The 114429-nt window shown below is 71.3% G+C and carries 100 protein-coding genes, 5 tRNA genes and 1 pseudogene (2 of these 106 only partly in view); 76 read left to right on the top strand and 30 right to left on the bottom strand.

Features of this window, described 5'->3' with window-relative positions:
• Positions 1-57 carry the 5' portion of a GNAT family N-acetyltransferase gene (locus tag ACFYYB_RS13260; protein WP_389436184.1) on the bottom strand. Its footprint begins 759 nt before the window's first position, so 57 of the gene's 816 nt are visible here — the first part of the coding sequence; it begins with the start codon at positions 55-57; the stop codon falls past the left edge of the window.
• An 80-nt stretch (positions 58-137) separates the two neighbouring features.
• Between ACFYYB_RS13260 and ACFYYB_RS13255 the strand changes: the two genes are divergently transcribed.
• From ACFYYB_RS13255 to ACFYYB_RS13230, 6 genes are all read left to right on the top strand, one after another.
• On the top strand, positions 138-623 hold the full coding sequence (locus ACFYYB_RS13255; RefSeq protein WP_389436183.1) for a signal peptidase I: 486 nt from the start codon (positions 138-140) through the stop codon (positions 621-623).
• 200 nt (positions 624-823) lie between these two features.
• A complete protein-coding gene (locus ACFYYB_RS13250) occupies positions 824-3073 on the top strand; it encodes an MMPL family transporter (RefSeq protein WP_389435256.1) in 2250 nt (749 codons plus the stop codon).
• A 39-nt stretch (positions 3074-3112) separates the two neighbouring features.
• On the top strand, positions 3113-3667 hold the full coding sequence (locus ACFYYB_RS13245) for a GNAT family N-acetyltransferase (RefSeq protein ID WP_389435254.1): 555 nt from the start codon (positions 3113-3115) through the stop codon (positions 3665-3667).
• 169 nt (positions 3668-3836) lie between these two features.
• Entirely contained in the window at positions 3837-4436 is a 600-nt protein-coding gene (locus ACFYYB_RS13240) for a hypothetical protein (RefSeq protein ID WP_389435253.1), read from the top strand.
• A 220-nt stretch (positions 4437-4656) separates the two neighbouring features.
• Entirely contained in the window at positions 4657-4821 is a 165-nt protein-coding gene (locus ACFYYB_RS13235; protein WP_389435252.1) for a hypothetical protein, read from the top strand.
• An 81-nt stretch (positions 4822-4902) separates the two neighbouring features.
• On the top strand, positions 4903-7953 hold the full coding sequence (locus ACFYYB_RS13230; RefSeq protein WP_389436182.1) for a helix-turn-helix transcriptional regulator: 3051 nt from the start codon (positions 4903-4905) through the stop codon (positions 7951-7953).
• Positions 7954-7986: 33 nt separating this feature from the next.
• Here the strand turns inward: ACFYYB_RS13230 and ACFYYB_RS13225 are convergent, their stop codons facing one another.
• From ACFYYB_RS13225 to ACFYYB_RS13215, 3 genes are read right to left on the bottom strand one after another with little or no spacing between them, the layout of a single operon-like run.
• The gene (locus ACFYYB_RS13225; RefSeq protein ID WP_389435251.1) at positions 7987-8160 is read right to left on the bottom strand and encodes a DUF6191 domain-containing protein; all 174 of its coding nucleotides are present in this window, start codon (positions 8158-8160) and stop codon (positions 7987-7989) included.
• 54 nt (positions 8161-8214) lie between these two features.
• The gene (locus ACFYYB_RS13220; RefSeq protein WP_389435250.1) at positions 8215-9615 is read right to left on the bottom strand and encodes a PQQ-dependent sugar dehydrogenase; all 1401 of its coding nucleotides are present in this window, start codon (positions 9613-9615) and stop codon (positions 8215-8217) included.
• A 38-nt stretch (positions 9616-9653) separates the two neighbouring features.
• Positions 9654-10655 carry an aldo/keto reductase gene (locus tag ACFYYB_RS13215; protein ID WP_389435249.1) on the bottom strand — a complete coding sequence of 334 codons (1002 nt, stop codon included), beginning with the start codon at positions 10653-10655 and terminating at the stop codon, positions 9654-9656.
• 101 nt (positions 10656-10756) lie between these two features.
• Between ACFYYB_RS13215 and ACFYYB_RS13210 the strand changes: the two genes are divergently transcribed.
• From ACFYYB_RS13210 to serA, 6 genes are all read left to right on the top strand, one after another.
• Positions 10757-11713, top strand: coding sequence for a 2-hydroxyacid dehydrogenase (locus ACFYYB_RS13210; protein WP_389435247.1), 957 nt, complete (start codon positions 10757-10759; stop codon positions 11711-11713).
• A gap of 361 nt (positions 11714-12074) precedes the next feature.
• On the top strand, positions 12075-14930 hold the full coding sequence (locus ACFYYB_RS13205) for a putative bifunctional diguanylate cyclase/phosphodiesterase (RefSeq protein WP_389436181.1): 2856 nt from the start codon (positions 12075-12077) through the stop codon (positions 14928-14930).
• 215 nt (positions 14931-15145) lie between these two features.
• Complete coding sequence (locus tag ACFYYB_RS13200) at positions 15146-17035, top strand: acetolactate synthase large subunit (RefSeq protein ID WP_389435246.1); 1890 nt, start codon at positions 15146-15148, stop codon at positions 17033-17035.
• A 32-nt stretch (positions 17036-17067) separates the two neighbouring features.
• Positions 17068-17592 (top strand): acetolactate synthase small subunit, encoded by a 525-nt coding sequence (ilvN, locus tag ACFYYB_RS13195; protein WP_243337813.1) that lies wholly within the window; start codon positions 17068-17070, stop codon positions 17590-17592.
• A gap of 141 nt (positions 17593-17733) precedes the next feature.
• Positions 17734-18735: a ketol-acid reductoisomerase gene (ilvC, locus tag ACFYYB_RS13190; RefSeq protein WP_389435244.1), complete on the top strand. Its 1002-nt coding sequence runs from the start codon at positions 17734-17736 to the stop codon at positions 18733-18735.
• A 277-nt stretch (positions 18736-19012) separates the two neighbouring features.
• The gene (gene serA / locus ACFYYB_RS13185) at positions 19013-20602 is read left to right on the top strand and encodes a phosphoglycerate dehydrogenase (RefSeq protein ID WP_327304386.1); all 1590 of its coding nucleotides are present in this window, start codon (positions 19013-19015) and stop codon (positions 20600-20602) included.
• Positions 20603-20669: 67 nt separating this feature from the next.
• On the opposite strand, the gene ACFYYB_RS13180 is transcribed toward serA, so the two are convergent.
• Positions 20670-22223, bottom strand: a complete 1554-nt coding sequence (locus ACFYYB_RS13180) for an MFS transporter (RefSeq protein WP_389435243.1) — start codon at positions 22221-22223, stop codon at positions 20670-20672.
• Positions 22224-22313: 90 nt separating this feature from the next.
• On the opposite strand from ACFYYB_RS13180, the gene ACFYYB_RS13175 reads away from it, so the two are divergent.
• Positions 22314-22907, top strand: coding sequence for a TetR/AcrR family transcriptional regulator (locus ACFYYB_RS13175; protein WP_389435241.1), 594 nt, complete (start codon positions 22314-22316; stop codon positions 22905-22907).
• Positions 22908-22917: 10 nt separating this feature from the next.
• On the opposite strand, the gene ACFYYB_RS13170 is transcribed toward ACFYYB_RS13175, so the two are convergent.
• On the bottom strand, positions 22918-24237 hold the full coding sequence (locus tag ACFYYB_RS13170) for a PucR family transcriptional regulator (RefSeq protein ID WP_389435240.1): 1320 nt from the start codon (positions 24235-24237) through the stop codon (positions 22918-22920).
• Between the two features lie 201 nt (positions 24238-24438).
• Here ACFYYB_RS13170 and ACFYYB_RS13165 point away from each other — a divergent pair, with 201 nt between their 5' ends.
• The 4 genes from ACFYYB_RS13165 (at position 24439) to ACFYYB_RS13150 (ending at position 28367) form a co-directional block, all read left to right on the top strand.
• Complete coding sequence (locus tag ACFYYB_RS13165; RefSeq protein ID WP_389435239.1) at positions 24439-25365, top strand: proline dehydrogenase family protein; 927 nt, start codon at positions 24439-24441, stop codon at positions 25363-25365.
• A gap of 33 nt (positions 25366-25398) precedes the next feature.
• A complete protein-coding gene (gene pruA / locus ACFYYB_RS13160) occupies positions 25399-27039 on the top strand; it encodes an L-glutamate gamma-semialdehyde dehydrogenase (protein WP_389435237.1) in 1641 nt (546 codons plus the stop codon).
• Positions 27040-27291: 252 nt separating this feature from the next.
• A complete protein-coding gene (locus ACFYYB_RS13155; RefSeq protein WP_389435236.1) occupies positions 27292-28170 on the top strand; it encodes a hypothetical protein in 879 nt (292 codons plus the stop codon).
• A complete protein-coding gene (locus ACFYYB_RS13150; RefSeq protein ID WP_389435235.1) occupies positions 28170-28367 on the top strand; it encodes a hypothetical protein in 198 nt (65 codons plus the stop codon). The genes ACFYYB_RS13155 and ACFYYB_RS13150 overlap by 1 nt, the downstream gene beginning before the upstream one ends.
• Here ACFYYB_RS13150 and ACFYYB_RS13145 read toward each other — a convergent pair.
• Positions 28364-29065: a nitroreductase family protein gene (locus ACFYYB_RS13145; RefSeq protein WP_327304380.1), complete on the bottom strand. Its 702-nt coding sequence runs from the start codon at positions 29063-29065 to the stop codon at positions 28364-28366. The two genes, ACFYYB_RS13150 and ACFYYB_RS13145, sit on opposite strands and share 4 nt — an antisense overlap.
• A 130-nt stretch (positions 29066-29195) precedes the next feature.
• Here ACFYYB_RS13145 and ACFYYB_RS13140 point away from each other — a divergent pair, with 130 nt between their 5' ends.
• Together ACFYYB_RS13140 and ACFYYB_RS13135 are read left to right on the top strand one after the other, a co-directional pair.
• Entirely contained in the window at positions 29196-29759 is a 564-nt protein-coding gene (locus tag ACFYYB_RS13140; protein WP_389435232.1) for an SMI1/KNR4 family protein, read from the top strand.
• Entirely contained in the window at positions 29738-30301 is a 564-nt protein-coding gene (locus ACFYYB_RS13135) for a GNAT family N-acetyltransferase (protein WP_389435230.1), read from the top strand. The genes ACFYYB_RS13140 and ACFYYB_RS13135 overlap by 22 nt, the downstream gene beginning before the upstream one ends.
• Here ACFYYB_RS13135 and ACFYYB_RS13130 read toward each other — a convergent pair.
• Both ACFYYB_RS13130 and ACFYYB_RS13125 read right to left on the bottom strand, forming a co-directional pair.
• Positions 30298-32328: a phosphocholine-specific phospholipase C gene (locus tag ACFYYB_RS13130; protein ID WP_389435228.1), complete on the bottom strand. Its 2031-nt coding sequence runs from the start codon at positions 32326-32328 to the stop codon at positions 30298-30300. The genes ACFYYB_RS13135 and ACFYYB_RS13130 overlap by 4 nt on opposite strands.
• A 119-nt stretch (positions 32329-32447) precedes the next feature.
• Entirely contained in the window at positions 32448-33470 is a 1023-nt protein-coding gene (locus ACFYYB_RS13125; protein WP_389435226.1) for an NADP-dependent oxidoreductase, read from the bottom strand.
• Positions 33471-33571: 101 nt separating this feature from the next.
• Here ACFYYB_RS13125 and ACFYYB_RS13120 point away from each other — a divergent pair, with 101 nt between their 5' ends.
• The 4 genes from ACFYYB_RS13120 to ACFYYB_RS13105 all read left to right on the top strand — a co-directional run bounded on the left by ACFYYB_RS13120 (position 33572) and on the right by ACFYYB_RS13105 (position 37301).
• Positions 33572-34453 (top strand): LysR family transcriptional regulator, encoded by an 882-nt coding sequence (locus tag ACFYYB_RS13120; protein WP_389435224.1) that lies wholly within the window; start codon positions 33572-33574, stop codon positions 34451-34453.
• Positions 34454-34713: 260 nt separating this feature from the next.
• Complete coding sequence (locus tag ACFYYB_RS13115; protein ID WP_389435222.1) at positions 34714-34848, top strand: hypothetical protein; 135 nt, start codon at positions 34714-34716, stop codon at positions 34846-34848.
• 92 nt (positions 34849-34940) lie between these two features.
• Positions 34941-35981 (top strand): 3-isopropylmalate dehydrogenase, encoded by a 1041-nt coding sequence (locus ACFYYB_RS13110; RefSeq protein ID WP_327304373.1) that lies wholly within the window; start codon positions 34941-34943, stop codon positions 35979-35981.
• A 231-nt stretch (positions 35982-36212) separates the two neighbouring features.
• Positions 36213-37301 carry a branched-chain amino acid aminotransferase gene (locus ACFYYB_RS13105; RefSeq protein ID WP_389435219.1) on the top strand — a complete coding sequence of 363 codons (1089 nt, stop codon included), beginning with the start codon at positions 36213-36215 and terminating at the stop codon, positions 37299-37301.
• Between the two features lie 143 nt (positions 37302-37444).
• On the opposite strand, the gene ACFYYB_RS13100 is transcribed toward ACFYYB_RS13105, so the two are convergent.
• Positions 37445-38875, bottom strand: coding sequence for a cytosine permease (locus tag ACFYYB_RS13100; RefSeq protein ID WP_389435217.1), 1431 nt, complete (start codon positions 38873-38875; stop codon positions 37445-37447).
• 164 nt (positions 38876-39039) lie between these two features.
• Here ACFYYB_RS13100 and ureA point away from each other — a divergent pair, with 164 nt between their 5' ends.
• The 6 genes from ureA (at position 39040) to ACFYYB_RS13070 (ending at position 46747) form a co-directional block, all read left to right on the top strand.
• On the top strand, positions 39040-39765 hold the full coding sequence (ureA, locus tag ACFYYB_RS13095; protein ID WP_389435215.1) for an urease subunit gamma: 726 nt from the start codon (positions 39040-39042) through the stop codon (positions 39763-39765).
• On the top strand, positions 39762-41504 hold the full coding sequence (locus ACFYYB_RS13090) for an urease subunit alpha (RefSeq protein ID WP_389435213.1): 1743 nt from the start codon (positions 39762-39764) through the stop codon (positions 41502-41504). Before ureA ends, ACFYYB_RS13090 begins: the two co-directional genes overlap by 4 nt.
• Positions 41505-41567: 63 nt before the next feature.
• On the top strand, positions 41568-42608 hold the full coding sequence (locus ACFYYB_RS13085; RefSeq protein WP_389435211.1) for an agmatine/peptidylarginine deiminase: 1041 nt from the start codon (positions 41568-41570) through the stop codon (positions 42606-42608).
• A gap of 32 nt (positions 42609-42640) precedes the next feature.
• Positions 42641-43261, top strand: coding sequence for a TetR/AcrR family transcriptional regulator (locus ACFYYB_RS13080; protein WP_389435209.1), 621 nt, complete (start codon positions 42641-42643; stop codon positions 43259-43261).
• Positions 43262-43611: 350 nt separating this feature from the next.
• Positions 43612-45249, top strand: coding sequence for a citramalate synthase (gene cimA / locus ACFYYB_RS13075; protein WP_389435207.1), 1638 nt, complete (start codon positions 43612-43614; stop codon positions 45247-45249).
• A gap of 106 nt (positions 45250-45355) precedes the next feature.
• The gene (locus ACFYYB_RS13070) at positions 45356-46747 is read left to right on the top strand and encodes a hypothetical protein (protein ID WP_389435205.1); all 1392 of its coding nucleotides are present in this window, start codon (positions 45356-45358) and stop codon (positions 46745-46747) included.
• A gap of 38 nt (positions 46748-46785) precedes the next feature.
• Here ACFYYB_RS13070 and ACFYYB_RS13065 read toward each other — a convergent pair whose 3' ends face one another.
• Positions 46786-47397, bottom strand: coding sequence for a YceI family protein (locus ACFYYB_RS13065; protein ID WP_389435203.1), 612 nt, complete (start codon positions 47395-47397; stop codon positions 46786-46788).
• A 329-nt stretch (positions 47398-47726) separates the two neighbouring features.
• Between ACFYYB_RS13065 and ACFYYB_RS13060 the strand changes: the two genes are divergently transcribed.
• Together ACFYYB_RS13060 and ACFYYB_RS13055 are read left to right on the top strand one after the other, a co-directional pair.
• Entirely contained in the window at positions 47727-49310 is a 1584-nt protein-coding gene (locus ACFYYB_RS13060) for an acyl-CoA carboxylase subunit beta (protein WP_385380693.1), read from the top strand.
• Between the two features lie 25 nt (positions 49311-49335).
• Positions 49336-49539, top strand: a complete 204-nt coding sequence (locus ACFYYB_RS13055; RefSeq protein ID WP_389435201.1) for an acyl-CoA carboxylase subunit epsilon — start codon at positions 49336-49338, stop codon at positions 49537-49539.
• Positions 49540-49653: 114 nt separating this feature from the next.
• Here ACFYYB_RS13055 and ACFYYB_RS13050 read toward each other — a convergent pair whose 3' ends face one another.
• From ACFYYB_RS13050 to ACFYYB_RS13015, 8 genes are all read right to left on the bottom strand, one after another.
• Positions 49654-50241 carry an ATP/GTP-binding protein gene (locus tag ACFYYB_RS13050; protein ID WP_073911148.1) on the bottom strand — a complete coding sequence of 196 codons (588 nt, stop codon included), beginning with the start codon at positions 50239-50241 and terminating at the stop codon, positions 49654-49656.
• Complete coding sequence (locus tag ACFYYB_RS13045) at positions 50222-50821, bottom strand: DUF742 domain-containing protein (RefSeq protein ID WP_327304360.1); 600 nt, start codon at positions 50819-50821, stop codon at positions 50222-50224. The genes ACFYYB_RS13050 and ACFYYB_RS13045 overlap by 20 nt, the downstream gene beginning before the upstream one ends.
• 93 nt (positions 50822-50914) lie before the next feature.
• A complete protein-coding gene (locus ACFYYB_RS13040) occupies positions 50915-51328 on the bottom strand; it encodes a roadblock/LC7 domain-containing protein (RefSeq protein ID WP_243337850.1) in 414 nt (137 codons plus the stop codon).
• A gap of 10 nt (positions 51329-51338) precedes the next feature.
• Positions 51339-54551, bottom strand: a complete 3213-nt coding sequence (locus ACFYYB_RS13035) for a nitrate- and nitrite sensing domain-containing protein (protein ID WP_389435199.1) — start codon at positions 54549-54551, stop codon at positions 51339-51341.
• Positions 54552-54870: 319 nt separating this feature from the next.
• A complete protein-coding gene (locus ACFYYB_RS13030; RefSeq protein WP_243337754.1) occupies positions 54871-55455 on the bottom strand; it encodes an ATP/GTP-binding protein in 585 nt (194 codons plus the stop codon).
• Positions 55436-55828: a DUF742 domain-containing protein gene (locus tag ACFYYB_RS13025; protein WP_243337752.1), complete on the bottom strand. Its 393-nt coding sequence runs from the start codon at positions 55826-55828 to the stop codon at positions 55436-55438. Before ACFYYB_RS13025 ends, ACFYYB_RS13030 begins: the two co-directional genes overlap by 20 nt.
• 151 nt (positions 55829-55979) lie before the next feature.
• Positions 55980-56393 carry a roadblock/LC7 domain-containing protein gene (locus ACFYYB_RS13020; RefSeq protein WP_008739864.1) on the bottom strand — a complete coding sequence of 138 codons (414 nt, stop codon included), beginning with the start codon at positions 56391-56393 and terminating at the stop codon, positions 55980-55982.
• 9 nt (positions 56394-56402) lie between these two features.
• A complete protein-coding gene (locus ACFYYB_RS13015; protein WP_389435198.1) occupies positions 56403-60182 on the bottom strand; it encodes a nitrate- and nitrite sensing domain-containing protein in 3780 nt (1259 codons plus the stop codon).
• Between the two features lie 602 nt (positions 60183-60784).
• On the opposite strand from ACFYYB_RS13015, the gene ACFYYB_RS13010 reads away from it, so the two are divergent.
• From ACFYYB_RS13010 to ACFYYB_RS12965, 10 genes are all read left to right on the top strand, one after another.
• On the top strand, positions 60785-60967 hold the full coding sequence (locus ACFYYB_RS13010) for a hypothetical protein (protein WP_389435196.1): 183 nt from the start codon (positions 60785-60787) through the stop codon (positions 60965-60967).
• A 101-nt stretch (positions 60968-61068) separates the two neighbouring features.
• Positions 61069-61860: a fumarylacetoacetate hydrolase family protein gene (locus ACFYYB_RS13005; protein WP_389435195.1), complete on the top strand. Its 792-nt coding sequence runs from the start codon at positions 61069-61071 to the stop codon at positions 61858-61860.
• Positions 61853-63328 (top strand): glutamate--tRNA ligase, encoded by a 1476-nt coding sequence (gltX, locus tag ACFYYB_RS13000; protein WP_389435194.1) that lies wholly within the window; start codon positions 61853-61855, stop codon positions 63326-63328. Before ACFYYB_RS13005 ends, gltX begins: the two co-directional genes overlap by 8 nt.
• Positions 63329-63443: 115 nt before the next feature.
• A complete protein-coding gene (locus ACFYYB_RS12995) occupies positions 63444-64115 on the top strand; it encodes a DUF4241 domain-containing protein (RefSeq protein ID WP_389435193.1) in 672 nt (223 codons plus the stop codon).
• Positions 64116-64125: 10 nt separating this feature from the next.
• The gene (locus ACFYYB_RS12990) at positions 64126-64854 is read left to right on the top strand and encodes an HAD family hydrolase (protein WP_389435192.1); all 729 of its coding nucleotides are present in this window, start codon (positions 64126-64128) and stop codon (positions 64852-64854) included.
• A gap of 86 nt (positions 64855-64940) precedes the next feature.
• Positions 64941-65012: transfer RNA gene (locus tag ACFYYB_RS12985), tRNA-Gln, on the top strand.
• Positions 65013-65039: 27 nt separating this feature from the next.
• A tRNA-Glu gene (locus tag ACFYYB_RS12980) sits at positions 65040-65112 on the top strand.
• Between the two features lie 61 nt (positions 65113-65173).
• Positions 65174-65246 (top strand) — tRNA-Glu (locus ACFYYB_RS12975).
• 24 nt (positions 65247-65270) lie between these two features.
• A tRNA-Gln gene (locus ACFYYB_RS12970) sits at positions 65271-65342 on the top strand.
• 21 nt (positions 65343-65363) lie between these two features.
• Positions 65364-65436: transfer RNA gene (locus tag ACFYYB_RS12965), tRNA-Glu, on the top strand.
• A gap of 177 nt (positions 65437-65613) precedes the next feature.
• Here the strand turns inward: ACFYYB_RS12965 and ndgR are convergent.
• Positions 65614-66330 (bottom strand): IclR family transcriptional regulator NdgR, encoded by a 717-nt coding sequence (ndgR, locus tag ACFYYB_RS12960; protein WP_112450208.1) that lies wholly within the window; start codon positions 66328-66330, stop codon positions 65614-65616.
• Between the two features lie 184 nt (positions 66331-66514).
• Here ndgR and leuC point away from each other — a divergent pair, with 184 nt between their 5' ends.
• From leuC to ACFYYB_RS12940, 4 genes are all read left to right on the top strand, one after another.
• Entirely contained in the window at positions 66515-67948 is a 1434-nt protein-coding gene (leuC, locus tag ACFYYB_RS12955) for a 3-isopropylmalate dehydratase large subunit (RefSeq protein WP_389435191.1), read from the top strand.
• A 5-nt stretch (positions 67949-67953) separates the two neighbouring features.
• Positions 67954-68547 carry a 3-isopropylmalate dehydratase small subunit gene (gene leuD / locus ACFYYB_RS12950; RefSeq protein WP_388506639.1) on the top strand — a complete coding sequence of 198 codons (594 nt, stop codon included), beginning with the start codon at positions 67954-67956 and terminating at the stop codon, positions 68545-68547.
• Positions 68548-68684: 137 nt separating this feature from the next.
• Positions 68685-68912: a hypothetical protein gene (locus tag ACFYYB_RS12945; RefSeq protein WP_243337737.1), complete on the top strand. Its 228-nt coding sequence runs from the start codon at positions 68685-68687 to the stop codon at positions 68910-68912.
• Between the two features lie 145 nt (positions 68913-69057).
• A complete protein-coding gene (locus ACFYYB_RS12940; RefSeq protein WP_266881319.1) occupies positions 69058-69738 on the top strand; it encodes an HU family DNA-binding protein in 681 nt (226 codons plus the stop codon).
• Between the two features lie 285 nt (positions 69739-70023).
• On the opposite strand, the pseudogene cofC reads toward ACFYYB_RS12940, so the two are convergent.
• Positions 70024-70623: pseudogene (gene cofC / locus ACFYYB_RS12935) on the bottom strand (2-phospho-L-lactate guanylyltransferase); the annotation flags it as partial.
• Between the two features lie 240 nt (positions 70624-70863).
• Here cofC and ACFYYB_RS12930 point away from each other — a divergent pair.
• The 3 genes from ACFYYB_RS12930 to ACFYYB_RS12920 are packed head-to-tail and all read left to right on the top strand — an operon-like array spanning position 70864 to position 73820.
• A complete protein-coding gene (locus tag ACFYYB_RS12930; protein ID WP_327304352.1) occupies positions 70864-71616 on the top strand; it encodes a lysophospholipid acyltransferase family protein in 753 nt (250 codons plus the stop codon).
• Complete coding sequence (locus ACFYYB_RS12925) at positions 71613-72623, top strand: NAD(P)H-dependent glycerol-3-phosphate dehydrogenase (RefSeq protein ID WP_389435190.1); 1011 nt, start codon at positions 71613-71615, stop codon at positions 72621-72623. Before ACFYYB_RS12930 ends, ACFYYB_RS12925 begins: the two co-directional genes overlap by 4 nt.
• A 39-nt stretch (positions 72624-72662) precedes the next feature.
• Positions 72663-73820 (top strand): D-alanine--D-alanine ligase family protein, encoded by a 1158-nt coding sequence (locus tag ACFYYB_RS12920; RefSeq protein WP_389435188.1) that lies wholly within the window; start codon positions 72663-72665, stop codon positions 73818-73820.
• A gap of 112 nt (positions 73821-73932) precedes the next feature.
• Here ACFYYB_RS12920 and ACFYYB_RS12915 read toward each other — a convergent pair whose 3' ends face one another.
• Positions 73933-74427, bottom strand: coding sequence for a DUF3515 domain-containing protein (locus ACFYYB_RS12915; protein WP_327309238.1), 495 nt, complete (start codon positions 74425-74427; stop codon positions 73933-73935).
• Positions 74428-74450: 23 nt separating this feature from the next.
• On the bottom strand, positions 74451-74684 hold the full coding sequence (locus ACFYYB_RS12910; RefSeq protein ID WP_112450218.1) for an Lrp/AsnC ligand binding domain-containing protein: 234 nt from the start codon (positions 74682-74684) through the stop codon (positions 74451-74453).
• A 245-nt stretch (positions 74685-74929) separates the two neighbouring features.
• Here ACFYYB_RS12910 and ACFYYB_RS12905 point away from each other — a divergent pair, with 245 nt between their 5' ends.
• On the top strand, positions 74930-75913 hold the full coding sequence (locus ACFYYB_RS12905) for a thiamine-phosphate kinase (protein WP_266904108.1): 984 nt from the start codon (positions 74930-74932) through the stop codon (positions 75911-75913).
• Entirely contained in the window at positions 75910-76764 is an 855-nt protein-coding gene (gene thiD / locus ACFYYB_RS12900; protein ID WP_389435186.1) for a bifunctional hydroxymethylpyrimidine kinase/phosphomethylpyrimidine kinase, read from the top strand. The genes ACFYYB_RS12905 and thiD overlap by 4 nt, the downstream gene beginning before the upstream one ends.
• A 167-nt stretch (positions 76765-76931) precedes the next feature.
• On the opposite strand, the gene rpmB is transcribed toward thiD, so the two are convergent.
• Entirely contained in the window at positions 76932-77117 is a 186-nt protein-coding gene (gene rpmB, locus ACFYYB_RS12895; protein ID WP_073911113.1) for a 50S ribosomal protein L28, read from the bottom strand.
• Between the two features lie 243 nt (positions 77118-77360).
• Between rpmB and ACFYYB_RS12890 the strand changes: the two genes are divergently transcribed.
• The 9 genes from ACFYYB_RS12890 to mutM all read left to right on the top strand — a co-directional run bounded on the left by ACFYYB_RS12890 (position 77361) and on the right by mutM (position 86411).
• The gene (locus ACFYYB_RS12890; RefSeq protein WP_389435184.1) at positions 77361-79004 is read left to right on the top strand and encodes a DAK2 domain-containing protein; all 1644 of its coding nucleotides are present in this window, start codon (positions 77361-77363) and stop codon (positions 79002-79004) included.
• A 26-nt stretch (positions 79005-79030) separates the two neighbouring features.
• A complete protein-coding gene (recG, locus tag ACFYYB_RS12885; RefSeq protein ID WP_389435183.1) occupies positions 79031-81268 on the top strand; it encodes an ATP-dependent DNA helicase RecG in 2238 nt (745 codons plus the stop codon).
• Positions 81265-81921: a 16S rRNA (guanine(966)-N(2))-methyltransferase RsmD gene (gene rsmD / locus ACFYYB_RS12880; protein WP_389435181.1), complete on the top strand. Its 657-nt coding sequence runs from the start codon at positions 81265-81267 to the stop codon at positions 81919-81921. The genes recG and rsmD overlap by 4 nt, the downstream gene beginning before the upstream one ends.
• Positions 81922-81950: 29 nt before the next feature.
• Positions 81951-82430 (top strand): pantetheine-phosphate adenylyltransferase, encoded by a 480-nt coding sequence (gene coaD / locus ACFYYB_RS12875; RefSeq protein ID WP_243337845.1) that lies wholly within the window; start codon positions 81951-81953, stop codon positions 82428-82430.
• 117 nt (positions 82431-82547) lie between these two features.
• Positions 82548-83579 (top strand): cell division initiation protein, encoded by a 1032-nt coding sequence (locus ACFYYB_RS12870; protein ID WP_389435179.1) that lies wholly within the window; start codon positions 82548-82550, stop codon positions 83577-83579.
• A gap of 151 nt (positions 83580-83730) precedes the next feature.
• A complete protein-coding gene (locus ACFYYB_RS12865) occupies positions 83731-84378 on the top strand; it encodes a DUF177 domain-containing protein (RefSeq protein ID WP_266882269.1) in 648 nt (215 codons plus the stop codon).
• Between the two features lie 2 nt (positions 84379-84380).
• Positions 84381-84554, top strand: a complete 174-nt coding sequence (gene rpmF, locus ACFYYB_RS12860; RefSeq protein ID WP_003965982.1) for a 50S ribosomal protein L32 — start codon at positions 84381-84383, stop codon at positions 84552-84554.
• Between the two features lie 19 nt (positions 84555-84573).
• The gene (rnc, locus tag ACFYYB_RS12855; RefSeq protein WP_389435177.1) at positions 84574-85389 is read left to right on the top strand and encodes a ribonuclease III; all 816 of its coding nucleotides are present in this window, start codon (positions 84574-84576) and stop codon (positions 85387-85389) included.
• Positions 85390-85541: 152 nt separating this feature from the next.
• On the top strand, positions 85542-86411 hold the full coding sequence (gene mutM, locus ACFYYB_RS12850; protein WP_389435175.1) for a bifunctional DNA-formamidopyrimidine glycosylase/DNA-(apurinic or apyrimidinic site) lyase: 870 nt from the start codon (positions 85542-85544) through the stop codon (positions 86409-86411).
• On the opposite strand, the gene ACFYYB_RS12845 is transcribed toward mutM, so the two are convergent.
• Positions 86366-86806 carry a winged helix-turn-helix transcriptional regulator gene (locus ACFYYB_RS12845; protein WP_389435173.1) on the bottom strand — a complete coding sequence of 147 codons (441 nt, stop codon included), beginning with the start codon at positions 86804-86806 and terminating at the stop codon, positions 86366-86368. The two genes, mutM and ACFYYB_RS12845, sit on opposite strands and share 46 nt — an antisense overlap.
• 131 nt (positions 86807-86937) lie before the next feature.
• On the opposite strand from ACFYYB_RS12845, the gene ACFYYB_RS12840 reads away from it, so the two are divergent.
• A complete protein-coding gene (locus tag ACFYYB_RS12840; protein ID WP_389435171.1) occupies positions 86938-87549 on the top strand; it encodes a flavodoxin family protein in 612 nt (203 codons plus the stop codon).
• Between the two features lie 135 nt (positions 87550-87684).
• Here ACFYYB_RS12840 and ACFYYB_RS12835 read toward each other — a convergent pair whose 3' ends face one another.
• On the bottom strand, positions 87685-88545 hold the full coding sequence (locus tag ACFYYB_RS12835; RefSeq protein WP_389435169.1) for a CAP domain-containing protein: 861 nt from the start codon (positions 88543-88545) through the stop codon (positions 87685-87687).
• 146 nt (positions 88546-88691) lie between these two features.
• Between ACFYYB_RS12835 and ACFYYB_RS12830 the strand changes: the two genes are divergently transcribed.
• The 4 genes from ACFYYB_RS12830 to ACFYYB_RS12815 all read left to right on the top strand — a co-directional run bounded on the left by ACFYYB_RS12830 (position 88692) and on the right by ACFYYB_RS12815 (position 95213).
• Entirely contained in the window at positions 88692-88973 is a 282-nt protein-coding gene (locus ACFYYB_RS12830) for an acylphosphatase (protein WP_327304338.1), read from the top strand.
• 366 nt (positions 88974-89339) lie between these two features.
• The gene (locus ACFYYB_RS12825) at positions 89340-89555 is read left to right on the top strand and encodes a hypothetical protein (protein ID WP_030227372.1); all 216 of its coding nucleotides are present in this window, start codon (positions 89340-89342) and stop codon (positions 89553-89555) included.
• Between the two features lie 227 nt (positions 89556-89782).
• Positions 89783-93526 carry an AAA family ATPase gene (locus tag ACFYYB_RS12820; RefSeq protein WP_389435167.1) on the top strand — a complete coding sequence of 1248 codons (3744 nt, stop codon included), beginning with the start codon at positions 89783-89785 and terminating at the stop codon, positions 93524-93526.
• Between the two features lie 253 nt (positions 93527-93779).
• Positions 93780-95213, top strand: a complete 1434-nt coding sequence (locus ACFYYB_RS12815; protein ID WP_389435165.1) for a sugar porter family MFS transporter — start codon at positions 93780-93782, stop codon at positions 95211-95213.
• A 49-nt stretch (positions 95214-95262) separates the two neighbouring features.
• Here ACFYYB_RS12815 and ACFYYB_RS12810 read toward each other — a convergent pair whose 3' ends face one another.
• Together ACFYYB_RS12810 and ACFYYB_RS12805 are read right to left on the bottom strand one after the other, a co-directional pair.
• Positions 95263-96249 carry an LLM class flavin-dependent oxidoreductase gene (locus ACFYYB_RS12810; RefSeq protein ID WP_389435163.1) on the bottom strand — a complete coding sequence of 329 codons (987 nt, stop codon included), beginning with the start codon at positions 96247-96249 and terminating at the stop codon, positions 95263-95265.
• A 63-nt stretch (positions 96250-96312) separates the two neighbouring features.
• Complete coding sequence (locus ACFYYB_RS12805) at positions 96313-97779, bottom strand: cytosine permease (protein ID WP_389435161.1); 1467 nt, start codon at positions 97777-97779, stop codon at positions 96313-96315.
• 147 nt (positions 97780-97926) lie between these two features.
• On the opposite strand from ACFYYB_RS12805, the gene ftsY reads away from it, so the two are divergent.
• Positions 97927-99150, top strand: a complete 1224-nt coding sequence (gene ftsY / locus ACFYYB_RS12800; RefSeq protein WP_389435159.1) for a signal recognition particle-docking protein FtsY — start codon at positions 97927-97929, stop codon at positions 99148-99150.
• An 84-nt stretch (positions 99151-99234) separates the two neighbouring features.
• On the opposite strand, the gene ACFYYB_RS12795 is transcribed toward ftsY, so the two are convergent.
• A complete protein-coding gene (locus ACFYYB_RS12795) occupies positions 99235-99906 on the bottom strand; it encodes a bifunctional DNA primase/polymerase (RefSeq protein ID WP_389435157.1) in 672 nt (223 codons plus the stop codon).
• A gap of 380 nt (positions 99907-100286) precedes the next feature.
• On the opposite strand from ACFYYB_RS12795, the gene ACFYYB_RS12790 reads away from it, so the two are divergent.
• The 6 genes from ACFYYB_RS12790 (at position 100287) to ftsH (ending at position 110097) form a co-directional block, all read left to right on the top strand.
• The gene (locus ACFYYB_RS12790; RefSeq protein ID WP_389436180.1) at positions 100287-101807 is read left to right on the top strand and encodes a hypothetical protein; all 1521 of its coding nucleotides are present in this window, start codon (positions 100287-100289) and stop codon (positions 101805-101807) included.
• A gap of 335 nt (positions 101808-102142) precedes the next feature.
• On the top strand, positions 102143-103489 hold the full coding sequence (locus tag ACFYYB_RS12785) for an ammonium transporter (protein ID WP_274549750.1): 1347 nt from the start codon (positions 102143-102145) through the stop codon (positions 103487-103489).
• A complete protein-coding gene (locus tag ACFYYB_RS12780; protein ID WP_112451060.1) occupies positions 103486-103824 on the top strand; it encodes a P-II family nitrogen regulator in 339 nt (112 codons plus the stop codon). Before ACFYYB_RS12785 ends, ACFYYB_RS12780 begins: the two co-directional genes overlap by 4 nt.
• Before the next feature lie 17 nt (positions 103825-103841).
• Positions 103842-106271 (top strand): [protein-PII] uridylyltransferase, encoded by a 2430-nt coding sequence (locus tag ACFYYB_RS12775; RefSeq protein ID WP_389435154.1) that lies wholly within the window; start codon positions 103842-103844, stop codon positions 106269-106271.
• Positions 106272-106425: 154 nt separating this feature from the next.
• A complete protein-coding gene (gene ffh, locus ACFYYB_RS12770) occupies positions 106426-108000 on the top strand; it encodes a signal recognition particle protein (protein WP_389435152.1) in 1575 nt (524 codons plus the stop codon).
• Positions 108001-108102: 102 nt separating this feature from the next.
• Entirely contained in the window at positions 108103-110097 is a 1995-nt protein-coding gene (gene ftsH / locus ACFYYB_RS12765) for an ATP-dependent zinc metalloprotease FtsH (RefSeq protein WP_389435150.1), read from the top strand.
• A gap of 57 nt (positions 110098-110154) precedes the next feature.
• On the opposite strand, the gene ACFYYB_RS12760 is transcribed toward ftsH, so the two are convergent.
• Positions 110155-110832, bottom strand: coding sequence for a methyltransferase type 11 (locus tag ACFYYB_RS12760; RefSeq protein WP_327304327.1), 678 nt, complete (start codon positions 110830-110832; stop codon positions 110155-110157).
• A 153-nt stretch (positions 110833-110985) separates the two neighbouring features.
• On the opposite strand from ACFYYB_RS12760, the gene proS reads away from it, so the two are divergent.
• The 5 genes from proS to rimM all read left to right on the top strand — a co-directional run.
• Positions 110986-112398, top strand: coding sequence for a proline--tRNA ligase (gene proS / locus ACFYYB_RS12755; RefSeq protein ID WP_389435148.1), 1413 nt, complete (start codon positions 110986-110988; stop codon positions 112396-112398).
• A gap of 213 nt (positions 112399-112611) precedes the next feature.
• Positions 112612-113208 (top strand): hypothetical protein, encoded by a 597-nt coding sequence (locus tag ACFYYB_RS12750; RefSeq protein WP_243337678.1) that lies wholly within the window; start codon positions 112612-112614, stop codon positions 113206-113208.
• A gap of 203 nt (positions 113209-113411) precedes the next feature.
• Positions 113412-113855 (top strand): 30S ribosomal protein S16, encoded by a 444-nt coding sequence (rpsP, locus tag ACFYYB_RS12745; protein WP_243337676.1) that lies wholly within the window; start codon positions 113412-113414, stop codon positions 113853-113855.
• 2 nt (positions 113856-113857) lie between these two features.
• Complete coding sequence (locus ACFYYB_RS12740; protein WP_030011889.1) at positions 113858-114097, top strand: RNA-binding protein; 240 nt, start codon at positions 113858-113860, stop codon at positions 114095-114097.
• Positions 114098-114176: 79 nt separating this feature from the next.
• Positions 114177-114429, top strand: partial view of a ribosome maturation factor RimM gene (gene rimM / locus ACFYYB_RS12735; protein WP_389435145.1) — the start only. Its footprint extends 344 nt past the window's final position; 253 of the gene's 597 nt are visible here — the first part of the coding sequence; it begins with the start codon at positions 114177-114179; its stop codon lies off the right edge, out of view.

Genomic DNA, 114429 nt, shown 5'->3' with positions numbered 1-114429 from the left:
CCGGCGCATCACGGAGTCGAACTCGGCGCGCACCTTCAGCAGGTCATTCGGATCCATAGTCATCCGGCCAGCTCACCAGCCGCCGACGGGTCCGACAACTGCATTAACCTCACCCCGTGAGCGACCCCACCCACCCCCTGCATCCCACGCACCCCACCGCCCCCGCCCACCCCTCCGTCTACACCGGCAAGGCCACCCCCGACGCCGCCGTCGACCGGGGCTGGCTGCTGGGGCACTTCAAGGAGCCCGGCGATCCCCGCCACAGCGAGGACGTGGAGATCAAGTGGGGCGTGCACCCCAAGGGCGAGGAGCGGGCGAGCTGGGTCCGCGGGGAGTCCCGTACGGCGTTGCAGGTACTGATCAGCGGCCGGTTCCGGCTGGAGTTCCCCGGCCGGAACGTCGTACTGGCCGAGCAGGGGGACTACGTCGTCTGGGGACGCGGAGTCGACCACTCCTGGTACGCGGAGGAGGACTCGGTGGTGCTCACCGTGCGGTGGCCTTCGCTGCCGGGCTACCGGGCCGACGAAGGGGCCGACGAAGAGGCTCACGAAGAGGCCCATGAAGAGTCCGACGACCAGTCCGACGACCAGTCCGGCCGGACCTCCGCTCCGAAGCCGGTGTGACCATGGTCCCGCACCTGCCCGCAGGCCTGTGACGCTGCCCACGATGGCCGCCAACGATCACGCGACGCTGCGATCGTTGAGGTGTAGACCAGCCACACCACCAAAACTCCAGACGCCCAGCGTTCAGTGTTCAGTGTTCACGCGTTCTTCCCGACGGGCCGTTCCCCGGTAAGGATCCGAACCACCAGGGAGCCCGTCCGTTGTCAGCCCTCGCACGCTGGTGCATGCGGCACCGACTCGTCACCGTTCTGATCTGGCTCCTCGCCTTCGGCGGAACCGCCGCTGCCGCGGTCGGGGCCGGGACGGCGTTCTCCAACGACTACGAGGTCCCCGGCACCGAGTCCGCCAAGGCGCACGCCCTGCTGCGGGAGGGCTTCCCCGGCCAGGGCGGCGACGCCGACACCATCGTGTGGCGGACCCCGGACGGGCAGAGCGTGCGCACGCCGGCCGTCCGGGAGCGCATGACGCGGGCCCTGGACTCCATAGCCGGGCTGCCCGGGGTCGGATCGGTCGCCGGTCCCTATGGTCCCGGCGGCGACAGCGGGGCCCGGATCAGCCCCGACGGGCGGACCGCCTACGCCGTGGTCACCTTCGACCGGCAGGCCGACTCGGTGCCCAAGGGCGAGGCGAAGGCCGTCGTCGATGCCGCTCGGAACCCGACGACGCAGGCCGACGGGCTCCGGGTCGAACTCGGCGGGCGCGCCATCGGCCTCACCGAAGCGCCCTCCGCGCACCTCGCCGAGGTCATCGGCGTGGCCATCGCCGCGGTGGTGCTGTTCCTGGCCTTCGGATCGCTCGCCGCCAGCCTGCTGCCCATCGCCACCGCGCTGGTCAGCGTGGGCACCGCCTATTTCGGCATCACCCTGCTCGGCCACGCGATGCCGGTCGCCGACTTCGCCCCGATGCTCGGCACCCTCGTGGGGCTCGGGGTGGGCATCGACTACGCGCTGTTCATCGTCACCCGCCACCGCAAGGGCCTCACACGCGGGCTCCCGGTCGCGGAAGCCGCCGAGAGCGCCGTCGCCACCACCGGCCGGGCCGTGGTCTTCGCCGGAGCCACCGTCTGCATCGCGCTGCTCGGCATGCTGGTGCTCCGGCTGAACTTCCTCAACGGCGTCGCCATCGCCGCCTCCCTCACCGTGGTGCTGACCGTCGCCGCCTCGGTGACTCTGCTGCCCGCGCTCCTCTCGTACATCGGCATGCGCGCGCTGTCCCGCCGCGAGCGGCGCAAGCTCGCCGCCGAGGGCCCGCGGCCCGACACGGTCACCGGCTTCGCCGCCCGCTGGTCGGCCTTCGTCGAGCGGCACCCGAAGCTGCTCGGCCTGGTGGCCGCGGCGGTCATGGTGGTGCTGGCGCTGCCCACGCTCTCCCTCCACCTCGGCACCTCCGACCAGGGCAACAACCCGGCCACCTCCACTACCCGCAAGGCCTACGACCTGCTCGCGGAGGGCTTCGGCCCGGGGATGAACGGCCCGCTGACCGTGGTCGCCCGCCTCGGCGGGGCCGGTGACCGGGTCGCCGTGGAGGCGCTGACCGACTCGCTCCGTACGACCAGGGGCGTGGCCGCCGCCGGACCGGCCGTCTTCAACCGCGGCGGCGACACCGCCGTCGTCACCGTCGTACCGGACTCCTCCCCGCAGTCCCGGGCCACGAGCGAGCTGGTCGACAGGCTGCGCGAGGACGTCATCCCGCGCGAGGGCCAGGACGGCTCCCTCCAGGTCCACGTCGGCGGCGTGACCGCCGGGTACGACGACTTCGCCGAGGTCATCATCGGCAAACTGCCGCTCTTCGTCGGGGTGGTCATCGCACTCGGCTGCGTGCTCCTGCTGCTGGCCTTCCGCTCCATCGGCATCCCGGTCAAGGCGGCCGCCATGAACGTCGCCGCCGTCGCCTCCTCCTTCGGAGTCGTCGTCGCGATCTTCCAGTGGGGCTGGGGCAGCGAACCGCTCGGGCTGGGCAGCGCCGGGCCGGTCGAGCCCTTCCTCCCGGTGATCATGGTCTCGGTGCTCTTCGGGCTGTCGATGGACTACCAGGTCTTCCTCGTCAGCCGGATGTACGAGGAGTGGCTGGAGACGGGGGACAACAGGCGGGCGGTGCGCGTCGGCCTCGCCGAGACCAGCCGGGTGATCAACTCGGCGGCCGTCATCATGATCTCCGTCTTCCTGGCCTTCGTGCTCAGCGGGGACCGGCTCATCGCCATGTTCGGCATCGCGCTCGCCGCGGCCGTCGCCCTCGACGCCTTCGTCCTGCGGACCCTCCTCGTACCGGCCCTGATGCACCTGCTCGGCGGAGCCAACTGGTGGCTGCCGGCCTGGCTGGACCGCCGGCTCCCGAAGATCAGCATCGAGCCCCCCGAGCGCCGTCCGCATGCGAAACTTCCCCTGCAACGGCCCGGCGCGGCCCCCGTCACGAGCGAGGAAGCGGCCGAGCCCGCGACCAGCTCCCGGTGATCCGGCCATCCGCCGCTCGATACCCAAGGAAGAACGCGCATGTTCTCGATAGACCTCGCCGACGACGCCCAGCTGTTCCCGCTGGAAGCCCGGCACGCGGAGGAGTTCTTCGCCCACATCGAACGCGGACGCGAGTTCATCGGCCAGTACGTCGGCTTCCCCGACCGGTCCTCGGACCTGGAGTCCGCCCGGGCCCTGCTGGCCAAGTACGCGCTCACGGCCGGGGAGGACGGCGCGCGGTTCTTCGGGATCCGCGTCGAAGGCACCCTCGTGGGCGGGGTGCTCTTCCCGGCGTTCGACGCGGGCACGGGCAACTGTGAGATCGGCTGCTGGCTGGAGCCCGCCGCCGCCGGCCGCGGCCTGGTGACCAAGGCCTGCCGGGTCCTGATCGACTACGCCTTCGGCGAGCGCGGCATGCACCGCGTCGAATGGCACGCCGCCACCGGCAACAAGAAGAGCCTCGCCGTGGCCGAGCGCCTCGGCATGACCCGTGAAGGCGTCCTGCGCCAGAACCACCTGCACCGGGGCGTCCGCCAGGACACCGAGGTCTGGGCGCTCCTCGCCCACGAGTGGTCCGCGGCCCGCTCCGCGTAGGCAGCCCCCGCGCAGGCAGCCCCGTTGCGGGCAGCCCCCGCGCAGGCACCCCCGGCGCCCGTGCGCCGCCGCCCCGCCCCGAGTCCGTCGCGGGGCCGGGGCGCGGCGCCGCACGCCGCCCGGCCGGATTCTCAGGAACCTCTCAGAAAAGCCGCCTACGGTGCCCCGCATGGACACCACCAAGACCCCCGCCCCGACCGCTCCCGAGGCGGACTCCCCGGCCGACCTGAAGAAGGCCGCCACCGACGAGACGACCGCCCCGGCCGCCGCGGACATCACCACCACCGACGAGGCCCAGGTCGAGGACCCCGCCTCCGACCTCGACGCCGAGGACGGGGAGTTCGACGAGCTCGACGCCGCGGCCGAGGAGCAGCAGAGCAGTGGTGTCGCCTCCGGTGCCTCCGCGATCGTCGCCGCCGGTCTCGGCCTGATCGCCCTCAGCGGCAGCTGGACCTCCCGCGTCATAGCCGAGCGCGAGACCCTCAAGGGCCAGATCAGCTCCGCCAACGCCACCACCACCGAGGCCAAGATCGAGGCGCTGTACGGCAACGCCTGGCACATGACCGCCCTGACCAACGGCGTCCTGTCGACGATCGCGCTGCTCATCGCCGTCTTCGTGCTGGCCCGTCCGGCCTTCGGCGCCCCCGGCCGCACCCTCCCCGCCTGGGTCCGCTCCGTCTCCTGGGCCGCCGTCGTCGTCGCCGCGATCGGCATCGTCGCCTTCGCGTTCATGTATCTCCTCGCCCTCCCGACGGCCCCCGCCGTCTAAGCCGTTCACCGCCTCCGGGCCGTCCGCCTAGGCCGTTCGCGGCTGCCCGGCGGCCCGTCTAGGCACTGCCTTAGGCCACCTCAGGGACCCCCGGTCCCGGCCTAAGGCCCCCCGGCCCGTACAGATGCGGCATGCTCCCGATGTGCCGGCACCCCCTGGGGCGCGAATCTTGGATCACACCGAACGAGGTGTCCGAGAAACGCGAACCAGGGAGCACGAGATGTTCGAGTACGAGATCGCCACCGCCCGCCGCGCCGACCTCATCCGCGAGGCCGACGCCTACCGTCTGGTCCGGGAGGCGAAGAAGGCCCGCCGCTTCTCCCGGAGCCAGGAACCGGAGGGGTCGGTGAGAGGGCAGCGCGGCCGGTTCACCCGCGCCGCGTAACCCGCGGCGCGAGACCGTTGGCACCGGCACGTGATGAGAAGCGCACCGATATCCAGTGCCGATGAGCAGGGCCCCTGTGCGATGCTCGGCGGCGTGGAGACCAGATCTGTCAGCCCGGTGTTCGTCGGCCGAGCCGACGAACTGGCCGTACTCACCGACGCCCTGACGCGCGCGGCCGGCCAAGAGCCGCAGGCGCTGCTCATAGGCGGCGAGGCCGGGGTCGGCAAGACCCGCCTCACCGAGGAGTTCCTCTCCGAGGCCGACCGCCGCGGCGCGGTCGTGGCCGTCGGAGGCTGTGTGGAGATCGGGGCGGAGGGGCTTCCCTTCGCCCCGTTTTCGACCGCGCTGCGCACCCTGCACCGCCTGCTCCCCGACGAACTGGCCGCTGCCGCCGTCGGCCAGGAGAACGAGCTCGCGCGCATCCTCCCCGAACTGGGCGAGACCCCGCGCGGCCCGCACGACGAGGAGAGCACCGCCCGGCTCTTCGAGCTGACGGCCCGGATGCTGGAACGGCTCGCCGCCGACCGCACCGTCGTCCTCGTCCTGGAAGACCTCCACTGGGCGGACACCTCCACCCGGCACCTGCTCTCCTACCTCTTCCGCGCGCTCGGCAGCGGCCGGCTCGTCGTGGTCGCCACCTACCGCGCCGACGACGTCCACCGCCGCCACCCGCTGCGCCCGCTCCTCGCGGAGCTCGACCGGCTGCGCACCGTCCAGCGCATCGAGCTGTCCCGCTTCAACCGGGCCGAAGTCCGCCGCCAGCTCGCCGGGATCCTCGCCTCGCAGCCCGACGAGGAGTTCGTCGAGTCGGTCTTCGACCGCTCCGACGGCAACGCCTTCTTCGTCGAGGAACTCGTCGCCTCCCGCGCCAGCGGCTGCCTCACCGGCCTCACCGAATCCCTGCGCGACCTGCTCCTGGTCCGCGTCGAAGTCCTCCCGGACGCCGCGCAGCGCGTCGTGCGCATCGTGGCCGAGGGCGGCTCCACGGTGGAGTACGCCCTGCTGCGCGCCGTCACCCGGCTCACCGAGGACGAACTGATCGAAGCCCTGCGCTCGGCGGTCGGCGCCAACATCCTCCTCGCCACCTCCGACGGCGACGGCTACCGCTTCCGCCACTCCCTGGTCCGCGAGGCAGTCTCCGACGACCTGCTGCCCGGCGAGCGGGCCCGCGTCAACCGCCGCTACGCCGAGGAGCTCGAACAGGACGACTCGCTGATCCGCGCGGAGGAACGGGTCATCCGCCTCGCCACCTACTGGTACTACGCCAACGACGCGGTCAAGGCCCTGCCCGCCGTGCTCGCCGCCTCGGTGGCCGCCCGGCGCCGGCACGCCTACTCCGAGCAACTTCGCCTGCTGGAGCGGGCCATGGAACTGTGGGAGGCCGTACCGGAGGAGGTGCGCGCCGAACTGCGCCCGGCGGACTACACCGAGGTCTACCCGCCCTGCGGCTGCGACCCGGCGACCACCCCGCTGCAACGCCTCGACCTCCTGGCCGAAGCCACCGTCGCGGCCCGCTTCGGCGGCGAGCGCGAACGCGCCCTGAAGCTGACCAAGACGGCCCTGCGGCTGCTGGAGGACGGGCACGACCCGCTGCGCGCCGCCTGGTTCTGGACCGAACGCTCCCGGATGATCGCCAGTCTCGCCCGCGGCGACGGCTGGGAGGAGCTGGCCAGGGCGCAGGAGCTCGTCCGCGGGCTGCCCCCGTCCCAGGTGCACGCCGACGTCCTGGTCCGGGCCGCGAGCTGGGGCATGCTCCACAAGCCGGGGCCCGACAACCTGGTCGCCGCCGAACGCGCCGTGGAGTACGCGCGGATGGTCGGCGCCGAGGACACCGAACTCAACGCCCGGATCACCGTCGGCAGCCTGCTCGTCGACGCCGGGGACCCCGAGCGCGGACTCGCCGAGATGTACGCGGTCAAGAACCGGGCCGCCGGCCTCGGACTCCCCATGCTGGTGGCACGCGCGCACGTGAACCTCACCTCTCATCTGGAAAGCCTGGGCCGGTCCCGCGAAGCCGTGGAACTGGCCGAAGAAGGCGCCGAGCTGGTCAAGAACTCCCATCTGATGGACTCCGAGGCCTACATCCGGGGCAACCTGGCGGAGAGCCTGTACAGCCTGGGCCGGTGGGAGGAGGCCGCGACGCAGGCCCGGCGCACCCTGACCCTCGTCAGCAGCGCCGCCCCGCGCGCCGCCGCCGTCGTACGGCTGTCCTACCTGGCCCTGGCCCGCGGCGAACTCGCCGAGGCCGCCGGCCAGCTCACCGCCGCCCGCACCCACTTCGGATCCCACGACGGCCAGCCCCAGCACCGGATCCCGCTGTTCCGCCTCGCGATCGGAGTGGCCGCGGCGGAGGGCCGGATAGCCGACGTCCGCAGGGAGGTGGCCGCCGTCATCGAGCACGGCTTCCCGCTCGGTATCCACCGCTACGCCTGGCCGCTGCTGCTCGCCGCCGCCTCGGCCGAAGCCGAGGCCCGCGGCCTGCCGGCCGCCGAGGCGGGCCGGGAGGAGGCGCTGACGGTGCTGCGCACCGCGGCCCGGCGCCTGGCCACACCGGTCCCGGTGTGGAACGCCCACTCCGAGTACCTCAGGGCCGAGCTGCTGCGCGCCGAGGGCCGGGACACCGTCGCGGACTGGACGGGCGTGGAAGCGGCCGTACGCCCCCTGGAGCGCCCCTACCTGCTCGCCAGGGCCCAGTACCGGCTCGTGGAGGCCCTGCTGGCTGCCGGCGGGGACCGCGAGACCGCCGCCGCACTGCTCCAGGAGGCCTACGCCACCGCCGAGCAGCTCGGCGCCCGCAGGATCCGCGAGGACCTGGCCCTGCTCGCCCAGCGCGCCCGGCTCCCGCTCACCCCCGTGGACGCCGCCGCCCGGGCCCTGCTCGCTCCGGGCGCGGACCCGGTCGAGGCACTGGGCCTGACCAGCCGCGAACGGGACGTGCTGCGCCTGGTCGCGGCAGGCCACACCAACCGCCAGATCGCCGAGGAGCTCTTCATCTCGCCGAAGACGGCCAGCGTGCACGTCTCGAACATCCTGGCGAAGCTCGGCGTGGCGAGCCGCGGCGAAGCCGCGGCGCTGGCCCACCGGCTACGGCTCTTCGGCCCCGTGACCCAGCAGCCGGCCGGGACCCGCTGAAGGACACGCGCCCGGCTTCGCGGGGCAGGATGCCTAAGCCGCCGGGTCCTCCTTGGCCCGTATGAGCACCTTGCCGGAGTCCAGGTCTATCGGACCCTTTCCCGGATCGCCGTCATTCACGTCGATCCGGGAGAGCTCCAGCCGCTTCTTCTCCTCGTCCGTGTGCTTGCGGCCCGGACTGAACAGCTCCTCGATCATGTTGAACATCGCGTCCACCGTGCCTTTCGTTCCCCCGTCGGGGCCCGGCCCGTCGACCGCCGGTCATCCCACGGTCAGTGTCAGGATCCTGTCGTCACCGGTTTCCGGCGACCCGCGCCCGTCCGTCTCGCTCGTCACCAGCAGCAATGTGTCGCCCCCGAGGGCCACCACGGTGCGCAGCCGGCCGTACTCGCCCGTCAGGAAGGCCTCCGGCGCCGCCACCGGCTCCGTACCGGCCAGCGGAATCCGCCAGAGCCGCTGCCCCTTCAGCCCGGCCATCCAGACGGAGCCCTGCGCCCAGGCGATCCCGCTCGGCGAGGCCTCGTCGGTCTTCCACACCGCCACCGGATCGCGCATCCCCGGTCTGCCGGCCTTGCCCTCGGCCTCCGGCCAGCCGTAGTTCGCGCCGGGCTCGATCAGATTCAGCTCGTCCCAGGTGCTCTGGCCGAACTCGGCCGCCCACAGCCGCTTGTCCTTGTCCCAGGCGAGCCCCTGCACATTGCGGTGCCCGTAGGAGTAGACGACGGAGTCGGCCTCCGGATTGCCGTGCACCGGCTCCCCGTCCGGGGTCATCCGCAGGATCTTCCCGCCCAGCGACTTCTTGTCCTGGGCCAGCCCGGTGTCCCCGGTCTCGCCCGTCCCGGCGTAGAGCATCTTGTCCGGGCCGAAGGCGATCCGCCCGCCGTTGTGGATGAGCCCCTTGGGGATCCCCCGGAACACGGTGTCGGGCGCGCCCAGCTGGTCGCCCGCCGGTCTCCGCTCGTCATAGCGCAGCCGCGCGATGCGGTTGTCGGACTCGGTGGTGAAGTAGGCGTACACCATGAGGTCCGAGGCGAAGGAAGGGGACACGGCCAGGCCCAGCAGCCCGCCCTCACCGCCCGGAGCCACTCCGGGCACCTTCCCGACGGGGGTCACGGCCCCCGTGCCCACATCGACCCGGCTGATCGTGCCCTTGTCCCGCGAGGCGACCAGCAGGTTCCCGTCGGGCAGCGGAGCCACCCCCCAGGGGGCCTCCAGGCCCTGCGCGACCACGCCGGTCACCGTCACCCGGCCCTTCGCGGGCGGCGCCGGCGGCCCGGAGGCCGACGCGGACGGGGAGCTTGAGGCCCCCGGTGGCGCGGAACCCGCCGCCGAGCTCGCCGGCGCATCGCCCGGCCGGACTCCGGTGCCCGCCGGCGGCGAGCAACCCGCCGCGAGCAGCGCCCCGCACCCTGCCAGGGCGAATGCCGCCAGTACCCCACGGGGCCGCGGGTGTGGTCCGGCGTACGCCCGCACCGGCCCGCCCGCCCGGGCCCGCTCCCGGTCCTGCTCCCGGACCGGCCCCGGCGGCAGCCCCGGCCCCCCGCCCGGTCCCCGACCCGGCTCTCGTCCCTGCACTCGTCCCCGGCCCTGTCCGTTTCGCATGTCCTCGCTCCCCTCCGGTCCTCCGATCGTGCCCTCACACGACTCAACAGCGCCGACCATGCCCCAAGTTCCGTCACTCGTACACTCGATCGAGTGGTTCAGGCCCCGACCGGCACCGGCAGTTCCGAGAGCTCCACCAGGTCCTCGGCGGTCAGCCGCACCTCGGCCGCCCGCGCGTTCTCCTCCGCCCAGCGCGCCTGCCCGGCCCCGGGCACGGGAACCACCTGCGGCCCCTGGGCCAGCACCCACGCCAGCGCCACCTGCGCCGCCGTGACCCGCTCCCCGTGCCGCCGGGCGACCCGCCGCAGCCCCGCCACGAGCACCTGGTTCGCCGCCATCGCGTACGCCGTGAACCGCGGATGCCGGGCCCGTACGTCCCCGGACTCGAACCCCTCGCCCGGAACCAGCGTCCCGGTCAGGAACCCGCTCCCCAGCGGCATCGCCGCCAGGAACCCCACCCCCCGCGCCGCGCACCACGGCAGCAGCAGCCACGCCGCCTGCGGGGACCAGACCGACAGCTCCGCCTGCACCGCGCTCACCGGGAACACCTGCTGGGCCCGCTCCAGGTGCCGGACCGTCGCCTCGTACGCCCGGTCCCCGCCCGTTCCCGCACCCGGCCCGGTGCCCGCCCCCAGCGCGCAGAACCCCAGCGCCCGCACCTTCCCCGCGCCCACCAGCTCCGCCAGCGCGCCCCAGGACTCCTCGACCGGCACGTCCGGATCCACCCGGTGCAGCTGGTACAGGTCTATGACGTCGGTGCGCAGCCGCCGCAGCGAGGCGTCGCAGGCCCGCCGCAGGTATCCCGGGCGCCCGTCGGCCACCACGTGCACCCCGTCGGCCCGCAGCCCCGCCTTCGCGGACACGAAGGCGTCCGGCCGGCGCTCGCGCAGCACCCGGCCGAGGAGCAGCTCATTGGTGTAGGGGCCGTAGAGATCGGCGGTGTCGAGCAGGTTCGCCCCCAGGTCGAGGGCCGTGTGCACGGTGTGCAGCGAGTCCTCGCGCCGTCTGCGCGAAGGCGCGTACGCCCCGCTCATCGGCATGCAGCCGAGGCCTATGGCACCCACCGTCAGCGCCCCCGCCCCGATCGACCTGCGCTCCACCGCGTGTTCCCCCCTGGTCCTGCCCGGGCCTCGGTGGGCCTCCCGTTCCCGGCACACAAACTAACGGCTCGATCCGGATCCCCTGGCATAGCCTCCTGATCATGACCGCAGAGACTCCCGAGACCCCCGACGTATGGCTCCCCTTCCCCGCCGGGGAGATCGAGGGCCTGCCCGATTCCTTCCGCTACCGCCACTGGGACGGCGAGGACGCCTTCCCGGCCGATCCGGCCGCCTGCGTCTTCTACGTCACCCCGTACATGAAGTCCCCGGCCGTCACCCTGCGCCCGCTGCCCGCGATGCCCCGCCTGCGGGTCGTCCAGACCCTGACCGCCGGGGTCGATCACGTCCTGGGCGGCCTCGGCGACCTGGCCCCCGGCGTACGGCTGTGCAACGCCAAGGGCGTCCACGACGCGAGCACCGCCGAGCTCGCGCTCACCCTGGTCCTGGCCTCCCTGCGCGGGATCCCCGGCATGGTGCGCGGCCAGGACCGCGAGGAATGGCGCTTCGGGTTCTACGAGGCGCTCGCGGACAAGTCCGTACTGATCATCGGCTACGGAGCGGTCGGCGCGGCCATCGAGGACCGGCTGGCGCCCTTCGAGTGCGAGCGGATCGTCCGGGTGGCGCGGACGGCGCGCACCACGGCGCGCGGGCCGGTGCACGCCCTCGCCGAGCTGCCCCAACTCCTGCCCGCGGCCGACGTGGTGATCCTTTCCACACCGCTCACCGAGGAGACGAGGGGGCTCGCGGGGGCCGCGTTCCTCGGCCGCATGAAGGATGGCGCGCTGCTCGTGAACGTGGCCCGCGGACCCGTCGTCGACACCAAGTCCCTTCTGGCCGAAGTGGAGTCGGGCCGGCTGCGCGCCGCGCTGGACGTGACGGATCCGGAACCGCTGCCTGCAGGTCACCCGCTCTGGCATGCTCCGGGTGTCCTGATCACGCCCCATGTGGGCGGCAGCAGCTCCGCGTTCGAGCCGCGGGCCAAGCGTCTGGTGGCCCGTCAGCTCCGCGCCTTCGCCGCCGGAGAGCCCGTGGAGAACACGGTGTTGATCACGAATTGACGAGCGGCGCGCACGCTCCGCGTTCGTCCGGATGCGCTCGGTGGGCACAACTCCCTTGTTGGTGACGGAGCGTAGAGAAACTATGTCCCTGAGTGACGAAAGTGGTGTATCGTCCGGAACAAGGGGCTGCGCCACGAACGTCTGGCGCTGGGGAGTGATTCGGACACTTTGGGGGGCGACGGGCGATGCACTGCCAATGGACGAAGGATCCGATGCGGCGAAGCCGCCGGAGGCGACGGTGCCGGGACTGGACCGCGCCGGAACCAGCCGGCGAGGGGGACCGGTGAGCACGCCGGGGGCGGCGCTGCTGACCCGCCGGCCCCTCGCCGGAGACGGTGGCGGCGGCTCGAAGGCCTTGGCGATGCAGATCCTCCTCGCGGTGGTCAGCAGCGGATACGGCGTGGGCGCCGCCCTCGGCTGGGGCTCCGAGGAACTCGCCGAGATCATGGGCGACTTCGGACTCAGCGCCGCCGGCCTGCTCGCCGCCGTCTCCTGTTTCACCTACGCCCGGGCCATCGACAGCCGGGAGCGCCCGGCCTGGCTGCTGTTCGCGTTCTCCTCGCTCATGGGCTGCTGCGGCAACGCCGTCTGGGGCTGGTACGAGGTGATCCTCGGTGAGGCCGTGCCGAAGCCCTCGCTCGCCGACTTCGCCTTCCTCTGCTTCGCGCCCCCCGCCATCGTGGGCCTGCTCGTCCTCGCGAAGCGCCCGGTCACCCGGGCCGGCTGGGTCTGCCTGGGCCTCGACTCCTGGCTCATCGGCGGATCGCTGCTCACCCTCTCCTGGAGCCTGGCCCTCGCGCACGCCGCGCGCACCGCCCAGTCCGGCGCCCCCGGCAGCGTCCCGCGCGCGGCCCTCTCGCTGGCCTACCCGCTCCTGGACATCGCGCTCGTCTCGATGGTGCTGGTGCTGCACTTCCGCCGCTCCGAGACCAACCGCTCCGCCGTGAACACCGCCATCGCGGCCCTCGCCCTGACCGTGCTGAGCGACGCGCTGTTCACCTCGCCGCTGCTCAGCGCCGAATACCAGTCCGGCCAGCTCCTGGACGCCGGCTGGTTCGCCGGCTCGCTCCTCCTCGCGTACGCCCCCTGGGGCGCCCGCCGCCTGCACCCCGGCCCCGATCCCGCCGCCCACGGGCACGCGCGCGCCGAGCGGCCGCACAGCCGCCCCATCACCGGCTCCCTGCCCGCCCTCACCCCGTACCTCGCGGCGGCCGTCTGCACCCTCGGGATCCTCTACAACGTGGTGGACGGCCGGAAGGTCGACCGGGTCGTCGTCTTCACGGGCTGCACGGTCGTGCTCGCCCTGGTCATCCGCCAGGGCATCATGCTGCTCGACAACATCGCCCTGACCCAGGAACTGGCCCAGAAGGAGAACCACTTCCGCTCCCTGGTCCAGGGCTCCAGCGACGTCATCATGATCGCCGCGCCCACCGGCACCCTGCGCTACGTCAGCCCCGCCGCCGCCGGGGTCTACGGCCGCGAGGCGGAGGAGCTGGTCGGCACCGAGCTGGCCACCCTGATCCACCCGGAGGACCTGGGCCGCGTCGTCCACGAGGTGCGACGCTTCCTGGCCGCGCCGCCCGCCGAGGAGCCGACCACCCGCATCGAGTGCCGGTTCAGATCGGGTGACGGCGAGTGGCTCAATGTGGAGTCCACCGTCAACCGCCACCAGGGCGGTCTCATCCTCAACAGCCGCGACGTCACCGAGCGGGTGCGGCTCCAGGCGCAGCTCCAGCACAGTGCCGAGCACGACCCGCTCACCGACCTCCCCAACCGGGCCCTGTTCACCCGCCGGGTCCGCCAGGCCCTCACCGGACGCCGGGCCGGGGACCACAGCACCGCCGTGCTCTTCATCGACCTCGACGGGTTCAAGGCGGTCAACGACACCATCGGCCACCAGGCGGGCGACGAACTGCTCATCGAGGCCGCCCGCCGGCTCCAGGACTCGGTCCGGGCCGGGGACACCGCGGCCCGCCTCGGCGGCGACGAGTTCGCCGCGCTGATCCTGGGCGACGGCAGCCGCGACCGCACCGCCCGCGAGTACCAGGTCCACGAGATCGCCGACCGGCTGCGCACCACCCTCGCCCAGCCCTACCGGATCGCCGGGAGCGAGGTCCGGGTCGCCGCCAGCATCGGCGTGGCCTTCGCGGATCCCGGCATCACCCCTTCGGACCTGATGCGCAACGCGGATCTCGCGATGTACCGGGCGAAGGCGGGCGGCAAGGACCGGGTCGAGATGTACGCGCCCCAGATGCAGGCCGAGGTCGTGCGCAAGGCGGAGCTGGCGGGCCGGCTGCGCACCGCGCTGCACGACGGAGAGTTCGCCCTGCTGCACCAGCCCGTGGTCTCCCTGGCCACGGGGGAGATCTCGGCGGTGGTGGCGCAGGCCCGGTGGCGTTCCGCCCAGGGGATCCTGTTCACCCCCGCCGAGTTCCTGCGGGTCGCCGAGCACAGCGGGGGAGGGGCCGGCGGGACCGGCGCAGGAGGGGCCGGCGAGAGCGGGCACTCCACCGTCCCGGACGCCTCGCGCACCGCCGAGCTGGGGCGCTGGCTGCTGGAGGAGGCCGTCGGGCAGGCCGCCGAGCGGCACCGGGCCGGGCACGACGTCCCCGTGGCCGTACGGATGACCGCGCAGCGGCTGCTGGACCGGTCGATGCCGCTGGGCTCCGTGGAGTCCCTGCTGACCCGCAACGGGCTGCCGTCGGGCGGGCTCGTCCTGGAGCTCGCCGTGTCCGACCCCAGGGTGCCCTTCGACGACCTGGAGCGCCGCCTGGCGGCCCTGCACCGGCTCGGGGTCCTGATCGCCCTCGACGGCTTCGGCAGCGGCTACGCGGCCATCAGCGCCCTGCGCAGGCTCCCCGTGGACATGCTCAAGCTCGACCGGGGCCTGGTCGAGGGGGTCGTGGAGTCCCCCCGGCTGCACAAGATCACCGCAGGTCTGTTGCGGATCGCAAACGACCTCGGCATGCAGTCGGTGGCGGAAGGAGTGGACCTGCCCGAGCAGGTCATGGCGCTGCGCGCGATGGGCTGTACCCACGGGCAGGGAATGGCCTTCTCCGGCCCTCTGGACGAGTACAGGCTGCGCCGAGCGCTCGTGCGCGGTACGTTCCCAGTACCGGGCGGCGCGGCCCAACCCGCGTTGGCCGGTGGTTCACAAGGGGGCTCGATGGCCATCCGTAGAGGCTCACATAATGAGACGCCCGTCCCACCCGCTTGACATCACCCTCCCGCCGGAGGGAGGGTCAATGCCATGCGCACCCGAATTCTCGTACTTGGAAAGCGCGTCGGCTGAAGCTGGGACCAGCATGTCCCCGCTCAACGCACCCGACGCGCTCCCCTCGCTTGCCTCCCGGCACGAGGGGTTTTTTGTTGCACTGGCAACGTCGAATCTCGTAAAACCCTCCTCGTAAAACCCTCAGCTTCGAGAAGAGAATGCCGATGACCGAGCAGGCCACCGGGGCCCACCATCCGCAGCCGCGGGCCCGTTCCGGCGGACACCAGTCCGCCGCAGTTGAGCACGTCACGGGTGCGCAGTCCCTCATCCGCTCTCTCGAAGAGGTGGGGTGCGACACCGTCTTCGGCATTCCGGGCGGCTGCATCCTCCCCGCGTACGACCCGCTGATGGACTCCAAGAAGGTCCGTCACATCCTGGTCCGCCACGAGCAGGGGGCCGGCCACGCCGCCACCGGCTACGCGCAGGCCACGGGCAAGGTCGGCGTCTGCATGGCCACCTCCGGCCCGGGCGCCACCAACCTGGTGACCCCGATCGCCGACGCGCACATGGACTCCGTGCCGCTCGTCGCGATCACCGGCCAGGTCTCCTCCAAGGCGATCGGCACCGACGCCTTCCAGGAAGCGGACATCGTCGGCATCACCATGCCGATCACCAAGCACAACTTCCTGGTGACCAAGGCCGAGGACATCGCCCGGACCATCGCCGAGGCCTTCCACATCGCCTCCACCGGCCGCCCCGGCCCGGTCCTGGTCGACATCGCCAAGGACGCCCTGCAGGCGAAGACCACCTTCTCGTGGCCGCCCAGCCAGGACCTCCCCGGCTACCGGCCGGTCACCAAGCCGCACGCCAAGCAGATCCGCGAGGCGGCCAAGATGATCGCCGCCGCCAAGCGGCCGGTCCTCTACGTCGGCGGCGGCGTCATGAAGGCCGGCGCGACCGCCGAGCTGAAGGTCCTCGCCGAACTCACCGGCGTCCCGGTCGTCACCACGCTGATGGCCCTGGGCTCGATCCCGGACAGCCACCCGCAGAACGTCGGCATGCCGGGCATGCACGGGGCCGTCACCGCCGTGACCGCGCTCCAGAAGTCGGACCTGCTGATCGCGCTCGGCACCCGCTTCGACGACCGCGTCACCGGCAAGCTGGACAGCTTCGCCCCCTTCGCCAAGGTCATCCACGCGGACATCGACCCGGCCGAGATCGGCAAGAACCGCGCCGTGGACGTCCCGATCGTCGGTGACGCCCGCGAGGTCATCGCCGACCTGATCCAGGCCGTCCAGGCCGAGGTCACCGACGGCAACGCCGGCGACTACACCGCCTGGTGGAAGGACCTCAACCGCTGGCGCGACACCTACCCGCTGGGCTACGACCTGCCCGAGGACGGCACGCTCTCCCCCCAGCAGGTCATCGAGCGGATCGGCCAGCTGGCGCCGAAGGGCACCATCTACGCGGCCGGCGTCGGCCAGCACCAGATGTGGGCCTCGCACTTCGTCAACTACGAGGAGCCCCGCACCTGGCTGAACTCCGGCGGCGCCGGAACCATGGGCTACGCGGTCCCCGCCGCGATGGGCGCCAAGGTCGGCATGCCGCAGCGCACGGTCTGGGCGATCGACGGCGACGGCTGTTTCCAGATGACCAATCAGGAACTGGCCACCTGCGCGCTGAACAACATCCCGATCAAGGTCGCGATCATCAACAACGGTGCGCTGGGCATGGTCCGCCAGTGGCAGACCCTGTTCTACAACCAGCGGTACTCGAACACCGTGCTGCACGGCGACGAGACGGGCACCGACACGGCCGTCGGCTCCCAGCTCGGCGAGTCCGCCGCCCCCCGCATGGGCACCCGCGTTCCGGACTTCGTCAAGCTGTCCGAGGCCATGGGCTGCGTGGCGCTGCGCTGCGAGGACCCGGCCGACCTGGACAAGGTCATCGCCGAGGCCAACGCGATCAACGACCGCCCGGTCGTCGTCGACTTCATCGTCCACGAGGACGCCATGGTGTGGCCGATGGTCGCCGCCGGCACCTCGAACGACGAGGTCATGGCCGCCCGGGGCGTCCGCCCCGACTTCGGCGACAACGAAGACGACTGAGCCGAGAGAGCCTGAGAGAGAGAACGACTCACATGTCCAAGCACACGCTCTCCGTCCTGGTCGAGAACACGCCCGGCATCCTCGCCCGGATCGCCGCGCTGTTCTCCCGCCGCGGGTTCAACATCGACTCCCTCGCGGTCGGTGTCACCGAGCACCCCGACATCTCGCGGATCACCATCGTCGTGAACGTCGAGGACCTCCCGCTGGAGCAGGTGACCAAGCAGCTCAACAAGCTGGTCAACGTGCTCAAGATCGTCGAGCTGGAGCACACCAACGCCATCGAGCGCGAACTCGTTCTGGTGAAGGTCCGCGCCGACAACGAGACGCGCTCGCAGATCGTCGAGATCGTCCAGCTGTTCCGCGCCAAGACCGTCGACGTCTCCCCGGAGGCCGTCACCATCGAGGCCACCGGCGGCACCGACAAGCTCGGCGCGATGCTCAAGATGCTGGAGCCCTTCGGCATCAAGGAGCTCGTCCAGTCCGGCACGATCGCCATAGGGCGCGGCGGCCGGTCCATCACGGACCGCAGCCTGCGCGCGCTCGACCGCAGCGCCTGAGCCCGGCCGGGCCGGTGACACCGGCCCGGTCGTGCCCCGCTCGTCCGTTTCTCCCTCGCTCGTATGGCGAGACCGAGAACCACGTATTCCGTTCCCCGCCGTACGGTGGGAGCAACACCAGCGCACCAAGGAGATATCCCAGTGGCCGAGCTGTTCTACGAGAACGACGCCGACCTGTCCATCATCCAGGGCCGCAAGGTCGCGGTCATCGGTTACGGCAGCCAGGGCCACGCCCACGCGCTGTCGCTCCGTGACTCCGGCGTCGACGTCGTCGTCGGCCTGCACGAGGGCTCGAAGTCCAAGGCCAAGGCCGAGGAGCAGGGCCTGAAGGTCCTCCCCGTCGCCGAGGCCGCGACCTGGGCGAACGTCATCATGATCCTGACCCCGGACCCGCTCCAGGCCGAGATCTACGCCGCCTCGATCGAGTCGCACCTGGAAGAGGGCGACGCGCTCTTCTTCGGCCACGGCTTCAACGTCCGCTACGGCTTCATCAAGCCCCCGGCCAACGTGGACGTGGCCCTGGTCGCGCCCAAGGGTCCGGGTCACCTGGTCCGCCGTCAGTACGAGGAAGGCCGCGGCGTGCCCTGCATCGCCGCCGTCGAGCAGGACTTCACCGGTTCCGCCTTCCAGCTCGCGCTGTCGTACGCGGCCGGCATCGGCGGCACGCGCGCCGGCGTCATCAAGACCACCTTCACCGAAGAGACCGAGACCGACCTGTTCGGTGAGCAGGCCGTCCTCTGCGGTGGCGCCTCCGCGCTGGTGAAGGCCGGTTTCGAGACGCTGACCGAGGCCGGTTACCAGCCCGAGATCGCGTACTTCGAGTGCCTGCACGAGCTGAAGCTCATCGTCGACCTCATGTACGAGGGCGGCCTGGAGAAGATGCGCTGGTCGGTCTCCGAGACCGCCGAGTGGGGCGACTACATCACCGGTCCCCGCATCATCACGGACGCCACCAAGGCCGAGATGAAGAAGGTCCTCGCGGAGATCCAGAGCGGCGAGTTCGCCAACACCTGGATGGCCGAGTACAAGGCCGGTCTGCCGAAGTACAACGCGTACAAGAGCGCCGACGAGGCGCACCTGCTGGAGACCACCGGCAAGAAGCTGCGCAAGCTGATGAGCTGGGTCGACAACGACGAGAGCTGATCCGCTTCGCCACGGGGCCGGGACGGTGCGTCCCGGCCCCGCGGCACATCGGCTCGGGCACCCGCACGAGAGGCCTCGCGGAGGACCGCTTGTCCACCCTGGCCAATCTCGTGCGGGTGATCCTTCCTTACAGGCGGAATTCCCTCCCGGATCCGCCACTACACTGCTCAACACAACGCGTCAGGCCCACAGTGTCGTGCGTCTTCCACGCGGCTACCCCCCTCCACCGCCTGCGGCCGTCGGGACGGCCGTCCGCACTGGACTTGTGAGGACCCACGTGAGCTCGAAACCTGTCGTACTCATTGCCGAAGAGCTGTCGCCCGCCACTGTCGAGGCGCTCGGCCCGGACTTCGAGATCCGCCACTGCAACGGCGCCGACCGCGCGGAGCTGCTCCCCGCGATCGTGGACGTCGACGCGATCCTGGTCCGTTCCGCGACCAAGGTCGACGCGGAGGCCATCGCCGCGGCCAAGAAGCTGAAGGTCGTCGCCCGGGCCGGTGTCGGTCTGGACAACGTCGACGTCTCGTCCGCCACCAAGGCCGGCGTGATGGTCGTGAACGCCCCGACCTCCAACATCGTCACCGCCGCCGAGCTGGCCTGTGGCCTGCTCGTCGCGACGGCCCGCAACATTCCGCAGGCCAACACCGCCCTGAAGAACGGCGAGTGGAAGCGGAACAAGTACACGGGTGTCGAGCTCAGCGAGAAGACCCTCGGCGTCGTCGGCCTCGGCCGCATCGGCGTCCTGGTCGCCCAGCGCATGTCGGCCTTCGGCATGAAGATCGTCGCGTACGACCCCTACGTGCAGCCCGCGCGCGCCGCCCAGATGGGCGTCAAGATGCTGACGCTCGACGAGCTGCTCGAAGTCGCCGACTTCATCACCGTGCACCTGCCCAAGACCCCCGAGACCCTCGGTCTCATCGGGGACGAGGCCCTGCACAAGGTCAAGCCGTCCGTCCGCATCGTCAACGCCGCCCGCGGCGGGATCGTGGACGAGGCCGCGCTGTACTCGGCCATCAAGGAAGGCCGCGTCGCCGGCGCCGGCCTCGACGTGTACGCGAAGGAGCCCTGCACGGACTCCCCGCTGTTCGAGCTCGACCAGGTCGTCTGCACCCCGCACCTCGGCGCGTCCACGGACGAGGCCCAGGAGAAGGCCGGTGTCTCGGTCGCCAAGTCGGTGCGCCTCGCGCTCGCTGGCGAGCTCGTCCCCGACGCGGTCAACGTCCAGGGCGGCGTCATCGCCGAGGACGTCCGTCCCGGCCTGCCGCTCGCCGAGAAGCTCGGCCGCATCTTCACCGCGCTGGCGGGCGAGGTCGCGGTCCGCCTCGACGTCGAGGTCTGCGGCGAGATCACCCAGCACGACGTCAAGGTGCTCGAACTCTCCGCGCTCAAGGGCGTCTTCGAGGACGTCGTCGACGAGACGGTCTCCTACGTCAACGCCCCGCTCTTCGCGCAGGAGCGCGGGGTCGAGGTCCGCCTGACCACGTCCTCGGAGTCCCCGGACCACCGCAACGTGGTGACCGTCCGCGGCACCCTGTCGGACGGCCAGGAAGTCTCGGTCTCCGGCACGCTGGTGGGCCCGAAGCACCTCCAGAAGCTCGTCGGCATCGGCGAGTACGACGTGGACCTGGCGCTCGCCGACCACATGGTCGTCCTGCGCTACGCCGACCGCCCGGGCGTGGTCGGCGCCGTCGGCCGCATCCTCGGCGAGGCCGGCCTGAACATCGCGGGCATGCAGGTCGCCCGCGCCGAAGAGGGCGGCGAGGCCCTCGCGGTCCTCACCGTCGACGCCGAGGCCCCGGTGAACGTCCTCGCGGACATCGCCACCGAGATCGGCGCCGTCTCGGCCCGTACGGTCAGCCTCGGCTGACGCTGCGGCACCCGACAGAGCGAAGGGCCCGGGGGAGACCCCGGGCCCTTTCGCGCGTCCCGCCCCGTTACGCCGCCGAGTGCGCGAGTGCCGCGCCGGCCGGGGCCGGCTCCGCCGGAGCCGTGGCGGGGGCTCCGCGCCCCCGGAGCAGGGCCGCGGCGAGCACCGCCGCCGCGAGGAGCAGGACCGTACCGCCCCAGGCGGCGTACTGCATTCCGTGCACGAAGGCCTCCCGGGCCGCGGCCAGGACCTGCCCGCCGGCCGCGCCGCCGAGCCCCTGGGCGGTGGCCACGGCCCCGCCGAGGGTCTCCCGTACGGCGGGCTCGGAGCCGGCCAGGTCGGAGCGGTAGACGGCGGTGCCCAGGCTGCCCAGGACGGCCATCCCGAGGGCGCCGCCGAACTCCTGGCCGGTCTCCAGCAGGGAGGCGGCGGAGCCGGCCTTCTCGGCGGGGGCGGAGCCGAGCGCCATGTCGGAGACCAGGGACATCACCGTGACGATGCCTGAGGCGAGGACCCCGGCTCCGGTCAGCAGCAGCCACAGCGAGTCGGTGTCCACCAGGCTGATCAGGGTGAACCCGGCGGCGGCGAGGACGAAACCGCCGGAGACGACGTAGGCCCGGTCGGTCTTCTGGGCGAGGGCCGCGCCGACGGGGGCGGCGGCGCCGATGAGGACCGAGGGGGCGAGGCTCCAGAGGGCGGCTTCCAGAGTGCCCATGCCGAGCACCGACTGCAGGTACTGGGTGGTGAAGTAGGCCGATCCCATCATGGCGAAGGCGGCGACGGTGTTCAGTCCGATGCCGGCGCCGAGGCCGCGCCCCCGGAAGAGGGTCCGGGAGATCATGGCGTCGCCGCGAGAGCGCTGGCGGCGGACGAAGAGGTACCCGAAGGCCAGACCGGCGGCGAGGCAGCCGGCGCGGAGCGGGGTGAGGCCCTCGGCGGCGATCTCCTTGAGGCCGTAGACCACCGGCAGCACGGCGGCCATCGACAGCGGCACGCTCAGCAGGTCGAAGCGGCCGGGCGCGGGGTCCTTGAACTCGGGTACCAGCACGGGGACCAGGATCAGCAGGAGCAGCATCGCGGGCACGTTGATCAGGAAGACGGAGCCCCACCAGAAGTGGTTCAGCATCACGCCGCTCATGACCGAGCCGAGGGCGACGCCGCCGGTCATGGCGCCGGACCAGATCGCGATGGCCTTGCCGCGCTGCCGCTCGTCCTGGAAGAGGTTGCGCACGAGGGCGAGCGTGGACGGCATCAGGGTCGCGCCGCCGATTCCGAGCAGGACCCGGGCCGCGATGAGCATCTCGGTGCTGGAGGCGTAGGCGGCGGCGACGGAGGCGAGCCCGAAGGCGGCCGCACCGGCCAGGAGCAGCTTGCGGCGGCCGATCCGGTCGCCGAGCGAGCCCATCGTGATGAGCAGGCCCGAGAGGGCGAAGGCGTAGCTGTCGAAGATCCAGAGCTGCTGCGTGGCGCTGGGGTCCAGCTCCCGGGTGATGGCCGGGATGGCGAAGTAGAGGACGGAGACGTCCATCGAGACCAGGAGCAGGGGGAGGACGAGAACGGTGAACGCGATCCATTCCCGGCGACCGGCGAGACCGGCGGGGCGTGCTGCGGGGTTCGTCATGAGCAGAAATGTACAAGCGTCATAAACGCTTGTCTAGTACGGCTGTATGGAACGGTTGTCTTGGACGGGTGTCTTGGCTACCGTGAAGCCATGGGACATCGCGAAGATTTGCTGGAAGGCGCCAAGAAGTGCCTGGTCGAGAAGGGTTTCGTGGGGACGACCGCCCGCGACATCGTCAAGGCCTCGGGTGCGAACCTGGCCTCGATCGGTTACCACTACGGCTCCAAGGACGCCCTCATGACGGAGGCTTACGTCGCCGTCGTCCAGGAGTGGGGCGACCGGTTCACGGCCGGGATGGAGGGCGAGGGCGGCTCGCTGGAACGCTTCCGCTCGGTATGGGACGGAGTGCACGCCGGTCACGAGGCGTCCGGCCCGGTCTGGGCGGCCAGCATGGAGATCGCCCTCGCCGGGGACCGGATGCCGCAGCTGCGGTCGATGCTCGCCGCCTCACAGGAGGAGGGGCGCCGCGGGCTGGTCTCGATGTTCACGGGCACGCCCGAGGAGGACCTGACGGAGGAGGACCTGCGGACCGCGGGCGCCTTCTACCAGGCCCTGCTGAACGGGCTCATGCTCCAGTGGCTCTTTGACCCCGCGTCGGCCGCGACCCCGGCGGAACTGACGGAGGGAATGCGGCGGGCGGTGGCGGGGATGACGGCGGCGAAGACCGTTCGGGACGCGCCCTAGCGGGTCACCGTCAGCCGTGCAGGCGGGCGGCCTTGAGGGCCATGTGCAGGAGCAGCCGGTCCTCGCCCTCGTCCAGGTCGAGGCCGGTCAGCTGCTCCACCCGGGACAGCCGGTAGTACAGGGTCTGGCGGTGGATCCCCAGGGCCGCCGCCGCGCGGCCCGCCTGGCCCGCGCAGTCCAGGAACACCTCGGCGGTCCGGGCCAGTTCGGGATTGGCCGGGCCGCGCAGGGCGCGGGCCACCGGGTCGTCCAGGGCCTCCTCGGCGACGGAGGCCAGCATGCGGTAGGGCCCGATCGCGGACCACTGCGCGACCGGCCCGAGCCGCGGCCCCGCGGCGGCGGCCCGGGCGGCGGCGGTGGCCTGCTGCCAGGCGGCGGGCAGTGCGGTGAGTGCCCGCACGGGGTCGGAGACACCGGCGGTCGCCCCGGCACTCGCCCCGGCGCTCACTCCGGTGGCGGCTCCGGTGGCGGCTGCTTTGCCGCCGGCCGGCGATCGCGGCCCGGCGGCCCGGTCGGCCTTGGCGGCTCCGCCCGCCCCGCCCGCCCCGCCCGTCCCGCTCCCCCCGCCGGCCGCGCCGGCCGTGCGGGGCATCAGGCGGGAGATCGCCGTGAGGGCCGGAGCCAGCGGGTCCGTGCCGCGCAGGCGGATCAGGACCGCGAGGCACTGCCCCGCCGGGCCGTCGCCGGGGCCCCGCTCCCGCTCGCCGGCCCTCCGCCAGGGCACCACGCACACGGCCGCCGCCCCCGGGACCGAAGCCGGGGCCTCGCCGGACCACGGGCTCACGCAGACCGCGGCGTGCGGTCCCTCGCCGCCCGGGCCGAGTGCCACCCGTAGCGCGCCCACGGCCATGTCCTGCTGCCAGCCGCGCCCGGCGGTGAGCACCGCGAGGAACTCCCTGGACAGGTCGGCCCCCGCCCGGGCCTCCTCCGCGAGCAGCAGCCCGATCCGCTGGGCCACCTCCATGGCGGCGGCCAGCGCCTGGGCGTCGGGGCCGGGCTCTTGGTCGAGGAGCCATACGTAGCCCTGGACGATCCCGCGGTAGCGCACCGGCAGGCAGATCCGCCCCCGGAAGACGCCGGCGTCGGGGGCGGCCGGGATCCTGACCGGTCCGGTGGCGCGGGCGATGCCGAAGCCCTCGAACCAGGAGCGGACGGCCGCCGTCGACTGGCGGGTCAGGATCGAGCGGGTCCGTACCGGGTCCATGGCCAGATCGTCATCGCTGTCGTGCGCGCCGAAGGCGATGAGGCGGAAGTCCCGGTTCTCCAGCGTCGCGGGAGCGCCGAGCAGCGCCGAAATCTCGTCCACCAGGTCCTGGTAATCGCCTTTCACCCGCACATTCTCCCACCCCCGCACGCCCTCTTCAGACAGATGTATGAGATCCGGGCCACGGATGCGTGACAGCTGTCGATGGCAGAGGATCGGGGAGATCCCTAGGTTTCACGGTGGTTTTACTTGCGTTTTCCTTATGGCCTCCGTCGTCCCGGCGCGGGCTGAATGTCTCCTTCTGTCCGCCCCCGTTGGAGGTACCCCGTGCTGGGTCCCGCGATCCTCGCCGCCTCGCGCAGCGACAAGATGCGCCGAATCGTCTCTGCCGCCCCGGTGACCAAGCCCGTGGTGAACCGGTTCATCCCCGGTGAGACGGTCGACCAGGTCATCCCGATCGTCGAGGACCTGACGGCCAAGGGCCTGGAGGTGACCCTCGACGTCGTCGGCGAGGACATCACCACCGTGGAGCAGTCGCACGCCGCGCGCGACGCGTACCTCGAGCTCATCGAGCAGCTCGCCCACCTCGGCCTCGGCGAGACCGTCGAGATGTCGGTGAAGCTGTCCATGTTCGGCCAGGCCCTGGAAGGCGGCCACGAGCTGGCCCTCGCCAACGTCCGCCCGGTCGTCGAGGCCGCCGCCGCCATCGGCACCACCGTGACCCTGGACGCCGAGGACCACACCACCCTCGACTCGATGTTCGCCATCCACGAGGAGCTGCGCCGCGACTTCCCGCAGACCGGCTGCGTGATCCAGGCGTACCTGTTCCGCACCGAGGCCGACGCCCGCCGCCTGGCCGCGGCCGGCAGCCGCGTACGCATCGTGAAGGGCGCCTACAAGGAGCCCGCCGAGGTCGCGTACCAGGACAAGGCCGAGATCGACAAGGCGTACGTCCGCATCCTGAAGATCCTCATGGACGGCGAGGGCTACCCGATGATCGGGTCGCACGACCCGCGCCTGATCGCCATCGGCCAGGAGCTCGCCCGCAAGGCGGGCCGCAAGCTGGACGAGTACGAGTTCCAGATGCTGTACGGCATCCGCGGCGAGGAGCACTTGCGGCTGGCCGCCGAGGGCCACCGCATGCGCGTCTACACGGCGTACGGGACCGACTGGTACGGCTACTTCATGCGGCGCCTCGCGGAGAAGCCGGCCAACCTGCTCTTCTTCCTCCGCTCGATGATCACCAAGAACTAGGCCCTCCCACTAGCTCAAGGAGCACCCCGCATCATGGACGCTGTAACCCAGGTCCCCGTGCCGGTCAACGAGCCGGTCCACTCGTACGCCCCCGGCACCCCGGAGCGCGCGCGCCTCGAGATCCAGCTGAAGCAGCTGTCCGAGAACCCGATCGACCTCCCGATGACGATCAACGGCGTCAAGCGGATGGGCGGCGGCGAGCGCTTCGACGTCGTGCAGCCGCACGACCACAAGGCGGTCATCGGCACCTACGCGAACGCCACGAAGGCCGACGCCCAGGAGGCCGTCGACGCCGCCCTGGCCGCCGCCCCGGCCTGGCGCGCGATGTCCTTCGACGACCGCGCCGCGATCATCCTGCGCGCCGCCGAGCTGCTGTCCGGCCCGTGGCGCGAGAAGCTGGCCGCGTCCACGATGCTGGGCCAGTCCAAGACCGCGCAGCAGGCCGAGATCGACACGCCCTGCGAGCTCGTCGACTTCTGGCGCTTCAACGTCCACTTCGCCCGCCAGATCCTGGCCGAGCAGCCGGTCGCGAACTCCGCCGGCGTGTGGAACCGCAGCGACCACCGCCCGCTCGAAGGCTTCGTCTACGCGATCACCCCCTTCAACTTCACGGCCATCGCGGGCAACCTGCCGACCGCCCCGGCCCTGATGGGCAACGTGGTCGTGTGGAAGCCGTCCCCGACGCAGACCCACTCCGCGGTCCTCCTCATGGAGCTGCTGGAGGCGGCGGGCCTGCCGAAGGGCGTCATCAACCTGGTGACGGGCGACGGCATCGCCGTCTCCGACGTGGCGCTGACCCACCCGGAGCTCGCGGGCATCCACTTCACCGGTTCGACCAAGACCTTCCAGTACCTGTGGAAGACGGTCGGCAACAACATCGAGAACTACAAGTCCTACCCGCGCCTGGTCGGCGAGACCGGCGGCAAGGACTTCGTCGTCGCGCACCCGTCCGCGGACCGCGCGATCCTGAAGACCGCCCTCACCCGCGGCTCCTTCGAGTACCAGGGCCAGAAGTGCTCGGCGTCCTCGCGCGCCTACGTCCCGGCCTCGATCTGGAACGACGGCTTCAAGGAGGCCTTCGCGGCCGAGGTCGACGGCATCACCATGGGCGACGTCCGCGACCTGACGAACTTCATCGGCGCCGTCATCGACGAGCGTTCCTTCGCGAAGAACAAGGCCGCGATCGACCGCGCGAAGGCCGACCCGACCTGCGAGATCGTCGCCGGCGGCACCTACGACGACTCGGAGGGCTACTTCGTCCGCCCGACCGTCATCGCGTGCACCGATCCGGAGAACGAGGTCTTCACGACCGAGTACTTCGGCCCGATCCTGGCGATCCACGTCTACGACGACGCCGCCGCCGACGGGTTCGACGCGATGCTGGCCCAGATGGAGTCCGTCTCGGCGTACGCCCTGACCGGCGCCGTCATCGCGCAGGACCGCTACGCGGCGGCCGACGCGATGGAGAAGCTCCGCTTCGCCGCGGGCAACTTCTACATCAACGACAAGTCGACCGGCGCCGTCGTCGGCCAGCAGCCCTTCGGCGGCGGCCGCGCCTCGGGCACCAACGACAAGGCCGGCGCGGCGTCGAACCTGATGCGCTGGACGTCGACCCGCTCCATCAAGGAGACCCTGGTGGCCCCGACCGACTACGGCTACCCCCACATGGGCTGACCCCCGGCCCCACAGAACCCCGCCCTCGTTCCGGTACCCCCAAGTCCGGAGCGGGGGCGGTTTCCATGTCCCGGCGCAGCAACTGGTGCTAACCTTGCTGGAGTTGTCGTGTACGGCGTCACGCTCCTATACCCGGGCCCGGCTTCCCGGGGGAGCGCAGGGCTCTGACGAGCTCCCGTGCGGGGTGGGTTCCACGACTGGAGATACGCAGACCTCTACGCTGCAGTGCCGGGGCGCAGGCCGGGGAGACGTATGTCCAAGCGCACCGACAACCGCCACCGCATCGCCACGATCTGCAGCCGAGCCACCGGCTTACCTCTGAACGTGTGTCACCAGTGGGCCGCGTCAGGCCTCATTACGCGAGCACAACCGGTGCCGGACGCCGTGGATGTCGAGCAGCGCGCCTTCGAGGCCCAGCTCGTTCTTGTTCTCGCCGATCGGTTGCGCCATGAGCAGGTGGACGGAGCCCTGCTCGGGTTCACGCGGGTCGACCCCGCTCCCGGGCGGCTCTCCCTGAAGCTGCACCCGGCCATGGCGGACCGCGTCGTCGCGGAGCTGCTGCCGCGCATCGATGCGCGGTACGGCGGCATGCGGGGCGTCGCCGGACTCCGGCTGATGGGCAGCCCGGGCCTGTGGCGCCTGTCCCGACTTGCCAGTGACGTGCATATCCGGCTCCTGCACCCTCATCCGGCCTGGACGCCGATCCTGCCCGAGGACGACAAAGAGGTGACGTACCTGTGGCGCCGCAACCCGAGGCGTCTGCACGGCATTGAGGCGAGACTCCCCGAACGCGGCTGGGGTGAGGAGCGGGACTGGCTGCTCAGTCGCTTGCTTCGCAGGAACATGCTGGTCAACCAAGCCGGCGCCGCGCATGGCTGGGCGAACACGTACACCACGGGCAGCCGGGGCGTGGTCATCGAATGGTGCTGTGCGATCAGCAGGGATCACATGGCGCGCCGCTTGGTGCGGAGCGGTCTGACCGCGGTTCCACCGGGGATGCCGGGCGGGCAGCCACCAGATCACGAGCACCTCGCACGGTACGGCCAGCTTCACCTCGGAGAGGCGCTCGTCACGGTCCGCCAAGGGAGCTGTCCCGAGCAGCGGCCGGTCTCCCCGGGACGGTACCGCTGATGCTGACTGCCGCATGTATCACCGCCGCCGTCCTCGGGGTTGCCAAAGTGCTGCGGGACTGGCTCATCCTGCGCCAGGTCCGGGCCGCGATGGACGGCTGCTCCGCCGAGGACCGGGTGCGGATCGGGATGCGGCTGGCCGGGGCGCTCGGCGGGCGGGCCGCCGAGGAGGGGCCGCCCGCCGAACCGGGGTCCTAGACCTCCACGATGACCTGGTCCAGGGACTTGCGGATCAGGTCAGGGACCTCGCAGTCGTCCGACGGGTAGCCGACCGGGATGACAGCGAAGGCCTTCTCGTTCTCCGGGCGGTTCAGGACGTGGGAGAGGAAGCGCATCGGGCTCGGAGTGTGGATCAGGGCGGCCAGGCCGGAGAGGTGGAGGGCCGACAGGAGCATGCCGACCGCGATGCCGACCGACTCGTCGACGTAGTAGTGCTTGTGCTTCGTGCCGTCCTCGCCGAGCCAGTAGCGCTGCTGGAAGACCACGATCAGGGCCGGGGCGTCGGTGAGGTGGGTCTTCACGGCGTCCGTGCCGATGGGGCGCAGGGCGGCGAGCCACTCGTCGCCGAGCCGGCCGTCGTAGGAGAGCTGCTCCTCCTGCTCGGCGGCCGCGCGGATCTGCTCCCGTACGGCCGGGTCCTTGACGAGGACGAAGGTCCACGGCTGCTGGTGCGCCCCGGAGGGCGCCGTCGCGGCGCACGCGATGGCGTCCCGGACCACCTGCTCGGGCACCGGATCGGCGGAGAAGTGGCGTACGGTCCTGCGCTCGTCCATCCGCGTCCGCAACTCGGCGGCGCGCGCGAGGGATTCCGGCGCCGGCATCCGCTCGGGGCGGTAGGGAGCGGAACGGTACGGCTGGCCGTGGATCGGGGTCCACTGCTGGGTATCGGGAGACATGGGGCGAGTCTGCCGAGCCAATGGTCCAGACCGCCAGAGCCGCGTCGGCCCAATTCGGCCGGTGGGCGATATTTCATGTCCGCATAGCGGATACGAGCGGTGGGGGGACGGCGCTTGCTACGGTCGCGCCATGGGTGAATGGGACGCGCGAGCCGTACGGACGAGGCTGCGGCAGATGGCGGCGCAGGACCCGGGGGGCCTGCGCCACGGGGCCCGCAATCACCGGTACGAGCTGGCTCCGCCGCTTCCCGAGGCCGAGATCCGTTCCTTCGAGGAGGAGCACGGATGCCGGCTGCCCCCGGAGTACCGCTCGTTCGTCGCGCGCGTGGGGGACGGTCCCGCCGGTCCCGCGTACGGACTGATGCCGCTCGTGACCCCGCACCCGTCCGCCGACGCGGACGGGGCCGCCGAGGGGGAGTGGGCGGACGACCGGAGGCCGGGCCGGCTGGCCGCTCCCTGTCCCTTGAGGGAGCCCCGGCCGTTCGACGAGGGACTGAGGTACGACCCGGACGAAGGCCTGACGCTGGGCACCCTGGTGCTCGCCGACCACGGCTGCGGCATGTACTCCCGGCTCGTCGTCAACGGACCGCTGACCGGCGAGGTCTGGTTCCTGGACCAGGACTTCGGCAGCCGTACGCCGGAGAGCCCCGACTTCCGCACCTGGTACACCGGATGGCTGGAGGGGCAGGCGTGAACGAGGTGTCGCTGCGGCACACCGCGCAGCTTTCCCAGGGGGAGCTGCGGCGGGTGCGGGAGCTGCTCGACGGGGCCTTCGAGGGGGACTTCGGGGACGAGGACTTCGAGCACGCGCTGGGCGGGATGCACGTCCTGGTGCACCAGGGCGGGGAACTCGTCGCGCACGCGAGCGTCGTGCAGCGTCGGGTGCTGCACCGGGGGCGGGCGCTGCGCACCGGCTACGTCGAGGCCGTGGCCGTGCGGGCCGACCGGCGGCGGCGCGGGCTCGGCGCTCTGGTGATGGAGGCGGTCGAGGGGGTCCTCGAGCGGGCTTACGTGCTCGGGGCGCTCAGCGCCTCCGACGACGGGGCCCGGCTGTACGCGGGCCGCGGCTGGCGGGTGTGGGGCGGGCAGATCGGCGTGCTCGGGCCCGGCGGGCCCGAGCGGCTGCCCGAGGAGGAGGGGTCGACGTACGTGTGGACGCCGCCCGGCGGTGGGGTGCTGCTCGACCCCACCGCCGGGCCGCTGTCGTTCGACTGGCGCGACGGCGATGTGCTTTAGCTGCCGCTGATGCTCGGTGCGCCCGTCTCGATGTGGCCCGTGTAGCGGCGCGACCAAGTGCCGTCGGAGTCGGCGAGGACCGTGAAGTCGTACCAGCCGTTGTGGTAGGCGACGGCGTTGAAGTAGTCCTCGCGCGAGGAGTTCGCCGGCACGGTGTACGTCCACGGGCCGTCCGTGCGGTAGGCGTTCGCGCGGATCGTGAAGGTGACGGGGGAGGCGGAGGAGTTGGTCAGCTTGAGGTACAGCGCCGTCTTGCCGGTGCCCGGCTCCACCGCGAAGCGGGACGCGACCTCGATGGACTTCCCCGCCTTGGACGCGTCGCCGATGAAGCGCCGCAGGAAGCGGTTCGGCCCGTACATCGAGATGTCGTACTTTCCGGAGCCGCTGCCCGTGCCGATGTTGAAGTAGTCCGAGGACGTGGCGCCGGCGTCCACCGTGTACTGCCAGGCGGCCGTGTCCCGGTACTGGTGCGGGTGGATCGAGAAGTGCGCCGCCCGCTTCGCCTCGGCGCCCGCGTTCGTCATCGAGAACCAGGCCAGGATCTTGCCGCCCGAGCCGAATTCGAAGCGGTCCAGGTTCCCGTTGACCTGGTACGGAACGGCGCGCGCGGGCCGGGTCCCGGCCTCCTGCACCGGCTGCGCGTTGTCCTGCGGCACCGGGTTGGAGAGCGGGCCGCAGGTCGCCTGGCCGATGACCTTGGCCGTGGACGGCAGGCCCGCGGGGACCCCGTAGACCGGGTGCGCGAAGTCGAAGACGCCCGTCAGGTCGCCGGTGACCTTGCGGCGCCACGCGCTGATGTTCGGACAGTTCGCGGGGGTGCCGAGCGCGGCCGTCCACTTCTCCATGAACCGCAGCACGGACGTGTGGTCGAAGACCTCGGAGCTCACCCAGCCGCCGCGGGTCCACGGGGACATCACGATCATCGGGACGCGGAAGCCGAGCCCGATCGGGACGCCGTCGAGGTACTCGCCCGCGGTGCCGGGCGGGGCGATCGGCGGCGGGACGTGGTCGAAGAAGCCGTCGTTCTCGTCGTAGTTGAGGAAGAGGACGGTGGAGTCGAAGACCTCGGAGTCGGCCGCGAGCGCGCGGTAGACCAGGTCCACGAAGTGCGCGCCGTCGCCGGGCGGGGCGTACGGGTGCTCGGAGAAGGCCTCGTTCGCCACGACCCAGGACACCTGGGGGAGGGTGCCGGCGACCACGTCCGCGCGGATGGCGGCGGCGATGTCGTCGGGGGTGGAGCCGGTGACCCTGGGGACGGAGCCCATGCCGCGGTCCCACAGGGGGTTGCCGGGCTTGGCGTCCGTGAACTTCTTGAAGTAGGCCAGCCCGTTGTCCCCGTAGTTGTCCTGGGCGTTCTGGTAGACCTTCCAGCTCATCCCGGCGCGCTGGAGGGCCTCCGCGTACGTCTCCCAGGTCAGCCCGGACTCGTCGCCGCCGTCCTTGCTGCCCGCGTCGATCTTGCCGCTCCACAGGAAGGTGCGGTTGGGGCCGGTCGCGCTCAGGGTGGAGCAGAAGTAGGCGTCGCAGATCGTGTAGGCGTCGGCGATGCCGTAGTGGAACGGTATGTCGCCGCGGTCGAGGTACCCGAGGGTGCGGGTGTTGCCGACGCCGGTGACGAAGTTGTCCATGCGGCCCTTGTTCCAGGCCGCGTGCTGCGAGGTCCAGCTGTGCGGGAGGTCGCCGTTGCACTGGGCGAGGGTCTCTCCGTCGACGCCGCCCACCGGCGGGGTGGAGCTGAGCTTCCACGGGTACTGGCGGCCGCCCCAGTTGGGCTGGTTGAACATGCCCCAGCCGCCCGGGATGTTGCCGGCCGCGCGGTCACCGAAACCGCGGACACCCTTCAGCTTGCCGAAGTAGTGGTCGAAGCTGCGGTTCTCCTGCATCAGGATCACCACGTGCTTCACGTCGGTGATCGTGCCCGACGCGGTGGCCGCGGCCGCCGAGGTCGGCGCGATCGCGGGCAGGGTCGCCCCTGCCATCAGCCCGGCGCCGATTCCCACGAATCCTCTGCGGCTGATAGGTGTCACTGGCTGCTCGCCTCCAACTCAAGTGCCCCGCTGGCACATTGACGGCAAGCGTGACGGCAGTCGCGCCAAAGGTCTACATCCGTGCGGTAAGAAGTCGGTGAACATCCGGGTGGCTGGATTCAGGCATCGACGCGCACGAGCATTTTTCCGAGATTCTCGCCCCGGAGCATGCCCCGGAAGGCCTCCACCGTGTGATCAAACCCCTGTACAACGGTGGTGTCGGTACCGATCCGGCCGCTGCGCAGGTGAGGCACGAGGAAGTCCTCCAACTCGTCCTGCAGATTGGTGTGATTGCGAACCAATACCCCTTCCAGGCGCAGCGACTTGTGTACGACCTCGAAGAGGTTGCGGGGCGCGGCGGGGGAGCGGTCGCCGTTGTACATCGAGATCCCGCCGACCCAGGCGATCCGCCCGTACTCGCGCAGCACGTCGATGGCCCCCTCCAAGTGGTCCCCGCCGACGTTGTCCACGTAGACGTCGATGCCGCCCCCGCCGGCGGCGGCCGCCTGTGCGAGCTGCTCCCCGACCGGCCCGTCGTGGTAGTCGAAGGCCGCGTCGAAGCCGAGGACCCCGGTGAGGTGGCGGACCTTCGCCGCCGAACCCGCGCTGCCGATGATCCGGCGGGCGCCGAGCAGCCGGGCGATGTGGCCGGTGGCCGTGCCGACCCCGCCCGCCGCGGCCGAGACGAAGAGGTCCTCGCCCTCGCGCAGGGCAGCGGTGCGGGTCAGGGCGGCGTACGCGGTCAGGCCGGTGCCGCCGAGGAGGGAGAGGTACGCCTCCAGCGGGACGCCCGCGTGGCCGCGCAGCTTGCGGGTGCCGCCCGCGCCCAGGGTGACGAGGGCGTGGGTGCGCCAGCCCTCGCGGTGGAAGACCAGGTCGCCTTCCGTGAGCCCGGGGTCGCGGGAGGCGATGACCCGGCCCACCGAGCGGCCCTCCAGCGGGGAGCCGAGCTCGAAGCCGCCCTCGCCGCCGTCCATCAGCCCGCGGTGATAGGGGTCCACGGAGAGCAGGAGGTTCTCCACCAGGGCGGTGCCGGGACGCGGCTCGGGGACGGGGGTCCGGACGTAGGCGAAGTCGGAGGCGGCGGGGAAGCCGGCCGGCCGGGCGATCTGGTGGACGGCGCAAGCGGTGTTCGTGGTCATGACGAGGACGCTAGGAGGGAATCGGCGGGCCGGGCAGGGGGTTGGGTTCATGGAAGCCGCACACCCATGAACGACGCTCATAGAACGAGGTGAGGGCCCCCGTGGCCGAGCTCCTCCCGCAGGAACTGCGGGTACTGGTGGCCGTCGCCGAGCGGGGCGGCTTCTCGGCCGCGGCCGCCTCGCTCGGCCTCACCCAGTCGGCCGTCTCGCACTCGGTGCGCGGCAGCGAGACCAAGCTCGGCGCGGTGCTCTTCGTCCGCGGCCGGACCGGGGCCTCGCCCACCCCGGCGGGGGAGCGGGCCGTCGGGCACGCCCGCCGGATCCTGCGGCTCTACGAGGTCATGGCCGCGGAGGCGCGCGGCGCGGGCGGCGGCGCCGGTCCTGCGGTCCTGGACGGCGTCCTGCGGATCGCCGCGTTCCGCAGCGCGGCCCTGCACCTGCTGCCCCCCGCCCTGGAGCGGCTCACCGCCCGGCACCCCGGCATCCGCCCCGAGGTCCGGGTGGTGCGCGAGCTCGGCGCCGGTACGGCCGGGGAGGTGGCCGCGGGCCGCGCGGACCTCGGCATCGCGACGCTGGGCGTCGCGCAGGGTCTGCCGCCCGGTCTGCTGAGCGGGGTGCTCGTGGAGGAGGCGTACGCCCTGGTGCATCCGGCGGGACACCCCGACCCGAAGGCGCTGCCCCTGATGGACTGGGACGAGAACTGCGGCTCCTACACCCGCGCCTGGTGGCTGGCGCAGGACTGGATCCCGCGGGCGACCGTCAAGGCGGAGGACGACGCGATGGTGCTGACCATGGTCGGCCGGGGACTCGGCATGGCGATCATGCCCGAGCTGTCCCTCCGGGAGGCGACCGGAGCCGTGGAGGTCACCGGTTTGGGTCCGGAGGGGCCGGTGAGACGGGTGGGGTACGTCACCACACCGGAATCCGCCGCCACTCTCGCCGTACGGGCTCTGATCAGGGAACTTCGGTCCCAGGGAGGCTGAAACCGGAGCCCGGAAGGAAGCCTTGCGGGCCGTTCGGCGTCTCAGATAGTAGGAAGTCCGAGTAATTGCGGAGACATACAGCGGGAGCTGGCTTACGTTGTAGAAGCCGAACGTCTCGCCGATCCGGCGAATGGCGGTCGAGAGCGCGCGCCCGATGGCAGGCAACCCCTGTCGCGCACCGCTCCCCGCCTCTTCCGGCGCCTTGAAGGAACCCCTCATCCGTGGCCCCGCCACGCCGTGATCTCAAGGAGTCGATCACCATGACGCACACCCCCTCCACCACCACCCGCCGCGTCCGCCGCTCCGCCGCCGCCGACGCGGACCGCAAGAACGCCGCCGCCGCCCTGCAGCGCGCCCTCGACCGCCGTGACAACGGCGGCTCGACCGGCCACTGACCTGCCGCTGGACCCTCCCGGCCCGGGACATATTGCGTCCACATGATGGACGCAATATGTCTGAGGGATGGGACAAGGAGTACGGTTCCACCATGTCGACCAGCATCAATCTCGCAGTGATCCCCGGTGATGGCATCGGCCAGGAAGTCGTGGCTCAGGGCCTCAAGGTCCTTACCGCGGTCCTGCCCCAGGATGTGAAGCTGGAGACCAAGGAATACGACCTCGGCGCCCAGCGCTGGCACCGCACCGGTGAAACCCTCCCGGACGCGGAGCTCGAAGCCCTCAAGCACCACGACGCGATCCTGCTGGGCGCCATCGGCGACCCCTCGGTCCCGTCGGGCGTCCTGGAGCGCGGTCTGCTGCTGAAGCTCCGCTTCGCCTTCGACCACTTCATCAACCTGCGCCCGTCGAAGCTCTTCCCCAACACGGCCACCCCGCTCGCCGGCCGTCCGGAGATCGACTTCGTGGTGGTCCGCGAGGGCACCGAAGGCCCGTACACCGGCAACGGCGGCAGCCTGCGCACCGGCACCCCCGCCGAGGTGGCCACCGAGGTCAGCATCAACACGGCCTACGGCGTCGAGCGCGTGGTCCGTGACGCGTACGAGCGTGCCAACGGCCGCCCGCGCAAGAAGCTGACGCTGGTCCACAAGAACAACGTCCTGGTCTACGCCGGTCACCTGTGGAAGAACATCTTCGACAAGGTCGGCCAGGAGTACCCCGAGGTCACCACCGACTACCTGCACGTCGACGCCGCGACGATCTTCTTCGTCACCCAGCCGGAGCGCTTCGACGTCATCGTCACGGACAACCTTTTCGGTGACATCCTCACCGACCTGGCCGCCGCCGTGACCGGCGGAATCGGCCTGGCCGCCTCGGGCAACATCAACCCGACCGGCGCCTTCCCGTCCATGTTCGAGCCCGTCCACGGCTCGGCCCCGGACATCGCCGGCACCGGCAAGGCCGACCCGACCGCGACGATCCTGTCGGTCGCCCTCCTGCTGCGCCACCTCGGCTACGAGGCCCAGGCCGCCCGCATCGAGGACGCGGTCTCCGCCGACCTGGCCGAGCGCGACGGCACCTTCCGCTCCACCGACGCCATCGGCGACGCCCTCGCCGCGCGAGTAGCCGGCTGACCCGGTAGCCCCACCTCGAGGAAGCCGCCGGGTCGCGACCACCGCACCCGGCGGCTTCTCCTGTGCGGCCCCGGGTGTCACCATCTCCTCTGGGCCGCATTCACCCCGTTTCACCGAAGCCCCCTCGCGCGCGATAATCGAACGCGAGGCCGCGGAATACGGGGAAGCTCGGACGTCCTAGTACGCCGTGAGCGCGGTCCGCCCTACAAAACCGGTGAAGGACAAGCACTCATGACGACGACGCCCACGATCGAGCTGAAGCCCTCCTCGACCCCCCTGTCCGCCGCGGAGCGCGACGCGATCCTGGTGAGCCCCGGCTTCGGCCGCCACTTCACCGACCACATGGTGACGATCAAGTGGACCGAGGGCCGCGGCTGGCACGACGCCGAGCTGGTCCCGTACGCGCCGCTGTCGATGGACCCGGCGAACATGACCCTGCACTACGCGCAGACGATCTTCGAGGGGCTGAAGGCCTACAAGCAGCCCGACGGCACCGTCGCCACCTTCCGCCCGCAGGCCAACGCCGAGCGCTTCCAGGCCTCCGCCCGCCGGATGGCGATGCCGGAGCTGCCGACCGAGCTGTTCATCGAGGCCTGTGACGCGCTGATCAAGCAGGACCGCGCCTGGGTGCCGGACTCCGGCGAGGCCTCGCTCTACCTGCGGCCCTTCATGTTCGCCACCGAGGTCGGCCTCGGCGTCCGCCCGGCCAACGAGTTCCTCTTCATCGTCATCGCCTCCCCGGCCGGCGCCTACTTCCCCGGTGGCGTCAAGCCCGTCTCCGTCTGGCTCTCCGAGGAGTACGTCCGCGCCGCCAAGGGCGGCACCGGCGCCGCCAAGACCGGTGGCAACTACGCCGCTTCGCTCGTCGCGCAGGCCCAGGCCGCCGAGCACGGCTGCGACCAGGTCGTCTGGCTCGACGCGGTCGAGCACCGCTGGATCGAGGAGATGGGCGGGATGAACCTGTACTTCGTGTACGGCGACCGCATCGTCACCCCCGAGCTCACGGGCTCGCTCCTCCCGGGCATCACCCGCGACTCCCTCCTCACCATCGCCCGCGACCTCGGCTACACCGCCGAAGAGGGCCGCATCACCACCGAGGACTGGAAGCGCGACAACGAGAACGGCACCCTGACCGAGGTCTTCGCCTGCGGTACCGCCGCCGTGATCACCCCGGTCGGCTCCGTCAAGTCGGAGCGCGCCAACTGGACCCAGGGCACCGGGGAGCCCGGCGAGGTCACCATGAAGCTCCGCAAGGCCCTCCTGGACCTCCAGACCGGCCACAACGCGGACACCCACGGCTGGATGCACCCGCTGGGCTAGGTCCCGCGGTCCGTCCGCGCGTAAGCACGGACGCACGAAGGCACGTAAGCACGAAGGCACGAAGGCACGAAGGCCCGTACGCACTGAAGGCCCGCGCCCCCTCCCAGGGGACGCGGGCCTTCAGTGCGTACGGGGGTGCGGTCCTAGGCGGCGACCGGCTCCCCGTCGGCTTCGGCGGGTGCCGGGGCGGGGGCGGGGGCGCTGCGGGCGGTCAGGGCCGCGTAGACCAGGCCGCCGGTCAGGCCGGAGAGGACGAAGGAGCAGTCCACGCCGTTGGTCAGGGCCAGCAGCGGGCCCTCGTAGAACGGGGTGGTCACGGCGAGCAGGCCGACGCCCGCGCCGACGGCCCAGGAGAGGGTGGCCCGGATGTTCCAGCCGCCGCGGAACCAGTAGACCCCGCCCTTGGCGCGGCGGTTGAAGACCTGGAGGGCCTCGGCGTCGTAGCGGCCGCGGCAGCGTACGTAGCCGATGAGGGTGATCACGGCCCACGGCGTGCCGATCGCGGTCAGCAGCAGGACGAACGAGGTCATCGCGGCCTGGACGTCCCACTCGAAGGAGCCGACGAAAACGAACGCGGTGGCGACGGCCGCGGCGATCACGGTGGCCGTCGTGCGGGTGGCCCTGGGGACGATGGCGTCCAGGTCGAGGCCCATGGAGTAGAGCATCAGCCCGGCGTTGCCCACCGATCCGGCCGCTGCGGCGACCAGCAGCGGAACCAGGTACCAGAACGGCGCGGCGTCGACCAGGGGACCGGCGTACTCGGCGCCCGCCCGGGCGGCGAGCGCGGTGTAGGTGCCGAAGAGCTGCGGGATCAGCAGCCCGAAGAGCAGGCCGAGCCCGGTGGACCAGAGCACCGTGCGGGAGCCGTGCCGGCGCGGGGAGATGTAGCGGGTGTAGTCGCCGAGCAGGGTGATGAAGGCGACGGGCCCGCTGAGCCCGGCGGCGACGGCGGCGAGCAGCCAGGTCGGCCAGAAGGAGCCGAGCAGGTACGCGGTGTCGGGCGGGGCGGCGGTGGTGAAGTCGGGGGCGTAGGCGAACACGCCGACGGCCAGCAGCAGCACCATGCCGATGGAGAGCACCTTGCTCATGCGCAGCAGCAGCCGGTAGCCGAAGACGGCTCCGACGACGGTGCACGCGGCGAGCACGCCGTACATCACGGCCCGCGAGACGCCGGTGTCCGGCAATCCGGTGAGCCGGGACAGGGCGCCGACCATCACGTCGCCGCCTATCCACAGGGTCAGCGCGGTATAGCCGAGGGAGAGCAGCAGGCCCACGACCGAGCCGACGAGCCGGCCGCGGACGCCGAACTGGGCGCCGCTGGACGTGGAGAGGTTGGTCCCCGTGCGCAGGGAGACGAGCGCCAGCGGCGCGGTGAAGGCGATGCCGACGAGGGTGCCGGTCACGATGGCGGTGACCGACGGCCACAGTCCCAGCCCGAAGGACGGGGGCAGCCAGCCGAAGACGATCACACCGAGGCAGAGGTTGGAGCCGAGGAGGATCGAGATCAGGTCACGGGGACCGCTCGTCCGTTCCTCCTCCGGGATGGTGTCGACTCCGCGCTGTTCGATGGGCATGGGGGGACTCCCTTGGCAGGGCGGGGGGTGGCACTGCGATGTATGAATGTTTGAGTGACACTCAATGTGACCTAAGCCCAGGTCTCAGGTCAATGCTTCATTGCAAGCAAATGAAGAGTTAGAGTGATGCTCTAACCCATCGACTCAAAGGGTGGTGGATCGGCGTGCGGCTGACCCCTACGGAGCGCGACCGGCTGCTGCTCCGCAGTGCTGCGGAACTGGCCAGGGCCCGGCGGGCCCGCGGACTCAAACTCAACGTCCCGGAAGCCACCGCGCTCATCGCGGACACGGTCTGCGAGGCCGCGCGCGACGGCAAGCGACTGGCGGAGGCCATCGAGGAGGCCCGCTCCGTGCTGGGCCCGGACGACGTCCTGCCCGGCGTCAGCGACGTGGTCACCGAGGTGCACGTGGAGGCCGTCTTCGACGACGGATCCCGCCTCGCGGTGGTCTCGTCCCCGATCCGGGGAGCCGTCGGCCTGGGCGAGGACGCCCCGGGCGCGGTCGTACCCGGCCCCGGCGCCCCCCAGCCTGAGCCCGCGGTCCACCTACGCGTACGCAACACCGCGCCGGTACCGGTCAGCGTCACCTCCCACTTCCACTTCTTCGAGGCCAACCCGCGCCTCGACTTCGACCGCGCGGCGGCGTACGGCATGCGGCTGTGCGTGCCCGCGGGCTCCTCGGTCCGCTTCGACCCCGGCGGGGAGGCCGAGGTCGCCCTGGTCCCGATCGGTGGCGCACGCATCGCCATCGGCTTCGCCGGACTGGTGGACGGCCCGCTGGACGCTCCCGGAGCCAAGGAGCAGGCGCTGACCCGCGCCGAAGCCTGCGGCTATCTCGGCGCGACCGCCGCCCCCGACGCCAACGACCGCCCGGAAGGGGCGACCGCATGAGCCGGCAGACACCCCACACGGACCACAGCGCGCACTGCGCACCCGGCAGCCGGCACATCGACCCGCACGAGTACGCCTCCGTCTTCGGTCCCCGCGCCGGCGACCGGGTACGGCTCGGCGACTCCGGGCTGACCGTCCGCGTGGAGTCCGATTCCCAGAAGCCCGGGGACGAGTTCCTGGCCGGCTTCGGCAAGACGGCCCGCGACGGCCTGCACCTGAAGGCCGCCGCCGTCCGCGACACCTGCGACGTGGTGATCAGCAACGTGCTGGTCATCGACGCCGTACTCGGCATCCGCAAGGTCTCCATCGGCATCCGCGAGGGCCGCATCCACGCGATCGGCCGGGCCGGCAACCCCGACACCCTCGACGGGGTCGACGTCGTGGTCGGCACCGGCACGAGCATCGTCTCCGGCGAGGGCATGATCGCCACCGCCGGCGCCGTCGACACCCACGTGCACCTGCTCTCCCCGCGCATCATGGAGGCCTCGCTCGCGGCGGGCGTCACCACGATCATCGGGCAGGAGTTCGGCCCCGTCTGGGGAGTCGGCGTCAACTCCCCGTGGGCGCTGAAGCACGCCTTCAACGCCTTCGACGCCTGGCCCGTCAACATCGGCTTCCTGGCCCGCGGTTCCTCCTCGGACCCGGCCCCGCTGATCGAGGCCCTCGCCGAAGGCGGCGCGTCCGGCTTCAAGGTCCACGAGGACATGGGCGCGCACACCCGCGCCCTGGACACCGCCCTGCGGGTCGCCGAGGAGCACGACGTCCAGGTCGCCCTGCACAGCGACGGCCTCAACGAGTGCCTGTCCGTCGAGGACACCCTGCGGGTGCTGGACGGCCGGACCATCCACGCCTTCCACATCGAGGGCTGCGGCGGCGGACACGTCCCCAACGTCCTGAAGATGGCCGGCGTCCCGAACGTCATCGGCTCCTCGACGAACCCGACCCTGCCCTTCGGCCGGGACGCGGTCGCCGAGCACTACGGGATGATCGTCTCCGTCCACGACCTCAAGCCGGACCTCCCCGGCGACGCCGCCATGGCCCGCGACCGGATCCGCGCGGGCACGATGGGGGCCGAGGACGTCCTGCACGACCTCGGTGCGATCGGCATCACCTCCTCCGACGCCCAGGGCATGGGCCGCGCGGGCGAGACCATCCGCCGCACCTTCGCCATGGCCGCCAAGATGAAGGGCGAGCTGGGCCCGCTGGACGGCGACGGCGAGGGCGACGACAACGCCCGCGTGCTGCGCTACATGGCCAAGCTGACGATCAACCCGGCCATCGCCCACGGCCTGGCCCACGAGATCGGCTCCATCGAGGTCGGCAAGCTCGCCGACATCGTGCTGTGGCGCCCCCAGTTCTTCGGCGCCAAGCCGCAGCTGGTCCTCAAGTCCGGCTTCCCCGCCTACGGGGTCACCGGCGACCCCAACGCCGCCACCGACACCTGCGAACCGCTGGTCCTCGGGCCGCAGTTCGGCTCGTACGGGGCCACCGCCGCCGATATCTCCGTCGCCTTCGTCTCGGCCGCCGCGGCGGCGCTGGGCAGCGACGAGATGCCGACCCGCAGGCGCCGGGTCGCCGTCCGCGGCACCCGCGGCATCGGCCCCGGCAACCTGCTCCTCAACTCCCGGGTGGGCGCGGTCGATGTGGACGCGCGCAGCGGACTCGTCTCCCTCGACGGGGAACCGCTGCGCTCCGAAGCCGCCGACTCGGTCTCCCTCAACCGCCTGTACTTCCTCTGATTCAGCACAGCCTCTGAACCAGCACGGACCGGAAGTCAGCACAGCCCGTAAGGACCCCCTGCCATGACCGACACCACCCCCGTGACCGCCGGCTTCCGGATGCCCGCCGAGTGGACGCCCCACGAGCGCACCTGGATGGCCTGGCCCAGCCCCAACCCCACCTTCACCAACGAGCAGGAGCTCGCCGAGGCCCGCGCGGCCTGGGGCGCCGTGGCCCGCGCGGTCCGCTCGTACGAGCCCGTGACCCTCGTCGTCTCGCCCGGCGACGCCGAGAGCGCCCGCGCCGTCGTGGGTGACGACATCGAGCTGGTCGAGCGGCGGCTCGACGACGCCTGGATGCGCGACATCGGCCCGACCTTCGTCACCAACGACGCCGGCGAGCTGGCTGCCGTCGACTGGACCTTCAACGGCTGGGGCGCCCAGGAGTGGGCCCGCTGGGACCACGACTCGAAGATCGCCCGGGAGGTCTCCGGCCTCGTCGGGACCCGCACCTACAGCACCGCTCTGGTCAACGAGGGCGGCGCCATCCACGTGGACGGCGAGGGCACCGTGCTCCTCACCGACACCGTGCAGCTCGGCAAGGGCCGCAACCCCGACTGGACCCGCGAGCAGGTCGAGGCCGAGATCCACGCCCACCTGGGCACCACCAAGGCGATCTGGCTCCCGTACGGCCTGGCCGGCGACTACGGCACCTACGGCACCCAGGGCCACGTCGACATCGTCGCGGCCTTCGCCCGCCCCGGCGTGGTCATGGTCCACAGCCAGCCCGACCCGGCCCACCCGGACCACGAGCGCGGCAAGACCATCGCGGCCATCCTGCGCGCGTCCACCGACGCGCAGGGCCGGCAGCTCCAGGTCGTGGAGATCCCGGCGCCGACCGTGCTGGAAGAGGACGGGGAGTGGGTCGACTACTCCTACATCAACCACTACCTGTGCAACGGCGGCGTGGTCCTGTGCGCCTTCGACGACCCGCGCGACGAGGAGGCGGCGGAGATCTTCCGCGGTCTGTTCCCCGAGCGGACCGTGACGCTCGTCGACGCACGTACGATTTTCGCCGGGGGTGGCGGTATCCACTGCATCACCCAGCAGCAGCCGAAGGTCTGACCCGAGAGGGCGGCCGGGACGAGGAGTGGGCCATGGTGGCGGGTGAAGTACGTGCCGCGCGCAAGAACGCGCCGCCGCGCGAGGACGTACTGGTCGCAGCCATGGCCACCATCGCCGAACGCGGCCTGGACGGTCTGACCATGGCCGGCCTGGGCCGCCAGGTCGGCATGAGCAGCGGCCACCTCCTCTACTACTTCCGCACCAAGGACGAGCTCCTGCTGCAGACCCTGGAGTGGAGCGAGGCGGCGCTCGGCACCCGCCGCCGCGCCCTGCTGTCCCGCCGCGGCCCGGTGCGCGAGCGCCTGCGGGCGTACGTGGACCTGTACGTGCCCGAGGGCGCCCGGGATCCGCACTGGACCCTGTGGCTGGAGGTCTGGAACCGCTCGCAGAACGCGGGACCGGGGGAGCGGGAGCGCCAGGGGGCCATCGAGGGCGCCTGGCACCGCGACCTGGTGGCCCTGCTCGCCGAGGGCATCTCGCGCGGGGAGTTCCGCCCGGTCGACCCGGACCGCTTCGCGGCCCGGCTGCGGGCCCTGCTCGACGGGTTCAGCATCCAGGTCGCCGTCGGCCTGCCCGGGATAGGGCGCGACGACATCCTGGAGCACGTCCGCGAGTTCCTCAGCGAGGCACTGACCCCGGCGCCCGGGGCCTGAGCCGGCGGCCCCGGGCCGTCCCGGCCGGCCCTCGGACGGGTGTGCCCGCATGCTGAGATTCCCGTCCACCCGCGGCATGCGGTATGGCAGACTGCCGACGTGCCTGCTCAGCTCATGATTATGGACAGCAGCGCGCCGGTCCCCAGTGGCCGCTGAGCCGCGGAAGAACTTCGCGGAGGCGGCCACCGTGCCCCAGACCCGCGCGCAGACCTCTCGCACCCGCGAGAGGTTTTTTCGTTTTCCGGCCCGAACACGCCGGAATCGGGCAGCGCGCGATGATGGGGGCAGTGGCGTCGGCCCGCCCGAGGGCGGGCATCCGGAACCACCCATCCGACAGGAGTCAGATCAGCATGACGACGACAGAGGCGACCGAGCCGACTGCGCCGGCTTCGGGCCCCGGCCCCGATGACGGGTTCCACGTCTTCGACACGACCCTGCGCGACGGTGCCCAGCGTGAGGGCATCAACCTCACGGTCGCTGACAAGCTGACGATCGCCCGCCACCTGGACGACTTCGGGGTGGGGTTCATCGAGGGCGGCTGGCCCGGCGCCAACCCGCGCGACACGGAGTTCTTCTCGCGTGCCCGCGCGGAGATCGACTTCAAGCACGCCCAGCTCGTCGCCTTCGGCGCGACCCGCCGGGCGGGCGGCTCCGCCGCCACCGACCCGCAGGTCCGCGCCCTGCTGGAATCCGGCGCCCCGGTGATCACCCTGGTCGCCAAGTCCCACGACCGGCACGTCGAGCTCGCGCTGCGCACCACCCTCGACGAGAACCTGGAGATGGTCCGCGACACCGTCGCCCACCTGGTCTCCGAGGGCCGCCGGGTCTTCGTCGACTGCGAGCACTTCTTCGACGGTTACCGGGCCAACGCCGAGTACGCGAAGGCCGTCGTACGCGCCGCCCACGAGGCCGGCGCCGACGTCGTGGTCCTCTGTGACACCAACGGCGGCATGCTGCCCGCGCAGATCGCCGCGACCGTCGCGACCGTGCTGGCCGACACCGGCGCGCGCCTGGGCATCCACGCCCAGGACGACACCGGATGCGCCGTCGCCAACACGCTGGCCGCCGTCGACGCGGGCGCCACCCACGTGCAGTGCACCGCGAACGGCTACGGCGAGCGCGTCGGCAACGCCAACCTCTTCCCGGTCGTCGCCGCGCTGGAGATCAAGTACGGCCGTACGGTCCTCCCGGCGGGCGCGCTGGCCGAGATGACCCGGATCTCGCACGCCATCGCCGAGGTCGTCAACCTCACCCCCTCCACGCACCAGCCCTACGTCGGCGTCTCCGCCTTCGCGCACAAGGCGGGCCTGCACGCCTCCGCGATCAAGGTCGACCCGGACCTGTACCAGCACATCGACCCCGCGCGGGTCGGCAACACCATGCGGATGCTCGTCTCCGACATGGCCGGCCGGGCCTCCATCGAGCTCAAGGGCAAGGAGCTCGGCGTCGACCTCGGCGGGGACCGCGCGCTGGTCTCCCGGGTCGTGGAGCGGGTCAAGGAGCGCGAGCTCCAGGGCTACACGTACGAGGCCGCCGACGCCTCCTTCGAGCTGCTGCTGCGCGCCGAGGCCGAGGGCCGGGCGCGCAAGTACTTCCGCATCGAGTCCTGGCGGGCCATCGTCGAGGACCGCCCCGACGGCACGCACGCCAACGAGGCCACGGTGAAGCTGTGGGCCAAGGGCGAGCGGATCGTCGCGACGGCGGAGGGCAACGGCCCGGTCAACGCACTGGACCGCGCGCTGCGGGTCGCCCTGGAGCGTTTCTACCCCCAGCTCGCGAAGTTCGAGCTGATCGACTACAAGGTCCGCATCCTGGAAGGCGCCCACGGCACGGCGTCCACGACCCGGGTCCTGGTCACCACGACGGACGGTTCCCGCGAATGGAACACGGTCGGCGTAGCCCCGAACGTCATCGCCGCCTCCTGGCAGGCCCTGGAAGACGCCTTCACCTACGGCCTCCTCCACGCGGGCGTGGAGCCGGCGGAGTAGTCCGCGTGCGCCGTCTCGCCGTGCTCCGGCAGGGTGAGACGGCGGATACGGAGGGCCTTATGTCCAGCTCACACAGGATTGCACCCGTTCGGGTAGCGTCGTGACTATGAGGACCAGGCTTATATCCGTACGTATGGGATCGCTGCTGGCCGCTCTGCTGCTGGGGCTGTCCGGGACCGCGCTGTTGGTCGCCCCGGGGGCGGCGGCCGCCGATGGGACCACCACCGTGGCGGAGGCCCTCAAGAAGGGCCCGGTCTACGTGGACCCCCGCGCCGAGGCCCAGCTGCCGCCCGCACAGGCGGACGCGCTGGCGAAGAAGATCAAGGACGCCGGGAAGCCCGTGTTCGTCGCCGTGCTGCCGGCCACCGCCGAGTTCCCGGCCGCGAGCGTGCTGAAGACCGTCCGTACCGAGACCGGGATCACCGGGCTCTACGCGATCCGGCTCGGGGACGGCTTCAACGCCGGCGCCGACCGGGCCGTCATGCCGAACAACGCGGTCCGCAACCTCGTCGACGCCGTCAAGGCGGGCGGCGCCGTCGACGCGAGCACCGAGCTCAACAACTTCGTGGACCAGGCCCTCGCCCAGGCCAAGGGCAAGGCCCCCGCCTCCTGGGGCGGCGCGGCGGCCGACGACGGGGCTCCGGTGGGCGCCCTGATCGGGCTCGGCGTGGTGGCCGCGGTCGGCGGCGGCGGGGCGTACGCGCTGGTCAAGCGCAACCGCAAGAAGAAGGAAGAGCTCCGGCGCGAGTCCATCGCCCGGCTGAGCGTGGTCGTCGACGAGGACATCACGGCCTTCGGCGAGGAGCTGGAGCGCCTCGACTTCCACCCCGGTGAGCCCGGCGCCGACGACGCCATGCGCGCGGACTACGAGCAGGGCCTCGACTCCTACGAGAAGGCCAAGCAGATCATGGCCTCCGTGCGGTACCCGGAGGAGGTCAAGGGAGTCACCCAGGCCCTCGAGGACGGCCGGTACGCCCTGGCCCGCCTCGACGCCCGTCGCGAGGGCCGGCCGCTGCCCGAACGCCGCGCCCCCTGCTTCTTCGACCCGCGCCACGGGCCGAGCACCGAGGACGCCGCCTGGGCCCCGGCGGGCGGGGCCGCCCGTACGGTCCCGGTCTGTGCGGCGGACGCCGTCCGGCTGCGCGACGGCCAGGACCCGGCGGTCCGTACCGTCGACACCGAGCACGGTCCGCGCCCCTACTACGACGCCGGCCCGGCGTACGGTCCCTGGGCCGGCGGCTACTTCGGCGGCGGCATCCTGCCCGGCCTGCTCATGGGCACGATGCTCGGTTCGATGATGTCCAGTCCGGCCTACGCCTCCGACTTCGGCGGCGGCAACGGCTTCGACGGGGGCGGCGGAGGCTTCGACGGGGGTGACGTCTCCGGGGCCGACTTCAACCCGTCCGGCTTCGGCGGCGGGGACTTCGGCGGCGGAGGTGACTTCGGTGGTGGCGGCGGGTTCGGCGGGGGCGGCGGGTTCGGCGGGGGCGACTTCTAGTCGCCCCCGGCCCCCGGACCCGCGGCGGGCAACCGGCCTCAGGCCTGCTTGATCGCCGAGATGTCGAAGGTCAGCTTCACCTTGTCGCTGACCATCACGCCGCCGGTCTCCAGGGCCGCGTTCCAGGTCAGGCCCCAGTCGGAGCGCAGGATCTCGGCGGAGCCCTCGAACCCGACGCGCTCGTTGCCGTAGACGTCGGTGGCCGAGCCGCCGAACTCCAGGTCGATGGAGAGCGGGCGCGTGACGTCCTTGATGGTCAGCTCGCCGGTGATGCGGTACTTGTCGCCGCCGAGCTGCTGCGCTTCGGTGGAGCGGAAGGTCATCAGCGGGAAGGTGTCGGCGTCGAAGAAGTCCCCGGACCGCAGGTGGCCGTCGCGGTCGCCGATTCCGGTGTCGATGGAGGCGATCTTCACCTCGATGGAGGCGGTGGAGCGGGACGGGTCGGCGCCGTCCAGGTGCAGGGCGCCCTCGTGCTCGGCGAAGGTGCCGCGCACGTTGGTGACCATCGCGTGGCGGACGGTGAAGCCGATGCTGCTGTGCGAGGCGTCGATGACGTAGTCGCCGGTGAGCGCGGCCAAGGCCGGGTCCACGTCGAGGGTGGCGACGGCGGTCGTGGTGGTGTCCTGGGCGCGGCGGTTGAAGAGACCCATGGCTGCTTCTCCTTGGTAGGGGTGCCGCTCGATGTCCGGCACCCGATGACTGGTTGAACTTTCAACAAGAACGACGCTAGACCCATTCCGTTCAAATTTCAACCTCTGTCACTCTTGTGGGGTGGCTCGGATGTCTTGACGGCATCTTGGTGACGCCTTGGCGGCCACTTGGGGGGATGATTTGTGGAGACCCCACAAAGGACCAACGTCCTGCCTGGTGGGACGCGCTGCTCTCCCAGTGGTTCTGTCCGGCCCGGACAGCGGAAGACATCTGACACTGTGCGGATTCGACGGAGGGTTTTTCCGGTCCGGCTTCGTAAGGTCATTACATGACCGTTGTGGACCAGATTCCGAGCGAGCCGACGGACGCCCGTGGCCGCGTGGCCGAGCTGCACGACCTGCGCGAGCAGGCGCGACGCGGCCCGAGTGACCGGGCGACCGAAGCGCAGCACGCCAAGGGCAAGCTCACCGCCCGCGAGCGGATCGCGTTGCTGCTCGACGAGGGTTCCTTCAAGGAGGTCGAGCAGCTGCGTCGCCACCGCGCGACCGGGTTCGGCCTCGAGGCCAAGAAGCCCTACACCGACGGTGTCATCACCGGCTGGGGCACGGTCGAGGGCCGCACGGTCTTCGTCTACGCGCACGACTTCCGCATCTTCGGCGGCGCCCTGGGCGAGGCCCACGCCACGAAGATCCACAAGATCATGGACATGGCCATCGCGGCCGGTGCCCCGCTGGTCTCCCTCAACGACGGCGCCGGCGCCCGCATCCAGGAGGGCGTCTCCGCGCTCGCCGGCTACGGCGGCATCTTCCAGCGCAACACCAAGGCCTCGGGCGTCATCCCGCAGATCTCGGTGATGCTCGGCCCCTGCGCCGGCGGCGCGGCCTACTCCCCGGCCCTGACGGACTTCGTGTTCATGGTCCGGGAGACCTCGCAGATGTTCATCACCGGCCCGGACGTGGTCCGCGCGGTGACCGGCGAGGAGATCACCCAGAACGGCCTCGGCGGCGCCGACGTGCACGCCGAGACCTCGGGCGTGGCGCACTTCGCGTACGACGACGAGGAGACCTGCATCTCCGAGGTCCGCTACCTCATCACGATGCTGCCCTCCAACAACCGCGAGAACCCCCCGGTCCACGAGACCAGCGACCCGGCGGACCGCCGCTCCGAGGTCCTGCTCGACCTCGTGCCCGCCGACGGCAACCGCCCGTACGACATGCTCAAGGTCATCGAGGAGCTCGTCGACGAGGGCGACGTCCTGGAGATCCACGAGCGCTGGGCCCGCAACATCATCTGCGCGCTGGCGCGGATGGACGGCCAGGTCGTCGGCATCGTCGCCAACCAGCCCGGCCACCTCGCCGGCGTCCTGGACATCCACGCCTCCGAGAAGGCGGCGCGCTTCGTCCAGCTCTGCGACGCCTTCAACATCCCGATCATCACCCTCCTGGACGTCCCCGGCTTCCTGCCGGGCGTCGACCAGGAGCACGGCGGCATCATCCGCCACGGCGCGAAGCTGCTGTACGCGTACTGCAACGCGACCGTGCCGCGGATCTCGCTGATCCTGCGCAAGGCCTACGGCGGTGCCTACATCGTCATGGACTCCCAGTCCATCGGCGCCGACCTCACCTACGCCTGGCCGACCAACGAGATCGCCGTGATGGGCGCCGAGGGCGCCGCCAACGTCATCTTCCGCAAGCAGATCGCGGACGCCGAAGACCCCGAGGCAATGCGTGCGCGCATGGTCAAGGAGTACAAGGCCGAGCTGATGCACCCTTATTACGCGGCCGAGCGAGGCCTCGTCGATGACGTCATCGACCCCGCCGAAACGCGCGAGGTCCTCGTCGCGGCCCTCGCGATGCTCCGCAACAAGCACGCCGATCTGCCGTCGCGCAAGCACGGCAACCCGCCCCAGTAGAGACGTGAGAGGAGAACTGCCACCGATGAGCAACGCCAACGGCACCCTGCTGAAGGTCGAGAAGGGCCACGCCGAGCCCGAGGAGCTGGCCGCGATCACCGCGATCCTGCTCGCCCGCGCCGCCGCCACCCCCGAGGACGCCCCGGCCGCCGCCGTGGGTTCCCAGGCCGGCTGGCGCCGCCTGGAGCGCACCCCCGGCTTCCGCGGCCCGCGCAGCTGGCAGGGCTAGTACCCCAAGCCCCGCGGACACCACGCGAAGAAGCCCCCCGCACTCCTCGGAGTGCGGGGGGCTTCTTCGCGTACGACCGGACGCGTACGACCCGGCGCGCGGCGCCGGGGACGGCTACCGCAGGCGGGCCATGAGGGCGTGCTCCACCAGGGTGATGAGCGCGCTCTTGGCGTCCGCGCGGTGGCGGGCGTCGGTGGTGATGATGGGGGCGTCCGGGCCGATCTGCAGGGCCTCGCGGACTTCCTCCGGGGTGTACGGCTGGTGCCCGTCGAAGCCGTTGAGGGCGATGACGAACGGCAGGCCGCTGTTCTCGAAGTAGTCGACGGCGGGGAAGCAGTCGGCGAGACGGCGGGTGTCGACGAGGACGACGGCGCCGATCGCGCCGCGCACCAGGTCGTCCCACATGAACCAGAAGCGGTCCTGGCCCGGGGTACCGAAGAGGTACAGGATCAGGTCCTGGTCGAGGGTGATGCGGCCGAAGTCCATGGCGACCGTGGTGGTCGTCTTGTCCCCGGTGTGGGTCAGGTCGTCGATGCCGGCGGAGGCACTCGTCATGACGGCCTCGGTGCGCAGCGGGTTGATCTCGGAGACGGCGCCGACGAACGTGGTCTTGCCCACGCCGAAGCCACCCGCCACCACGATCTTCGCGGAGGTGGTGGAGCGAGCAGGAGCCGCTCCGCCGTTAGAGCTTGCGAAGTCCACTGAGCACCCTTTCGAGCAGTGTCACGTCTGGCTGGCCGCCGGCGGACTCGTCGCCGCCGGGCTGGTGGATGGCTACGAGGCCCGCCTCCGCCAGGTCGGCTACGAGGATCCGGGCTACGCCAAGAGGAATGGAAAGAAGTGCCGAGATCTCCGCGACGGACTTGATCTCCTGGCACAGGAGGCAGATGCGCTGGTGCTCGGGCAACTGCCCTTGCAGACGCGCGGGATCGGCCGTCGTGCTGACCAGTGCCTCGATGGCGAGCTGGTAGCGCGGACGGGTCCGGCCACCGGTCATCGCGTACGGGCGCACCAGCGGGTTGTGCGCCTGGGGAGCCGGCGGGCGCCCGCCGCGCGGAGGCTGCTGCGAGGGCCGGTAGGACTGCCCGGGCTGCTGCTGCGGCCGGCCGTACGGCTGCTGCGGCTGCTGGTAGGGCTGCCGCTGGTACGGCTGCCCGGAGGCGGGGTCGTGCTCCGGCGCGGGCCGGTTGCTGGGAGCGGAAGGGAAGTTGAAGCGGTTCTGGTCGTGCCCACCCTGCGGCTGCTGCGCGCCGCCATAGGGATGTCCTCCGGGTGTTGTCACGTTTCCTCCTCCGACTCCAAGTACGCAGTACTCCCTGTGGAACCGCGCCACCGCACCCTATGGTGCAGTGACGCGAAACGCACTGCCTGTCTGCTAGTTGAGAAGTCCGCCCTGCAGTTCCGCGCGCAGGTCCGGGGTGAGGACACTGCCGGCGCGGTCCACGAGGAGGGCCATCTCGTAACCCACGAGGCCGATGTCGCACTCGGGGTGCGCGAGCACCGCGAGCGAGGATCCGTCGGAGACGGACATCAGGAAGAGGAATCCGCGGTCCATCTCCACCACGGTCTGGTTGACGGCGCCGCCCTCGAAGATGCGCGAGGCACCCGCGGTGAGGGAGGTCAGTCCGGAGGCCACCGCGGCGAGCTGGTCGGCCCGGTCGCGGGGGAAGCCCTCGGACATAGCCAGAAGGAGGCCGTCGGCGGATACCACCACCGTGTGAGACACCCCTGGGGTGTTGTCCACGAAGTTGGTGATCAACCAGTTCAGGTTCTGCGCCGCCTGGCTCATCGCGCTCACACTAACGCTCCTGGTCATAGCTGTTACTTGACTGCTCGGATCCCGCGTTGCGGCCCTGCTGGACACCGCGTCGCAGGTTGCTCAACCTGCCACGGATGTCCTCCGGGGCCCGGGAGACCTCGGGGCCTCCCTGCGGCGTCGTCTCCGCAGCGCCCTCGACCAGGTTGGCCTTGGGCACGCGCCGGGGGAGACCGGAGGGGGTGACCCCGCCGGCCTTCGGCTCACGGAGTTTGGCGGCCTGCTGCCAGCGCTCGTCGTTGTTCGAGCGCCAGTCGTCAGTTCCTGCCGGTTCCTCGGGGGCCTTCTCCGGCGCCGCGGGCTGCTGCTGACGCTGCGGCCGCTGCTCGAAGAGGGATCCGGAGGACTCCGCTTCCTGCTGTCCCGGCCGCTGCTGCGGCTGGCTGCCGCGTCGCGGCAGGCCCGCCCCGGTCACCTGGTGACCGGCGTCGGCGGTGGCGCCCGGACGGTCGAAGCCTACGCGTTCCTGAGCCGGTTCGGGAGCGGCCGGTGATTCCGATTCGGTCCCGTAATCCTGCTGGTAGGAGCCCGAGTAGGTGTTCTGCTGGGGCCACTCCGCAGCCGTGGAACGGGAATCGTACCCGCCGTCGTAGGCCGGGGTTTCCTGTCGCTGATCCGTGTACCCGGGTTCCGGATACGCGTAATCCTGCTGGGTGTACGCGTCGTATCCCTGCCCGGCCTGAGCGGATTCGTAACCGAGGTCGTAGCCCTGGGCGGGCTGCTGCTCGTAGCCCTGGTACGGCTGGTACGCGTGCTCCGGCTGCGGTTCCGGATACTCCGCCGCGGGCGCCGCGGACTCGTCGTACGCCGCCTGCTCCTGCGGGTAGCCGACCTGCGCCTCCAGCGCGGCCCGGCGCTCCTCGCGGCCCAGGGACCGGCCGACCGGGTCGGCGACGGGCTCGTCGTAGCCCGGCTGGTCGGCCCGGTGGACCTCGTAGCGGGAGTCGTCGAAGCCGAGCTCGGCGGCCGTGCGCAGCGGAGCCGGCTGCTGGTTCTGCTGCCGCGGGATCATCTGGGAGACCGTGAAGTCGTCCGCCGGTATCTCCTCGCCACCGCCACCGTGGGTGATGGCGTCGGGGAGCATGACCAGCGAGGTGGTGCCGGCCGCTTCGCCCGAGGGGCGCAGCTGGACGCGGATGCCGTGCCGGTCGGCCAGCCGGCCGACCACGAACAGACCCATGCGCTGCGAGATCGCGGCGTCCACGGTCGGCGGGTTGGCCAGCTTGTGGTTGATGTCCGCGAAGTCCTCGGCCGTCAGGCCGATTCCCTTGTCGTGGATCTCGACCATCACGCGGCCGTCGGGCAGACGCGTCGCGTTGACCCGGACCTTGGTCTGCGGGGAGGAGAAGGTGGTGGCGTTCTCCAGCAGCTCGGCGAGCAGGTGCACGAGGTCGGTCACGGCCTGGCCGTGGATCTCGGCCTCGGAGACGCCCGACAGCTCGACGCGCTCGTACTGCTCCACCTCGGAGGAGGCGGCGCGCAGGACGTCGACGAGGGGGACCGGCTGGTCCCAGCGGCGGCCCGGCTCCTCGCCCGCGAGGATGAGGAGGTTCTCGCCGTTGCGGCGCATGCGGGTGGCCAGGTGGTCCAGGCGGAAGAGGTTCTCCAGCTGGTCCGGGTCGGCCTCGTTGTTCTCCAGCTCGGTGATCAGGGTCAGCTGGCCCTCGATCAGCGACTGGTTGCGCATGGAGAGGTTCGTGAAGATCGCGTTGACGTTGCCCCGGAGGAGGGCCTGCTCGGCGGCGAGCCGGACGGCCTCCCGGTGGATCTGGTCGAAGGCGCGGGCGACCTCGCCGATCTCGTCCTGGGAGTCGATCGGGATCGGCACCACCCGGGTGTCGACCTTGCCCGGGTCGGTGCGCGAGAGCTGGTCGACGAGCATCGGCAGGCGCTGCTCGGCGACGTCGAAGGCGCCGTTGCGCAGCCGGCGCATCGCGCGGCCCATCTGGCGGGCCATCATGCCGGCCAGGATGAAGGCGGCGAGCAGGGCCACGACCACGATGGCGCCGGTCAGGATGGCGTCGTTGCGGGCCTCGTCGGAGACCGCGACGGAGTCCTTGAGGGCCTTGGCGAGGAGTTCCTTCTCCAGCTCGGCGTAGCCGTCGAACTTGGCGGTGGCCGCGGCCTGCCACGCTGCCGGGGTGGTGCCGTCCTGCGCGAGCTTGGAGGGCTTCTCGCCGCTGGCTATCGCCTCGGTCATACCGGTGAGCGCGGAGCCGTTGACCACCGGCGGGGCGTGGAAGACGGTGCCGGCCTGCTCGGCCGCCTGCTTGGCGGCGGCGAGCTTCTGGGCGCCCTCCTCGGACTTCTTGCCCATGATCTCGCGCAGCCGCGCGACGTCCTCGTCGGTGCCGGCGGCGACGTACTCGCCGATGGCGATCTCTTCGAGGTACGCGTACGAGGAGAAGGCGACGAGCTGGGCCTTGCGGATGTTCTCGTCCGCGTTCGGCCGGACCAGCAGGTGCGTGCCCACCGAGCGCTGCAGCGAGTTCGCGGCCTTGGACAGCTCGAGCGCGTAGACCATGCGGCCGTACGAGGTCACGTTGCCGGTGCCGAGGCCCAGCTCGTTGGAGAACTGCATGAGGTAGTGCTGGACCAGCACGTACCCCTCTTCGGTCGGGATCGGGCCCAGGGCCTTGGGGAGGGCCTTCTTCGGCGACTCGGCCTTCTCCGCGTAGGCCGTCTTGCGGACCTGCTCCAGCTTCGGCTCCTCCTGGCGGAAGAGCTCCAGGCGGCGTTCCAGACCCTGGCCCTCGGGCAGGTCCTTCGCGACCTCGGCGAACTTCGCCTTGGCCGCGTCGGTGGCCGCGTAGGCCTTCAGTACGGGCTCGGAGTCGCGCTGGCCCCTGAGCAGGGGGTCTGCCGTCAGGTCGCGCTCGTTCAGCAGCGCCTGGCCGTACTCGGCGGCGGCCGTGACGATGCCCGCGGTCTTCTCGGCGTCCTTGGCCTCGTTCCAGGTGTCGATCGAGCCCTTCACCTGGAAACCGCCCATGACCAGTCCGACGAGGACCGGGACGAGCAGGATGGCGTTCAGACGGGTCGGCACACGCCAGTTGCGGGGCGAGAACCTGCTGGTGCTGCCGGCGCTCACGGGTGGTTCCACGGGTACGTCAAGGGCAGACGTGGCCGCGCGTGGCGGCGGGGTGAAGTTGCCGCGCGCGGGTTCATCCGCGGGGCTCGAGTTGCTTCGCCTCACTCGACCAACAACCTCTCGGCGGTGCTACTAGCTAGTTCGTTGAATTCCAGCACGGTTAACGGCCGTGTTCCAAACAGTTGAAATCGGCCATTCCTAGAGCCTTATGCCCCACATAAATCGGACATAAAGAGCGTCCTGCGGCAAAAACGGGGCCAGTTGTGAGCGCAGTGGCACCGGACGAACGCACCGTGTCGCCAACTAACGCCAATTCTCTGTCGAAACGTTATGAACGAAGAGGGCGGGCCGTGTCGCATGACACAGCCCGCCCCCCAAAACCAGCCGGTGAAGCCCCCGTTGCGCGGCGCCCCTGCGTGATCCGTTACTTGAGCCGCGCCATGAGGGCGTGCTCGACGAGCGTGATGAGCGCGCTCTTGGCGTCCGCGCGGTGGCGGGCGTCGGTGGTGATGATGGGGGCGTCCGGGCCGATCTGCAGGGCCTCGCGGACTTCCTCCGGGGTGTACGGCTGGTGTCCCTCGAAGCCGTTGAGCGCCACGACGAACGGCAGGCCGCTGTTCTCGAAGTAGTCGACGGCCGGGAAACAGTCGGCCAGGCGTCGCGTGTCGACCAGGACGATCGCCCCGATCGCGCCGCGCACCAGGTCGTCCCACATGAACCAGAAGCGGTCCTGGCCCGGCGTACCGAAGAGGTACAGGATCAGGTCCTGGTCGAGGGTGATGCGGCCGAAGTCCATGGCGACCGTGGTGGTCGTCTTGTCCCCGGTGTGGGTCAGGTCGTCGATGCCCGCGCTCGCGGACGTCATCACGGCCTCGGTGCGCAGCGGGTTGATCTCGGAGACGGCGCCCACGAACGTGGTCTTGCCCACGCCGAAACCACCCGCCACCACGATCTTCGCGGAGGTGGTGGAGCGAGGAGCCGCTCCACCGTTAGAGCTTGCGAAGTCCACTGAGCACCCTTTCGAGCAGCGTTACATCCGGCGTGCCGCCGGCCTCTCCATTGCCCGGCTGGTGGATGGCCACCATGCCGGCCTCCGCCAGGTCGGCGACGAGGATCCGGGCCACGCCGAGCGGCATGTTGAGCAGTGCGGAGACCTCCGCGACCGACTTGACCTCACGGCAGAGGGTGCAGATGCGCTGGTGCTCCGGGAGCAGCCCGGACAGGTGCATCGGATCGGCCGTGGTGCTGACCAGTGCCTCGATGGCGAGCTGGTAGCGCGGTCGGGTCCGGCCACCGGTCATCGCGTACGGACGCACCAGCGGCTGGTCGCCTTCCGAGTACGAGTCTCCGTACTGATCGGAATAGGCGGGGGGCGGGGTCATTGATCCTCCGGGCTGGACAGCAATGGTCAGCGTGCCGTCTGACGGGGCGGCCGGTGGGGGGACGGTATGACGGCCTGATGGCGGTACTGGGTTCCGGGGCCGCGGCCCCGGTCCCCCGGCCGGCAGTACCGTCCGGCCGGGAGAGCGGCAGTCAGATGAGCAGGCTTCCCTGCAGTTCCGCGCGCAGGTCCGGGGTGAGGACACTGCCGGCGCGGTCCACGAGGAGGGCCATCTCGTAACCCACGAGGCCGATGTCGCACTCGGGGTGCGCCAGTACGGCCAGCGAGGATCCGTCGGAAACCGACATCAGGAAGAGGAATCCGCGGTCCATCTCCACCACCGTCTGGTTGACGGCACCGCCCTCGAAGATGCGGGACGCGCCCGCGGTGAGGGAGGTCAGCCCGGAGGCCACCGCGGCGAGCTGGTCGGCCCGGTCGCGGGGGAAGCCTTCGGACATGGCCAGAAGGAGTCCGTCGGCGGAGACCACCACGGTGTGGGACACCCCGGGGGTGTTGTCCACGAAGTTGGTGATCAACCAGTTCAGGTTCTGTGCCGCCTGGCTCATCGAACTCAACTATCGCTCCTGCTGGTAAGTGGGGTCGACGTGGTAGTTGCCGGTGGCCGGGCCGGTGGTGCCGGCCTGCCGTCCCTGCTGGATACCGCGGCGGAGGTTGGTGAGACGGCCTCGGACATCGTCCGGGGACCGCGAAACCTGGGGGCCGGCCTGTGCTTCGGCCTGCTGCTGCGCGGTGCCGGCCACGAGGTTCGCCCGCGGGACCCGGCGGGGGAGACCCGACGTGGTGATGCCGCCGGCGGCGGGCTGGCGCACGCGCTCGGCCTGCCGCATCAGCTCGTCGTTCGGCGAGGAGCGCCAGCTCACGGTCGGCACGGCGCCGGTGGCCGTCTGCGCGGACTCCGCCGGAGCCTGCTCCGCGCCGCGCTGCGGCAGCTGGTGCTGCTGCGGGCGCTGGGGGGAGACGGGAGCCGGAGCCACCGGAGCGGGCTGCTGCGTCTGCTGGGGCACCGCCGGTACCTGCGCGGGGGCCTGACCGGCCTCCTGGCGGAACCAGTTCGACTCCAGCGTGTCGAAGATCGGGCTGCGACCCTCACCGCTCGGACCGGCCGGGGGCAGCGCCTCCGGACGGGGCGCCTGCGGCAGCCGCGGAGCCTCCGCGCGCGGAGGCGGTACGGGTGCGTAGTCGCCCTGGGGCTGCGGGGCCTGGCCGGGCTGGGCGAAGCCGCCGACGCCCGGGCCGCCGGGCCGCTGGGCCTGGAAGTCCTGGCGGGCGAACTGGCCGGTGGAGGCCGGGTCGCCGAACTCGGGGCGGGCGAACTGCCCGGTGGAGGCCGGGTCACCCAACTCCGGGCGGGCGAACTGCCCGGTGGAGGCGGGGTCACCGAACTCCGGGCGGGCGAACTGGCCCGTGGCGCCGTTGTCGTAGCCACCCGCCGCGCCGGCCTGCGGGGCCGGGGCGTTGAAGTCGGGGCGGGGGAACTCGGACGTGGAACCGGGGCCCGACAGCTCGTCGTGGCCGCGCGGTACGTCGGGACCGCGCTGGCCCGCGCCCCACGAGGTGGTCTGGGGCATCGCGGAGGGTCCGCCACCCGCGCCCGGAAGCTCCGGACGGGGCGCGCCACCGCGCGGCGGAAGCTGCGGCCGGGGACCGCGCGCGGCCGGGCCGCCGGTCTGCGGCCGACCGGGCTGTCCCTGCTGCGGAGCCTGCTGCGGGGGCTGCTGCCCCGGCTGACCCTGCTGCGGACGCTCGAAGCCGTTGCCCTGCGGGAAGCCGCCGGGACCGGACGCCGTGGGGACGCCGACCGGAGGACGGGCCTGCGGACCGCCGAAGCCGCCCGGGCCGCCGGGACCCGAGACCGGGCCGCGGCCCGGCAGCGGAGCACCCGAACCGAAGGCGCTCTGGGTCTGGCCGCCGGGGCCCTGGGGCAGACCGCCGGGGGCGCCGTCGCGGCCCGGCAGGGCCGCGCGCTGGTTGCCGGCGGACACCTGGCCGCGCTGCGGGCCGGCGCCGACCGGGGGACGCGCGCCGGGAGCCGGGACCGAGCCCTGTGCGCCGGGACCGCCCTGACCGGGGCCGCCGGGAGAACCCTGACCGCCCTGAGCGCCCTGGCCGGGCATCGGAGCGGGCTTCTTGCCGCCCTGGGCGACGTCCACCGGGAGCATGACGAGGGCCGTCGTACCGCCCGAGTCGGAGGGGCGGAGCTGGATGCGGATGCCGTGTCGCAGGGACAGGCGACCGACCACGAACAGACCCATGCGGCGGGAGACGGAGACGTCCACGGTGGGCGGCGACGCGAGCCGCTCGTTGATCGCGGCGAGGTCCTCGGGGGAGAGGCCGATGCCGGTGTCGTGGATCTCGACGAGCACGCGGCCGTCGGGCAGCGCGTGACCGGTGACCTTGACCTTGGTCTGCGGGGAGGAGAACGAGGTGGCGTTCTCCAGCAGCTCGGCGAGCAGGTGCACGAGGTCGTTGACGACGCGGCCGGCCACGTCGGTGCCGGGCACCGACGAGAGTTCGATGCGCTCGTACTGCTCCACCTCGGACGCCGCGGCACGGAGCACGTCGACGAGCGGGACGGGGCGGGTCCACCGGCGGCCCGGCTCCTCGCCCGCGAGGACGAGGAGGTTTTCGCCGTTACGGCGCATGCGGGTCGCGAGGTGGTCGAGCTTGAAGAGCGAGGACAGCTGGTCCGGGTCGGCCTCGCGCGACTCCAGCTCGGAGATGAGCGAGAGCTGGCGCTGGATGAGGCCCTGCGAACGGCGCGAGAGGTTGGTGAACATCGCGTTGACGTTGCCTCGCAGGAGGGCCTGCTCGGCGGCGAGGCGGACGGCCTCGCGGTGCACGTCGTCGAAGGCCGCGGCCACCTGGCCGATCTCGTCGCGGGTGTGCAGACCGACGGACTCCACCGTCGTGTCCACGTCCTGCGGGTCGGACTCCGACAGCTGCTTGACGAGCTCGGGCAGCCGGTCCTGGGCGACGCGGGTCGCGGTGTCCTGGAGGCGGCGCAGCGAGCGGATCATCGAGCGGGCCATGACGAAGGCGCCGACGAGGGAGACACCGAGGACGAGGAGGATCAGCGCACCGTTGATGAGGGCGTCGCGCTGCGACTCGTTCTTGAGCTCGCGGGCCTTCTGCTCCATGTCCTCGAGCAGGGTGAGCTCGATGACCTTCATCGCCTGGAGCTTGGTGTCGTCGGCGTCGTACCAGTCCATCCAGGACCGGTTCTTCTCCTTGGCGAACTGGTCCTTGTTCCCGAGGACGCGGCGCGCGTAGCCGTCGGCGTTGCCGATCTCCTGGTTGCCGTCACCGAGCGAGGCGAGGAGCTCCTCGGGCTTGCCCTGGTAGGCGAGCTCGAAGGTCTTCTGCGCCTGCTCCTCGCTGTTCTGCGCGGAGCGGGCGTACAGCCGGTCGTTCTCGGTGATGTTGCCCGGCTGGCTGGGGTCGGCGGGGAGCGCGGCGGCGATGACCGCGCGCTGGATCGAGGCGTACTCCTTGGCGGAGGAGAACGCGGCCAGGGCACGGGTGCGCTTGATCATCTCGGGGTTCGAGGTGGCCTGGGCCATGTCCTGCGAGAGCGAGAGCAGCGAGACGACCAGCGCGTTGTACTCGGTGACGGTCTGCTGGGCACCGTTCTGGTACGCGTTCTTGCGGATCTCTTCGAGGTTGTTGAGCCCGTGTGCGATCTGCAGGATGTTGTTGCGGATCGACCTGAGCGTCTCGTCGTCGCCCTCGGCGACCTCGACCTTGTCGGTCGCGGCGGCGAAGGAGCGGACGGCGGAGTCGGTCGAGTCGCGGACGCCCTGGACCAGGGTGCTGGTCTTGCCCGACTTGTCGACGGACAGCGGACCGGCGGAGTTGTCGCGCTCGGCCTGGAGCATGGCGGCCAGGTTGGTGGCCTGCCGGGTCATGGTCGTCAGCAGCTGCATGTGTTCCAGCTGCGCGATGTCGTTGAGCGAGTCGTTGATGCGGAAGCCACCGAGGGTGGTGGCGGCGACGACCGGCAGGGTCAGCAGCGACACCAGACGCGTGCTGATGCGCCAGTTCTGCATGGCCAGACGGGAACCGGACCCACGGGGGGTCTGGGGTATCGCGACGTCGCGGCCGCCCGACTCGTCGTCGGCCTTGGAGCCGCCCTTGGGCTTGGCACGGCCCTTGGGCTTCACCGCGGCGGAGCCGTCGGGGCCTCCGCTCTCGACAGCCGGCCCGCGGTTCTGGGCGTGCTGGGGCGAGGAGCCACGGTCGGTCCCGCCGCGCGGGTCCTGCTCCGGCGCGGCTTCCCCACGGCCCTGACGGGCCTGGGGAGACCCCTTGTCATCCCTCTTGAATCGTCCCTGCACTAGCGTCGCAACCTCTGGACCAGGCGTCCCGCCGGGCGACCGGTGGGACGGTGTCGAGTCGTGGGGCAATGCGCCCCATGGTGGTCGTCGGTGACCGGCGCGTCTCCCTCTCCGTTGCCGCCGCGCTCGGCGCTGTCTCGCGCCACCTGCGCGCCGGCTGATTCCCGCGGCGGTCCCGCGAATTCCAGCACAGAGGCGGATCTCCAACAAGGTGCGAGTCCCGGCCTGGACAGTCGGTCACTTCCGGTGACGTCCGCACTACCCGACGTGCGGGCCAATTCATATGGAATCGGACTTACGCCGCCCAAACCTCGCGCCTGACAAGCTGTCCCAGTCGCGATGATCAGGAGCGGAATAACGCATTCAGTGGCGCAATGTCCGCTTTGCGGGGTCGCATTGACTGACCGTTATGCCCGTAATGCCTGGTCACTGGTGAGCAAACTCACATAGCCGTGGCCATTACTTCCCGGTTCGGCGGGGGATTCAGATGTTTAGCCTTGAGCTTTACAGGCTTGCCGCGCGCGACAAGTGGCACTCCGAAGGCATCCCGGCGGCGCCCGCCGCCACCATCCGACCTAGTGAGCCGAGGGCTTCCCACTCCGATGAAGACGACGATGATGTTCCGCAACATAGCCAACCCGCGCCGCACCACCCTCGCGCACCTCAAGGACGCCGAGGAGCTGCAGGCCGTGCCGGTCCCGGAGCACACCGTCGAGCTGCCGACCCAGACCGCGAACCCGCGCCGCACCGTCCTCATGGACGCGCCGGTCGCCGCCGCGCAGTAGAGGGGCCCCGGCGAAAGCCGCGCGAAGCGTCGGCCCCGACCGCGTTAGCCTGGAGTCCGCAGACTCCAGCCAGCGGAAATACAGAGGGGCAGACGCAACACGTGCGCATCGCCAGGTTCTCGATCGACGGCAATGTCGCGTTCGGCGCGGTCGAGGGCAGCACTGCCCCCGGCGCGTCCGAAGGTGAGCTCGTCCTCGACATCATCAAGGGCATCCCGTTCGCGGACTTCGAGCTCTCGGGCACGAAGGTCCCGCTGAACAAGGTCCGGCTGCTGCCGCCCGTGCTCCCGAACAAGATCGTGGCCATCGGCCGCAACTACGCGGAGCACGCGGCGGAGCTGGGCAACGAGGTCCCCGACGCCCCCATCACCTTCTTCAAGCCCTCCACCTCGGTGGTCGGCCCGGGCGACCCGATCGCGTACCCGTCCTTCTCCCAGGACGTCCACCACGAGGCGGAGCTCGCCGTGGTCATCGGCCGCATGTGCCGCGAGGTCCCGCGCGAGCGCGTCAAGGACGTCATCCTCGGCTACACCTGCGCCAACGACGTCACCGCGCGCGACGTGCAGCAGCGCGAGAAGCAGTGGGCCCGCGCCAAGGGCTTCGACAGCTCCTGCCCCCTCGGCCCCTGGATCGAGACGGACCTCGACCCCAGCGACCTGACCATCCAGTGCACCGTCAACGGCGAACAGCGCCAGCTCGGCCGCACCAGCGAGATGGTCCGCTCCATCGAGGACCTCGTCGTGCACATCACCGAGGCCATGACGCTGCTCCCGGGCGACGTCATCCTCACGGGGACCCCGGCCGGAGTCGGCCCCCTGAACGTCGGCGACGAGGTCGCCGTCACCATCGAAGGCATCGGCACTCTCACCAACAAGGTGATCAAGCGTGGCTAACGCGACCCCCCGCGTACGTTTCTGTCCGTCCCCGACCGGCAACCCCCACGTGGGTCTGGTCCGCACGGCCCTCTTCAACTGGGCGTTCGCCCGCCACCACGGCGGTACGTTCGTCTTCCGCATCGAGGACACCGACGCGGCCCGCGACTCCGAGGAGTCCTACGGCCAGCTGCTCGACTCGCTGCGCTGGCTCGGCTTCACCTGGGACGAGGGCCCCGAGGTCGGCGGCCCGCACGCCCCGTACCGCCAGTCCGAGCGCATGGACATCTACAAGGACGTCGCGCGGAAGCTCCAGGACGGCGGCTACGCCTACCCCTGCTACTGCACCACCGAGGAGCTGGACGCCCGCCGCGACGCGGCCCGCGCCGCCGGCAAGCCCTCCGGCTACGACGGCACGTGCCGTGACCTCTCGGACGAGCAGAAGGCCGCGTACGAGGCCGAGGGCCGCACCTCGATCGTCCGCTTCCGGATGCCCGACGGTCCGATCACCTTCACGGACCTGGTCCGCGGAGAGCTGACCTTCACCCCGGACAACGTGCCGGACTTCGGCATCGTCCGGGCCAACGGCGCCCCGCTCTACACGCTCGTCAACCCCGTCGACGACGCGCTGATGGAGATCACGCACGTCCTGCGCGGCGAGGACCTGCTCTCCTCCACCCCCCGCCAGATCGCGCTCTACGGGGCCCTGATCGAGCTCGGCATCGCCAAGGCGGTACCGGCCTTCGGCCACCTGCCGTACGTGATGGGCGAGGGCAACAAGAAGCTCTCCAAGCGCGACCCCGAGGCCTCGCTCAACCTGTACCGCGAGCGCGGCTTCCTCCCCGAGGGCCTGCTGAACTACCTCTCGCTGCTCGGCTGGTCCTTCTCTAAGGACCAGGACATCTTCTCGATCGAGGAGATGGTGGCGAAGTTCGACATCCCGGACGTCAACGCCAACCCGGCGCGCTTCGACCTGAAGAAGGCCGAGTCGATCAACGCCGACCACATCCGGCTGCTCGACCCGAAGGTCTTCGCGGACCGCTGCGCCCCGTGGCTCCAGGCCCCGCACGCCAACTGGGCGCCCGAGGACTTCGACGCCGCCGCCTGGCAGCGCATCGCGCCGTACGCCCAGACCCGCGTCACGGTCCTGTCCGACATCACGGACAACGTCGACTTCCTGTTCCTGAAGGAGCCCGTCGAGGACCAGGCTTCGTGGGACAAGGCGATGAAGGGCGACCCGGCGGCCCTCCTCACCACGGCCCGCGAGAACCTCGCCGCCGCGGACTGGTCCGACCCCGAGTCGCTCAAGCAGGCGGTCCTCACCGCCGGCGAGGCCCACGGCCTCAAGCTCGGCAAGGCCCAGGCCCCCGTCCGCGTGGCCGTCACCGGCCGCACGATCGGCCTCCCGCTCTTCGAGTCCCTCGAAATCCTGGGCAAGGACCGCTCCCTGTCCCGCATCGACGCGACCCTGGCGAAGCTCACCGCCTGACCCGCGCATCCCCCGTAGGGGCGGCAGCCGAACCGGCTGCCGCTCCTACGGCGTTGTCGGCGGCGGGCGTTACGGTGCGCGGAGCCGATCACCCGCTCCCCGGAGGGCCCGCACCATGCCGCTGACCGCACCCGACTACGCCCTGCACTTCACGCCGGGCCACTCCTTCGCGTACGAGAGCGGGCAGACGGGGGTTCTCTCCCTGGCCCCCGTGGGCGAACTGTCCCTGCCCACGGGACGGGTCGTGGCCTGTGACCCCTTCGTGTACCTGGGTTCGGGTGACATCGCCCCGTTCACCACGCAGGTGCCCCCGGGCCGGTACCGGGTGGAGGCCGCGATAGCCACGCTGGCCAGGCCGGGGGAGGCGCCGGCGGCGAGTCCGCACACACGGGTCGCCGCCGCGCGCCTCGTGATCCGGGACGTACCGGCCGTGACCTGGGAGCTCGCGCTCCAGGACGGGCAGGACGTCGCGCGGCTCGGCGACGACGAGTTCTTCGGCTACGGGGTGGACGCGGGCACCGGCTGTTTCTACGACGCGTCCGCCGACGGGTCCTTCCCCGGGACGGAGGACGAGGAGGGCCCGGTGTGGGCGGCGATGGAGACCGTGGGGGACGGCCCCGAGGTGTTCCTGGCGACGGGCCCGGACGGAGGCACGCTCGCGGGCTTCACCTCGGGCTGGGGCGACGGCGTCTATCCGACCTGGGTGGGACGGGACGAGGCCGGCGAGGTGACCTGCTTCCTGACGGACTTCTTCGTCGTGCCCCCGGCGGACGGGGCCCCGGCGTAGGGTCGGCCGTATGGGGATCCGTGCGGTGCTGTGGGACATCGACGACACGCTCTTCGACTACACCGGGGCCGACCGGGCCGGGCTCGCGGCGCACCTGGTCGCCGAGGGGCTCGCGGAGCGGTACGGGGCTCCGGCCGAGGCGCTCGCGCTGTGGCGGCGGATCACCGAACGCCACTGGGAGCGGTTCGCGGCCGGCCACGGCACCTTCCAGGGGCAGCGCCGGGACCGGGTGCGCGAGTTCCTCGGGGAGCCCGCGCTGACCGACGCGCAGGCCGACGACTGGTTCGGGCGGTACGTGGGGCACTACACGGCCGCCTGGGAGCTGTTCCCCGACGTCGTGCCCGTACTGGACGCCCTGGCGGGCGGCTACCGCCACGGGGTGCTCACGAACTCCTCCGTGGCCAACCAGGACCCCAAGCTGCGCCACCTCGGCCTGCGCGAGCGCTTCGAGGTGCTGGTGTGCGCCGTCGAGCTGGGCGTCAGCAAGCCCGAGGCCGGCGCCTTCCTGGCCGCGTGCGCCGAGATGGGCCTGGAGCCCGGGGAAGTGGTCTACGTGGGGGACCAGCCCGAGATCGACGCACGTGGCGCCCGGGACGCCGGGCTGACGGCCGTGTGGCTCGACCGCGACGGATCGCGGGGGCCCGGGCCCGAGGGCGTGCACCGGATCACCGGACTCGACGGACTCCCGCAGGTGCTGGCCGGGGATACCCGTTTTGGAGCACGGTCAGCCATCCGGTAATGTTCTTTCTGCGCCGCCCGCTCGGGCCGAAAGGCCGGGCCGGAGACGCTAACCGAACGAAAGTCCCTCAAGGTCTTGCGTTTTGGTGGGCTATAGTGTAATTGGCAACACGAGAGTTTCTGGTTCTCTTATTCTAGGTTCGAGTCCTGGTAGCCCAGCGCAGTTCAGCAGTAAACGCAGTGCTTGCCCCCGTTGTGTAGCGGCCTAGCACGCCGCCCTCTCAAGGCGGTAGCGCCGGTTCGAATCCGGTCGGGGGTACAGATCCTTCCCGCGAGATCTCCAGGGTCGCACCCGGATGTTTTGATGCAGGATCGCTAGGGCCCCCGTTGTGTAGCGGCCTAGCACGCCGCCCTCTCAAGGCGGTAGCGCCGGTTCGAATCCGGTCGGGGGTACGGTGTCTAGCTGGTCTAGACCTGTGGGCTATAGTGTAATTGGCAACACGAGAGTTTCTGGTTCTCTTATTCTAGGTTCGAGTCCTGGTAGCCCAGCGCAGTACCGCAGTAAAGCTAGCCCCCGTTGTGTAGCGGCCTAGCACGCCGCCCTCTCAAGGCGGTAGCGCCGGTTCGAATCCGGTCGGGGGTACGCACAGAAGAGGCCCTCCGCGTTCATCGCGGAGGGCCTCTTCGCTGTTTCCGGACGGAGCGGAGCCGGGGGAGAAGTGCGGGCCCGGCGGCGCGTGTGTGGACGTGTGCGGCGTCTCACGCGCCCCCGGGCCCGGGGGTGGAAGTGGTGGTGGGAGGTCTGCGACCGGGGAGGTGCTCAGCTGGAGCGGCGCAGGGCCTCGGTCAGGCGGGCGGCCGCGTCGATGACGGCCTGGGCGTGCATGCGCCCCGGGTGGCGGGTCAGGCGCTCGATCGGCCCGGAGACCGATACGGAGGCCACCACGCGGTTCGAGGGGCCGCGCACCGGCGCCGAGACGGAGGCCACGCCGGGCTCCCGCTCGCCGATCGACTGCGCCCAGCCGCGACGCCGTACGCCCGAGAGGGCCGTCGCCGTGAAGCGCGCGCCCTGCAGCCCGCGGTGGAGCCGCTCGGGCTCCTCCCAGGCCATCAGGATCTGCGCGGCCGAGCCGGCCTTCATCGGGAGCGTGGAGCCCACCGGAACGGTGTCCCGCAGACCCGACAGCCGCTCGGCGGCCGCCACGCAGATGCGCATGTCGCCCTGACGCCGGTAGAGCTGCGCGCTCTCGCCCGTAACGTCCCGGAGGTGGGTGAGCACCGGTCCGGCCGTGGCCAGCAGGCGGTCCTCACCGGCCGCGGCGGCGAGCTCCGCCAGCCGCGGTCCGAGTATGAACCGGCCCTGCATGTCCCTCGCCACCATCCGGTGGTGTTCCAGTGCCACGGCAAGGCGATGTGCCGTGGGTCGTGCGAGCCCTGTCGCCGCGACCAGCCCGGCGAGGGTGGCCGGACCGGACTCCAGTGCGCTCAATACCAGAGCTGCCTTGTCGAGAACGCCGACGCCGCTAGAGTTGTCCATGAAACGATATTCGCGTCTCACACTGTGAAACGCAAGTTCAATTTTTCCAAGAACCAGCGAGTCTGTATGTGCGGGTCCACGAACCACTGGGTCCGAGCCGTCGTCCGGGACGTGGGGTACGGACGATCAGGCGCACAAGATCTCTATCAAGCGCCGGCACAACCGGCCGGCCGGAGGGAAAGCGATGGGTAGGACACTCGCGGAGAAGGTCTGGGACGACCATGTCGTCCGGCGCGCCGAAGGCGAGCCCGACCTCCTCTTCATCGATCTGCACCTGCTGCACGAGGTGACCAGCCCGCAGGCCTTCGAAGGGCTGCGCCAGGCCGGCCGCAAGGTCCGACGCCTCGACCTCACCATCGCGACCGAGGACCACAACACCCCCACCATCGACATCGACAAGCCGATCGCGGACCCGGTCTCCCGGGCCCAGCTCGAGACGCTGCGGTCGAACTGCGCCGAGTTCGGCGTGCGCCTGCACTCGCTGGGCGACGTCGAGCAGGGTGTCGTCCACGTCGTGGGACCGCAGCTGGGTCTGACCCAGCCGGGCACCACCGTGGTCTGTGGTGACTCGCACACCTCCACGCACGGCGCCTTCGGCGCGCTGGCGTTCGGCATCGGCACCAGCCAGGTCGAGCACGTGCTGGCGACGCAGACGCTGCCGCTGGCCCGCCCGAAGACGATGGCGATCACCGTCACCGGCGCGCTGGCCGAGGGCGTCACCGCCAAGGACCTGATCCTGGCGATCATCGCCAAGATCGGCACCGGCGGCGGCCAGGGCTACATCCTGGAATACCGCGGCGAGGCCGTCGAGCAGCTCTCGATGGAAGCCCGCATGACCATCTGCAACATGTCGATCGAGGCCGGCGCCCGCGCGGGCATGATCGCCCCCGACCAGACCACCTTCGACTACCTCGAGGGCCGCGACCACGCCCCCGTGGGCGAGGACTGGGACGCGGCGGTCGCGTACTGGAAGACCCTGCGCACCGACGACGACGCCGTCTTCGACGCCGAGGTCGTCATCGACGGCACCACGCTGTCGCCGTTCGTCACCTGGGGCACCAACCCGGGCCAGGGCGCACCCCTGTCGGCGAACGTCCCCGACCCGGCTTCGTACGAGGACGCTTCGGAGCGGAACGCCGCCGAAAAGGCCCTGGAGTACATGGGGTTGACCGCCGGACAGCCGCTGCGCGACATCAAGGTCGACACCGTCTTCGTAGGTTCCTGCACCAACGGCCGCATCGAGGACCTGCGCGCCGTCGCCGGGATCATCGGGGGCCGCAAAGTCGCCGAGGGCGTACGGATGCTGGTCGTCCCGGGCTCGGTCCGCGTCGCCCTGCAGGCCGTGTCGGAGGGCCTGGACAAGGTCTTCAAGGAGGCCGGCGCCGAATGGCGGCACGCGGGCTGCTCGATGTGTCTGGGCATGAACCCCGACCAACTGGCGCCCGGTGAGCGCTCCGCGTCCACCTCCAACCGCAACTTCGAGGGCCGGCAGGGCAAGGGCGGGCGCACCCACCTGGTGTCCCCGCAGGTGGCCGCCGCCACCGCGGTGCTGGGCCACCTGGCCTCGCCCGCCGACCTGGCTGGGTCGTCCGCCGCTACCGCGCCCGCAGGAGTCTGAGAACGATGGAAGCCTTCACCACCCACACCGGCCGGGCCGTCCCGCTGCGCCGCAGCAACGTCGACACCGACCAGATCATCCCGGCCCACTGGCTGAAGAAGATCACCCGCGACGGTTTCGAGGACGGGCTCTTCGAGGCCTGGCGCAAGGACCCGGAGTTCATCACCAACCGCCCCGAGCGCGCCGGCGCGACCGTCCTCGTCGCCGGTCCCGACTTCGGTACGGGTTCCTCGCGCGAGCACGCCGTCTGGGCCCTGCAGAACTTCGGCTTCAAGACGGTCATCTCCTCCCGCTTCGCCGACATCTTCCGCGGCAACTCGCTGAAGAACGGTCTGCTGACCGTGGTCCTGCCGCAGGAGACCGTCGAGCAGCTGTGGAAGCTGACCGAGGCCGACCCCACCGCCGAGATCACGGTCGACCTCGTCGACCGCCAGGTCCGAGCCGAAGGCGTCGTAGCGGAGTTCGAACTCGACGACAACGCCCGCTGGCGGCTGCTGGAGGGCCTGGACGACATCTCCCTCACCCTTCAGAACGAAGCGGACATCGCCACGTACGAAAGCACTCGGCCGGCCTTCAAGCCGAGCACGATTCAGGCGTGATTCCAGCCTGAGCAGCGCTTATTCGCCTTAGGGTGATCACATAGGCAACACTGTGCCCCCTGCCATCCGGCAGGGGGCACAGTCGTGTGTTGAGGCCCCGTGAGGCGACAACTCGCCCCAGATGGCACAATCTGTGCATGGAACGCGACAGTCAACTTGAGCTCTACGGACTTGTCGCCGACCGATTGAAAGAAGCACACACAAGGGTGCGCACACTGCAAGTCCCGGAGGGCGTAAGGATGGCGCTGTCCCGGAAGCTGTTGGTCGTCACCGCCGTGGCGAAGCATGATCTCGCCGACGCGGCAAGGCGCCTGGACAGGTTGATGAAGGACCTCGACGAGGGTCGATTCCCTGAAGGCGACTGATGCGAAGGAACTCCGTAACGGCCTACAACGTTGCGGCACTAGGGTGATAAGCCCGTTTCGTGTTTGATTTGCGGTATATATCCGCCTAACGTGCGAAATAAGCTTGAACACATTCGTTCTGGCGAAGTCTCCGAAGGGGAAGACGTTGAACAAGGCGCAGCTCGTAGAAGCGATTGCCGACAAGCTGGGCGGCCGTCAGCAGGCCGCGGACGCCGTCGACGCGGTACTGGACGCCATCGTCCGCGCGACCGTCGGTGGCGACCGGGTCTCGGTCACGGGCTTCGGCTCGTTCGAGAAGGTCGACCGCCCGGCCCGCTACGCCCGCAACCCCCAGACGGGTGAGCGCGTCCGGGTCAAGAAGACCTCTGTTCCCCGCTTCCGTGCGGGCCAGGGCTTCAAGGACCTGGTCAGCGGCACCAAGAAGCTGCCCAAGGGCGGCGAGGTATCGGTGAAGAAGGCGCCCAAGGGCAGCCTCACCGGTGGTGCTTCGGCGACGGTCAAGAAGGCCGCCGCGAAGAAGGCCGCACCCGCCAAGAAGGCGGCTGCCGCGGCCAAGACCACGGTCGCGAAGAAGACCACGGCCAAGAAGGTCACCGCCACCGCCAAGAAGACGGTCGCCAAGACCGCCGTGGCGAAGAAGGCCGCCCCCGCGGCCAAGAAGGCCACGGTCAAGAAGGCCGCGGCGACGGCGAAGAAGACCACCGCCACCGCGAAGAAGACCGCCCCGGCTGCCAAGAAGGCCACCGCGGCGACGAAGGCGCCCGCCAAGAAGACGGCGACGCGCAAGGCCACCGCGAAGAAGACCACCGCCCGCAAGACCAAGTAGGGCAACGAGTCACACACGCCGGGCCGGTTTCCCCACCGTGGGGAAACCGGCCCGCGGTGCGTACGGGAAGGTCCGGGGTCAGAAGGTCTGCAGCGTGACCAGGGTGATCCGCAGGCCCGCGCCCTCGCCGTCCGTTTCGATCCGGACCCGCTGCCCGGGGCGCAGCAGCCGCAGGCCGCCCGCGTCGAACGCCGGGGCCTCGAAGGGCACCGGGGTGCCGTCGTCCAGCAGCACACTGCCGCTGCGGGTCTGGGTGTCGTACGTGTACGCGGTCGCCTGCATACGGGCACTGTATCGGGCCGTATGGCGCCCCACACCGAGGGCCAGGGCCGTCCGCAGATCCGCCCCCGTGTCCACGTCCCGGCGGATGCTCTCGACGCCCGAGAGGGCCATTTCCACCGCGCCGGAGGCCGAATGCCGGGCCCGCGAGGGACCGCCGAACGAGGGCGCCAATTCCACGTCCGGAGCAGCGGAAAGCAAGGTCGTCCCGATTCCCGCCGCATCCGCCAGAAATGCCCTGGGAAATGCCGAAGCGGTTTCGAGCACGCGTAGCAATTCGGGTGGCCGAAGCGCCGGCAGATCCGCGTTCATCGCGGCCACCGCCGCCCGCGGCCTGCCCGCCCGTATCTCCCGCGCCCCGTGGGCCAGTGCCGCGTTGAGCCCGGCGGCGGGGGAGTCCGGCACGATCCGGGCCCCCAGCCGGGCCAGTTCCGCCCCGGCCGCGGGATCGTCCGTGACGACCACCACATCCGCGACCGCGGCGCAGGCCAGCGCCCCCGCGACGGTGTCCAGCGCGAACGCCAGGGCGAGCCCCGGCCGGGACGCCCCGACGGCCACCGCGAGGCGGCTCTTGGCCACCGCGAGCGGTTTCAGGGGGACCACCAGACTCCAGACGGCGTTCGTGACGGACCCCTTCCCTCCGGCACGCTCGCGCGCCGCTCAGACCATGTGCTGGTCATGGTCAGGTCATGCGGAGCCCCATTGTCACCTCATGCCGGGCGACCCGGGGTCTGGTCCGGGTGTCCGGGGCGTACGGTGTTCTCGACAGAGACCGGACCCGGGGCCCACACTTGTCCGGCCCCGAGGTGCCCAAGCCGCGCACCGGTCCTAGAGGAAGGTGTCCGAGTGTCCCGCCGCAGAATCGGCTTCTGGTACCGCCTTGCGGCGGCCATCGCGAAACCGCCGCTGGTAGTGCTCTTCAGGCGGGACTGGCGGGGAATGGAACACATTCCGACCGAGGGCGGATTTATCACCGCCGTCAATCACAACTCGTATCTGGACCCGCTGTCCTACGCGCACTTCCAGTACAACACCGGCCGGGTGCCCCGATTGCTCGGCAAGGCGGCCCTCTTCGAGGTCCCCATTGTCGGAGCGATCCTGCGCGGCTCCGGCCAGATCCCCGTCTACCGGGAGTCCACCAACGCCCTGGACGCATTCCGGGCCGCCGTGGACGCGATCGAGCGCGGCGAATGCGTGGCCTTTTACCCGGAGGGCACCCTCACCCGGGACCCCGAGATGTGGCCGATGGCCGGCAAGACCGGCGCCGCCCGCGTGGCGCTGATGACCAGGGCCCCCGTCATTCCGGTGGCCCAGTGGGGCGCGAATCTCGCGATGCCGCCCTACGCCAAGGAGAACAAGGTCAGCCTGTTCCCGCGCAAGACCCTCCAGGTCCTCGCCGGGCCGCCCGTGGACCTCTCCGCGTACTACGACCGGGAACCCACTCCGGACGTGCTCAGGGAGGCAACCGAAGTCATCATGGCGGCCATCACCGGGCTGCTGGAGGAACTGCGGGGCGAGAGTGCGCCCGCGCAGCCGTACGACCATCGAGGCGCCAGGGCGCAGCAGCGGCGCAAGGCCGCAGGGGAGGGCACCAAGTGACAGGTCCCGTGAAGGCAGCCGTATTCGGAACAGGCTCCTGGGGCACGGCCTTCGCCATGGTCCTCGCCGACGCCGGCTGCGAGGTGGTCCTGTGGGGCCGCCGGCAGGAGCTCGTCGACGCCATCAACAGCGGCCGGACCAACCCGGACTACTTCCCCGACATCGAACTCCCCGCGAACATCCGGGCCACCACCGACCCGGCCGAGGCCGCGGCCGGCGCCGACTTCACCGTCCTCGCCGTCCCCTCGCAGACCCTGCGCGGCAATCTCGCCGCCTGGGTGCCGCTGCTGGCCCCCGAGACCGTGCTCGTCTCCCTGATGAAGGGCGTCGAACTCGGCACCGCCAAGCGGATGAGCGAGGTCATCGAGGAGGTGGCCAAGGTCCCCGCCGACCGGGTCGCCGTCGTCACCGGCCCCAACCTGGCCCGCGAGATCGCCGCCCGGCAGCCCGCCGCCTCCGTGGTCGCCTGTATCGACGAAGCCGTCGCCCAGCGCCTCCAGGCCGCCTGCCACACCCCGTACTTCCGCCCGTACACGAGCACCGACGTCATCGGCTGCGAGCTCGGCGGCGCGGTCAAGAACGTCATCGGCCTCGCCGTCGGCATCGCGGACGGCATGGGCCTCGGCGACAACACCAAGGGCTCGCTCATCACCCGAGGCCTCGCCGAAGCCACCCGCCTGGGCCTGGCGATGGGCGCCGACCCGCTCACCTTCTCCGGCCTCGCGGGCCTCGGCGACCTCGTCGCCACCTGCTCCTCGCCGCTCTCCAGGAACCACACCTTCGGCACCAACCTCGGCCGCGGGATGACCCTGGAGGAGACCATCGCGGTCACCAAGCAGACCGCCGAGGGCGTCAAGTCCTGCCAGTCCGTGGCCGATCTGGCCCGCCGCCACGGAGTGGACATGCCGATCACCGACACGGTCGTCGACATCGTCCACCACGGCAAGCCCACCCTGGTCGCGCTCAAGGAACTCATGGGACGCAGCGCCAAACCGGAACGGCGCTGACTGCTTTCCGGCCGCACGAGCGGGTATCGTCGTGGCGATATGAGCAGCGAGAACCTCCCCCAGACCCCTGAGCAGCAGGGCCGCAAGCCCCGCGTGGCCGTCGTGTTCGGCGGCCGCAGCTCGGAACACGCCATCTCGGTCGTCACCGCGGGCGCCGTCCTGCGCTCCATCGACCGCTCCAAGTACGAGGTGCTGCCCATCGGCATCACCACGGACGGCCGATGGGCGCTGACCGCCGACGAGCCCGCCCGGATGGCCATCTCCGGCGGCGAGCTCCCCAACGTGGGGCAGCTCGCCGAATCCGAGGACGGCACCGTCGTGCTCTCCGTGGACCCGGCCAGCCGCGAGATCGTCTACACCGAGCCGGGCGCCGTTCCCAAGGCGCTGGGCGAGGTCGACGTGGTCTTCCCCGTCCTCCACGGCCCGTACGGCGAGGACGGCACCCTCCAGGGCCTCCTGGAGCTGTCCGGCATCCCGTACGTCGGCTCGGGCGTCCTCGCCTCGGCCGTCGGCCAGGACAAGGACTACATGAAGCGGGTCTTCACGTCCTTCGGGCTGAGCGTCGGCCCGTACGTGACCATCCGCCCCCGCGAGTGGGAGAACGACCGCGAGGGCGCCCTCGCCCGCATCGCGGACTTCGCCGGCGAGCACGGCTGGCCGCTGTTCATCAAGCCCGCCCGCGCGGGCTCCTCGATCGGCATCACCAAGGTCGACGATCCCTCCGGGCTGGACGCCGCGATCCGCGAGGCCCGCCGCCACGACCCGAAGATCATCGTGGAGGCGCTCCTGCGCGGCCGCGAGATCGAGGTCGGAGTCCTGGAGTTCGAGGACGGTCCGCGCGCGAGCGTGCCCGCCGAGATCCCGCCGGTCTCCAGCCACGACTTCTACGACTTCGAGGCCAAGTACATCGACTCCGCCTCCGGACTCGTGCCCGCCCCGCTCACCCCGGAGCAGACCACCGAGGTGCAGAAGCTCGCGATCGAGGCCTTCGACGCCGCGTCCTGCGAGGGCCTGGTGCGCGCCGACTTCTTCCTCACCGAGGACGGCGAGTTCGTCATCAACGAGATCAACACGATGCCGGGCTTCACCCCGATCTCCATGTACCCGCGCATGTGGCAGGAGTCGGGCATCGCATACCCGGAGCTGGTGGACCGCCTGATCCAGGCCGCCCTGCGCCGCTCCACCGGACTCCGCTAACCCCGTACCGGGCCCCGCCCCGAAGCCCCGTACGCGGAAGAGGACCGCCCGCCGCCCCTCGGATGAGGAGTGCGGCGGGCGGTCCTCTTCCGCGCGGGCGGGCCCGGGAGCGTCAGTACGAGGAGATGCCCACCGGAACGGTCTTGGCGATCGCGGCGGACAGGCCCACCAGCATCCCCGCATCCGTGGCATGCTCCTTGTCGACCCGGACCTCCGTGTACGCCAGCCGACTCCCGGTGGTGAACCGGAAGCCGTCGTCGCCCAGGTCCTCCAGGAGCCAGCCGACACCGTTGACGTCGACGCCCTCCTGCTTCTCGTCCAGCATCTTCGCGGGCCGGGGGATACCGCACCGCAGTACGATCGCCGAGCCACCCCACGCGGCGGTCAGGTCCGACTCCGGCAGTGCCGGGGTCCGGGCCAGCGAGACCACCGTCGCGGGAAGCTCTTTGTGCAGCGCCGCACAGAGATCCGCGACATCGGCGGGCGGAGCGGACGGCGGATCCACCCGGGCCTCGGAACCGCCCGGGGAACAGCCCGCGACGGCCGCCGAGGCGGCCAGCGCGACCAGAGCGGCGAGCAGAGAGAAGGGCCGGCGGTGTCGTGACATCACCGGCCAAGAGTAGACGGGGGCTACAGATGGACGACCGGGCAGGTCAGGGTGCGGGTGATCCCCTCCACCTGCTGGACCTTGGCCACGACCATGCGGCCGAGATCGTCCACGGTGTCGGCCTGGGCGCGCACGATCACGTCGTAGGGGCCGGTCACGTCCTCGGCCTGGATCACCCCCGCGATCTGCGCGATGGACTCGGCGACGAACGACGCCTTGCCCACCTCGGTCTGGATGAGGATGTACGCCTGTACCACGGAACCTCCAGGGCGGCCACGAGGATCATTTCCCCTACCCTTCGGGTGGGCCCGGGGATGACGGGTGGGCCCGGGGAAGAAGGGACGCCACGGTACCGCGTCGCCGAGCGCCGCGGGGAGACCCGCGTGGCCGGCTCCACGCACAGCGGGGCGTACGGAGAGCAGAAGTTGACGTATCTGTTGACGGTACCCAGAGCTGTGACGGCTCGCGACCGCAAGCGGACTGGGCAAGAAGGGGCACAGCGATGAAGGGCACTGTGGGCGAGCTGGGGGAGTTCGGGCTCATTCGGGAGCTCACCTCACGGCTCACCACCACCCCGGCGGTCCGGGTCGGCCCGGGCGACGACGCCGCGGTGGTGTCGGCCCCCGACCGGCGGGTCGTGGCGAGCACGGACATCCTGCTGGAAGGCAGGCACTTCCGGCGCGACTGGTCCACGGCCTACGACGTCGGCCGCAAGGCCGCCGCGCAGAACCTCGCCGACATCGCCGCCATGGGCGCGGTGCCGACGGCGCTGCTGCTCGGCCTCGTCGTCCCGGCGGAGTTGCCGGCGACCTGGCCCACCGAGCTGATGGACGGCATCCGCGACGAATGCCAGGTCGCCGGCGCGGCCGTGGTCGGCGGCGACGTGGTCCGCGGCGACATCATCACCGTGGCCATCACCGCCCTCGGTGACCTGCGCAACCACGAACCCGTGCTGCGCTCCGGCGCCCAGCCCGGCGACGTCGTGGCCGTGACCGGCTGGCTCGGCTGGTCCGCGGCCGGCTTCGCGGTGCTCTCGCGGGGCTTCCGCTCGCCGCGCGCCTTCGTCGAGGCCCACCGCCGCCCGGAGCCCCCGTACCACGCGGGCCCCGCGGCCGCCGGACTCGGCGCCACCGCCATGACCGACGTCAGCGACGGCCTGATCGCGGACCTCGGGCACATCGCCGAGGCCAGCAAGGTACGGATCGACCTGCGCTCGGCGGCCGTGGACATCCCGACGCAGATGCACGACATCGGGCAGGCCGTCGGCGTGGACCCGCTCCAGTGGGTCCTCACCGGGGGAGAGGACCACGCGATCGTGGCCACCTTCCCGCCGGACGTGAAGCTCCCGGCCCGCTGGAAGGTCATCGGCGAGGTCCAGAACCGCTCCGCGCTGCCCCAGGTGACCGTCGACGGCGCCCCCTGGGCCTCCACCGGCGGCTGGGACCACTTCGGCGGCGACGCGGCCGCGGAGGACACCCCGCGATGAGCGGTTCCCCCGGTGCCCCCGGTGCCGGTTCGATAGGCGTGACCCCGCCCCGCCCGCACCCGCCGCTGTGCCTGACCGTCGCCGGATCCGACTCCGGCGGCGGCGCGGGCATCCAGGCCGACCTCAAGACGATGCTGGCGCTCGGGGTCCACGGGATGAGCGTGGTGACCGCTGTGACCGCGCAGAACTCGCTGGGCGTCAAAGGGGTCTGGGAACTCCCCGTGGAGGCCGTGAAGGGCCAGTACAGGGCCGTGGTGGACGATATCGGCGTCCAGGCCGTGAAGACGGGCATGCTCTCCTCCACCGCGCTCGTGGAGGCCGTGGCCGAACTGCTCGCCGCGACCGCCGCCCCGGCGGTGGTGGACCCGGTCGGCGTCTCCAAGCACGGGGACGCGCTCCTCGCGGCCACCGCGCTGGACGCCGTACGCGCGGAACTGCTGCCCCGGGCCACCGTCGCCACGCCGAACCTGGACGAGGTGACCCAGCTCACCGGGGTCGTCGTGGAGACCGAGGACGACATGCGCCGGGCCGCCGACGCCGTCCTCGCGTACGGGCCCGCGTGGGCGCTGATCAAGGGCGGCCACCTCGCCGCCCACGGGGGCGAGGCCGTGGACCTCCTGACGGACGGCGCCGACGAACGCTGGCTGCGGGCCCCCCGTCACGACAACCGGCACACCCACGGCACCGGCTGCACGCTCGCCGCCGCGATCGCGGCGGGCCTGGCCAAGGGCCGGACCGTCCCGGAGGCCGTCACCGAGGCCAAGGAGTACGTCACCGGCGCCATCGCCGCCGGGTTCTCCCTGGGCGCGGGCATCGGCCCGGTGGACCACGCGTGGCAGTGGCGCGGCTGAACCGTCTGCCCTGAAACGCCTGTAGGGCCTGCTTCACCCCGTACACGTACGGGGTGAAGCAGGCCCTACAGGTTTGATCATGTTCGATCAGGCAAAGCAAGAGGCCGGTCCACCAGGTGGACCGGCCTTCTCAGCAACCGGAAAGGGCTGCGCTACGACGGAAGGCGTCAGCGCGAGACCTTGCCGGCCTTGATGCACGAGGTGCAGGCGTTGAGGCGCTTCGGCGTCCCATTGACCACGGCACGGACACGCTGGATGTTCGGGTTCCAGCGACGCGAGGTGCGGCGGTGCGAGTGGGAAATGCTGTTGCCGAAGCTCGGCCCCTTGGCGCAAACGTCGCAGTTGGCAGCCACAGGTCACTCCAAAGACTTCAGATGCACTTACAGTGAATCCCGGCGCACCGGTATCAGAGATCTGAAGTGGTTTGCCGGGGGGAATGGCCCGACTCTCATCGGGCAACCGGAGCAGCATACAACGACTGCCTCGGTCCAAGAAAACTACCATGTCCCCGGCCGCCCCGGCCCCGGGGTCCCGTCCTCCCGGCAGTCCTTCGTTACCCTGCGGTGAACCCTGGCCCGCACAAGGAGGAACGCCCGGTGGCGCACCAGCCTCAGCCGTACCCCCTGAACGCCGAAGCGGTACGCACCTGGAGCTCGCTGGCCCTGGCCGCACTGGGCCGGGCCCGCGAGGACATCGACGCGATCAACGTCTATCCCGTCGCCGACGCGGACACCGGCACCAACCTCTACCTGACCGCCGAATCGGCCGACCGCGAGCTCGCGGACCTCCTCGCCGGAGTGACGGACGGCACAGCCGGAGCCACCCTCCCCGAAGCCGTCCGGGCCTTCGCGCACGGCGCCCTGATAGGCGCCCGGGGCAACTCCGGGACGATCCTCGCGCAGCTGCTGCGCGGCGTGGCCGACGTACTCGGCGACGAGCCCGCCGGGCGGGATCCCGCCCGGCTGCTCGCGCAGGCGCTGACCCGGGCCGCCGAGGAGGCGTACCGGGCCGTCGCGCACCCGGTCGAGGGCACCATGCTCACCGTCGCCACCGCCGCCGCCAGGGCCGCGGAAGCCGCCGCCGGACCCTCCGAGAACGCAGCCGACGTGGCCGGGGCCGCCTACGACGGAGCCCGCGCGGCCCTCGCCGAAACCCCGGGCCAGCTGGCCGCGCTGGGGCGGGCCGGGGTCGTCGACGCCGGGGGCTGCGGGCTGGTCGCCGTACTCGGGGCCCTGTGGCAGGCGCTGTCCGGGCGGGAGCCGGCGCCCGAACCGGTACGCGGCCGGGCCGTGCCCGTACCGAAGCCGGCCGAGCCCTGCGCCGAGGAGCACGGCGGACCCGCCTACGAGGTGATCTACCTGCTGGAGGCCCCCGAGCCGGAGGTCGACCGGCTGCGCACCCGGCTCGACTCCCTCGGGGACTCCCTCGTGGTGGTCGGCGGCGACGGGCTGTGGAACGTCCACGTCCACGTCGACGACCCCGGCGCGGCCGTGGAGGCCGCGGTGGTCGCCGGGCGGCCGTACCGGATCCGCATCACGCACTTCGGCGACGAACGCCGCCGCGCCCGCGGCGAGCGCTCCCAGCGCGCGGTCGTCGCCGTGGTCCAGGGCGAGGGACTGGCCGGGCTCTGCGGAGAGGCGGGCGCCACCACCGTGCTCGCCCGGCCCGGGGAACCCCCGGCCGTCGCCGAACTCGCCGACGCCATCCGCGAGGCGCACGCCCGCGAGGTCGTCCTGCTCCCCAACGGCGCCGAACTGCGCGCGGTCGCCGCGGCCGCCGCCCAGCAGGCGCGGGCCGAAGGCGTACGGGTCGCCGTGATCCCCACCCGCTCCGAGGTCCAGGGCCTGGCCGCCCTCGCCGTGCACGACCCGGACGGCAGCTTCGACGAGGACGTGGTCGCCATGACCGCGGCCGCCGGAGCCACCCGCTACGGCGAACTCGCCGTCGCCGAACGGCAGTCCTTCACCTCGGCCGGCATCTGCCAGGCCGGCGACGTGCTCGGGCTCATCGACGGCGACGTCGCCGTCATCGGCACGGGCCTGGCCGAGACCGCCGAGGCGGTCCTCGCCCGCATGCTCGGATCGGGCGGCGAACTGGTCACCCTGGTCCTGGGCCCCGACGCCCCCGATGAGCTCGCCGGCCTGCTGGAGGCGTACGTCCAGCACGGTCACCTCGCCGTCGACACCGTCACCTATCAGGGCGGACGCTGGTCCGCGCCGCTGCTCATCGGGGTGGAATAGCCGGGTTGTCGGCGCGATGGTGTGCAATGGAACACGTGCCCGCGCTCGACGAAGACCTCAAGAAGACCCTCGGCCCCGCCACCGCGAAGGTGCTGGCCGAGCAGCTCGGCCTGCACACGGCCCTGGACCTGCTCCACCACTACCCCCGGCGGTACGCGGAGCGCGGCGAACTGACCTCGCTTGCCGAACTCGCCGACCAGATCGACGAGCACGTCACCGTGGTCGCGCAGGTCGCCGACGCGCGCCTGCTCACGTACCAGGGCAGCCGGGGCGGCGGGAAGCGCCTCGAAGTCACCATCACCGACGGCAGCGGACGGCTCCAGCTCGTCTTCTTCGGGTCCGGCGTCCACAAGCCGCACAAGGACCTCCTGCCCGGCAGCCGCGCGATGTTCGCGGGCAAGGTCGGCATGTTCAACCACAAGCTCCAGCTCGCCCACCCGGCCTACGAACCGCTCGGCGCGGACGCCTCCGACCGGGACGCGGCCACCGCCTTCGCGAGCCAGCTCATCCCGATCTACCCGGCCTGCGCGAAGCTGGAGTCCTGGAAGATCGCCAAGTGCGTGGACGCGGTGCTCCCCAGGGCCCAGGAGGTCGTCGACCCGCTGCCGCCGGCCCTGCGCGAGGACCGCGCACTGGTCCCGCTCACCGAAGCCCTGCTGAAGATCCACCGCCCGGTCACCAAGGCCGACATCGAGGACGCCCGCGGCCGCCTCAAGTGGGACGAGGCCTTCGTCCTCCAGGTCGCCCTGGCCCGCCGCCGGCACGCCGACTCCCAGCTCCCGGCCGTACCCCGCCGCCCCACCCCCGGCGGCCTCCTCGAATCCTTCGACGCCAAGCTCCCCTTCACCCTCACCGAAGGCCAGCGGACCGTCTCCAAGGAGATCTTCGACGACCTCGCCACCGACCACCCCATGCACCGACTGCTCCAGGGCGAGGTCGGCTCGGGAAAGACGATGGTCGCGCTGCGGGCCATGCTCGCCGTCGTCGACTCCGGCGGACAGGCCGCCATGCTCGCCCCCACCGAGGTGCTCGCGCAGCAGCACCACCGGTCCATCACCGAGATGATGGGCGAGCTCGCCGAAGGAGGCATGCTCGGCGGCTCCGACCGGGGGACCAAGGTGGTGCTGCTCACCGGCTCGATGGGGATGCCCGCCCGCCGTCAGGCACTGCTCGACCTGATCACCGGCGAGGCCGGCCTCGTGATCGGCACGCACGCGCTCATCGAGGACAAGGTCCAGTTCCACGACCTCGGCCTGGTCGTCGTCGACGAACAGCACCGCTTCGGCGTGGAACAGCGCGACGCCCTGCGCTCCAAGGGGAAGCAGCCCCCGCACCTGCTCGTCATGACCGCCACCCCGATCCCGCGCACGGTCGCCATGACCGTCTTCGGCGATCTGGAGACCTCCGTACTGGACCAGCTCCCCGCCGGCCGCTCCCCGATCGCCACCCACGTGGTGCCCGCCAAGGACAAGCCGCACTTCCTGGCCCGGGCCTGGGAGCGGGTCCGCGAGGAAGTGGAGAACGGCCACCAGGCGTACGTTGTCTGCCCGCGCATCGGCGACGGGGAGGACGAGAACGGCAAGGGAGCCAAGGGGTCGAAGTCGGCCGCGGCCAAGAAGAAGGCGGCGGCCGAGGACGACGGCGACCGGCGGCCCCCGCTCGCGGTGCTGGAGATCGCCGAGCAGCTCACCCGGGGCCCGCTCGCCGGGCTCTCGGTCGAGGTGCTGCACGGGCGGATGGACCCCGCCGACAAGGACGACGTGATGCGCCGCTTCACCGCCGGTGAGGTCAAGGTGCTGGTCGCCACCACCGTCATCGAGGTCGGCGTGAACGTCCCGAACTCCACCGTCATGGTCATCATGGACGCGGACCGCTTCGGTGTCTCCCAGCTCCACCAGCTCCGCGGCCGCGTCGGCCGTGGCTCCGCCCCCGGGCTGTGCCTGCTGGTCAGCGAGATGCACGAAGCCAGCCCCGCCCGCGCCCGGCTCGCGGCCGTCGCCGCCACCCTGGACGGCTTCGAGCTCTCCCGCATCGACCTGGAGCAGCGCCGGGAGGGCGACGTGCTCGGCCAGGCCCAGTCCGGTGTCCGCTCCAGCTTGCGGATGCTCGCGGTCATCGAGGACGAGGAGGTCATCACCCAGGCCCGGGAGGAGGCCACCCGCGTGGTCGCCGCCGACCCCGAACTCACGGAGCTGCCGGGCCTGCGGACCGCCCTGGACGCCCTGCTGGACACCGAGCGGGAGCAGTACCTGGAGAAGGGGTGACGGGCACGGCGACGGGCACGACCTATCGTGGAACACCTGCACCACCCGTTGCCCCGCTCACCGAAGGACCCCAGATGACCCGCGTGATCGCCGGAAGCGCCGGCGGGCGACGCCTCGCCGTACCGCCCGGCACCGGCACCCGCCCGACCTCGGACCGGATGCGCGAAGGACTCTTCTCCACCTGGGAGTCGCTGCACGGAGTGGAGGGGGCCCGCGTCCTCGACCTCTACGCCGGTTCCGGCGCCGTCGGCCTGGAGGCGCTCTCCCGCGGCGCGGCCCACGCGCTGCTGGTCGAGCCCGACGCCAAGGCCGCCAAGGCGATCAAGGACAACATCACGTCGGTCGGCCTGCCCGGCGCCGAATTCCGGTCCGGCAGGGCCGAGCAGATCGTGGCCGGCGCCGCGCACGGGGACCCGTACGACATGGTCTTCCTGGACCCGCCGTACGAGGTCGAGCACGCGCACCTCTGCGAGATCCTGCTCACACTCCGGTCCAATGGCTGGCTCACCGGCGACGCGCTCGTCACCGTGGAGCGCAGGACCCGCAGCGGGGCCTTCCCGTGGCCGGACGGCTTCGAGCCGCTGCGCTCCAGGAAGTACGGCGAGGGCACCCTTTGGTACGGTCGCGCCGCCTCCACCAGCGAAGAGTCATGAAGCCCGCACCCGGGAACGAGGGAATGCAGTTGCGCCGCGCCGTCTGTCCGGGGTCGTTCGACCCCATCACCAACGGACACCTCGACATCATCGGCAGGGCCTCGCGGCTCTACGACGTGGTCCACGTCGCCGTGATGATCAACCAGTCCAAGCAGGGGCTCTTCACCGTCGAAGAGCGGATCGAGCTGATCCGCGAGGCCACCGCCGGCTACGGCAACATCGTGGTCGAGTCCTTCCACGGACTGCTCGTCGACTTCTGCAAGCAGCGGGAGATCCCGGCCATCGTCAAGGGGCTGCGCGCCGTCAGCGACTTCGACTACGAGCTGCAGATGGCCCAGATGAACATGGGCCTGTCGGGCGTCGAGACGCTCTTCGTCCCGACCAATCCCACCTACAGCTTCCTGTCCTCCTCCCTGGTCAAGGAAGTGGCGGCCTGGGGCGGCGACGTCGCCCACCTGCTGCCCGCGCACGTGCACGCCGCGCTGCTGGAGCGGCTCCCCAGGCGCTGACCCGGCCGCCAGCGCCCCCTGACCGGGAGTCAGCCGGTGTCGGCTCCCGGGCCGGTGGCCTTACAGTCGTCCCGTCCGTCTCGGGAACCGCCCGGGGCCGAGAGAGTGCGAGCACCCATGGACGTGCAGAAGAAGCTCGACGAGATCGTCGCGGCCGTCGGCAGCGCCCGGTCCATGCCCATGTCGGCCTCGTGCGTGATCAACCGCGCCGAGCTGCTCGCCCTGCTCGAAGAGGTACGGGGCGCCCTGCCGGGCTCGCTGGCCCAGGCCCAGGAGCTCATCGGCGGCCGGGAGCAGATGGTCGAGGAGGCCCGCCGCGAGGCGGACCGGATCATCGAGTCGGCGCACGCCCAGCGCGGTTCGCTGATCTCCGACACCGAGGTCGCGCGGCGCTCCCAGGACGAGGCGGACCGGATCCTGGCGGACGCCCGCCGGGAGGCGGACGAGGTCAAGGCCGAGGCCGACGACTACGTCGACAGCAAGCTCGCGAACTTCGAGGTCGTGCTCACCAAGACGATCGGTTCGGTGGACCGGGGCCGCGAGAAGCTGCTCGGCCGCGGGGCCGGGCTCGACGAGCAGGGCTACCCCGACGCCGAGGCGCCCGAGCGCAGCCACGACCCGGAGACGCAGCGGCAGCAGGCGGACGCGTACGTGGACACCAAGCTGGCCACCTTCGAAGCGGTGCTCTCCAAGACCCTGGAGGCCGTCGGCCGGGGCCGCCAGAAGCTGCTGGGCCGCGTGGCCACCGACGACCTCGGCGCGCACATGGCCGCCCAGGACGCCGTCGGCTCCAGCCAGTCGCGCTCCTCCAGCGACGCGGACTTCCTGGCCGGGCTGGCCGAGCCGCAGGCGCCGCTGATCCCCGCACAGGCGCAGCCGGAACCGCAGCCCTCGTACGACGCCTACGCCTACCAGCAACCCGTACAGCAGGACGCGTACGCCTACCAGGACCCCTACTCCGGCTACCAGCAGCCCCAGCAGCAGCCCGACCCGTACGCGGTCTCGTACGAGCAGCAGCAGCCCGACCCCTACGGCGGCTACCAGCAGCAGCCCGTGCAGGACCAGCAGGCGGCCCTGGACGAGACCAGCTTCTTCGACACGAGCATGATCAATCTGGACCAGCTGCGTCAGTACGAGCAGGGGCGCTGAGCCCGTCCGGAACCTGGATTGGGCTCAGGGCGAAGCGGCGGGTATCCTGGCTCTTCGGTCGCGCGTATGCACCGCGATCCATGCTGCCCCCACGTGGCGGAAGTCTTGATCTTCAGCAGTCTCCAGTGATTTTGTGAAAGCGGGAACAGCCCTGAACACCCACCTCGACCACCGCAACCCTCTCGTGTTCGACACGCACGAGCTGGGTCGGCGTCCTGGTGCCATGCTGCGGCTGTCCCGTGAGATCGCGGCGCCGGCGGACCTCGGTCTCGCAGGTGTCATCGGAGTGCCCCAGGGCAACAAGCTGAACCTCAAGCTCCGGCTGGAGTCGGTCATGGAAGGGGTGCTTGTCACAGGCACCGTCCGTGGCTGGGCGACCGGGGAGTGCGTAAGGTGTCTGGAGGCCGTCGAGCGCGAGCTCAAGGCGGAGTTCCAGGAGATGTTCTCGTACCCTGACGCCGACGACCGGATCCGCTCCAAGGCGGAGCCGGCCGACGACGCCGAGGACGACGAGGACACACTCTTTCTCGAGGACGGCTTGTTCGACCTCGAATCCGTGCTGCGCGATGTGGTGGTGCTCGCACTGCCGCTGCAGCCGGTGTGCCGGGAGGATTGTCTCGGACTGTGCCCCGATTGCGGGCTCAGCCTGAACGACGACCCGGACCACCATCATGACGCCGTCGACATCCGTTGGGCGGCACTGCAGGGACTCGTCACCGATCAGGGCGTCGAGAAGGACAATATGAGCGGCACTGCCTCCGACGGAGTTCAGGGCGCCGCCGAGAAGCAGGAGAAGTAGCCGTGGCTGTTCCGAAGCGGAAGATGTCGCGCAGCAACACGCGCCACCGCCGGTCGCAGTGGAAGGCTGCGGTCCCCACCCTGGTTTCGTGTGAGCGTTGCCAGGAGCCGAAGCTCCAGCACATTGCGTGCCCGAGCTGCGGCACCTACAACAAGCGCCAGGTCCTCGAGGTCTGAGCGGCTGGTGAGAGGCGCAATGTCTGAGCTGTCCAACGCTGAGAAGCAGGCAGACAGTAAGAACGCGGCCTCGTCCCACGTGCTTCTGGAAGGGCGGCTCGGGTATCGACTCGAGTCCGCCCTTCTGGTGCGTGCGCTGACCCACCGCTCGTACGCGTACGAGAACGGCGGTCTGCCCACCAACGAACGCCTGGAGTTCCTCGGGGACTCCGTGCTGGGCCTGGTGGTCACGGACACGCTGTACACGACCCACCCCGACCTGCCGGAAGGCCAACTGGCCAAACTGCGGGCCGCGGTAGTCAACTCGCGTGCACTTGCCGAAGTCAGCCGCGGGCTCGAGCTCGGCTCCTTCATCCGGCTCGGCCGGGGCGAAGAGGGCACGGGTGGCAGGGACAAGGCCTCCATCCTCGCCGACACCCTTGAAGCGGTGATCGGCGCGGTCTACCTCGACCAGGGTCTCGACGCGGCCTCGGAGCTGGTTCACCGGCTCTTCGACCCGCTCATCGACAGGTCCTCGAACCTCGGTGCCGGCCTGGACTGGAAGACCAGTCTCCAGGAGCTCACGGCCGCCGAAGGTCTCGGGGTGCCCGAATACCTGGTCACCGAGACCGGCCCGGACCACGAGAAGACCTTCACCGCCGCCGCGCGCGTCGGTGGGATCTCTTACGGCACCGGTGTCGGGCGCAGCAAGAAGGAAGCGGAACAGCAGGCGGCCGAGTCCGCGTGGCGCGGTATCAGTACCGCGCCGGGCGAGCAGACTTCGGCGGCTGCCGGATCCACGGCCGCTCCGGCCGAGGGCGACGGGACGCCGACTCCCGCCGACCCGGACGCCTGATCCGTTCTTCCGGGAACTCCCCGCCCCGCCACCTGCTCCGGCAGGCGGCGGGGCGGACCCGTTTTCCGGCAAAGGCCCCCGCACGGCGGTCCGCGAGGGCCCGGTAGGCTCGGCGGCAGCGTCCCGCCCCGCACTCCCTCCGGAGGACCCCCGTGCCCGAGCTGCCCGAAGTCGAAGTGGTGCGGCGCGGGCTCGAGCGCTGGGTGGCCGGGCGGACCGTCACGGCCGTCGAGGTCCTGCACCCGCGCGCCGTACGCCGGCACGAGGGCGGCGGCGCCGATTTCGCGGCGCGGCTCACGGGGGAGACCTTCGCGGTACCGAGGCGGCGCGGCAAGTACCTGTGGCTGCCGCTGGAGGAGCGCGAGCACTCGGTGCTCGGGCACCTCGGGATGAGCGGGCAGCTCCTCGTGCAGCCGGAGGGCGCCCCCGACGAGAAGCACCTGCGCATCCGGATGCGGTTCGACGACGACGCCGGGACGGAGCTGCGCTTCGTCGACCAGCGGACCTTCGGCGGGCTGTCGCTGCACCCGTGCGTCCCCGACAGCGCGGAGGGGCTCCCCGACGTCATCGCGCACATCGCGCGGGACCCCCTGGACCCCCTGTTCGACGAAACGGCCTATCACCTGGCGCTGCGCGCCAAGCGCACCACCGTGAAGCGGGCACTGCTCGACCAGTCGCTGATCAGCGGGGTCGGCAACATCTACGCGGACGAATCGCTCTGGCGCGCCAAGCTGCACTACGAGCGCCCCACGGCCGCGCTCACCCGCCCCCGCAGCACGGAACTCCTCGGCCACGTCCGCGACGTCATGAACGAGGCGCTCGCCGTCGGCGGCACCAGCTTCGACAGCCTCTACGTCAACGTCAACGGCGAGTCCGGCTACTTCGACCGCTCGCTCGACGCCTACGGCCGGGAGGACGAGCCCTGCCGGCGCTGCGGCACTCCGATCCGGCGCAGGCCCTGGATGAACCGGTCGAGCTACTTCTGCCCGCGCTGCCAGCGGGTCTCGCGCGTGGCGTCGTAGGCGGACCTGGAAGAAAGCACTGCGGGCATGCTGCCCTCCAGCAGCCCGATGAGCGCGTCCACGCGCTCCGCGACCGATACGCCGAACGGGGTCAGCTCGTAGTCGACCCGGGGCGGGTTGGTCGGCTGGGCCTCCCGGTTGACGATGCCGTCGCGCTCCAGCGCGTGCAGGGTCTGGGAGAGCATCTTTTCGCTTATGCCGTCCACCCGGCGGCGCAGCTCGTTGAACCGGCACGGCCCCTTGGACAGGGCACCGACCGTGAGGCCGCCCCAGCGACCCGTGACGTGTTCCAGCGTCTCGCGGGACGGGCACGTGCGAGCGAACACGTCAAAGGCTTCGGAGGCCTGTTCGGGCACGCCGTCACCCTCTGTCTCGCCACACCCTGGAGTCTGCATGGTTTCAGCCTACTACTGCGCAGCGCCAGCCATCCAGGTTGCGCTTTCGAAAAGTTAGTGGTTACCTCTCTGTCGTTGCTTCACGCCGCACAGCGCCGTGTACCCCACGGTGTTTTCCGAGGGAGACCGTCTTGTCCGGAACCGATTTCACCCCCGTCGTCTCGATCGCCTACCACTCCGGCTACGGCCACACCGCTGTGATCGCCGAGGCCGTCAAGGTCGGCGCCGTCGTGGCCGGTGCGACCGTGCACCTGATCAAGGTCGACGAGATCGACGACGCGCAGTGGGAGCTGCTGACCGCGTCCGACGCGATCGTTTTCGGTGCCCCGACCTACATGGGCACCGCCTCCGGCGCTTTCCACGTCTTCGCCGAGGCCACCTCGAAGATCTGGTTCGCGGCCGGCTGGCAGGACAAGGTCGCCGCGGGCTTCACCAACTCCGGCTCCAAGTCCGGAGACAAGGGCAACACCCTCGACTACTTCCAGACCCTGGCCTCGCAGCACGGCATGAGCTGGGTCAACCTGGGCCTGAAGCCGGGCTGGAACTCCAGCACCGGTTCCGAGAACGACATCAACCGCCTCGGCTTCTTCGACGGCGCCGCGGCCCAGTCCAACGGTGACCAGGGCCCCGAGTTCGTCCACAAGGCCGACATCGCCACCGCCGAGCACCTCGGCGCCCGCGTCGCCGACCAGGCCCGTGTCCTGCTCGCGGGCCGCGCCGCCCTGGCCTCCGTCTCCGTCTGAGACAGGACCCGGGTGCCGGGCGCTGCCCGCCCGGCACGGGTGCGGTACGCGGAACGGGCGGGGGCACGGTCGGGCGCGGCGATATCCGCCGCACGTGACCGTGCCCCCGCCCGTTCCCGTTGCGGGGAGCCGCTGCTAGAAGCCGAAGTCCTGGGTCCACCAGGGGCCGCCGGCGGCGTTGTACATGCCGACGCCCAGGGTGCGGAACTCGCAGTTGAGGATGTTGGCCTTGTGGCCCGGGCTGTTCATCCAGGCCTTCATCACGGCCGCCGCGTCACCCTGGCCGCGGGCGATGTTCTCGCCGCCCATCCCCGATATGCCGGCCTTGGTGGCGCGGTCCCACGGGGTGTTGCCGTCGGGGTCGGTGTGGTCGAAGAAGCCCCGGACGGCCATGTCCTTGCTGAAGGCCCCGGCCAGCGCCGCCAGCGGCGGGTTCGCCCGGACGGGAACGCAGCCGGCCTGTGCGCGCTCCTGGTTCACCAGGGCGAGTACGGCGCTCTCCTCGGCGGAGTGGCCGGCCGAGGTGGGCGGGGCCGCCGGGACGGAGGTCTTCGGCGGGGAGGGCTTCGGCTTCGGCTTCACCGGGGTCGGGGTGGGGCTCGCCTCCGGGGTCTTCGCCGCCTTGGTGGAGGGGGAAGGAGAAGGGGAAGGGGAGGCCGACGGGGAAGGTGAGGCGGAGGGCGTGGGGGAGGCGGAAGGGGTGGCCGCTCCCGAGGGGGCCCGGCCGGAGAGGTTGGCGAGGCCGCCCTGCTGTTCCAGCGCGCTCTGGGTGCTCGGCGAGACCGGAGTCTTGGCCTTGGCGGCCGTGGTCTTCGCGTCGGAGCCCGCGGTCGTGACCCCTATGTAGGGGAAGGCGGAGCCGACCGGGACGAAGCCCGTGGTGACGGCCGCCGTGCCGAGGGCCACGGCCACGGATGCGCCGAGGAGACCGCCCCGCAGGGCGGCGCGGCGCTTGCCGCCGGGGCGCGGCGCGGCGTGGAGTCGGTGGCGTCCCATCGTGGCTCACCTTCCTGGGGTTGGGGTCAACGCTTCAAGATCAACCTTTACTCACCCAAATGGGTGAGCTCATTGCTGCGCGACTGTACGCCATGGCGGCAGGGGGCGAGGTGACCCGAATTTGTTTGCCCGGTTAGCGTTCAGGCATGAACGAAGATGTGCGGATGACCGCCTGGGTGCGCGGCCGTGTACAGGGAGTGGGCTTCCGCTGGTTCACCAGGGCGAACGCCATGGAGATCGGCGGACTGATCGGCTTCGCGCTCAACCTGGACGACGGGCGAGTACAGGTGGTGGCCGAAGGTCAACGTGAGAATTGCCACCGGCTCCTGGAGTGGCTGCACAGTGCCGACACGCCCGGGAACGTGGACGGGGTGACAGAGATCTGGAGCACACCGCGCGGCGGTTACGACGGGTTCGCGATCCGGTGAGCGATCGACTGATCATGTACTGAACACATCGCCGGATGGTCCGCATGCGGTCGGAACTGCGCATTCACCGCCGACGCGTTGCCGGCGTGACGGATCCGTGGAAGGCTCGGAGTCGAGGATGATCTCCATGCCCCTAGAGCGGGCCGGGATGCCCGCCGATACGGGGCGTGATCGTGTTGACCGTCAAACTTTTTGGTGAGACGCTGGAAGCCCCGCGCACCTGAGCTGTTTGGCAGTGCTGGCAGTACACAGTGTCAGCCAAAGATCGATGCAGTGACTGACAGTCGCTGCCGGACATCCGCGGGTGCGATTCCCTCACGACCCACACCGCTTCGGTCGGTCACTCAGTGTGGAGGACCATCCATCATGGCAAAGGCGCTTCTCGGTTACGTCGGCGGTTCCGACCCGCGACTCCTCGCCGAGATGCGACGGCTTCAGCAGCGCGTCCAGGACCTCGAGTCCGAGCTCGGACGAATCCAGTCCGAAAACGACGCTCTGAACGCGGCCGCCGCACAGCACGGAGACTCGCTGCTTGACAGCATCGACCTCGACGTACCCCAGGCGGAGCCTGCGCTCACCTGATCCGCGCTCCCTCGTCGCTCGATCTACGGAACCGCTTGATCTGCAAGGGACGCTTCGGCGTCCCTTCTTTCTTTCCGTTCTTCCCTACTCTGCTTTCCTCCGCCTTTCCCACCTCGGACAAGGCCGCCGGGCGGCGTTGCGCCAGGTGGGGGGCCCATTCCTTTAACGTCTGATGTGCCCTGCACCTTCATGGGCGAAACCGAACGTGAAAGGTAGAGTCCGGCGGCGTGCACCTCAAGTCCCTGACCCTGCGCGGCTTCAAATCCTTTGCTTCCGCGACCACCCTGCGCTTCGAGCCGGGCATCACCTGCGTGGTGGGCCCCAACGGCTCCGGCAAGTCCAATGTGGTGGACGCGCTCTCCTGGGTCATGGGGGAACAAGGGGCCAAGTCCCTGCGCGGCGGGAAGATGGAAGACGTCATCTTCGCCGGCACGACCGGCCGCCCCCCGCTCGGCCGCGCCGAGGTCTCGCTCACCATCGACAACTCCGACGGCGCGCTGCCCATCGAGTACGCCGAGGTCACCATCACGCGGATCATGTTCCGCGGCGGCAGCAGCGAGTACCAGATCAACGGCGACACCTGCCGCCTCCTCGACATCCAGGAGCTGCTCTCCGACTCCGGCATCGGCCGCGAGATGCACGTCATCGTCGGACAGGGACAGCTGGACTCCGTCCTGCACGCCGATCCGATGGGCCGCCGCGCCTTCATCGAGGAGGCGGCCGGAGTGCTCAAGCACCGCAAGCGCAAGGAGAAGGCGCTGCGGAAGCTGGACGCGATGCAGGCCAATCTCGCGCGCGTGCAGGACCTGGGCAACGAACTGCAGCGGCAACTGAAGCCCTTGGGCCGGCAGGCGGCGGTGGCCCGGCGGGCGGCCGTGATCCAGGCGGACCTGCGGGACGCGCGGCTGCGGCTGCTCGCCGACGACCTCGTCACGCTCAAGGGCGCGCTCGACGCGGAGATCGCGGACGAGGCGGCCCTGAAGGAGCGCAAGGAGGCCGCGGAGGCGCAGCTCGCGGTGGCGGTGCGGCGGGAATCCGAACTGGAGGAGGCCGTACGGGAACTCGCGCCCCGGCTCCAGCGGGCGCAGCAGACCTGGTACGAACTGTCCCAGCTCGCCGAGCGGGTGCGCGGGACGGTGTCGCTGGCGGACGCCCGGGTCACCTCGGCGTCGGCGCCGGCCGAGGAGGCCGGCCGGGACCAGCGGGACCCCGAAAGCATGGAGAAGGAGGCCGCGCGGATCCGCGAGCAGGAGGCGGAACTGACGGCCGCACAGGAGGCGGCCGCGCGGGCGCTGGAGGACACCGTCGCCCACCGGGCCGAGCTGGAGCGCGCGCTGGCCGACGAGGAACGGCGGCTACGGGACGTGGCGCGGGCCATCGCCGACCGGCGCGAGGCGCTGGCGCGGCTGACGGGCCGGCTCGGCGCGGCCCGCTCCCGCGCGGGCGCCGCCCAGGCGGAGATCGACCGGCTGGTGCTGGCGCGGGACGCGGCGCGGGCACGGGCGGAGGAGGCGCGCGAGGAGTACGAGGCGCTGGCACAGGAGGTCGGGGAGGAATCCCCGGGGGCGGCCGACGGCGCCGCCGGCTCCGGGCCGGGGGAGTACGAGGAGGCGCGGGCCGAGCTGGCGGCGGCGGAGGCCGGACTCGGGGAGGCTCGGGACGCGTTGGCCGCGGCGGAGCGGTCGCGGGCGGCGGTGTCGGCGCGGCGAGACGCCCTGGCGATGGGGCTGCGCCGCAAGGACGGCACGGCCGAGCTGCTCGCGGCGCGGCTGGAGGGGCTGCTCGGGCCGGCCGCCCGGCGGTTGTCCGTGACCCCGGGGTACGAGATCGCGGTGGCGGCGGCGCTGGGTGCGGCGGCGGACGCGGTGGCCGTCACGTCGACGGCGGCCGCGGCCGGGGCGATCCGGTACTTGCGGGAGGGGGACGCGGGGAGGGCGGCGTTCCTCATCGCGCCGGTCGCCTCCGGCGGCTCCGCGGCCGGGGCCGCAGTTCCGGGCCAGGCCCCGGCGCCGGACTCGGGGTCGGCCCCGGAAACCGGAGCCGGGTCGGCCGGCGGGGTCGGGCCGGGGGCCGCTTTCCCCCACCCCGCCCCTTCCCGAAACCGGGGCTCCGCCCCGGAACCCGCGTCTCCCGCGCCGGTGGGGCTGACCGTGCCGGGCTCCGGGCCTCAGGCGCTGGTGGACGGGGTGGTCGGTGCCGCGGAGCTCGTGCGGGGGGACGCCGAGGTCGTGCGGGCCGTGGCCTGGGTGTTGCGGGACTTCGTAGTCGTCGGGGGGCTCGACGAGGCCGAGGCGCTCGTTGCCGCGCGGCCGGAGCTGGTGGCCGTGACCGCCGAGGGGGACGTGCTCGGAGCGCACCTCGCGCACGGTGGCTCCGCCGGGGTGCCCAGCCTGATCGAGGTGCAGGCCGCCGTCGACGAGGCCGCGGCGGAGCTGGCCCGGCTGGACGGCCGGTGTCTGGTGCTGGCGGGGGAGAAGACGGACGCGGACGCGCGCCGGGTGACGGCCGGGGCCCGGGTCGAGGAGCTCGGGGAGCTCCGGCGGGCCGCCGAGCGGGCGCGGGCCGGGGTCGCGCAGCAGCTCGGGCGGCTCGCCGGGCAGGCGAAGGGGGCGCTGGGCGAAGCCGAGCGTGCCGCCGCGGCCGCGGCCACGGCGCAGGACGCGCTGGAGCAGGCGCTGGCCGACGTGGAGGAGTGTGCGGAACGGCTCGCCGTCGCGGAGGAGAGGCCTGCGGAGGAGGAGCCGGACACCTCGAGGAAGGACCGGCTCGCGGCCGACGGAGCGAACGCGCGGCAGACCGAGATGGAGGCCCGGCTGCAGCTCAGGACCCACGAGGAGCGGGTGAAGGGGCTCGCGGGCCGGGCCGATTCCCTCGACCGCGGGGCCAGGGCCGAGCGCGAGGCCCGGGCCAGGGCCGAGCGCCGCCGGGAACGGCTGCGGTACGAGGTGCGGGTGGCCGGGGCCGTCGCCGACGGAGCCCGTCAGCTGCTGGCGCACATCGAGGTGTCGCTGACCCGCGCCGTGGGGGAGCGCACGTCCGCCGAGCACGCGAAGGGCGTCCGCGAGCGCGAGCTCGACGAGGCCCGGGGGCTGGGCCGCGGCCTCAAGGGCGAGCTCGACAAGCTCACGGACTCGGTGCACCGGGGCGAGGTGCTCGGCGCCGAGAAGCGCATGCGGATCGAGCAGGTCGAGAGCCGTGCGCTGGAGGAGTTCGGGATGGCGGCGCAGGGGCTCGTCGCCGAGTACGGGCCCGACCAGCCGGTGCCGCCGAGCCCGTCCGCGGACGGGGAGGCTCCGGACGCGGACGCCGGGCCGGAACCCTTCGTGCGCGCCCGGCAGGAGAAGCGGCTGAAGGCGGCCGAGCGGGCCTACCAGCAGCTCGGCAAGGTCAACCCGCTGGCGCTGGAGGAGTTCGCGGCGCTGGAGGAGCGGCACAAGTTCCTCAGCGAGCAGCTGGAGGACCTGCGCAAGACCAGGGCCGACCTCCTCCAGGTCGTGAAGGAGGTCGACGAGCGGGTCGAACAGGTCTTCACGGAGGCCTACCACGACACGGCCCGCCAGTTCGAGGGGGTGTTCTCACGGCTGTTCCCCGGCGGCGAGGGCCGGCTGATCCTGACGGATCCGGACAACATGCTCACCACGGGCGTCGACGTCGAGGCGCGGCCTCCGGGCAAGAAGGTCAAGCGGCTGTCGCTGCTCTCGGGCGGCGAGCGCTCGCTGACCGCCGTGGCCCTGCTGGTCTCCATCTTCAAGGCGCGGCCCAGCCCGTTCTACGTGATGGACGAGGTCGAGGCCGCGCTCGACGACACCAACCTGCAGCGGCTGATCCGGATCATGGAGGAGCTGCAGGAGAGCTCGCAGCTGATCGTGATCACGCACCAGAAGCGGACCATGGAGGTCGCCGACGCGCTCTACGGGGTCTCGATGCAGGGCGACGGGGTGTCGAAGGTGATCAGCCAGCGCCTGCGGTGACGGAGCCGCCTGGTGCGGGTGGGTGCGGGTGGGCCGGCCGGGTGGGGCCCGGTGCGGTGGGATGACGGCTGGTCCGGGTGGCCTGGTGGCCGGGTGGCCGCGAGTGGAGCCCGGTGGGGTGTGGCCGGGCCCGTCCGGGGCAGGCGTGCCACCGATGGCCCTTCCGGGTGGTGCCCGATCTTGACCTGTGTGCCACTGGGAGGGATCACACCCTCAGCCCGTCCACCCCGCAGCCGGCACGCAGGAGCGCACCTTGAGCAGCAGCACGACGCGGCCCCAGGACCCTGGCGGCGGCCACGTATCCCAGCCCGACCACCTCGGGCACGTCATCTTCATCACCGCGGCCGCCGCCATGGGCGGATTCCTCTTCGGCTACGACAGCTCCGTCATCAACGGCGCCGTCGAGGCCATCCGCGACCGGTTCGACGTCGGCTCCGCCACGCTCGCCCAGGTGATCGCGGCCGCGCTGATCGGCTGCGCCCTCGGCGCGGCCACCGCCGGCCGGATCGCCGACCGGATCGGCCGCATCCGCTGCATGCAGATCGCCGCCGTCCTCTTCACGGCCAGCGCCATCGGATCCGCCCTGCCCTTCGCGCTCTGGGACCTGGCGATGTGGCGGGTCATCGGCGGCTTCGGCATCGGCATGGCGTCGGTGATCGGCCCCGCCTACATCGCGGAGGTCTCCCCGCCCGCCTACCGCGGCCGGCTCGCCTCGTTCCAGCAGGCCGCGATCGTCATCGGCATCGCCATCTCCCAGCTCGTCAACTGGGGGATCCTGAACCTCGCCGACGGCGACCAGCGCGGCAAGATCGGCGGCCTGGAAGCCTGGCAGTGGATGCTCGGCGTCATGGTCGTCCCGGCCGTGCTCTACGGGCTGCTCTCCTTCGCCATTCCCGAGTCCCCGCGCTTCCTGGTCTCGGCCGGCCGCATGGAGAAGGCCAAGACGGTCCTGCGCGAGGTCGAGGGGGAGGGCATCGACGCCGACGCCCGCGTCCGCGAGATCGACCGCGCCATCCACTCGGAGCAGAAGTCCACGTTCAAGGACCTCCTCGGCGGCCGCTTCGGCTTCCTGCCGATCGTCTGGATCGGCATCGGCCTCTCCGTCTTCCAGCAGCTCGTCGGCATCAACGTGATCTTCTACTACAGCTCCTCGCTGTGGCAGTCGGTCGGCATCGACCCGAGCTCCTCGTTCCTGTACTCCTTCGAGACCTCCGTCGTGAACATCATCGGTACGGTGATCGCGATGGTGTTCGTGGACCGCATCGGCCGCAAGCCCCTCGCGCTCATCGGGTCCGTGGGCATGGCGATCTCCCTCGCGCTCGCCGCGTGGGCCTTCTCCTACAAGGACACCAGCGGCGGCGACATCGCCCTCCCGCACGCCCAGGGGCTCGTGGCCCTCATCGCGGCCAACTTCTTCGTGCTCTTCTTCGCCCTCTCCTGGGGCGTGGTGGTCTGGGTCCTGCTCGGCGAGATGTTCCCGGGCCGCATCCGCGCCGCGGCCCTCGGGGTGGCGGCCGCCGCCCAGTGGATCGCCAACTGGGTCATCACCGTCTCGTTCCCGACGCTCTCGGACTGGAACCTGTCCGGGGCGTACGTGATCTACGCGGTCTTCGCCGTGCTCTCGATCCCGTTCATCCTCAAGTGGGTGCCGGAGACCAAGGGCAAGTCGTTGGAGGAGATGGGCTGACCGGCCCCGCCGACAGCCCCGCTCCACCCGCAGCGCGTACTGCCCTGTCTCAGTCCTTGAGGCGGGGCAGCACCTGTTCGCACAGCAGCTGCAGGCTGCGCCAGCCCTCGTCGATGGGCATCCCGCCGCACAGCGGGTGCAGCACCAGGTTCCCCGCCTCGCCGGCGCCGCGGGCGTACGCGACCGCCTCGTCGGGGGTCAGGATGCGGTAGACGCCCTCGGCGCGCAGCTCCGCCACCGTGCGCGCGCCCGACCGTACGGCGCTGCGGATGTCCTTGGACTGCCAGGAGGCGTACATCCCGGCCTCGTGCAGGAACCGCTCGCCGTACTGGTCCCACGCCCGGTCCGGGTCCTCGGCGATGTGCAGCAGCGGGGTCTCGGCCGCCGGCATCATGCAGAAGCCCTCCGTGCCGTACTCCGCGAGCTTCGCGTTGTAGTACGCCTCCAGCTCGGGCAGGTGCGCGCTCGGGAAGAACGGCAGCCCGAGGCGGGCCGCCCGGCGGGCCGCGGCCTCCGAGCTGCCGCCGACCAGGAGCAGCGGGTGCGGCTGGGTGAAGGGCCGCGGGGTGACCCGTACGGTCCGGCCGCGGAACTCGAACGGCTCGCCGGTCCACGCCTTCAGCAGGGTCTCCAGCAGCTCGTCCTGGAGCTTGCCGCGCCGGCCCCACTCCACGCCGTGCTGCTCGTACTCCTCGGGCCGGTAGCCGATGCCCGCCACCGTGACGAGGCGGCCGCCGCTGAGCAGGTCCAGTACCGCGATGTCCTCGGCCACCTTCAGCGGGTCGTACAGCGGGCCGATGATCGCCGAGACGGTGACGGCGATCCGGCGGGTGGCGCCGAAGACCGCGCCCGCGAAGGCGAAGGGGGAGGGCAGCCAGTTGTTGTCGGTGCCGTGGTGCTCCTCGGTCTGGATGGTGTCGATCCCGCGGTCGTCCGCGTACTTCGCCATCTCCAGGGCGGCCTTGTAGCGGGCGGAGAGGGTTTCCGGGGTGCCGTTCGGGTCGATGAGGTTGAACCGGGCCACGGTGATGGGCATGGAGAAGTCCCCCTTCGCCGGAGGTGGGTGGGCGGGCGAAGGGGGACGTTAGCTGACGCAGCGTCAGTTGGACAGGGATCCGGCGGGGACCCGCTCCTCGGCGGTGGCGGCAGCGGCAGGGGCCGGGGTCGCCGGGGCGGCCTCCGCGGCCGCCGGGGTGCGCGGCAGGACCGCGTACAGCAGGGCCGAGGTGACGATGCCCGCCGCCCAGCCCAGGCCGTTCTGCCCGATCCAGGTGGTGGCCAGCGGGCCGCTGAACCAGTCGACCTTCGTGAACAGCAGGCCCACCACCAGGGCGAGGCCCCAGGCGGTCATGGCCTGCCAGGCGAAACCGCCCTTGTACCAGTACGCGCTGGTCCGCGTGGTGTCCAGGAGCGCGGCCCCGTCGTAGGACGGGCGGCGCAGCATGTCCACGCCGAAGACGCCGATCCAGGCGGAGAAGGCCACGGCCAGCAGGGTCAGGAAGGAGATGAACGAGCCGAAGAAGCTGGTCGCGACCACCATGAGCAGGAAGCCGAAGACCAGGCTGATGACGGCGTTGACGCTGACCGCCGCCGCGCGCGGGACCTTGATGCCGAGGGTCTGGGCGGTGAAGCCCGCCGAGTACATGGACATCGAGTTGATGAGCAGCATGCCGATGAGGGCGATCAGCAGGTACGGGACCGCGATCCAGATCGGCAGCAGTTCGCCGATGAAGGACACCGGGTCCTGCGCGGTGGCCAGGTCGGGGGTGGCGACCGCCATCACCGCGCCCATGAGCACCATCGGGATCACCACGACGGCCGCGCCGCCGATGGTCGCGCCGACCATGCCCTTGGCGGAGGCGGTACGGGGCAGGTAGCGGGTGAAGTCCGGGCCGGAGGGGACCCAGCTGATGCCGCCGGCCGCGATGGTGCCGATGCCCGCGATCATCATCGCGGTGGAACCGGCGGGCTTGTCGAAGACGGCGGACCAGTCGGTCTCCGCGATCAGGTAGCCGAGCACGAGCACGCTGAAGGCGCCGAAGAGGTACGTGGACCACTTGGAGCAGACGCGCAGCGCGTTGATGCCGAGCCCGGAGACCAGGAAGGTGCAGCCGACGAAGAAGAGCAGGGTGACGACGATGAGCGCGGTGTTCTTCTTGACGCCGAAGACCAGGTCCAGGACGGTCAGGACGGCGTAGGCGCCGCTGACCGCGTTGATGGTCTCCCAGCCCCAGCGGGCGACCCAGATCAGGGCGCCGGGGAAGAGGTTGCCGCGCTGGCCGAAGACGGCCCGGGAGAGCGCCATGCCGGGGGCGCCGCCGCGCTTGCCCGCGATGGATATGAGTCCGACGATCCCATAGGAGACGATGGGGGCGGCGATCGCGACGACGAGCACCTGCCAGATGTTCAGCCCGTTGAAGATGACGAGACCGGCGCCCATGGTCAGCAGCAGCACGCTGATGTTGGCGGCGACCCAGGTCGGGACGAGCTCACGGACCCGGCCGCGGCGCTCGGCGTCCGGGACGGGCTCCAGTCCGCGCGACTCGACGGCGGTCTCGGCAGGCATAGGTGTACTCCGTGGGGGAGGGGCGGGGCGTGGGGGACTGCTCATCATCGTAGATTTGCCGCAAAAAGCACAAACAGAGGCTTACGTCCTGGTGTGAACCTCCAGGGTCCCCGGCTCGGCGCGCGCGTGGCCGATACTGGGGAGGTTATGGAAATCCTCATCCTTGCCGTAGTCATCGCCCTGGTCGCGGTCGGTGCGATCAGCGGGCTCGTGGTCAGCAGCCGCAAGAAGAAGCAGCTGCCCCCCACGGCCCCGCCCAGCACGCCGACCATCACTGCCCCGCCCGCCGAACCGCAGGTGGGGGAGGACGCCGCACCGACGGCGGAAGAACCGCGCCGCACGATCGAGGAGGTCGTCCTCCCCGACGCGGAGGACGCCCTCGCATCGCCGGTCGCGGTCGAGGACCCGGTCGTCGAGGCTCCGCCCGCCCCCGAGATCGAGGTGCCCGAGCCCACCGCCGGCCGCCTGGTCCGGCTGCGCGCCCGCCTCGCCCGGTCGCAGAACACGCTCGGCAAGGGGCTGCTCACGCTGCTCTCCCGCGAGCACCTCGACGAGGACACCTGGGAGGAGATCGAGGAGACCCTCCTCATCGCCGACGTCGGTGTCGCGCCGACCCAGGAGCTGGTGGACCGGCTCCGCGAGCGCGTCAAGGTGCTCGGCACCCGCACCCCCGCCGATCTGCGCGCCCTGCTGAAGGAGGAGCTGGTCGCGCTCCTCGGTACCGACTTCGACCGCGCGGTGAAGACCGAGAGCGGCGTGGACACCCCCGCCGTGATCATGGTCGTCGGCGTGAACGGCACCGGCAAGACCACCACCACCGGCAAGCTCGCCCGCGTGCTCGTCGCCGACGGCCGCAGCGTCGTGCTCGGCGCCGCGGACACCTTCCGCGCCGCCGCCGCCGACCAGCTCCAGACCTGGGGCGACCGGGTCGGGGCGCGCACCGTGCGCGGCCCCGAGGGCGGCGACCCGGCCTCGATCGCCTACGACGCGGTCAAGGAGGGCATCGCCGAGGGCGCCGACGTGGTGCTCATCGACACGGCGGGCCGGCTGCACACCAAGACCGGCCTCATGGACGAGCTCGGCAAGGTCAAGCGCGTCGTGGAGAAGCACGGCCCGCTCGACGAGATCCTGCTCGTCCTGGACGCCACCACCGGGCAGAACGGCCTGACCCAGGCCCGCGTCTTCGCCGAGGTCGTGGACATCACCGGCATCGTGCTGACCAAGCTCGACGGCACCGCCAAGGGCGGCATCGTCATCGCCGTCCAGCGCGAGCTCGGCGTACCGGTCAAGCTCATCGGTCTCGGTGAGGGCGCGGACGACCTGGCGCCCTTCGAGCCGGAAGCCTTCGTCGACGCCCTGATCGGCGACTGAACGCCCCCGCCGCTCCTACGCCGGCCAGTGCCCCCGAGGTCCCAGGACCCGGGGGCGCTGCCATGCGCGGAGCAGGGAGAGGGGCTACGCGCGGCGCAGCCGGTGGCACAGGTAGGCGAGGGTGCCCAGCAGAAGGCGGGCCTGCGGCGGGTCCCCGGCCGAGTCCAGCGCCGGCGGGCGCAGCCAGCTCACCGGGCCGAGGCCCGCGAAGTCCGAGGGCGGGGCGGTGACGTAGGAGCCCTGGCCCAGTGCGCGCAGATCCAGATCGGCGTCGTCCCAGCCCATCCGGTACAGCAGCTGCGGCAGCCCGGCCGCCGCCCCCGTGGCGACGAAGAACTGGGCCCGGCCGTCCGGGGTCGCGGTCACCGGGCCGAGCGGCAGCCCCATCCGCTCCAGCCGGACCAGCGCGCGGCGCCCGGCCTCCGCGGAGACCTCGATGACGTCGAAGGAGCGCCCGACGGGGAGCAGCACGGCGGCTCCCGGGTACCCGGTCCAGGTCTCGGTGACCTCGTCGAGGGTGGCGCCGGCCGGGACCGTGGGAGCGAGGGCCAGCGGATGCGCCCCCGGCGCACCGCAATTCGTATGACCGCAGGAACAGTCGCGGGCCGGCCCCGCTGCCCGGGCGCCGGGGACCACGTCCCAGCCCCACAGTCCGGTGTACTCCGCCACCGTCGTGCACTCCGACGTCCGGCCGCGGCGCCGAGCGCCGGAACGGAACTCCTTGGTGCCGCGGCTGCCGCCGATCGTGAAGCCCATGCCCATGCCCCCTCCAACGGGTCGGACGTGCCGGTGGTTACGACCTCGGCCGGTTGTGTTGGCTGCCCGGATGACCGGCGCACTCCGTGACGCGCACGCCCCGGCGCACTCCTGTCCATCCGATCGGTCTCGCCTTCGTGTCAAGTGAATCGCGCCTGGCGGGTGGCGAGTTCATTCGAAGGGGTGGCGAATGGTGGCGTTTCCGGGATCGACCTCGCCGAAGGGGTGATCGTAGGATTACTTTCGGTGCACGAAGCGCGATGAGGAGACGGGTTCGCGGGTAGGGCGCGGGTATGCCGGAGGCATGCGTGAAGGACCTGTGAAGACCGTTTCCCGGCAGGGTTTCGTGTGGAAGAGACTGACGGATGGGGGGCGTTCCAGTGAGCGGCAACGGCGCAAGCGGAACGAGTGCGGAGTCCGGCGTGGAGTCCGACGTGTCGCAGGGCGCCACCGTCCGCAACGAGCAGCTGACGTCCTGGTTCGTCCGCAGCGGCTGGTCCAAGGGCGAGCTCGCCCGCCAGGTCAACCGCCGTGCCCGCCAGATGGGCGCCCACCACATCAGCACGGACACCTCGCGGGTCCGGCGCTGGCTCGACGGCGAACAGCCCCGCGAGCCCGTCCCGCGCATCCTGTCCGAGCTCTTCTCCGAACGCTTCGGCTCCGTCGTCGCCATCGAGCACCTCGGCCTGCGCACCGCCCACCAGACCCCCTCCGTCTCCGGCGTCGACCTGCCCTGGGCCGGACCGCAGACCATCGAGCTCCTCGGCGAGTTCTCCCGCAGCGACCTGATGCTGGCCCGCCGCGGCTTCCTCGGGACCTCGCTCGCCCTGTCCGCCGGCCCCGCCCTCATCGAGCCCATGCAGCGCTGGCTCGTACCGGTCCCGGCCGCCGACCCGGGGCCCCGGGAGGCGGGGCCGACGGGCGCCCTGAGCGGCCACCGGCCGCCCCGGCTCTCCGAGCCCGAGGTGGACCTCCTCGAAGCCACCACCGTGATGTTCCGCCAGTGGGACGCCCAGTGCGGCGGCGGACTGCGCCGCAAGGCCGTGGTGGGCCAGCTCCACGAGGTCACCGACCTGCTCCAGGAGAACCACCCGGCCCCGGTCATGAAGCGGCTCTTCAAGGTCGCCGCCGAACTCGCCGAACTCGCCGGCTGGATGAGCTACGACATCGGCCTGCACCCCACCGCGCAGAAGTACTTCGTCCTCGCGCTGCACGCCGCGAAGGAGGGCGGGGACAAGCCCCTGGGCTCGTACATCCTCTCCAGCATGAGCCGCCAGATGATCCACTTGGGCCGCCCCGAGGACGCCCTGGAGCTCATCCACCTGGCCCAGTACGGCAGCCGCGACTGCGCGGGGCCCCGTACGCAGGCGATGCTGTATGCGATGGAGGCCCGCGCCTACGCCAACATGGGCCAGCCCAGCCGCTGCAAGCGGGCCGTGCGGATGGCCGAGGACACCTTCTCCGACGTCGGCTTCGACGCCGAGCCCGAGCCCGACTGGATCCGCTTCTTCTCCGAGGCCGAGCTCAACGGCGAGAACTCCCACTCCTACCGGGACCTGGCCTACGTCGCGGGCCGCAGCCCCATGTACGCCTCCCTCGCCGAGCCGGTCATGCAGCGTGCCGTCGAGCTCTTCGAGAAGGACGAGGAGCACCAGCGCTCCTACGCACTCAACCTGATCGGCATGGCCACCGTGCACCTGCTCCAGCGCGAGCCCGAGCAGGCCACCGTCCTCGCCGGCCGCGCCCTCGACGTGGCGGGAAAGGTGCGGTCGGAACGGGTGAACACCCGGCTGCGCAAGACCGTCGACACCGCCGCGCGTGAGTACGGCGACGTCGCCGACGTGGTGCGGCTCACCGACCACCTCGCCTCCCGCCTCCCCGAGGCCGCGGAGGCCGTCTGACGGCCACCCGGCCGCCCCAAGGCCCCCGGCCGCGGCAGTCACCCCGTGAAGCCCGATCAGGCTCCCCCAGCCAGGTTCCCCGGGTCATCGCCGCGGCCGGGTTTCCCCCGCCACCTCCATGAACCACTCGTTCATGGAGGCGTAACACGCCAGACCTCTTCGTCATCGACGCGAAACACCCAGCGGCGCCGCCGGAAACCGGCCTGCGCGAATCTCAGGGCCAATAACCGGCCAGCCCCCGGGCCGGAACACCCTCAGGCCTGATTCACGAACCAGCGCCGCTCAGGTTTTCACGATCGCCCGCACGCGAACGTACCGACGACGAGGAGACGCCGATGGCATCAGCCATCACGACCCTCGCGGCAGACGCCCCCACGCTGTCTTCCGCGAACACCGGGTTCATGCTCATCTGCTCCGCCCTGGTCATGCTGATGACCCCGGGACTCGCCTTCTTCTACGGAGGCATGGTCCGCGTCAAGAGCAGCCTCAACATGCTGATGATGAGCTTCATCAGCCTCGGGATCGTCACGATCCTCTGGGTCCTCTACGGATTCAGCCTCGCCTTCGGCGCCGACTCCGGCTCGCTCATCGGCTGGACCTCCGACTACGTGGGACTCAGCGGCATCGGCATCACCGAGCTGTGGGACGGCTACACCATCCCCGTCTACGTCTTCGCCGTCTTCCAGCTCATGTTCGCGATCATCACCCCGGCGCTGATAAGCGGTGCCCTGGCCGACCGCGTCAAGTTCAGCGCGTGGGCGCTGTTCATCACCCTCTGGGTCACCATCGTCTACTTCCCCGTCGCCCACTGGGTGTGGGGCGCCGGCGGCTGGCTCTTCGAGCTCGGCGTCATCGACTTCGCGGGCGGCACCGCCGTCCACATCAACGCGGGCGCCGCGGCCCTCGGCGTGATCCTGGTCATCGGCAAGCGCGTCGGGTTCAAGAAGGACCCCATGCGCCCGCACAGCCTCCCGCTCGTGATGCTCGGCGCCGGCCTGCTGTGGTTCGGCTGGTTCGGCTTCAACGCGGGCTCCTGGCTCGGCAACGACGACGGCGTCGGCGCGGTCATGTTCGTCAACACGCAGGTCGCCACCGCCGCCGCCATGCTCGCCTGGCTCGGCTACGAGAAGCTGCGCCACGGCTCCTTCACCACCCTCGGCGCCGCCTCCGGCGCGGTCGCGGGCCTCGTCGCCATCACCCCCTCCGGCGGCTCCTGCTCCCCGCTCGGCGCGATCGCCATCGGCGCCATCGCCGGTGTCGTGTGCGCCATGGCCGTCGGCCTGAAGTACAAGTTCGGCTACGACGACTCCCTCGACGTGGTCGGCGTCCACCTCGTCGGCGGTGTCATCGGCTCCCTGCTCGTCGGCTTCTTCGCCACCGGCGGGGTCCAGTCCGACGCGGCCGGCCTCTTCTACGGCGGCGGTCTGGAGCAGCTCGGCAAGCAGGCCATCGGAGTCTTCTCCGTCCTGGCCTACTCTCTCGTGGCGTCCGCGGTGCTCGCCTTCCTGCTCGACAAGACGATCGGGATGCGGGTCCCCGAGGACGACGAGGTCTCCGGCATCGACCAGGTCGAACACGCCGAGACCGCCTACGACTTCAGCGGAGCCGGCGGCGGTTCCTCCTCCCGGAGCACCGCCGTTCCCGCCCCCGTTGCCGCCGCGAGCAAGAAGGTTGACGCATGAAGCTCATCACCGCGATCGTGAAGCCGCACCGGCTCGACGAGATCAAGGAAGCCCTGCACCGCTTCGGAGTCCAGGGGCTCACCGTCTCCGAGGCCAGCGGCTACGGCCGCCAGCGCGGACACACCGAGGTCTACCGGGGCGCCGAGTACACCGTGGACCTCGTACCGAAGATCCGCATAGAGGTGCTCGTCGAGGACGGCGACGCGGAAGACGTGATGCGGATCGTCGTCGACGCCGCCCAGACCGGCAAGATCGGCGACGGCAAGGTGTGGAGCATCCCCGTGGACTCGGTCATCCGGGTCCGCACCGGCGAACGTGGCGCTGACGCGCTCTAGGTGATGGGAACCTCTGGGTGACGAGCGTCGAAGAGACCACTGACGGCGGCAACACCGCCGACCAGGGACCCAGCGGGTACGCCGCGGCCCGGCTGCGACTCCTCCAGGAGGAGTCGCGGTCCGGGCCTTCCCGGCGTTCCGCCCTGGCCGCCCTGACCGACGACTGGCTGAGGGCGCTGTTCGCCACCGCCGTGAAGGAGACGGGCGTGCGGGGCGCCGCCCTCGTCGCCGTCGGCGGCTACGGCCGCGCCGAACTGTCCCCGCGCAGCGACCTCGACCTGGTCCTGCTGCACGACGGAAAGGCCGAACCGCGCGCCCTGGCCACCCTGGCCGACCGGCTCTGGTACCCCGTCTGGGACCTCGGCGTCGCCCTCGACCACTCGGTGCGCACCCCCGGCGAAGCCCGCAAGACCGCCGCCGAAGACCTCAAGGTGCACCTCGGACTGCTCGACGCCCGGCCCGTCGCCGGCGACGCCGGGCTCCTCGCGGGACTGCGCACCTCCGTGCTGGCTGACTGGCGCAACCACGCCGCCAAGCGCCTTCCCGAGCTGCACTCCCTGTGCCGCGAGCGGGCCGAGCGTGCCGGGGAGCTCCGCTTCCTGCTGGAACCCGACCTCAAGGAGGCCCGCGGGGGACTGCGCGACGTCACCGCGCTGCGGGCCGTAGCCGCGTCCTGGCTGGCCGACGCCCCCCGCGAGGGGCTCGCCGAAGCCCGGCGCCGGCTGCTCGACGCCCGGGACGCGCTGCACCTGGTGACGGGCCGCGCCACCGATCGGCTCTCCCTCCAGGAGCAGACGCCGGTCGCGGCGCAGCTCGGTCTGCTCGACGCCGACGCCCTGCTCAGGGAGGTCTACGAGGCCGCGCGGGTGGTCTCGTACGCCGGTGACGTGACCTGGCGCGAGGTCGGGCGCGTGCTCCGGGCCCGGTCGGCCCGCCCCCGGCTGCGCGGGCTGCTCGGCACCCGCGGCTCCGTACCGGAGCGGGCTCCGCTCGCCGAAGGCGTCGTCGAGTCCGACGGCGAGGCCGTACTGGCCCTGGCCGCGCGGCCCGACCGGGACCCGGTGCTGCCCCTGCGCTTCGGCGCGGCCGCCGCCCAGGCGGGACTGCCCGTCTCGCTGCACGCCGTACGGCGGCTCGCGGCGCAGGCGAAGCCGCTGCCGGTGCCGTGGCCGGCCGAGGCCCGGGAGCAGCTGCTGACCCTGCTGGGCGCGGGGGAGCCGACGGTGGCCGTGTGGGAGGCGCTGGAGGCCGAGGGGATCATCACGAAGCTGCTGCCCGACTGGGAGCGGGTGCGGTGCCGGCCGCAGCGCAACCCGGTGCACACCTGGACCGTGGACCGGCACCTCGTCGAGACGGCCGTCCGGGCCTCGGAGCTGACCCGCCGGGTGGGCCGCCCCGACCTCCTCCTGATGGCCGCGCTGCTGCACGACATCGGCAAGGGCTGGCCCGGCGACCACTCCGTGGCCGGCGAGACCATCGCGCGCGACATGGCACTGCGGGTGGGCTTCGACGCGGAGGACGTCGCCGTGCTGGGCGTGCTCGTACGCCACCACCTGCTGCTGATCGACACCGCCACCCGGCGCGACCTGGACGACCCGGCGACCGTCAAGGCGGTCGCGGAGGCGGTCGGGTCGCCCGGCACGCTGGAGATCCTGCACGCGCTGACGGAGGCCGACGCGCTGGCCACCGGCCCGGCGGCGTGGAGCGCGTGGCGCGGCTCGCTCGTGGCCGACCTGGTCGCCCGGGTCGCCGCCGTGCTGCGCGGGGTCGCCCCGGCGGTGACGGAGCTGGAGATCCCGACCACCGAGCAGGAGCGCCTCGCGGTGGAGGCGCTGCGCACCGGGGAGGCGGTCCTGGCCCTGCACGCCCGCCAGGAGGAGGACGCGGTCGGCGTGGAACTGGTGGTGGCCGTCCCCGACCAGCCGGGGGTGCTGCCTGCGGTGGCCGGCGTACTGGCCCTGCACCGGCTCACCGTGCGTGCGGCCGACCTGCGCTCGATGGAGCTCCCGGAGCAACTGGGCGAGGTACTGGTCCTGCGCTGGCGGGTGGCGGCGGAGTACGGCTCCCTGCCGCAGGCCGCACGGCTGCGCACCGACCTGGTGCGGGCCCTGGACGGCTCGCTGGACGTCCCGGCGAAGCTGGCGGACCGCGAGGCGGCGTACCCGCGCCGGCGCGGGGTGGTCCCGCCGCCGCCCCGGGTCGCGGTGATGCCCGAGGTCTCCTCCCTGGCCACGGTCCTGGAGGTGCGCGCTCCCGACGCGGTCGGGCTGCTGCACCGGATCGGGCGGGCGCTGGAGTCCTCCGGGGTCAGGGTCCGCAGCGCGCACGTCTCGACGCTCGGCGCGAACGCGGTGGACACGGTCTACGTGGTCGACGCGGACGGCAAACCCCTCGCAGGCCCGGCGGCGACCGCCCTGGCGGGGGCGGTCCAGGCGGCCCTGGCGTAGCGGGGGCGTCCGCTGCGCGGGGCCGTCCCCGCGCGGCGGACGTCGTACGGGCCCGGCCCGGAGGGGGAAAGCCGCCCGCAGGGCCAGGGGGGTGGCGCGGCCCGATACCCTGGGGACGACCACACGCCCCCTGACCCGAGGAATCGCGACCACCGTGTTCGATACGCTTTCCGACCGCCTCAGCGCGACCTTCAAGTCCCTCCGGGGCAAAGGCCGCCTCTCCGAGCAGGACATCGACGCTGCGGCGCGGGAAATCCGTATCGCCCTCCTCGAGGCCGACGTCGCCCTCCCGGTCGTCCGCTCCTTCATCGCGAACGTCAAGGAGCGCGCCCGCGGCGAAGAGGTCTCCAAGGCCCTGAACCCGGGCCAGCAGGTCCTCAAGATCGTCAACGACGAGCTGGTCTCCATCCTCGGCGGCGAGACCCGGCGGCTGCGCTTCGCCAAGACCGCGCCCACCGTGATCATGCTCGCCGGCCTCCAGGGTGCCGGTAAGACCACCCTCGCCGGAAAGCTCGGTCTGTGGCTGAAGGGGCAGGGCCACACCCCGCTCCTCGTCGCCTGTGACCTCCAGCGCCCCAACGCCGTCAACCAGCTCTCGGTCGTGGCCGAGCGGGCCGGCGTGGCCGTCTACGCACCCGCCCCCGGCAACGGCGTCGGTGACCCGGTCCAGGTCGCCAAGGACTCCATCGAGTACGCGCGGACCAAGCAGTACGACGTCGTGATCGTCGACACCGCCGGCCGCCTCGGCATCGACCAGGAGCTGATGCAGCAGGCAGCGGACATCCGCGACGCCGTCAGCCCGGACGAGATCCTCTTCGTCGTCGACGCCATGATCGGCCAGGACGCGGTCAACACCGCCGAGGCCTTCCGCGACGGCGTCGGCTTCGACGGCGTCGTGCTCTCCAAGCTCGACGGCGACGCCCGAGGCGGTGCGGCGCTCTCCATCGCGCACGTCACCGGCAAGCAGATCATCTTCGCCTCGAACGGCGAGAAGCTCGACGAGTTCGACGCCTTCCACCCGGACCGCATGGCGGGCCGGATCCTCGACATGGGTGACATGCTCACCCTGATCGAGCAGGCCGAGAAGACCTTCAGCCAGGCCGAAGCCGAGAAGATGGCGGCCAAGCTGCAGAAGGGGCCCAAGGAGTTCACGCTCGACGACTTCCTGTCCCAGATGGAGCAGGTCCGCAAGATGGGCTCCATCTCCAAGCTGCTCGGCATGCTCCCGGGCATGGGGCAGATCAAGGACCAGATCAACAACATCGACGAGCGCGACGTGGACCGCACCGCCGCGATCATCAAGTCGATGACCCCGGCCGAGCGCCAGGACCCGCACCTCATCAACGGCTCGCGCCGCGCCCGTATCGCCAAGGGCTCGGGCACCGAGGTCAGCGCCGTCAAGTCGCTCGTCGAGCGGTTCTTCGAGGCCCGCAAGATGATGTCCCGCATGGCCCAGGGCGGCGGCATGCCGGGCATGCCGGGCATGCCCGGGATGGGCGGCGGCCCCGGCCGGCAGAAGAAGCAGGTCAAGCAGGCCAAGGGCAAGCGCAAGAGCGGGAACCCGATGAAGCGCAAGGAAGAAGAGGCCGCGGCAGCCGCGCGCCGCGAGGCCGGTCCGGAGGCGATCGAGCCCGCCGCCGGCGGCAACCCGTTCGGACTTCCCACCGGGGGCGCCCAGCCCGGTCAGGACTTCGACCTTCCGGACGAGTTCAAGAAGTTCATGAAGTAGCAGTGCGTCACGCGGCACCGTGACGTAGCAGTACGGAGCCACGCGAGCCCCGGCCGGACCACTCCGGCCGGGGCTTCGCCGTGTGGCCCGCCGCCAGGGGCGATGGTCCGGTTTGTCGCTTATGGTCGGCCGGGAGGACGGCAGAAGGAGGCCTACGTGCCCAGCCCCACCCCCGTACCGCCCCGCGACCGGGCCGATACGCCCTGGCGCTCCGAAGGCGCACCGCCCGCCCCGCCGCCCAAGAAGCGGATGCCCGGCGGCTGGCGCGGCCTGATCCTCACCGCCCTGATCGTCTACCTGATCACCAACCTGGTGCTCTCCTTCTTCAACGAGGGCGACGAGCCGACGATCTCGTACACGGAGTTCAGCAAGCAGGTCGCGAACGGCAACGTCTCGAAGATCTACTCCAAGGGCGACGCCATCCAGGGCGAGCTGAAGGCGGAGCAGCCCAAGCCGGACGGGGACAAGGGCGACTACAAGAAGTTCGTCTCCCAGCGGCCCGCCTTCGCCGACGACGACCTGTGGGCCAACCTCACCAAGCAGAACGTCGTCGTCACGGCCTCCCCGGTCGTCGAACAGCGCAGCTTCCTGGCCAATCTGCTGATCTCGCTGGCCCCGATGCTGCTGCTCGTCCTCCTGTGGGTGGTCATCGCCCGCCGGATGGGATCGGCGATGGGCGGCGGCGGCATGGGCGGGCTCGGCCGCAAGACGCCGCCCAAGCCCGTCGAGCTGGAGGGCGCCAAGCGCACCACCTTCGAGGACGTGGCCGGCATCGACGAGGTCGAGGGCGAGCTCAACGACGTCGTGGACTTCCTGAAGAACCCGGACGAGTACCGCAAGATGGGCGCCCGCATGCCCGGCGGCGTCCTGCTCGCCGGCCCGCCCGGCACCGGCAAGACCCTGCTCGCCCGCGCGGTGGCCGGCGAGGCCGGGGTGCCGTTCTTCTCCGCCTCCGCCTCCGAGTTCATCGAGATGATCGTCGGCGTCGGCGCCTCCCGGGTCCGCGAACTCTTCACCGAGGCCCGCAAGGTGGCCCCCGCGATCATCTTCATCGACGAGATCGACACCATCGGGCGGGTGCGCGGCGGCGGCGCGGCCATGGGCGGCCACGACGAGCGCGAGCAGACCCTGAACCAGATCCTCACCGAGATGGACGGCTTCTCCGGCTCCGAGGGCGTGGTCGTCCTCGCCGCGACCAACCGGGCCGACGTGCTGGACCCGGCGCTGACCCGGCCGGGCCGCTTCGACCGCACCGTCATGGTCTCCCCGCCCGACAAGGCCGGCCGCGAAGCCATCCTGCGCATCCACACCAGGGACATCCCGCTGGCCGCCGGAGTCGACCTCGCGCAGATGGCCCGTACGACCCCGGGCATGACCGGAGCCGAACTGGCCAACCTCGCCAACGAGGCCGCCCTGCTCGCCGTGAAGCGCCAGCAGAAGGAGGTCACCCAGACGGACCTCTCCGACGCGCTGGAGAAGGTCCAGCTGGGCGCCGAGCGGCCGCTGGTCATGCCGGACGAGGAGCGCCGCCGTACCGCGTACCACGAGAGCGGTCACGCCCTGCTGGGCATGCTCCAGCCCGGCGCCGACCCCGTCCGCAAGATCACCATCGTGCCGCGCGGGCGGGCGCTCGGGGTCACCCTCTCCACCCCGGAGGCCGACCGGTACGCCTACACGGAGGAGTACCTGCGCGGCCGCATCATCGGGGCCCTGGGCGGCATGGCCGCCGAGCAGGTGGTCTACGAGGTCATCACCACCGGCGCGGAGAACGACCTCGAACAGGTCACCAACATCGTCCGGGGCATGGTCGGCCGCTGGGGCATGAGCGAGCGCATCGGCCGCCTCACCGCCATCCCCTCGGACGGACAGAGCCCCTACGGCCTCTCCGCCGCGCCCGCCACCCTCGACGCGGTGGACCACGAGATGCGCCGGATCGTCGACGAGTGCTACGAGAAGGCCTGCCGCCTGCTCGTCGAGAACCGCGACAAGCTGGACGCCCTCGCGGAGGCCCTGATGGCCAACGAAACCCTCGACGAAGCGGCCGCCTACGCCGCCGCGGGCATTCCCCGCCTCCACAAGTCGGCGCCGCACGAGTGAGCGCCGCGCGGGGCCGGTCCGGGGCCCCGCACGGCGGCGGTCGCGCGCGTAGGGCGGTTAGGCCGTACGGGCGATGACGTAGCGGAAGATGTTCGGCAGCCAGACGGCCCCGTCACCCCGTTCGTACGGGTGAAGCGCCTCCGCCAGCTCCTTCTCCACCTGCACCGGGTCGGAGCACTCGTACAGCCCGGTCGACAGCAGCCCGCGCACCGCGCTGTCCACGTCGGCGTACCCGAAGGGGCAGAACACCCGCCCCGACCCGTCCGGCACCAGCCCGGCCGCGGCCGCCATCGCGTCCAGGTCCCGCGCGGCCGGCCCGCCGCCCAGGACGGAGGGCACCGTGCACCGCTCCGCCGGACCCCAGTCCGCCAGCACCACCGCGGCGCCCGGCCGGCGCAGCGCCGGCAGGGCCGCGGCCAAGGCGCCCGGGGAGGGCGAGAAGGCCAGCAGGACGTCGTAGGGCACCGCGGGCGCCGGAGGGGCCGCGAGCACCTCCAGGAGGCGCTCCCGGGCCAGCGTCCGGCGCGCCGGATCCGTCTCCACACCCGTGGCCAGGGCTCCCCGGCCCGAGGCCAGCAGCAGGGCCAGTCCGGCCCCGCAGTCGAGGCCGAGCAGCCGGTCTCCCGGCCCGACCTCCAGCCGGTCGTAGACCGCCTCGTACAGCGGTACCAGCATCCGTTCCTGGATCTCCGCCCAGTCCCGCGCGACAAGCGTCGCCGTCGGCGTCGGTGTCATCGAAAGAGCGCTCCTGATTCCGTTTCGCCCCCATGCCCCCGTTGCCAGAGAACTCCCGATTCGCCCCCGCGTCCAGAGGAGCGCGCCACTCGATTCATGGGAGGGCGCGACCCGATTCACGTTCGGCACTCCGGGCGCCGTACCATTCGCGCCATGGCAAAGGCACCCGTTCTCACCCCCCAGGCGGAGGATTTCCCCCGCTGGTACCAGGATCTGATCAACAAGGCCGAGCTGGCCGACAATGGTCCGGTCCGCGGCACGATGGTCATCCGGCCGTACGGCTACGGCCTGTGGGAGCGGATGCAGCAGGAGATGGACGCGCGCATCAAGGACGCGGGCGCCCAGAACGCGTACTTCCCGCTCTTCATCCCGCAGTCGTACCTGACGCGGGAAGCGGAGCACGTCGAGGGCTTCGCCCCCGAGCTCGCGATCGTCACGCACGGCGGCGGCAAGGAGCTCGACGAGCCGGTCGTCGTCCGGCCGACCTCCGAGACGATCATCAACGAGTACTTCTCCAAGTGGGTCCAGAGCTACCGCGACCTGCCCCTGCTGATCAACCAGTGGGCGAACGTGGTCCGCTGGGAGATGCGCCCGCGCGTGTTCCTCCGTACGAGCGAGTTCCTCTGGCAGGAGGGCCACACGGCCCACGTCACGTACGAGGACGCCCGCGACTACGCCGCCCGCATCCACACGGACGTGTACGGCGACTTCATGACCAACGTGCTCGGCATCGACGTCGTGCTCGGCCGCAAGACCGCCAAGGAGCGCTTCGCCGGCGCCATCAACACCCTCACGCTCGAGGGCATGATGGGCGACGGCAAGGCCCTGCAGCTCGGCACGAGCCACGAGCTCGGCACCAACTTCGCCAAGGCCTTCAACACGCAGTACCTGTCGAAGGAAGGCAAGCAGGAGCTCGTCTGGCAGACCTCGTGGGGCGTCTCGACCCGCATGGTCGGCGGCCTGATCATGTCGCACGGCGACGACAACGGCCTGCGGGTCCCGCCGCGCCTCGCGCACGTCCAGGTCGTCGTCATGGCGATCAAGGGCGACGAGGCCGTGGCGAAGGTCCGCGAGCTGGGCGCCCAGCTCAAGGCCGCGGGCCTGCGGGTGTTCGTCGACGACCGCGTCGACACGCCCTTCGGCCGCCGCGCCGTGGACTGGGAGCTCAAGGGCGTACCGGTCCGCGTCGAGATCGGTCCCCGCGACCTGGAGGCCGGCACCGCGATGCTGGCCCGCCGGATCCCGGGCGGCAAGGAGGCCGTGCAGATCTCCGACCTCGCCGCCCTGCTGCCCAAGGTGCTGGAGGAGGACCAGGAGCAGCTGCTGCGCGAGTCCCGCGAGCGCCGCATCTCCCGCACCTCCGACGTCTCGACCATCGAGGAGGCCGCCGAGGCCGCCATCGCCGGTGGCTGGGCGCGGATCCCGTGGGCCGACCTCGGCCCCGAGGGCGAGGCGAAGCTCGCCGAGCAGGCCGTCTCCGTACGCTGCCTGATCGCCGAGGACGGGTCGGTGCCGCAGGCGGACGACGCCCCCGGCAACCTCGCGATCGTCGCGCGCTCGTACTAGCCGGTCCGGCTGAGGGCTCTCACGCCCCGGCGTGCGGCATCCGCCGCGCGCCGGGGCTGTGTCGGGCGGTAGCCCTCACTACGTACCGACTCCTCCTGAGATATGCGCACCCGTCCTCGTCGGGACGCATGAGACTGAACTGACTGGTACGTGCAAAAAATTTGGAATGGCCCGGAATCGGAACACCGGGGCACCCCGGCTCGTTGTCACGACGTGAGCACGACACCACCTGTTCTCGCCGCAGAGCTGGCGCAGGCGTGGGCCGATATTCAGCGGTACCACCCCGAGCTGCCTGACCTTGCCGCGCCCGAGTCCCTGATCGGAGAGTCCTCGTCCGCCTGCGGCGCCGAACTCTCCTTCGAGCGACTGCTGCACGAGGCAGTCCACGGCATCGCCGCAGCCCGCGGAGTGCGTGACACTTCGCGGGCCGGCCGCTACCACAACCGCAGGTTCCTCGCGATCGCCGAGGAGATGGGGCTGGACCACACCGACGAGCCGCACGCGAGCAGTGGCTTCTCCCTGGTCTCGCTCAATCCCGAGGCGAAGAAGCGCTACCGCCCCACCATGGAGCGCCTTCAGCGTGCGCTGAAGGCCCACACGGTCGCCACGGCCGCCGACACCAAGCGCAGCTTCCGCGGACCGGCGGCCCGGCACGGGTCCTCCGGCGGCGGCGTCCGCGTCAAGGCCGTCTGCGACTGCGGGCGCAACGTGCGCGTGGTCCCGTCCGTACTGGCCCAGGCCCCGATCGTGTGCGGAGGCTGCATGAAGCCGTTCCGCATCCCGGAAGTGGCCATCGCGGTGGCTTCCTGACCCGGCGGGTGGCCCCGGTCCATGCGGGCGCGACCTCCCGGCCGAGCGCGCCGCGGGCGTGTGGCACAATGGACAGCTGTACTCGACAGTCGCATAGGACCCCTCTCTCCTCCGGCTGACGCGTCCATCGGGCACCCGAGTACCGCAACCCCACGTGGCATCTCATGTGCCCAACCACGTCAAGTTCAGGAGACACCACTCCAGTGGCAGTCAAGATCAAGCTCAAGCGCCTCGGCAAGATTCGCCAGCCGCACTACCGCATCGTCGTCGCCGACGCCCGTACCCGTCGGGACGGTCGCGCGATCGAAGAGATCGGTATCTACCACCCGACGTACAACCCGTCGCGCATCGAGGTCAACGCCGAGCGTGCGCAGTACTGGCTGTCCGTTGGCGCCCAGCCCACCGAGGCTGTGCTCGCCATCCTGAAGCTCACCGGTGACTGGCAGGCGCACAAGGGCCTTCCGGCCCCCGCGCCGCTGCTGCAGCCGGCGACGAAGGAGAACAAGCGTCGCTCCTTCGACGAGTTCGCCAAGGCCCTCGAGGGCATCGGCGAGGGCAAGGGCGAAGCCATCACCCAGAAGGCGAAGAAGGCCGACAAGAAGGCGGACGAGGCTGAGGCCGAGACCGCCGAGTCGACCGAGGCCTGAGCATGCTCGAGGAGGCTCTTGAGCACCTCGTGAAGGGCATCGTGGACAACCCCGACGAAGTGCAGGTCGCCTCGCGCAACCTGCGCCGCGGGCAGGTGCTGGAGGTTCGGGTCCACCCCGACGACCTCGGCAAGGTGATCGGCCGCAACGGCCGCACCGCACGTGCTCTGCGTACCGTCGTGGGCGCTATCGGCGGCCGGGGGATCCGCGTCGACCTCGTCGACGTGGACCAGGTCCGCTGAGCAGTTGAATCACCGGCACGGGCCGGGGAGGGCATACGTGCCCGCCCCGGCCCGTCGTCGTCTGAACAGGAGAAAAGCAGTGGAGCTGGTAGTCGCGCGGATCGGCCGCGCCCACGGGATCAAGGGTGAGGTCACCGTCGAGGTGCGGACCGACGAGCCCGAGCTGCGGCTCGGGCCGGGTGCCGTGCTGCGGACCGACCCCGCGTCGGCGGGACCGCTGACGGTCGAGACGGGCCGGGTGCACAGCGGCAGGCTGATGCTGCGCTTCGCCGGGGTCAAGGACCGCACCGGCGCCGAGGCCCTGCGCAACACCCTGCTGATCGCCGACGTGG

It is taken from the genome of Streptomyces sp. NPDC002886 (assembly GCF_042888445.1).
Taxonomy (GTDB): domain Bacteria; phylum Actinomycetota; class Actinomycetes; order Streptomycetales; family Streptomycetaceae; genus Streptomyces.
Note: the sequence above shows the minus strand (reverse complement) of the source record. Positions and strands in the feature narration are given on the sequence as shown.

Excerpts from the sequence above, each read along its gene's own strand:
- ACFYYB_RS13245 (WP_389435254.1), top strand. The coding sequence starts at position 3,113 with ATGTTCTCGATAGACCTCGCCGACGACGCCCAGCTGTTCCCGCTGGAA.
- ACFYYB_RS13240 (WP_389435253.1), top strand. The coding sequence starts at position 3,837 with ATGGACACCACCAAGACCCCCGCCCCGACCGCTCCCGAGGCGGACTCC.
- ACFYYB_RS13235 (WP_389435252.1), top strand. The coding sequence starts at position 4,657 with ATGTTCGAGTACGAGATCGCCACCGCCCGCCGCGCCGACCTCATCCGC.
- ACFYYB_RS13230 (WP_389436182.1), top strand. The coding sequence starts at position 4,903 with ATGCTCGGCGGCGTGGAGACCAGATCTGTCAGCCCGGTGTTCGTCGGC.
- ACFYYB_RS13225 (WP_389435251.1), bottom strand. The coding sequence starts at position 8,160 with ATGTTCAACATGATCGAGGAGCTGTTCAGTCCGGGCCGCAAGCACACG.
- ACFYYB_RS13220 (WP_389435250.1), bottom strand. The coding sequence starts at position 9,615 with ATGGTCGGCGCTGTTGAGTCGTGTGAGGGCACGATCGGAGGACCGGAG.
- ACFYYB_RS13210 (WP_389435247.1), top strand. The coding sequence starts at position 10,757 with ATGACCGCAGAGACTCCCGAGACCCCCGACGTATGGCTCCCCTTCCCC.
- ACFYYB_RS13205 (WP_389436181.1), top strand. The coding sequence starts at position 12,075 with ATGCAGATCCTCCTCGCGGTGGTCAGCAGCGGATACGGCGTGGGCGCC.
- ACFYYB_RS13200 (WP_389435246.1), top strand. The coding sequence starts at position 15,146 with ATGCCGATGACCGAGCAGGCCACCGGGGCCCACCATCCGCAGCCGCGG.
- ilvN (WP_243337813.1), top strand. The coding sequence starts at position 17,068 with ATGTCCAAGCACACGCTCTCCGTCCTGGTCGAGAACACGCCCGGCATC.
- ACFYYB_RS13180 (WP_389435243.1), bottom strand. The coding sequence starts at position 22,223 with ATGACGAACCCCGCAGCACGCCCCGCCGGTCTCGCCGGTCGCCGGGAA.
- ACFYYB_RS13175 (WP_389435241.1), top strand. The coding sequence starts at position 22,314 with ATGGGACATCGCGAAGATTTGCTGGAAGGCGCCAAGAAGTGCCTGGTC.
- pruA (WP_389435237.1), top strand. The coding sequence starts at position 25,399 with ATGGACGCTGTAACCCAGGTCCCCGTGCCGGTCAACGAGCCGGTCCAC.
- ACFYYB_RS13155 (WP_389435236.1), top strand. The coding sequence starts at position 27,292 with ATGTCCAAGCGCACCGACAACCGCCACCGCATCGCCACGATCTGCAGC.
- ACFYYB_RS13150 (WP_389435235.1), top strand. The coding sequence starts at position 28,170 with ATGCTGACTGCCGCATGTATCACCGCCGCCGTCCTCGGGGTTGCCAAA.
- ACFYYB_RS13145 (WP_327304380.1), bottom strand. The coding sequence starts at position 29,065 with ATGTCTCCCGATACCCAGCAGTGGACCCCGATCCACGGCCAGCCGTAC.
- ACFYYB_RS13140 (WP_389435232.1), top strand. The coding sequence starts at position 29,196 with ATGGGTGAATGGGACGCGCGAGCCGTACGGACGAGGCTGCGGCAGATG.
- ACFYYB_RS13135 (WP_389435230.1), top strand. The coding sequence starts at position 29,738 with ATGGCTGGAGGGGCAGGCGTGAACGAGGTGTCGCTGCGGCACACCGCG.
- ACFYYB_RS13125 (WP_389435226.1), bottom strand. The coding sequence starts at position 33,470 with ATGACCACGAACACCGCTTGCGCCGTCCACCAGATCGCCCGGCCGGCC.
- ACFYYB_RS13115 (WP_389435222.1), top strand. The coding sequence starts at position 34,714 with ATGACGCACACCCCCTCCACCACCACCCGCCGCGTCCGCCGCTCCGCC.
- ACFYYB_RS13110 (WP_327304373.1), top strand. The coding sequence starts at position 34,941 with ATGTCGACCAGCATCAATCTCGCAGTGATCCCCGGTGATGGCATCGGC.
- ACFYYB_RS13105 (WP_389435219.1), top strand. The coding sequence starts at position 36,213 with ATGACGACGACGCCCACGATCGAGCTGAAGCCCTCCTCGACCCCCCTG.
- ACFYYB_RS13100 (WP_389435217.1), bottom strand. The coding sequence starts at position 38,875 with ATGCCCATCGAACAGCGCGGAGTCGACACCATCCCGGAGGAGGAACGG.
- ACFYYB_RS13090 (WP_389435213.1), top strand. The coding sequence starts at position 39,762 with ATGAGCCGGCAGACACCCCACACGGACCACAGCGCGCACTGCGCACCC.
- ACFYYB_RS13085 (WP_389435211.1), top strand. The coding sequence starts at position 41,568 with ATGACCGACACCACCCCCGTGACCGCCGGCTTCCGGATGCCCGCCGAG.
- ACFYYB_RS13080 (WP_389435209.1), top strand. The coding sequence starts at position 42,641 with ATGGTGGCGGGTGAAGTACGTGCCGCGCGCAAGAACGCGCCGCCGCGC.
- cimA (WP_389435207.1), top strand. The coding sequence starts at position 43,612 with ATGACGACGACAGAGGCGACCGAGCCGACTGCGCCGGCTTCGGGCCCC.
- ACFYYB_RS13070 (WP_389435205.1), top strand. The coding sequence starts at position 45,356 with ATGAGGACCAGGCTTATATCCGTACGTATGGGATCGCTGCTGGCCGCT.
- ACFYYB_RS13065 (WP_389435203.1), bottom strand. The coding sequence starts at position 47,397 with ATGGGTCTCTTCAACCGCCGCGCCCAGGACACCACCACGACCGCCGTC.
- ACFYYB_RS13060 (WP_385380693.1), top strand. The coding sequence starts at position 47,727 with ATGACCGTTGTGGACCAGATTCCGAGCGAGCCGACGGACGCCCGTGGC.
- ACFYYB_RS13055 (WP_389435201.1), top strand. The coding sequence starts at position 49,336 with ATGAGCAACGCCAACGGCACCCTGCTGAAGGTCGAGAAGGGCCACGCC.
- ACFYYB_RS13040 (WP_243337850.1), bottom strand. The coding sequence starts at position 51,328 with ATGAGCCAGGCGGCGCAGAACCTGAACTGGTTGATCACCAACTTCGTG.
- ACFYYB_RS13025 (WP_243337752.1), bottom strand. The coding sequence starts at position 55,828 with ATGACCCCGCCCCCCGCCTATTCCGATCAGTACGGAGACTCGTACTCG.
- ACFYYB_RS13020 (WP_008739864.1), bottom strand. The coding sequence starts at position 56,393 with ATGAGCCAGGCGGCACAGAACCTGAACTGGTTGATCACCAACTTCGTG.
- ACFYYB_RS13010 (WP_389435196.1), top strand. The coding sequence starts at position 60,785 with ATGAAGACGACGATGATGTTCCGCAACATAGCCAACCCGCGCCGCACC.
- ACFYYB_RS12995 (WP_389435193.1), top strand. The coding sequence starts at position 63,444 with ATGCCGCTGACCGCACCCGACTACGCCCTGCACTTCACGCCGGGCCAC.
- ACFYYB_RS12990 (WP_389435192.1), top strand. The coding sequence starts at position 64,126 with ATGGGGATCCGTGCGGTGCTGTGGGACATCGACGACACGCTCTTCGAC.
- ndgR (WP_112450208.1), bottom strand. The coding sequence starts at position 66,330 with ATGGACAACTCTAGCGGCGTCGGCGTTCTCGACAAGGCAGCTCTGGTA.
- leuC (WP_389435191.1), top strand. The coding sequence starts at position 66,515 with ATGGGTAGGACACTCGCGGAGAAGGTCTGGGACGACCATGTCGTCCGG.
- leuD (WP_388506639.1), top strand. The coding sequence starts at position 67,954 with ATGGAAGCCTTCACCACCCACACCGGCCGGGCCGTCCCGCTGCGCCGC.
- ACFYYB_RS12945 (WP_243337737.1), top strand. The coding sequence starts at position 68,685 with ATGGAACGCGACAGTCAACTTGAGCTCTACGGACTTGTCGCCGACCGA.
- ACFYYB_RS12920 (WP_389435188.1), top strand. The coding sequence starts at position 72,663 with ATGAGCAGCGAGAACCTCCCCCAGACCCCTGAGCAGCAGGGCCGCAAG.
- ACFYYB_RS12915 (WP_327309238.1), bottom strand. The coding sequence starts at position 74,427 with ATGTCACGACACCGCCGGCCCTTCTCTCTGCTCGCCGCTCTGGTCGCG.
- ACFYYB_RS12905 (WP_266904108.1), top strand. The coding sequence starts at position 74,930 with ATGAAGGGCACTGTGGGCGAGCTGGGGGAGTTCGGGCTCATTCGGGAG.
- thiD (WP_389435186.1), top strand. The coding sequence starts at position 75,910 with ATGAGCGGTTCCCCCGGTGCCCCCGGTGCCGGTTCGATAGGCGTGACC.
- recG (WP_389435183.1), top strand. The coding sequence starts at position 79,031 with ATGGAACACGTGCCCGCGCTCGACGAAGACCTCAAGAAGACCCTCGGC.
- ACFYYB_RS12870 (WP_389435179.1), top strand. The coding sequence starts at position 82,548 with ATGGACGTGCAGAAGAAGCTCGACGAGATCGTCGCGGCCGTCGGCAGC.
- rnc (WP_389435177.1), top strand. The coding sequence starts at position 84,574 with ATGTCTGAGCTGTCCAACGCTGAGAAGCAGGCAGACAGTAAGAACGCG.
- ACFYYB_RS12845 (WP_389435173.1), bottom strand. The coding sequence starts at position 86,806 with ATGCAGACTCCAGGGTGTGGCGAGACAGAGGGTGACGGCGTGCCCGAA.
- ACFYYB_RS12835 (WP_389435169.1), bottom strand. The coding sequence starts at position 88,545 with ATGGGACGCCACCGACTCCACGCCGCGCCGCGCCCCGGCGGCAAGCGC.
- ACFYYB_RS12830 (WP_327304338.1), top strand. The coding sequence starts at position 88,692 with ATGAACGAAGATGTGCGGATGACCGCCTGGGTGCGCGGCCGTGTACAG.
- ACFYYB_RS12825 (WP_030227372.1), top strand. The coding sequence starts at position 89,340 with ATGGCAAAGGCGCTTCTCGGTTACGTCGGCGGTTCCGACCCGCGACTC.
- ACFYYB_RS12810 (WP_389435163.1), bottom strand. The coding sequence starts at position 96,249 with ATGCCCATCACCGTGGCCCGGTTCAACCTCATCGACCCGAACGGCACC.
- ACFYYB_RS12805 (WP_389435161.1), bottom strand. The coding sequence starts at position 97,779 with ATGCCTGCCGAGACCGCCGTCGAGTCGCGCGGACTGGAGCCCGTCCCG.
- ftsY (WP_389435159.1), top strand. The coding sequence starts at position 97,927 with ATGGAAATCCTCATCCTTGCCGTAGTCATCGCCCTGGTCGCGGTCGGT.
- ACFYYB_RS12795 (WP_389435157.1), bottom strand. The coding sequence starts at position 99,906 with ATGGGCTTCACGATCGGCGGCAGCCGCGGCACCAAGGAGTTCCGTTCC.
- ACFYYB_RS12785 (WP_274549750.1), top strand. The coding sequence starts at position 102,143 with ATGGCATCAGCCATCACGACCCTCGCGGCAGACGCCCCCACGCTGTCT.
- ACFYYB_RS12780 (WP_112451060.1), top strand. The coding sequence starts at position 103,486 with ATGAAGCTCATCACCGCGATCGTGAAGCCGCACCGGCTCGACGAGATC.
- ftsH (WP_389435150.1), top strand. The coding sequence starts at position 108,103 with ATGGTCCGGTTTGTCGCTTATGGTCGGCCGGGAGGACGGCAGAAGGAG.
- ACFYYB_RS12760 (WP_327304327.1), bottom strand. The coding sequence starts at position 110,832 with ATGACACCGACGCCGACGGCGACGCTTGTCGCGCGGGACTGGGCGGAG.
- proS (WP_389435148.1), top strand. The coding sequence starts at position 110,986 with ATGGCAAAGGCACCCGTTCTCACCCCCCAGGCGGAGGATTTCCCCCGC.
- ACFYYB_RS12740 (WP_030011889.1), top strand. The coding sequence starts at position 113,858 with ATGCTCGAGGAGGCTCTTGAGCACCTCGTGAAGGGCATCGTGGACAAC.